We start from the raw sequence: 115343 nt of genomic DNA on the forward strand, positions 1-115343 counted from the left end.
AAAAGCGCTGTCACGATATAGGCGATGGCGGAATCGTAACGCATCGGCGATACGTAGGCGCGGCCTTTCCAGCCGTTTTCCTGCAGCCAATAGCCGTACGATGCCATCGTAATCGAACCGCCGACGCCACCGATTAGCCCGAGGGCATACAAGAGCGAGCCTTTGGGCAAATCGGGAACGGCTGTGTTCCAAAGATCGTCCAGCTGCGGCAACACAAGGAGCGCCGAGCCGACCACCGTGACAAACATCAGTCCGACGAGCACGTTCATCACCCGTTCGAACAGCTGAAACCGTCCTGACCACGTGATGGCAAAACCGGCGAGGCCATGAATGACCGCCCAAGCCCAAAGCGGGATCGAGGGGATCATCGCCGACATCGCCAGCGCGCACGATGAGGTGCCCGCCGCTCCGTAAACAAATCCCCAAATGATCGCATACACCCCGAAGTAGACGGACGCCCATTTCCCCATCGACTGCCAGCCTTCGAAAATCGTTTTTCCGCTTAATAAATGCCAGCGCCCGACTCCTTCGTTCAGCACAAATTTGAACAAGGCCCCGACGATAATCGCCCACATGAAAACAAGGCCGTAGTTTGTGCCGGCGACAAGGGCGGCGACCAAGTCTCCGGCGCCGACTCCGGTGGCGGCAACGATCAACCCAGGGCCGATCATCGTCCATTTTGATTTCCTCATTTTTCTCCTCCCCCTTTGTTGCAAATCGATTCCAAAAGTTCGGTATATTCGATATCATATTAATAGTATAAACGAGATATTGTCTACCGCTAAAAGACCCATTTATCACCATAAAAGGAGCTTGGTGTCATGACGATGAACGAATCGTTGCTTCCCGCCATCGAACAAGTGGTTCGCAATGTGGAACAAGTCATTGTTGGAAAACGGCACGTGATTGTGCTCGGTTTAACAGCGCTGTTGGCCAAGGGGCACGTATTGCTTGAAGACGTGCCCGGCGTCGGCAAAACGATGCTCGTACGCGCGCTGGCGAAATCATTTCAAGCTGAGTTGAAACGGATTCAATTTACGCCGGATTTGTTGCCGAGCGATGTGATTGGTGTTTCGGTCTATAACCCGAAAGAGCGGCAGTTTGAGTACAAACCCGGGCCGATCGTCGCTCATATTGTGCTCGCTGATGAGATCAACCGGACGTCGCCGAAAACGCAGTCAGCGCTTCTTGAGGCCATGGAAGAAGGAAGCGTGACGGTCGACGGCATCACGCGGGCGCTGCCGCAGCCGTTTTTTGTCATGGCGACGCAAAACCCGATTGAATACGAAGGAACGTATCCGCTTCCGGAAGCGCAGTTGGACCGGTTTTTGCTGAAGCTGCAAATGGGCTATCCGTCTGCTGATGAGGAAATCGAGCTGTTGCATCGGCTGGAAAAAATGAAGCCGTTGGAAGAGATCGGACCGGTGATGACGCTCGACGAATTGCGGGCTTTGCAGCAGAAGGTAGCCGATGTGCATGTCAGCGATACGGTGAAGCGCTATATCGTCGAGCTGGTCCGGCAAAGCCGGGCGCATGAAGCCGTGTATTTAGGCGTCAGCCCGCGCGGGTCGGTCGCCTTGATGAAAGCAGCGCAGGCCTACGCGCTCATTCATGGCCGCGATTTTGTCATCCCTGATGACATACAGCAGCTCGCTCCTTATGTGCTCGCCCATCGTCTGCTCGTTCGTCCGGAAGCGAAATGGGACAAGCTTGATGCGAAAACGATCCTTTCCGAGCTGATGGCCCGCACGCCGGTGCCGGTGCAAGGACGGCGGTGAACGGGATGAAGCGAACGGGGAGGAGAACGTGGCGGCCCTTGTTGGGCGTGGTGATCTTAACTGCGGTTTTGTTTTCCTACGCCATGTTTCAAGGGGGTTTTGTCAGCTGGTTTTTGTTTTACAGCTTTTTGCCGTTTGGGTTGCATGCGTTGACGGTGGCCCTGTATCCGCTCCGGCGCGCGGCGGTGAGCCGGACGGTGCCGGCGCGGCGCTATTATGCGGGAGAAGCGATCCCGGTTACTGTTCGAGTTGAGCTGCCATGGCCGTTTCCCATGGCCGCGGTCGCGGTCGGTGAGGAACGAGAGGGGAAAGGTGGGGGTGCCGTCGTTTCTTGGGTGTTTCGGCGCCGTCTTTCTTGCCGATGGACGCTTATGTTGCCCCGCGGCCGCCATCAATTGGAAACGGTGCGGCTGGAAGTGAGCGATATGTTTGGTTGGGGGAAGCGGGCGGAATCGTTCTCGGCTCCGTGCACGGTCATCGTCTATCCTCGCTATGTGGAGTGGCCGGCGAGCATGGTGCGTGAGTGGTTTTCCCATGGAAACGCGGCCCGGACGTTTGCCTATCGGCGCGACCTAGCGGTGGCGGTCGGGGCTCGCGAATACGCGCCGGGCGATAAAATGTCTTGGGTGCACTGGAAGGCGTCAGCGCGCAAGAACGAGTTGATGACAAAAGAATTTGATGAGCAGCGCAACGACGATTGGTTCGTTGTCTTGGACGGCGGCCCATCACCTTGGTTTGAGGAGCTGGTCACGCTGGCCGCTTCTGTAGCGAAAGCGTTGTTGGATGCGGGAGCTCCGGTTGGGCTGCTTGTGGCGGGGAAAGAGCGCTCGTCCTTAGCGCCGCGGCGTCATGAGGAACAGTGGCAGGCGCTTCTTCTCCGCTTGGCGGAAGTGAAGGCGGCCCGCGAAGGGGGAATGGAGCCACTGCTTGTTGACGAAACGAATTGGAAAACGGCGGCCGGATGCATTTTTGTGACGTCTGCCTTGTCTTCCGCGCTGGTGCCGCCGTTGCGCGCGCTGGCGATGAAGCGCCGCGTCATTTTATATGTTGTGACGGGGGAACGGAGAGAGGAACAAAGGCGTTGGGAAGAAGAGCTTCGCCGCAGCGGTGTGCATGTCTCCGTCATTGCCCCTGACATGTTGCAAACGGTTCGGCAAGGAGGGGAGTTTCAATGAAGAAGGGGGTAGCTCGGCTGTTCTCTTCGTTTTTGCCTGCCTTGTTTGCGGCTTGGCTGCTCACCGAATGGCTCTGGCCGTTGGACGATGTGACGGATACGGGGCATATCGGTTTGTTTGTCTCGTTTGTCTTCCTTTGCTTTGCCGGCTATTGGGTTCGTCTCCCGGCGTGGCTTGCATTTCTTGGGAAAGGTGTTTATATCGGATGGGCGCTCTCCCGTTTATCTTCGTCTCACTCCATCGCCGCTTTGCCTTCGGCGCTTTGGCGGGATTGCCTCAACTGGCTGTGGGGCGATCGGTCTTCCATGCCGAGCGATACCGTGCGCACGTTTGTCTTTTTTCTTCTGCTATGGCTCGCGTCGGCCGCTTTTCATTGGCTCATCGGGAAACGGCAGCAGTGGTTGATTCCGTATGCGTTGACCGTTACGTATATTGCCGTCCTTGATACGTTTTTCCCATATAACGGCGATCAGGCGATCGTTCGTCTTGTCGGGCTCGGTTTTTTTGCCTTTGTGTGGCTGCATGGCGAACGGATGCGGGCAAACGGCGCTTTATTTTCTATCGGAAGGTGGCGAACAGCCGCCCTGTTCGTTCCGGCGTTGGCGCTGGCGGCAGGATATGCAGGCCCCAAACTCCCGCCGCAATGGCCCGATCCCGTGGCGTTTATCCGCAGCGCCCATGCCGTGCCGGAGCCTGGCGATGATGAGCCGGCTTCTTCTACCGTAGCCAAAGTCGGGTATGGACAAAATGATTCCCGCCTCGGCGGACCGTTCCTTGCCGATGATACGCTCGTATTCACAGCGAAAGATCGAGGTCTTCATTATTGGCGCGTTGAGACGAAAGACGTTTACACCGGCAAGGGGTGGGAGGAGTTTCAGAGCGAACAAGTTTACTCGTTTGCCAATGGAGAGACGATCAAACATGAATGGTGGAGCCCGCGAGTCGAAACGGTAGAGCAAACCGCGGAAATCCACCTTCATCAAGGAGGATTTCATCTCGTTTATCCGCTTGGTTTGCGGCAAGTGAGGGCGGCCACTCCGGTCGTTTATCGCATGAAGTTGGCGACAGAGAAAATTGAGACGACCGATGACCAAGCCAACGCGGTTCCTATGAAACAGTATGTTGTCACGTATGGGGAGCCGGATTTTCCGATTGCCGCCCTGCGCGCTGCTCCCCCGGTCCAAGACCGGTCTTTGTTGAAACGATATACGCAGCTGCCGAAAACTTTGCCGCAGCGGGTGCGCGACTTGGCCAAACAAATTACGGCCGGAGAAAAAACAGCCTATGATCAAGTCAAAGCCATCGAGCAATATTTTCAGCAGAGCGGATATGTATATGAGACGAAAAATGTGGCCGTGCCGGGGGAAAACGAAGATTATGTCGACCAATTTTTGTTTGAAACGAAACAAGGGTATTGCGACAACTTTTCCACTTCGATGGTGGTCCTTGTGCGCACGCTTGGCATCCCCGCCCGTTGGGTGAAAGGCTATGTATCGGGGCGGTTGGTTGGGGAGCAAAACGGCGATTTTCTTTACGAAGTGCGCAACAATGACGCGCATTCGTGGGTGGAAGTGTATTTTGAAGGCGTCGGTTGGGTGCCGTTTGAGCCGACGCGGGGGTTTGTCAATCCTTACGCGTTTTCCCTTGATGCTTCCGAGGGGAATGACCTTGCGGCGCCTGAGCAACAACCGGAAGAGCAGGATCGAACGAACCTCCCGCAGCCGCCGTCGGAGCCGTCTTCTGCCGCGAAACAAGACGGCCATTGGTGGGAGCGGCTCGTTGACTTCTGGTCCTGGAAGACGGGGTTGGTGGCGGCGGCCGCGCTGGTGGCAGCGGCTGGCGCGATTTATGCGACAAGACGGAAATGGTGGCCGCGCCTGACCCTTCTTCGCTTTCAGCGCCGAAAAGTGGACGGAAGCGACTGGCTGATTTCAGCGTATGCGGCGCTTTTACGCCATTTGCACGATTACGGGCTGAAGCGGCGGCCGCAGGAAACGCTGCGCCAGTATGCGAAGGAGGTCGATCGTTTGTTTGAAACGGATGAAATGAACCGGTTGACAAGGCTATATGAATGTGTGGTGTACGGAACCGGTCTCCCGGACAGAGACGTTCGCGAAGCTGTTCAATTGTGGGAAAATTTAATAAAAAGGACGATCTCTTGACCGCATGCCGGCAAGTTGATAGAATGAATTCAAATTTGCACACGGACAAACGAAAAGCCCTTCATATAAGCGCAGGAATACGGCTTGCGCGTCTCTACCGGGCCGCCGTAAACGGCCCGACTATGAAGGCAGAAGACGCTGCTATTCTGCCTTCATCCATGTCTCGGCCAATGGCGGCGTTATTTTTTTGATGAGGTGGAACGATATGAATCAAGAAATGATCGTTGTCTTGGACTTTGGCAGTCAATACAACCAGTTGATCACTCGCCGCATCCGCGAATTTGGCGTCTATAGCGAACTGCACCCGCACACGATCCGCGCTGAGGACATCCGGGCGCTGAACGCCAAAGGAATCATTTTTTCCGGCGGGCCGAACAGCGTGTATGATGAGCAAGCGTTTCGGTGCGATCCGGCGATTTTTGAGCTTGGCTTGCCGATTTTAGGAATTTGTTACGGGATGCAGCTGATGGCCCATCATTTGGGAGGGAAGGTGGAAAAAGCGGCGCACCGTGAATACGGCAAAGCGCTCATCCAAGTGAAAAACGATTCTTTGCTTTTTCATGGGTTGCCGGACGAGCAAGTCGTTTGGATGAGCCACGGCGATTTGGTGACCGCTCCGCCTAGCGGCTTTGTCGTCGATGCGACGAGCCCTTCGTGCCCGATCGCCGCGATGAGTGACGAACGGCGAAAATGGTACGGCGTGCAATTCCATCCCGAAGTGCGCCACTCGGTATACGGCAACGACTTATTGAAAAACTTTGTTTTTGCCGTATGCGGCTGCCGGGGCGATTGGACGATGGAAAACTTTATTGATGAGCAGGTGCGCCGCATTCGCGAACAAGTCGGCGGGAAAAAAGTGTTGTGCGCTTTAAGCGGCGGGGTTGATTCATCGGTCGCCGCGGTGTTGGTGCATCGCGCTATCGGTGATCAGCTCACATGCATTTTTGTGGACCACGGCCTTCTTCGCAAAGGCGAAGCGGAAAGCGTCATGAAAACGTTCGGTGAGCAGTTTCAGATGAACGTTATTAAAGTCGATGCAAAGGAGCGCTTCCTAGCGAAGCTCAAAGGGGTCGCTGACCCGGAACAAAAGCGGAAAATCATCGGCAATGAATTTATTTATGTGTTTGACGATGAAGCGGCTAAGCTTGAGGGCATTGAATTTTTAGTGCAAGGCACGCTTTATACGGACATTATTGAAAGCGGCACGGCGACGGCGCAAACGATCAAATCGCACCACAACGTCGGCGGCTTGCCGGAAGATATGAAATTCGAACTGATCGAGCCGCTCAATACGTTGTTTAAAGACGAAGTGCGCGCACTGGGCACTCAATTGGGAATCCCGGACGAGATCGTCTGGCGCCAGCCGTTCCCGGGGCCGGGGCTCGGCATCCGTGTGCTCGGTGAAGTGACGGAAGAAAAATTGGAAATCGTCCGTGAATCGGATGCCATTTTGCGGGAAGAAGTGAAAAAAGCCGGGCTTGACCGTGAAATTTGGCAATACTTTACGGTTCTCCCTGACATTCGCAGCGTCGGAGTGATGGGGGATGCCCGCACGTACGATTATACGGTGGCCATTCGCGCCGTGACCTCGATCGACGGGATGACCGCCGATTGGGCCCGCATTCCGTGGGATGTGCTCGAACGCATTTCAACGCGCATCGTGAACGAAGTGCCGCACGTCAACCGCGTCGTCTACGATATTACAAGCAAGCCTCCAGCAACGATCGAGTGGGAATAAAAACGAACAAAAGACGAATATTCCCAAGGGAATGTTCGTCTTTTTCCTTGACAGCTGCTCTTTGGGCTGATACAATAGCTGTGGAATCATGAATATGGTCGAATTCCGTCGTATAATCCCGGGAATATGGCTCGGGAGTTTCTACCAAGCTACCGTAAATAGCTTGACTACGAGGGATGTGGGATAGGAGAGCGCTTGTTTTGTCCTCTCTCTGTCGTCATTCCTTCCTAGTCAACGCTTCTGGTAGCGGCAGAAGCGTTTTTTTATTTTTTGTAGGGGGGACAGACTGTGAGAAAGTATTTTCAATTCGATGAGCTCGGCACGAACTATCGGACAGAGATCATTGCCGGGCTGACGACATTTTTGTCGATGGCGTACATTTTGTTCGTCAACCCGTTTACGCTGTCGCTCGGCGCGGTGAAAGATTTTCCAGATGAACTGCGGATTGACCAAGGGGCGGTATTTGTCGCCACCGCTTTGGCCGCGGCGTACGGATCGATTTTGATGGGCGTGTTGGCTCGCTATCCGATCGCTTTGGCGCCGGGGATGGGATTGAATGCCTTTTTCGCTTTCACCGTTGTCCTGCATATGGGAATTCCGTGGCAAACAGCGCTCGCCGGAGTTTTCGTCTCTGGGGTCATTTTTACGATTTTAACGCTGACGGGCGTTCGGGAAAAAATTATTGATGCCATCCCGGTTGAGTTGAAATACGCCGTCGGTGCCGGAATCGGGCTGTTCATTACATTCATCGGCCTGCAAAACGCTGGAATTATTGTCGATAACAAAGCGACGCTCGTCGGATTAAGTTCGTTGAAAGATGGCAATGCACTGTTGGCCATTTTTGGATTGTTCATCACCATTGTTTTTATGGTAAGAAAAGTAAATGGCGGCGTCTTTTACGGCATGGTCATTACCGCAATTGTCGGCATGATTTTCGGTTTGATTAAAGTGCCGCATCAAATTGTCGGTGCTATTCCGGACATTTCCCCAACCTTCGGTGTAGCGATCAAACATTTGCCGGACATTTTCTCGTGGAAAATGCTCGGTGTTGTCTTAACGTTCTTTATCGTTGACTTTTTCGATGCGACTGGCACGCTCTTGGCGGTCGCCAACCAAGCCGGGTTGTTGAAAAACAATAAACTGCCGCGCGCCGGCAAAGCGCTGCTCGTTGACGCGACAGCCGTCATGGTCGGAGCGGTGTTTGGCACATCGACGACGACGTCGTACATCGAATCGTCGGCCGGCGTCGCTGCTGGAGGGCGCTCCGGGTTTTCGGCGGTCGTGACAGGGATTTTGTTCCTGCTTGCTTTGTTCTTCTCGCCGCTGTTAAGCGTTATTACCGCGCCGGTTACGGCGCCAGCGCTCATCATCGTCGGTGTATTAATGGCCTCGTCGATCGGCGAAATCGATTGGAAGAAGTTTGAGGTGGCTGTACCGGCGTTCTTCACGCTCATCACGATGCCGCTTTCCTACAGCATCGCCACCGGCATCGCCGTCGGCTTCATCTTCTATCCGATCACGATGATTTTGAAAGGCCGCGGCAAAGAAGTGCATCCATTATTGTATGTGCTGTTTGTCATTTTTATCTGTTATTTCATCTTCTTGCGCGAATAGGAAAAAGTGAAAAGGACTGTTCCTAGGATGAGTTTGATTGTCTTAGGAACAGTCTTTTATATTTTTTACATGGTGCGAGCGATCTCGATAAGGAACGATTCGTGATGCAGAGTGGCTTTACGACCACTTTGTCGATCATGTTGTGTACGGAATGTTAGCGAGAGAGTGGAAGAGATAAAAAATGGTGTTGATTGGAAAGAAAAAACTTTACATAAGCAATTGACATATTAAAATAGAGGTGCTATATTAATAAAGCCGCTTTGATGCGGCAAAAAAAAGATAAAAAACATGTTGACAAAAACAAAAAGAAATGATAAATTATAAGAGTCGCTTTTGAGGAGATCAATTCCTTGAGCGAAGCAATGAACGATCAATTTGTTCCTTGAAAACTGAACGAAACGAAGCGCAACGAAAAGCGGAGGTCCGCGGGTCGCCGCGACGGGCAAATGTCCTTCACCCACAGGGGTGCTTGCACCCCGAGGGGGAAGGTTATTTGACCCCGAGCGGCGGCGGACCGAAGCTAGACAATACGAAAAGCGGAGGCCGCTTGCCTATCGGCGAAACGCGCTGGAGGACCTGCGAGGAGGCTATCGCCGCCGCAGCAGGACCGAAGCGTCGCGAGCCGATAGCGGCCGAAGCTAGACAATACAAAAAGTGGAGGTCGCTTGACACGTTTGGTGTCGGCGCCGAAGCTTACAAAGCCAATCCACTTTCTTTTGGAGAGTTTGATCCTGGCTCAGGACGAACGCTGGCGGCGTGCCTAATACATGCAAGTCGAGCGGACCGAATCGGAGCTTGCTCTGGTTGGGTCAGCGGCGGACGGGTGAGTAACACGTGGGCAACCTGCCCGCAAGACCGGGATAACTCCGGGAAACCGGAGCTAATACCGGATAACACCGAAGACCGCATGGTCTTTGGTTGAAAGGCGGCCTTTGGCTGTCACTTGCGGATGGGCCCGCGGCGCATTAGCTAGTTGGTGAGGTAACGGCTCACCAAGGCGACGATGCGTAGCCGGCCTGAGAGGGTGACCGGCCACACTGGGACTGAGACACGGCCCAGACTCCTACGGGAGGCAGCAGTAGGGAATCTTCCGCAATGGGCGAAAGCCTGACGGAGCGACGCCGCGTGAGCGAAGAAGGCCTTCGGGTCGTAAAGCTCTGTTGTGAGGGACGAAGGAGCGCCGTTTGAACAAGGCGGCGCGGTGACGGTACCTCACGAGAAAGCCCCGGCTAACTACGTGCCAGCAGCCGCGGTAATACGTAGGGGGCGAGCGTTGTCCGGAATTATTGGGCGTAAAGCGCGCGCAGGCGGCTCCTTAAGTCTGATGTGAAAGCCCACGGCTCAACCGTGGAGGGTCATTGGAAACTGGGGAGCTTGAGTGCAGGAGAGGGGAGCGGAATTCCACGTGTAGCGGTGAAATGCGTAGAGATGTGGAGGAACACCAGTGGCGAAGGCGGCTCTCTGGCCTGTAACTGACGCTGAGGCGCGAAAGCGTGGGGAGCAAACAGGATTAGATACCCTGGTAGTCCACGCCGTAAACGATGAGTGCTAAGTGTTAGAGGGGTCACACCCTTTAGTGCTGCAGCTAACGCGATAAGCACTCCGCCTGGGGAGTACGGCCGCAAGGCTGAAACTCAAAGGAATTGACGGGGGCCCGCACAAGCGGTGGAGCATGTGGTTTAATTCGAAGCAACGCGAAGAACCTTACCAGGTCTTGACATCCCCTGACAACCCAAGAGATTGGGCGTTCCCCCTTCGGGGGGACAGGGTGACAGGTGGTGCATGGTTGTCGTCAGCTCGTGTCGTGAGATGTTGGGTTAAGTCCCGCAACGAGCGCAACCCTCGCCTCTCGTTGCCAGCATTCAGTTGGGCACTCTAGAGGGACTGCCGGCGACAAGTCGGAGGAAGGTGGGGATGACGTCAAATCATCATGCCCCTTATGACCTGGGCTACACACGTGCTACAATGGGCGGTACAAAGGGCAGCGAACCCGCGAGGGGGAGCGAATCCCAAAAAGCCGCTCTCAGTTCGGATTGCAGGCTGCAACTCGCCTGCATGAAGCCGGAATCGCTAGTAACCGCGGATCAGCATGCCGCGGTGAATACGTTCCCGGGCCTTGTACACACCGCCCGTCACACCACGAGAGCTTGCAACACCCGAAGTCGGTGCGGTAACCCTGACGGGAGCCAGCCGCCGAAGGTGGGGCAAGTGATTGGGGTGAAGTCGTAACAAGGTAGCCGTACCGGAAGGTGCGGCTGGATCACCTCCTTTCTAAGGGGAAAAGCGAAGGTCGCCCGCCTATCGGCGAAACGCGCTGGAGGGCCTGCGAGGAGGCTATGCCGCCGCAGCAGGACCGAAGCGTCGCGAGCCGATGGCGGCCGGAGCTAGACAGTACGAAAAGCGGAAGCGCCGCGATCGGCTCTCGAAGCCAAATGTTCTTCACCCAGAGGGGTGCTTGCACCCCGAGGGGGAAGGTTATTTGGCAGAAGAGAGCCAGGCGCTGGAGCTAGACAATAGTCCATATGCATGAACATGGCGCTTTCGTTTCGTTCAGTTTTGAGGGAACGAGTGATGTTCTCTCAATGGCAAACATCGTTCTTTGAAAACTAGATAACCGCAAAAGTAAAGGAAGAAGCCGAGACGCTGTAGGTTAAGCTAGAAAGGGCGCACGGTGGATGCCTTGGCACTAGGAGCCGATGAAGGACGGGGCAAACGCCGAAACGCTCCGGGGAGCTGTAAGCAAGCGTGGATCCGGAGATGTCCGAATGGGGGAACCCACTGTCCGTAATGGGGCAGTATCCATGCCTGAATCCATAGGGCATGGAGGGCACACCCGGGGAACTGAAACATCTTAGTACCCGGAGGAGAAGAAAGCAAACGCGATTCCCTGAGTAGCGGCGAGCGAAACGGGAACAGCCCAAACCAAGAGGCGAGTCCTCTTGGGGTTGTAGGACCGCTCGTATGGGAGTGAGAAAGGAACGGGGTAGACGAACCGGTCTGGAACGGCCGGCCAGAGAAGGTGAGAGCCCTGTAGTCGAAACTTCGTTCCCTCCCGAGCGGCTCCTGAGTACGGCGGGACACGAGGAATCCCGTCGGAAGCAGGGAGGACCATCTCCCAAGGCTAAATACTCCCTAGTGACCGATAGCGAACCAGTACCGTGAGGGAAAGGTGAAAAGCACCCCGGAAGGGGAGTGAAAGAGAACCTGAAACCGTGTGCCTACAAGTAGTCAGAGCCCGTTCATGGGTGATGGCGTGCCTTTTGTAGAATGAACCGGCGAGTGACGATGGCGTGCGAGGTTAAGCCAGGAAGGCGGAGCCGCAGCGAAAGCGAGTCTGAATAGGGCGCAGGAGTACGTCGTCGTCGACCCGAAACCAGGTGATCTACCCATGTCCAGGGTGAAGGCCGGGTAACACCGGCTGGAGGCCCGAACCCACGCACGTTGAAAAGTGCGGGGATGAGGTGTGGGTAGGGGTGAAATGCCAATCGAACTTGGAGATAGCTGGTTCTCCCCGAAATAGCTTTCGGGCTAGCCTCGGGTTTAAGAGTCTTGGAGGTAGAGCACTGATTGGGCTAGGGGCCCTCATCGGGTTACCGAACCCAGTCAAACTCCGAATGCCAACGACTTATGCCCGGGAGTCAGACTGCGAGTGATAAGATCCGTAGTCGAGAGGGAAACAGCCCAGATCGCCAGCTAAGGCCCCCAAGTGCACGTTCAGTGGAAAAGGATGTGGAGTTGCGAAGACAACCAGGATGTTGGCTTAGAAGCAGCCACCATTTAAAGAGTGCGTAATAGCTCACTGGTCGAGTGACTCTGCGCCGAAAATGTACCGGGGCTAAACGTGCCGCCGAAGCTGCGGGATGACCGTTGGTCATCGGTAGGGGAGCGTTCTAAGGGCAGAGAAGCCAGACCGGAAGGACTGGTGGAGCGCTTAGAAGTGAGAATGCCGGTATGAGTAGCGAAAACAGAGGTGAGAATCCTCTGCGCCGAAAGCCTAAGGGTTCCTGAGGAAGGTTCGTCCGCTCAGGGTTAGTCGGGACCTAAGCCGAGGCCGAAAGGCGTAGGTGATGGGCAACAGGTGGAGATTCCTGTACCACCTCCTTCCCGTTTGAGCGATGGGGGGACGCAGGAGGATAGGGCGAGCAGGCGGCTGGAAGAGCCTGTCCAAGCAGTGAGGCTGGCCAGTAGGCAAATCCGCTGGCCGGAAGGCCAAGCTGTGATGGCGACGGAGTGATCCGGAAGTCCCCGATTTCACACTGCCAAGAAAAGCCTCTAGCGAGGGAAGAGGTGCCCGTACCGCAAACCGACACAGGTAGGCGAGGAGAGAATCCTAAGGCGCGCGGGAGAACTCTCGTTAAGGAACTCGGCAAAATGACCCCGTAACTTCGGGAGAAGGGGTGCTCTTTCGGGTGAAGAGCCTGGAAGAGCCGCAGTGAAAAGGCCCAAGCGACTGTTTATCAAAAACACAGGTCTCTGCGAAGCCGAAAGGCGACGTATAGGGGCTGACACCTGCCCGGTGCTGGAAGGTTAAGGGGAGCGCTTAGCGGAAGCGAAGGTGCGAACCGAAGCCCCAGTAAACGGCGGCCGTAACTATAACGGTCCTAAGGTAGCGAAATTCCTTGTCGGGTAAGTTCCGACCCGCACGAAAGGTGTAACGACTTGGGCGCTGTCTCAACGAGAGACCCGGTGAAATTATACTACCTGTGAAGATGCAGGTTTCCCGCGACAGGACGGAAAGACCCCGTGGAGCTTTACTGCAGCCTGATATGGAATTTTGGTATCGCTTGTACAGGATAGGTGGGAGCCTAAGAAGCCGGAGCGCCAGCTTCGGTGGAGGCGCCGGTGGGATACCACCCTGGCGGTATTGAAATTCTAACCCGCACCCCTTAGCGGGGTGGGAGACAGTGTCAGGTGGGCAGTTTGACTGGGGCGGTCGCCTCCCAAAAGGTAACGGAGGCGCCCAAAGGTTCCCTCAGAATGGTTGGAAATCATTCGGAGAGTGCAAAGGCACAAGGGAGCTTGACTGCGAGACGGACAGGTCGAGCAGGGACGAAAGTCGGGCTTAGTGATCCGGTGGTTCCGCATGGAAGGGCCATCGCTCAACGGATAAAAGCTACCCCGGGGATAACAGGCTGATCTCCCCCAAGAGTCCACATCGACGGGGAGGTTTGGCACCTCGATGTCGGCTCATCGCATCCTGGGGCTGTAGTCGGTCCCAAGGGTTGGGCTGTTCGCCCATTAAAGCGGTACGCGAGCTGGGTTCAGAACGTCGTGAGACAGTTCGGTCCCTATCCGTCGCGGGCGTAGGAAATTTGCGAGGAGCTGTCCTTAGTACGAGAGGACCGGGATGGACGCACCGCTGGTGTACCAGTTGTCCCGCCAGGGGCACCGCTGGGTAGCTATGTGCGGACGGGATAAGCGCTGAAAGCATCTAAGCGTGAAGCCCCCCTCAAGATGAGATTTCCCATCGCGTTAGGCGAGTAAGATCCCTCGAAGATGACGAGGTCGATAGGTCCGAGGTGGAAGCGTGGCGACACGTGGAGCTGACGGATACTAATCGATCGAGGGCTTAACCTAGAAAAGCGCAGGACGCCCGCTTATCGGCGAAACGCGCTGGAGGGCCTGCGAGGAGGCTATGCCGCCACAGCAGGACCGAAGCGTCGCGAGCCGATGGCGGCCGGAGCTAGACAGTACGAAACGCGGCTTCTTCCGACGGTTATCTAGTTTTGAAGGAATGAGTTCCTTCTTGACAGGAATTAATTTTCTGGTATAATGATTGATGAAAAACAGAATAGCTTGCCTAGTGGTGATAGCGGAGGGGAAACACCCGTTCCCATCCCGAACACGGAAGTTAAGCCCTCCAGCGCCGATGGTAGTTGGGGCCAGCGCCCCTGCAAGAGTAGGTCGCTGCTAGGCAGGCAAAAATGAGGGAGCTATACGGTTCTCTCATTTTTTTGCCTATTGTCATTAAGTTTTAATGACGCCATTTTCAATCCTCTCCCCCAAAATGTAAAGCGTGATCATCGTTTCCTAGACCCCCTTTTTCATAAAGCGATAGGAAACGGAAACTCGCGAAAGGGTGTCCCGTCAACGTGGGACACCCTCTTTTTTGTCAAGAAAGCGGGGCTGGCCATTGGTTATGGTTCGCTTTTTTTAATCACGATCTTCTTTTTTGGCTCTTCAGGGATGAGCCGATGAAGGTGGATGAACAATAAGCCGTTATGATATGTTGCTTCGATGCGATCATCCTTGACGGGGAACGGCAACGGGATCGTTTTTTCGAACCGACCTTGGAAAATTCCTTCTTCCACTAAGTCAAACCCTTGAAAGTTCAGATTAATGGTTGCCTTGATTTCCAGCGTCTTGTACGATACATACACTTCCGCATCTTCGCTTTTCTCCAGTCCCGGCAGGCTGACGACGACAAGCAGCTCGTTATCCTTTTTGTAGATATTCATGCCTGATGATGGTTGATGGGATGAACGCAACAGCGGTTGGATGTTTCCCCAAAAATCGTTTTGGAAAAATTGCTGCCAATGCTTTGTCCAATCGGAAAACGGTGTGAATGGATGTTCGTTGGCCATGGCGTTTCCCTCCTCCACACATTTATCATATGCCTCCTTATTGTTTTGGTGATTTGAAAAAACACGAACATTTGTGTTTATTTAATAATGAATGTTCGATTTTACCTTGACATTTCACCAAGGATCTTGCTACTATAAAAGTAGTTTCATAATGCGTAAAAGAATCCCTCATATAATTTTGGGAATATGGCCCAAAAGTCTCTACCCAATAACCGTAAATTATTGGACTATGAGGGAAAGGATCGGTTTTGGCTTTTTTCTTATTAACAAATGCGAAAGCCCAGAACGATACTTTCCCTCGCCTAAAAGAGGGAATGTATGTTCTGGGCTTTGTTTATTAAGGGTAAGGAGTGGAACGTATGAGCCCGCTAGTTGGGGTGGTCATGGGAAGCCGTTCAGATTGGGAAACGATGAAGCACGCCTGTGCGATTCTTGAAGAACTGGGCGTCCCGTTTGAGAAAAAAGTCGTGTCGGCGCACCGGACGCCGGATGAAATGTTTCGGTATGCGGAAACGGCGGAGGAGCGGGGCCTTAAGGTGATTATCGCGGGGGCCGGTGGAGCGGCTCATTTGCCGGGAATGATCGCGGCGAAAACGACGCTGCCGGTGATTGGTGTGCCGGTGCAGTCAAAGGCATTGAACGGGCTCGATTCGTTATTGTCGATCGTGCAAATGCCAGGCGGGGTGCCGGTGGCGACAGTGGCGATCGGCAAAGCAGGGGCGATGAATGCGGGACTGCTCGCCGTGTCGATCATCGGGCTGTTTGAGCCGCGCTATATGGAGGCGCTCAAAGCAAGGAGAGAATCGATTCGAAAACAAGTTGTGGAAAGCAGTGATCAGCTTGACTAAGCGGCGGATTGTTCCGGGACAGACGATCGGCATTATTGGCGGAGGGCAACTTGGCCGGATGATGGCCATCGCGGCGCGCGAGATGGGGTTTCGCGTTGCGGTTCTTGATCCAACGCCCGACTCTCCGTGCGGGCAAGTGGCGGATGTAGAAATCACCGCGCCGTACGATGATTTGGATGCAATAGCTGAACTGGCGCGCGTCAGTGATGTCATCACGTACGAGTTTGAAAACATCGATGCGCGGGCGCTTGAGTGGCTTGTGGAAAACGCCTATGTTCCACAAGGAAGCCGGTTGCTTGCGGTGACGCAAGATCGGGCGTTGGAGAAAGCGGCGATCGTCGCTGCCGGTTTGCCGGTGGCGCCGTATGTGGAAGTGAATGAACGGGATGAGTTGGAAGAGGCCGTTCGGGCGATCAGGTTTCCGTGTGTTTTGAAAACGCGGCGCGGCGGCTACGACGGCAAAGGGCAATATGTGCTCCGGCGAGAAGGGGATATTGCCAAAGCGGCAGAGCTGCTTCGCCTTGGCCCGTGTATTTTGGAAGGCTGGGTGCCGTTTGTGAAGGAAATATCGGTCATTGTCACCCGCAACGGCGACGGGGAGACGGCTGTTTTTCCGGTGGCGGAAAACATTCATGTCGAGAACATTTTGCATCAAACGATCGTTCCAGCACGGATTCCACCACACATCGAGCAGCGGGCGGTCCGTTATGCTAAGACGCTGGCGGCATCGTTTTCACTCATCGGGACGTTGGCGGTGGAAATGTTTTTGACAGGGGACGGGGATATTTATATTAATGAGTTGGCCCCTAGACCGCACAACTCGGGTCATTATACAATCAATGCATGTGCCACGTCCCAATTCGCCCAGCACATCCGCGCCGTCTGCAACTGGCCGCTCGGGTCGACGGAATTGGTAAAACCGGCCGTGATGGTCAATATTTTAGGCGAGCATGTCGAGCCGATTATTGGGCAAATTGATGCGTTTACCGGTGCGGTGTATGTCCATCTGTACGGCAAGCACGAAGCGAAGCCGAAGCGGAAAATGGGCCATGTGACTGTACTGGCGGATGATGTTGAGGAAGCGCTGGCGCGAGTGGAATCGTGGCAAATTTGGCATGATCGGAGGCTGGAACGAGGATGATTGAACGTTACACAAGACCGGAAATGGGAGCCATTTGGACCGAGGAAAATCGCTTTCAGGCATGGCTTGAAGTGGAATTGCTCGCGTGCGAGGCGTGGGCCGAGCTTGGTGTCATCCCGAAAGAAGATGTCCGCCGTCTGCGGGAACACGCGTCATTTGACATCCACCGCATTAAAGAAATCGAGGAAGAAACGCGTCATGATGTCGTCGCCTTCACCCGCGCTGTTTCCGAGACGCTTGGCGAGGAGCGGAAATGGGTGCACTACGGGCTGACATCGACGGACGTCGTCGATACGGCGCTCGGCTATTTGTTAAAGCAGGCGAACGCCATTTTGCGGCGCGATTTGGAAACCTTTATTCAAGTGCTGAAAGAGAAAGCGCGCGAACATAAATATACGGTCATGATGGGGCGCACGCACGGCGTCCACGCCGAACCGACGACGTTCGGGCTGAAATTGGCGCTTTGGTATGCGGAAATGGAACGGAATTTAGAGCGGTTTGAACAAGCGGCGAAGATGGTCGAGGTCGGGAAAATTTCCGGCGCGGTCGGCACGTATGCCAACATTGACCCATTTGTCGAGCAATATGTGTGCGAAAAGCTCGGGTTAACGCCGGCGCCGATTTCGACACAAACGTTGCAACGCGACCGCCACGCCTACTACATGGCGACGCTCGCGCTCATCGCGACATCGATTGAAAAATTTGCTGTAGAAATTCGCGGCTTGCAAAAAAGCGAAGTGCGTGAAGTCGAGGAGTTTTTTGCCAAAGGGCAAAAAGGTTCGTCAGCGATGCCGCATAAGCGCAATCCGATCGGTTCGGAAAACATGACCGGCATGGCGCGCGTCATTCGCGGGTATATGGTGACGGCGTATGAAAATGTGCCGCTTTGGCATGAGCGCGACATTTCCCATTCGTCAGCGGAGCGCATCATTTTGCCGGATGCGACGATCGCGTTGAACTATATGTTGAACCGGTTCGCTAACATTGTGAAAAACTTGTTAGTGTATCCGGAAAATATGAAGAAAAATATGGAGCGCACGTTCGGGCTCATTTACTCGCAGCGCGTCTTGCTCGCTTTGATTGACAAAGGGATGACGCGCGAGGAGGCGTACGATTTAGTGCAGCCGAAAGCGATGGAAGCGTGGGAGAGACAAGTGCCGTTCCGCTCGCTTCTCGAGGCGGATGAGCGGATTACGAGCCGGTTGACGAAAGAAGAACTCGACGATTGCTTTGATTACCGCCACCATTTGAAACACGTCGATACGATTTTTGCCCGCTTAGGATTAGAGTAAGTGGAAGCCGGCTGGCCTCATGCTGGCCGGTTACACGAAAAATTTTCAATCTTCTGGATAACGGAGGCTTGCATCATGCCGGCAAAACAACAGCTGTTGTATGAAGGGAAAGCGAAAAAAATTTACGCGACGGATGAACCGGATGTCCTTTGGGTCGAGTACAAAGACAGCGCCACGGCGTTTAACGGCGAGAAAAAGGCGACGATCGCCGGCAAAGGGCGGCTCAATAACGAGATTTCCAGTTTGTTGTTTACGAAATTGAAAGAAGCAGGCGTTGCCAATCATTTTATTGAAAAGCTGTCGCCAACGGAACAATTGGTCCGACGCGTGACGATCATCCCGCTGGAAGTCGTCGTCCGCAACGTTGTGGCCGGGAGTTTGGCGAAACGTCTCGGCTTGGCGGAAGGGACTCCGCTTGAAACTCCACTTGTCGAGTTTTACTACAAAAACGATGACCTTGGCGACCCGCTGCTCGTCGAAGACCACATTGCGATTTTGAAGCTCGCGAGCCGCGAGGAGATCGTCTGGCTGAAAAGCGAAGTGCTGAAAGTGAACGACGTGTTGCGCGCCCATTTTGCCGAGCGAAAAGTGAGATTAATTGATTTTAAGTTGGAGTTTGGCCGCACGGCGGACGGCGCGATCCTTTTAGCGGATGAGGTGTCGCCGGATACGTGCCGGCTTTGGGACGCTGAGACGAATGAGAAATTGGATAAGGACGTATTTCGCCGTGATCTTGGCAGTTTAACCGAGGCGTATGAGGTTATTCTCGAACGGTTAGGGGGAGAATCGGCATGTATAAAGTAAAAGTGTATGTCACGTTGCGTGAGAGTGTGTTGGATCCGCAAGGGACAGCGGTGAAGGGGGCGCTGCACAGCTTATCGTATACGGAAGTGAAAGACGTCCGAATCGGCAAGTTTATGGAGCTGGTGATCGAAAAAAGCGATCGCGACCTTGATGAGATGGTCCGTGACATGTGCGAGAAATTGTTGTCCAACCCGGTCATCGAAGATTACCGCTATGAAATTGAGGAGGCCGTCGCCCGATGAAGTTTGCCGTCATTGTCTTTCCGGGATCGAATTGCGATGTCGATATGTACCATGCGGTCGCCGATGAACTCGGTGAAGAAGTGGAATACGTTTGGCATGATGAAGAGAATCTCGATCGGTTCGACGCCATTTTGCTTCCAGGCGGCTTTTCATACGGCGATTACTTGCGTTCGGGGGCGATCGCCCGTTTTTCCAAGGTGATGGCCGCCGTGAAACAAGCCGCGGAAGCCGGAAAACCGGTGCTTGGGGTGTGCAACGGGTTTCAAATTTTACTTGAAGCCGGCTTGCTTCCTGGGGCGATGCGCCGCAACCAAGGGCTGAAATTCATTTGCCGGCCGGTGCAGCTTGTCGTGGAAAACAATGAAACGATGTTTACCTCTGCCTATGACAAGGGCGAAGTGATTACCATTCCGATCGCCCATGGTGAAGGGAATTATTATTGCGACGAACAAACGCTAAAGCGCCTTGTCGAAAACCGGCAAATCGTCTTCCGCTACCATGGGGAAAACCCGAACGGCAGCTTGGCGGAGATCGCTGGCATTGTCAACGAGCGCGGCAATGTGCTCGGCATGATGCCGCATCCGGAGCGGGCGGTCGACGCTTTGCTCGGTAGCGCGGACGGACTGAAACTATTCCGATCGATCGTCAATTATTGGAGGGAGACGCATGTCGTTACTGCTTGAGCCGAGTGCGGCGATGGTCAAAGAACAAAAGCTGTATCGCGAAATGGGGTTAACAGACGAAGAATTTGCCCGCATTGAAGCGATGCTGGGGAGGCTGCCGAACTACACGGAAACCGGCATTTTTGCCGTCATGTGGTCGGAGCATTGCAGCTATAAAAACTCCAAACCGGTGCTAAAAAAATTCCCGACCGATGGTCCGCACGTATTGCAAGGGCCGGGCGAGGGTGCCGGCATTGTCGATATCGGCGATGGGCTGGCGGTGGCGTTTAAAATCGAAAGCCATAATCACCCGTCGGCCATCGAGCCGTACCAAGGGGCGGCGACGGGGGTCGGCGGCATTATCCGTGACGTCTTTTCGATGGGGGCGCGGCCGATTGCGCTGCTTAACTCGCTCCGATTTGGCGAATTGACATCGCCGCGCGTCAACTATTTGTTTGAACACGTCGTTGCCGGTATCGCTGGGTATGGCAACTGCGTCGGCATCCCGACCGTCGGCGGCGAGGTGCAGTTCGATCCGGCGCATGAAGGCAATCCATTGGTCAACGCCATGTGCGTTGGGATCATCCGCCATGAGGACATTCAGCGCGGCATCGCGACCGGGGTCGGCAATACGGTCATGTACGTCGGGGCGAAAACGGGCCGCGACGGCATCCATGGGGCGACGTTTGCCTCTGAGGAATTAAGCGAGCAATCGGAAGCGAAGCGCCCGGCTGTGCAAGTCGGCGACCCGTTTATGGAAAAACTGCTGCTTGAGGCGTGTCTTGAAGCAGTCAAGTCCGATGCGTTAGTCGGCATTCAAGATATGGGCGCCGCTGGGCTTACAAGCTCGTCGGCCGAGATGGCGAGCAAAGGCGGCTTCGGGATCGAAATGAATTTGGATCTTGTTCCCCAGCGCGAGGCGGGCATGACGCCGTATGAAATGATGTTGTCCGAATCACAGGAGCGGATGCTGCTTGTCGTCAAGCAAGGACGGGAAGACGAAATCGCTGCGATTTTTGCGAAATATGGCCTCGAGGCGAAAGCGATCGGGAAAGTGACCGACGATCGAATGCTCCGCCTGTTTTTCCATGGTGAAGTAGTGGCGGAAATTCCGGTTGACGCGTTGGCGAAAGACGCGCCGGTGTATCATAAACCATCGGCGGAGCCGGCTTATTACCGCGAGTTTCAAGCGATGCCGCCGTATATTCCGCACATTGAAGATTACAATCAAACATTGCTTGGGCTGCTCGCCCAGCCGACGATCGCCAGCAAGGAATGGGTGTATGACCAGTACGACTATATGGTGCGGACGAATACGGTTGTCGCTCCGGGATCGGACGCGGCTGTCGTGCGCATCCGCGGCACGAATAAGGCGCTCGCGCTGACCACCGACTGCAACTCGCGCTATGTGTATTTGGATCCGGAAACAGGAGGGAAAATCGCGGTCGCCGAGGCGGCGCGCAATGTCGTCTGCTCGGGGGCGAAACCGCTCGCCATAACAGACTGCCTCAACTTCGGCAGCCCGGAAAAGCCGGACATTTTCTGGCAGCTGGAAAAAGCGGTCGACGGGATGAGCGAAGCGTGCCGGGCGCTTGAGACGCCGGTCGTGAGCGGCAACGTCTCGCTTTACAATGAAACGAACGGCGAGGCGGTGTACCCGACGCCGGTTGTCGGCATGGTCGGCCTGATTGAAGACCTTTCCCATATCACGACGCAATCGTTTAAGCAAACAGGTGACTTGATTTACGTGATCGGCGAGGCGAAGCCGGAGTTTGGCGGCAGCGAGCTGCAAAAATTTCTAGAAGGCCGCATTTTCGGAAAAGCGCCGGCACTCGATTTGACGGTCGAAGCAAGCCGCCAGCGTCAGCTGTTGACCGCGATTCGCGCGGGGGTGGTGGCGTCCGCGCATGATGTGGCTGAAGGGGGCTTAGCCGTTGCGCTTGCCGAGTGTGTCATGGGGGGGGCTTCAGGGCTTGGCGCGAAGGTGACGATCCGCGGTGATCTCATCAGTGAACTGTTCAGCGAAACGCAGTCTCGTTTTGTCGTTTCGGTGAAAAAGGAGCATCAAGAAGCATTTGAGCAGCTTGTAGAAGCGAAACGGATCGGGGAAGTGACGGATGACGGCACATTCACCGTGAACGGGGAGCAGGGGGAAACGATCATCCGCCTTTCGGTCGACGACATGCGAAACGTCTGGAAAGGGGCCATTCCATGCTTGCTGAAATCAAAGGATTGAACGAGGAGTGCGGCATTTTCGGCATTTGGGGGCATGAAGACGCCGCCCGGCTCACATACTACGGCCTTCACAGCCTGCAGCACCGCGGCCAAGAAGGAGCCGGCATCGTGGTGGCGGGCGGCGGAAACTTGTCTGGCCATAAAGGGCTTGGCTTGGTGACGGACGTGTTTCAAAGCGGGACGCTCGATGCGCTTTTTGGCTCGGCGGCGATCGGCCATGTCCGCTATTCGACGGCGGGTGGGGGTGGCTATGAAAACGTTCAGCCGCTCTTATTCCGATCGCAAACCGGTGCGATGGCGCTCGCCCATAACGGCAACTTGACGAACGCCATCGAGCTGAAGCTCGCGCTCGAAGGGCAAGGAAGCATTTTTCAGACGACATCGGATACGGAAGTGTTCGCCCACCTCATCCGCCGCAGCCAGGCGCCGACATTTGTCGGGCAAATGAAAGAAGCGCTCAGCCAGATTGAAGGGGCGTTTGCGTTTTTGCTGCTGACGGAAACGGCGCTGTATGCGGCGCTTGACCCGCACGGGTTTCGGCCGCTGTCGCTCGGCCGGCTCGGCTCGGCGTATGTCGTCGCCTCGGAAACGTGCGCGTTTGATGTCATCGGGGCGACGTACGAGCGGGAAGTGGCGCCTGGGGAACTGCTTATCATCAGCGGCGAAGGGGTGCGTTCGGAACGGTTCGCTCCGGAGCGGCCGCGATCGATTTGCAGCATGGAATACATTTATTTCGCTCGTCCGGATAGCCATGTTGACGGCATCAACGTCCACACGGCTCGAAAAAACTTAGGAAAGCGGCTCGCCTTGGAAGCGCCGGCTGAAGCCGATATTGTCACCGGTGTGCCGGACTCAAGCATTTCGGTTGCCATCGGCTATGCTGAAGCGACCGGCATTCCATACGAATTGGGCTTGATTAAAAACCGGTATGTCGGCCGGACGTTCATCCAGCCGTCGCAGGCGTTGCGTGAACAAGGGGTCAAAATGAAGCTGTCGCCGGTGCGCGGCGTGGTCGCCGGCAAGCGGGTCGTGATGGTCGACGATTCGATCGTGCGCGGAACGACGAGCCGGCGCATTGTCGCGATGCTCCGCGAAGCCGGGGCGGTTGAAGTGCACGTGCGCATCAGCGCGCCGCCGATCACCCATCCTTGCTTTTACGGCATTGATACGTCGTCAAAGGAAGAACTGATTGCAGCGAAACATACGGTCGAAGACATCCGCCGCTTAATCGGCGCCGATTCGCTGGCGTTTCTTAGCCAAGAAGGGCTGCTGGCGGCGATTGGCCGTCCGGAAGGCGCACCGCAGCGCGGACAATGTTTGGCGTGCTTCACCGGCCAATACCCAACCCGGGTCAGCCCAATCGCCCGGCCGTGCATGACCGTCAAATGACAGGCAGCTCTGCGGAGCGGGCAATGAATACCGTGGCGCGCTGCTATTGGGGGAAAGTAGCGGCCGCCAAGGCGTGCGCCTGTTCGAGCGCAGCGGGCGGAGAAAAGGGGGATTCACGTGGCAAAAGCATACAAACAAGCAGGAGTTGACATTGAGGCCGGTTATCAGGCCGTCGCCCTGATGAAAGAGCACGTGCAAAAAACGATGCGTCCAGAAGTGTTGGGCGGAATCGGCGGGTTTGGCGGCTTGTTTGATTTATCGGCGCTTGGTTATCGTCAGCCGGTGCTCATCGCCGGCACGGATGGCGTCGGGACAAAGCTGAAATTGGCGTTTTTGCTTGACCGGCACGATACGATCGGCATCGACTGTGTGGCGATGTGTGTCAATGACATCGTTGTCCAAGGGGCAGAACCGCTCTTTTTCCTTGACTATATCGCTTGCGGCAAAGCGGTACCGGAAAAAATCGCCGCCATCGTCAAGGGGGTGGCTGACGGCTGCGTCGAAGCCGGCTGCGCCTTGATCGGCGGGGAAACGGCGGAAATGCCAGGCATGTACGCGGAAGACGAGTACGATTTGGCCGGGTTTGCCGTCGGCATTGCTGAAAAAGAGCGATTGGTGACGGGGCAGACGATCCAAGCAGGCGATGTGTTGATTGGCCTTCCGTCAAGCGGCTTGCACAGCAACGGCTACTCGCTTGTGCGCCGCATCGTGTTCGAGCAGGCGAAGTTGGAGCTTGACCGCATTTACGAGCCGCTTGATGTTCCGCTCGGCGAGGAGTTGTTGAAGCCGACGCGCATTTACGCGAAACAGTTGCGCTCTGTGCGCGAGCGGTTTACGATCAAAGGGATGGCGCATATTACCGGCGGCGGGTGGATCGAAAACGTTCCGCGCATGCTGCCGGAAGGGCTTGGCGCCCGCATTCAGCGCGGCTCGTGGCCGGTGCTGCCGATTTTTGACTTCTTGCGCACCAACGGCAGCCTTGAAGAAGAAGAGATGTTTTCCGTGTTTAATATGGGCATTGGCCTCGTGCTCGCCGTCAGCCCGGAAACGGCAGCGCCGCTTGTCAAATGGTTGGACGAACAAGGAGAGCCGGCCTACATCATTGGCGAAGTGGCAAAAGGAGCGGGTGTGTCGTTTACCGGAGGGGACAAAGCATGAAGCGGTTGGCCGTGTTTGCTTCCGGAAGCGGAACGAATTTTCAGGCGCTCGTCGATGCGGCGAAGCGCGGCGAGCTGCCGGCGGACATCGCCCTGCTTGTCTGCGATCGGCCGGGCGCCAAGGTCATCGAACGAGCGGGGCGCGAAAACGTGCCGGCGTTCGTGTTTTCCCCAAAAGACTACCCGTCGAAAGCAGCGTTTGAGACCGAGATTTTGCGCGAACTGAAAGAACGACAAGTCGAATGGATCGCGTTGGCCGGCTATATGCGCTTGATCGGGCCGACCTTGCTTTCCGCCTATGAAGGGAAAATCGTCAACATTCATCCGTCGCTGTTGCCGGCGTTTCCGGGCAAAGACGCCATCGGTCAAGCGTACCGGGCCGGCGTGTCGGAAACGGGCGTCACCGTTCATTACGTTGATGAAGGGATGGACACCGGACCGGTCATCGCCCAGCGCGCTGTTCCGATCGTGCCGGGAGAGCCGATCGAAGCGCTTGAGGCGCGCATTCATCAAGTCGAACATGAACTGTATCCCGCGGTGTTGCGCATGCTGCTAGGGGAAAAGGAACAACAAGAAGAAAGGATCGAAAATGATGGCAGTGAAACGAGCATTGATCAGCGTCTCCAATAAAGAAGGACTCATTCCGTTTGCCAAACAGCTCGCCGAACTCGGCGTCGAGATCATTTCGACCGGCGGGACGAAACGGGCGCTTGAGGAGGCCGGTGTCCCGGTCATCTCGATTTCCGATGTCACCGGGTTTCCGGAAATTTTAGACGGGCGCGTCAAAACGCTGCATCCGGCCATTCACGGCGGCATTTTGGCGGTGCGCGGCGATGAGCGCCATCAGGCGGCGCTAGCGGAGCATGGCATCCGTCCGATCGATTTGGTCGTCGTCAACTTGTATCCGTTCCAGCAAACGATCGCGAAGCCGGACGTGACGCTGGCTGAGGCGATTGAAAACATCGATATCGGCGGTCCGACGATGGTTCGCGCCGCAGCGAAAAACTATGCCGATGTCGCCATCGTCGTCGATCCAGCCGATTACCGAACGGTCATCGAGGAGCTGAAAACAACCGGATCGATCCAAGCAAAAACGCGGCAAAAACTGGCGGCGAAAGCGTTCCGTCATACGGCGGCGTATGATGCGATGATCGCCGAGTATTTGACGAACCTTACCGGCGAGGAATACCCGGAATCGCTCACCGTCACCTATACAAAAAAACAATCGTTGCGCTATGGCGAAAATCCGCATCAATCGGCGGCGTTTTACGCTAAACCGCTCGGTGCGGCGTTCTCGATGGCCAACGCAGTACAGCTGCACGGCAAAGAGCTATCATACAACAACATTAACGATGCCAATGTGGCCATCAATCTTATCCGCGAGTTTCAGGAGCCGGCCGTGGCGGCGATCAAACATATGAACCCGTGCGGCGTCGGTGTCGGCGCGACGCTTCTTGAGGCGTTTACAAAAGCGTACGAGGCCGACCCGGTGTCCATTTTTGGCGGCATTATCGCCGTGAATCGGGAAGTGGACAAAGAAACAGCCGAGCGGATGCATGACATCTTTTTGGAAATCGTCATCGCGCCATCGTTTAGCGACGAAGCGCTCGCCATTTTGACGCAAAAGAAAAATATCCGCCTGTTGACGCTTGATTTCACGGCTCCCGACGGTAAGGAAAAAACGCTCGTTTCGGTCAACGGCGGCGTGCTCGTCCAAGCTGCCGATACGTATACGCTTGCGGACGCCGAATGGAACGTCGTTACGAAGCGCGAGCCGACCGAAGAAGAGCGCGAACAGCTTCGTTTTGCGTGGAACGTTGTGAAGCATGTCAAATCCAACGCCATTGTGCTGGCGAAAAACGGCATGACCGTTGGCGTTGGCGCCGGACAAATGAACCGGGTCGGCGCGGCGAAGATCGCCATTGAACAAGCCGGGGAGCAGGCGGCAGGCGCGGTGCTCGCTTCCGACGCCTTTTTCCCGATGGACGACACCGTAGAAGCGGCGGCAAAAGCCGGCATTACGGCCATCATCCAGCCGGGCGGGTCGATTCGTGACGCCGATTCGATCCGCAAAGCGGATGAGTATGGCATTGCCATGGTGTTTACCGGCGTGCGCCATTTTAAACATTAAACGGCGGCAAAAGGGGAGGGAGACGATGAACGTTCTCGTAGTCGGACGCGGCGGGCGCGAGCATGCCATCGCTTGGAAGGCGGCGCAAAGCCCGCTTGTTGGCAAACTGTATGCCGCGCCGGGCAACCCGGGCATCGGGGAAGTCGCGGAGCTCGTCGACATTGATGAACTCGATTTTGACGCGCTTGTTCAGTTTGCGAAACAAAACAAGATTGATTTGACGATTGTCGGGCCGGAAGCGCCGCTGGCCGCCGGCATTGCCGACCGCTTTATGGCGGAAGGGCTGCGCCTATTCGGACCGAGCGAAGCGGCGGCGCTCATTGAAGGAAGCAAAGCGTTTGCGAAAGAGCTTATGAAAACATACGGCATCCCGACGGCGGACCATGCGACGTTTTCCTCATATGAACAAGCGAAAGCGTATATTGAGGAAAAAGGAGCGCCGATCGTCATTAAAGCGGACGGGTTGGCCGCTGGAAAAGGCGTCACCGTCGCCCAAACAGTGGAAGACGCGCTGGCCGCAGCGAAGGCCGCGCTCATCGATGGACAATTCGGTGCAGCCGGCAGCCAAGTCGTGGTCGAGGAGTATTTGGAAGGCGAAGAATTTTCGTTTATGGCGTTTGTAAACGGCGAAAAGGTGTATCCGCTCGCCATCGCCCAAGACCATAAACGGGCGTACGACGGGGACGAAGGGCCGAACACCGGGGGGATGGGAGCGTATTCGCCCGTGCCGCAAATATCCGCCGATACGGTCCAAATCGCCTTGGAGACGATTTTGCGTCCGACGGCCAAAGCGTTAGTGGCGGAAGGACGGCCGTTTACCGGCGTTCTGTATGCCGGGTTGATCGCCACACCAGCCGGGCCGAAAGTGATCGAATTTAACGCCCGGTTCGGCGATCCGGAGGCGCAAGTCGTGCTGCCGCGTTTACAAACCGATTTGCTTCAGGCGATCTTGGCGGTGATGGATGGAAAAGAACTGGAGCTCGAGTGGACGGACGAAGTGGTGCTTGGCGTCGTGCTGGCGGCGAAAGGCTATCCGGGCGCTTACGAACGCGGAGCGGCCATCCGCGGACTCGAGCGGCTCGCACCGGATGCGTTGTTGTTCCACGCCGGCACGAAGCGCGAAGATGGAACGCTTTACACAAACGGCGGCCGCGTCCTGCTGCTGGCGGCCAAAGGGGCGACGCTCGCTGAGGCGAAGGAAAAAGCGTACGAGCAATTGGCGGCGATTGACTGTGACGGCCTGTTTTACCGCCGCGACATCGGCCGGCGCGCTATCGAACGCGCCTCCGCCGCAAATACACATACGACAGGGCGATAATGCCGCCGATTAACGTTGCCAACACAAACGACATATCGGTCATATATTCCAGCAACATGGTGATCCACTCCTTTGGATGGAAGGTGTCCCGGGGCGCGGGACACCTTTTTCTCGCCTTAATCATGAGTTTTTCTAGGGGGCCGGTGATTTCGTGTAAAATGCTACTGATCCCACCCATTTATCAATTAGAGAAACTTTGCAGAATCAGCTTTCTTTTTTGAATGAAAATGCCTCCCATTGGTGTGTGTCGCGGTTTTTCACCGGCCTTCTAGAGGGGCGGTGATTTAGTACAAAATAGTGCTATTCCATCTGTTTCTCAGTTAGAAAAACTTAGCGAAATCAGCCTTCTTTTTTGGCGAGATGCCGCTGATTTGCTCGTGGCAGTCGTTTTTCACCGGCCTTCTAGGAGGCTGGTGATTTAAGCGGACAAGCCGCTGATCAAACCCGTTTTTCAAATAGAAAAGCCTCGTCGCATCAGGATCGCTTTTCAAACGATCCCCCATTGCTCAAAAGAAACAACCGTTTTTCACCAGCCTTCCAAGGCCTTTCAACAGCAACCGATCAGCCCGGCGCTGCCGAGAAAGAGGGGGGAACGATGAGGGACAGCGGCCATCGTTGCTGTCCCAAGCTCTTGCGTATCGATGCGTCGCTGTCATGTTTATGTCGGGTTGATGACAGTTTCTGTTTCCTCATTAAGTAGCTGCCGGCGCTGCATATTCTCAACTAACGCAGTGACAGGGCAAAAACGAGTGATGCCTTCCCCGACTTTCATCGCCCCAAGCAAGATGGCCCACAAATAGGAGGTGCACCATGGGCGGCGGGCGAAGCGGGCGGCCCCCCAAGCGACGACAGTCAACCCAAGGGTAATGCGAATGAGCGCATTGACAATGCCAATATTGGCCATCGATGAATCCCTCCTTTCATCTTTCGTATTGTGAAAATGACTTTTGTGCGTTAAAATGATTACATGGAACGATTAGGAAACAAGGGACGGGGTGTCAATGAGCGAACAACGTTACCGATGGAAAGGCAGCGAGTTGCGCGAACAAGCAGCGGTGATTGATGGCAAACAATCGCCGACCAAAGTGTTAGTCAACGCCACGTATTTGCATTCGTATTTCCGCGAATGGGTGAAAGGGAATATATGGATTCATGGCGACCGTATCGTGTATGCCGGTGATCGGCTTCCCGACCGCGTTGATCCGTCATGTGAGACGGTTGACTGCCGCGGATATGTGCTTGTCCCCGGCTACATGGAGCCGCATGTTCATCCATTTCAATTATATAATCCCCATTCGTTTGCCTATTATGCGGCCTTGTACGGAACGACGACGCTGGTGAACGATAACTTGTTTTTGCTTTTACAGCTGAAAGACGAACAATCGCTTTTATTTTTGCAAAAAATGAATGCGCTTCCAACATCGATGTATTGGTGGTGTCGGTTCGACGGACAGACAGAGCTTGAACGTGAGGAGGAGACACTGTCCAACGCCCGGATCAAATGGTGGCTTGACCAAGAAAGCGTGCTTCAGGGCGGAGAGCTGACTTCATGGCCAAAAGTGATCGGCGGGGATGACATCATCTTGTACTGGATGCAGGAAGCGAAGCGGCGGCGGCGCAAAATCGAAGGACACTTTCCCGGAGCATCGGAAAAAACGCTCGTCAAAATGGCGCTCTTTGGCGCCGATGGCGATCATGAGGCGATGACCGGGAAAGAAGTGCGTCTGCGCCTTTGGCACGGCTATACCGTCACCCTCCGCCATTCTTCCATTCGCCCGGACTTGCCGGTGCTGCTTGAGGAGATGAAGGCACTCGGGCTTGAGCGTTATGACCAATGCCTGCTTACAACGGACGGTTCGCCGCCATCGTTTTACGAGCACGGGGTGATCGACCGGCTTATTCGTATGGCGATCGAACACGGCGTACCTGTGATCGATGCGTATGCAATGGCGACCATCAACGTCGCCCGTCATTATGGAATCGAGCATCTCCACGGCAGCATCACCACCGGACGGATTGCGCATATTAACTTTTTGCGCTCCGCCCATGACCCGACACCGGTGCAAGTGCTGGCGAAAGGCCAATGGGTCAAGCGCGAGGGCGAAGAGACTGCCATATGGCCAGCACCCGACTGGAGGCAATTAGGTCTCGGGCCTCTCTCGTTGTCGTGGGAGATTGACGGAGACGATTTGCAAGTATCGATGCCGATGGGGCTGCGCATGGAAAATGCGGTCATTTTAAAGCCGTATTCGGTGTCGATCGATACAACGCGCGACCATCTTGGCCATGATCACGACGAATGTTTTTTAGTGCTGCTTGATCGCCGCGGTCGCTGGCGCGTCAATACGATGCTGAAAGGATTCGCGACAGCGCTTGGCGGCTTGGCGAGCTCCTACTCCAACACGGGCGATCTGCTTCTGATCGGCAAACATAAAGAAGACATGATGCTTGCATTCCAACGCATGAAGGAACTGGGCGGCGGCATAGTGCTTGCCGAACGCGGGAACGTTGTCTTTGAGCTTCCGCTTCCGTTGGCCGGCATGGTGTCCCCGCTCGAGATGAGGACACTGATCGCCGAAGAGCGCGCGTTCGTTCGCCTTATGCGCGAGCGGGGGTATCGCTTCGAAGATCCGGTGTATTCATTGTTTTTCCTGCAATCGACCCATTTGCCATACGTTCGGATTACGCAACGGGGCATTTATGATGTGATGCACAAAACGGTACTCTTTCCTTCGATAATGCGGTAAAATAAAAAAGAAAAAAGGTTGTGTGTCCATTGAAACGTTGGCTGTTCATCATCGGGTGCACGGCGCTTTTGCTCGGTGGCTGCACGACGGAACGAGAGCAGAAACAAGCAAAACAAGCCGAGCCGCCAGCTTCTTCGCTGACAGAACCATCCGCGCCTGTGGCCGAGGAAAAACAACGATTTCCGCTCACCGGATTGCCGGCTCATGAAGATTCCCAACAGCGGGTGGTCGGCGTCATGATCAACAACCATCCGAAAGCCCGGCCGCAATCAGGGCTAAGCAAGGCCGATATCGTGTATGAAGTGCTTGCTGAAGGCGACATCACTCGCTTTTTAGCTCTTTATCAGAGCGAACGGCCCGAACGGGTGGGACCGGTGCGAAGCGCACGTGATTACTATATTGACTTGAGCGAAGGCTACCATGCACTGTATGTATGCCACGGCTGGAGCCCAGAAGCGAAAGCACGTCTTGAAGGAGGCGGCATCGACTATTTGAACGGTCTGTTTTACGACGGTACGCTGTTTCACCGCGTTTCGTTCCGCAAGGCGCCGCACAACTCGTACATTACATTCGCCAACATTGAAAAAGGGGCTAAACAAAACGGATACGCGTGGACGGACGAGGTCGTCCCGCTGCCGTTTCGCGATGACGAGCCCCGCGGCGAGCAGGCCGGGACGATTCACATCGCTTATTCGCGTCAGGCGTATGCCCAGGTGGAATACCGGTATGTACCGGAGCAAAAAGGATATGCTCGATCCAGCGGCGGCGAGCAGACGATCGATTATGATACGCATGAGCCGATTGTCGTGCAAAACGTGCTGATCGTCGCCGCCCGCCATCACGTCGTCGATCACTACGGGCGGCGCGCCATCGATTTGGCGGCAGGCGGCCAAGGCTATTTGTTGCAACATGGCGTTATCCAGCCGATCGAATGGAAAAACATTGATGGGCGGCTGCTGCCGTACCGCGACGGGCGGCCAGTCGGATTTGTGCCCGGGAAGACATGGATCAATATTGTTCCGACGCTGGACATTGTCCACTGGAAATAAAACAACAATGACGGGGCCCGCCTAGCGGTGGGGTGGAGCAAAGAGGAAAGCCACTCGGCCCGATCCGCTCGCCCTCACAACAGATTCGGGGCCGGTTAGAGAAAAACGAGGCGCGTTGCGCGGCGGCGGGAACGTCCCCGTCTCAAGCAAAGGAGGAAGACAAGGATGCAAATTGACAAACTGCGCGGCAGAGAGCTGGATCAGTTGTTTAAAGCGATTTTGTCGTTGCGCGATGTAGAAGAGTGTTACCGCTTTTTTGATGATTTATGCACGGTGAACGAAATTCAGGCGCTCGCCCAGCGGCTGGAAGTCGCTCGCATGCTGCGCGAAGGGTATACGTACCATAAAATCGAAACGGAAACCGGAGCGAGCACGGCGACGATCTCGCGCGTCAAGCGCTGCCTTAATTACGGCAACGATGCTTATGCCATGGCGCTTGACCGCATCAAAGAGGAAGAACGTCAAGAGGCAAGCGAACCGATCATCGACTGAGGCCAAAAGGAGGTTCCTTCCATTTGCAAAGGAACTCCTTTTCTTTTTGCGGATTTGTTATAATGAAACAATGGAGACGGAGTGGAGGGGATTTTGCGATGGAAGAGATTCGCGCCTGGCGCCATGTGTTCAAACTCGACCCGAACAAACCGATCGATGACGAGCGCCTAGAGCGTCTTTGTGAGTCGGGAACGGATGCTGTCATCGTCGGCGGCACGGACGGGGTGACGATCGATGGGGTGCTCGACTTATTGGCCCGCGTCCGCCGCTTTTCGGTGCCGTGTGCGCTTGAGGTCACGGATGTCGAGGCGCTGACGCCGGGATTTGATGTGTATTTGATTCCGATCGTTTTGAACAGCCGGCGAACGGAATGGATCATCGGCCGTCATCACGAGGCGATGAAGCGATACGGCGATGTGATGAACGGAGAGGAATTGGTTGCCGAAGGCTATTGCATTGTCAACCGTGAATGCAAAGCAGCAAAGCTGACAGAGGCTGATGCAGCGCTCGCTGACGAGGATGTCGTGGCGTATGCCCGTCTCGCCGAACAGCTGTATCGGCTGCCGATTTTTTATCTCGAATACAGCGGAACGTACGGAGACCCTGCTTTAGTGGACAAAGTCAAACGGGTGCTTAGCCGCGCGCAGCTCGTCTATGGCGGTGGCATCACGACGCCGGAACAGGCGGCGGAAATGGCTCGCTATGCCGATACAGTTGTCGTTGGCAACGCCATTTACGAGTCATTCGAAAACGCGTTGGCCACGGTGGCAGCCGTCCAACAGATGGCAGACCGGCGTAAGTTCGGCGCCGGAACATAGAACTTATGTTTGTTGGTGGTGGAAACGATGAATTTTTTATCAGAAAAGCTGCTTGCTCATTTAAATAAGGAGCAGCAAGAAGCTGTCAAAACGACGGAAGGGCCGTTGCTCATCATGGCGGGAGCGGGGAGCGGAAAAACGCGCGTGCTGACGCACCGGATCGCCTATTTGATGGCCGAGAAACAGGTGGCGCCGTGGAATATTTTGGCCATTACGTTTACGAACAAAGCGGCGCGCGAAATGAAGGAGCGAGTGCAGGCGCTGTTGGGCGGGGCGGCGGAAGACGTATGGATTTCGACGTTTCACTCGATGTGCGTCCGCGTGTTGCGCCGCGACATTGACCGCATCGGCATCAACCGCAATTTTTCCATCCTCGACCCGACCGATCAGCTTTCGGTCATCAAAGCGATTTTGAAAGACAAAAATATCGATCCGAAAAAATGGGAGCCGCGGACGATTTTAGGCACGATCAGCGCAGCGAAAAACGATTTGCTCGCGCCGGAACAATTCGCGAAGCGGGCGTCGACGTATTATGAAACGGTCGTGAGCGACGTGTATCAAGAGTATCAACAACGCCTTCTCCGCAACCATTCGCTCGACTTCGACGATTTGATCATGACGACGATCCAGCTGTTTGACCGCGTGCCGGATGTGCTTCAATATTACCAGTATAAATTCCAGTACATTCACATTGATGAGTACCAAGATACGAACCGCGCCCAATATACACTGGTGAAAAAGCTCGCTGCACGGTTCCAAAACATTTGCGCCGTCGGCGATGCCGACCAGTCGATTTACCGGTGGCGCGGGGCGGATATTCGCAACATCTTGTCATTTGAACGCGATTATCCAAACGCGAAAGTGATTTTGCTTGAGCAAAACTACCGTTCGACGAAGCGGATTTTGCAAGCGGCAAACGAAATCATCGCTCATAACGTCAATCGCAAGCCGAAGCGGTTGTGGACGGAAAATCCAGAAGGGAAGCCGATCACGTATTATGAGGCGATGAACGAAGTCGATGAAGCGCGGTTTGTCGCCGACCGCATTCAAGAGGCGGTCGAACAGGAAGGGCGGCGCTACCGCGATTTTGCCGTGTTGTATCGGACGAATGCGCAGTCGCGCGTCATCGAGGAAGTGTTTTTGAAAGCCAATATTCCGTATCAAATCGTCGGCGGCTTAAAGTTCTATGACCGGAAAGAAATCAAAGACATCCTCGCTTACTTGCGCGTCATCGCCAATCCTGATGACGATTTGAGCTTGCTGCGCATCATCAACGTGCCAAAGCGCGGCATCGGAGCGTCGACGATCGACAAGCTCGTCCGCTATGCGGTGGAGCATGGGCTGTCGTTGTTTGCCGCGCTCGGTGAACTGGAGATGATCGGATTCAGCGCCAAAACAGCCGGAGCGCTCGCCGCCTTCCGCGCCCAGCTGGAGCAATGGACGCAGCTGCAGGAATACGTTTCTGTGACCGAGCTCGTCGAAGAAGTGCTCGATCGGTCCGGCTATCGCGCGATGCTGGAGGAGGAGCGAACGATTGAGGCGCAAAGCCGGCTTGAGAACTTGGACGAATTTTTGTCGGTGACAAAGCATTTTGAAAATGTCAGCGATGATAAGTCGCTCATCGCCTTTTTGACCGACTTGGCGCTTGTTTCCGATTTGGACGAGCTCAACGGCAACGGCCAAGCGGCAGAAGGGGATGCGGTTGTGTTCATGACACTTCATGCCGCCAAAGGGCTGGAGTTCCCGGTCGTCTTTTTGATCGGCATGGAAGAAGGCATTTTCCCGCATAACCGTTCGCTCAACGACGAAGATGAGATGGAAGAAGAGCGACGATTGGCGTATGTCGGCATCACTCGTGCCGAAGAAGAGCTCGTGTTGACGAGCGCGCAAATGCGGACGTTGTTCGGAAACATTCAGATGAATCCGCCCTCGCGTTTTTTAAACGAAATTCCACCGCATTTGCTAAAGGCGGCTGTCCCCCGGTCTGTGGTCGCACCGCGTCCGGCTGCTGCCCGCCCAGTCCATGGCGTTGTCGGAGGATGGAAAGTGGGCGACCGCGCCAACCATCGAAAGTGGGGAGTGGGCACGGTAGTCAGCGTTCGCGGCGACGGAGAAGATCAAGAGTTGGACATCGCGTTTCCAAGCCCGATTGGCGTAAAGCGGCTGCTTGCGAAGTTTGCGCCGATTGAGAAAGCATAGAAAGGAGAACCGGTGACGTATGGATCGCCAACAAGCCGAACAGCGCGCAGCCGAGCTGCGCGAGCTGCTCAACCGCTATGGCTACGAATATTACGTGCTGGATCGTCCATCTGTTCCAGACGCGGAGTATGACCGGTTGATGCAAGAGCTCATCGCCCTTGAGGAACAGTATCCGGAGCTAAAAACGAGCGATTCGCCGACTCAACGCATCGGCGGACCGCCGCTGGAGGCGTTTCGCAAGGTGACGCATCGCGTCCCGATGATGAGCTTAGCGAACGCGTTTCACGAAGGCGATTTGCGCGATTTTGACCGCCGCGTCCGCCAAGAAGTCGGCGAAGTGGCGTATGTGTGTGAATTAAAAATTGATGGTCTTGCCGTTTCGGTTCGCTATGAAGAAGGTTATTTCGTCCAAGGGGCAACGCGCGGCGACGGAACGACAGGGGAAGACATTACGGAAAATTTGAAGACGATCCGCTCGCTGCCGCTGCGTCTTAACGAACCGGTGTCGCTTGAGGCGCGCGGCGAGGCGTTTATGCCGAAAGCGTCGTTTCTGCGCCTGAATGAGGATCGGAAAGCGCGCGGCGAGGAGCTGTTCGCCAACCCGCGCAATGCTGCGGCCGGCTCGCTCCGCCAGCTCGACCCGAAAGTGGCGGCGTCGCGCCAGCTCGATTTGTTCGTTTACGGATTGGCTAATGCCGAAGAGCTTGGGATTGCGTCGCACAGCGAGGCGCTCGACTATTTGCAGTCGCTTGGGTTTAAAGTGAATCCCGAGCGGCGGCGCTGCGCCACGATCGAGGACGTGATCGCGTTTGTCAACGAGTGGCATGAAAAACGGCCACAGCTGCCGTACGAGATCGACGGCATCGTCATTAAAGTCGATTCGTTTGCGAAGCAGCGACAGCTTGGCACGACAGCCAAAAGCCCGCGCTGGGCGATCGCTTACAAGTTCCCAGCTGAAGAGGTCGTCACAACGCTGATCGGTATTGAAGTGAACGTCGGCCGCACCGGTGTTGTCACCCCGACGGCGATCCTCGAGCCGGTTCGCGTCGCCGGCACGACCGTGCAGCGCGCCACTCTTCATAACGAAGATTTTATCCGCGAAAAAGACATCCGTATTGGCGATACCGTCATCATTAAAAAAGCGGGCGACATTATCCCGGAAGTCGTCGGTGTCGTTGCTGATCGGCGCGATGGGGATGAAGTGCCGTTTGTCATGCCAACGCATTGTCCGGAATGTCAAAGTGAGCTCGTCCGCCTGGAAGGAGAAGTGGCGCTCCGTTGCTTAAACCCGAACTGTCCGGCCCAGCTGCGCGAACGGCTCATCCATTTCGCCTCAAGGGCAGCGATGAACATTGAAGGGCTGGGGGAAAAAGTCGTCACCCAACTGTTTAACGCCGGTCTTGTCCACGATGTCGCCGACTTGTACCGGCTGACGAAAGAACAGCTTGTCGGTTTAGAGCGGATGGGTGAAAAATCGGCAGCCAATTTGCTGGCGGCGATTGAAGCGTCAAAGCAAAACTCGCTCGAGCGGCTGCTGTTTGGCCTCGGCATCCGCTACGTCGGAGCGAAGGCCGCCCAGCTGTTGGCCGAACATTTCGAAACGATGGAGCGGCTGGAGAAAGCGACGAAAGAGGAATTGATGGCCGTTCCGGAAATTGGCGAAAAAATGGCCGACTCGATCACCGCTTTCTTTTCTCAGCCGGAAGCGGTCCAGCTGTTGAATGAATTGCGCTCTTACGGTGTCAACATGGCATACAAAGGACCGAAGCGGGCGGTTGAGGTATCGGCAGACTCCGCTTTCGCCGGCAAAACAGTTGTTTTGACCGGAAAGCTGATGTCTATGTCGCGCAATGAGGCGAAAGAACAAATCGAGCGGCTCGGCGGACGCGTCACTGGCAGCGTCAGCCGCAGCACTGACATTGTCATCGCCGGCGACGACGCGGGGTCAAAGCTTGATAAAGCCCGACAATTGGGCATCGCCATTTGGGATGAACCACGATTTTTGCAAGCGATAAGCAGGAGGGAATCATGAGAAGAAATCCGATCATTCGCAGCGTCGGGGCTCGCCGCCAAACGAAACGGGCGCGAAAGCAGCTGGCCGCCCTCGGGCTCGCCGCTGTCTGCCTGTTGTCTTCGTGCGCGCCCAAATTCAACGAAGGCGAGGAAGTAGTGCAGAATAAAGGAAACAAAGAGCAAGAAGCGGTGATTCCGAAATACAACATCTCAGATTCGTATTATCGAGTCGTGCTGCCGTTTAAACCGTCCGGGGCGCGCGGACACGTGGTCAACGACGTCAATACGCGCCTTGACGTCGACGAATTTGAGACAGGGCTGATGCGTCTGGCTTCCGAGCGGTTTTCGCCCGACGATTACTTGTTTCAAGAGGGGCAGTATTTAGACAGTGAAACGATCGATAAATGGCTTGCGCGCAAGAAAACAGACCGCCAGTTGAAAGCGGAAAAAATGAAACCGGAAGACAATATCGGCTTAAATCCGGCGATCAACGATACAGGGACGAACGAGCAAAAAAATACGCAGAGCCCCATTTATTTGGCAAGCATTTTGGAACATGATTATTTAGTCAAGGCGGGCAATGATAAAGTGAAGCTCGGCGGCGTTGCGATCGGCTTGGCGTTAAACTCTGTCCATTATTATTCAACCGAACAAGGTTATCCGCGCGAGGTCAAAATCAAAGACGATGTCATTGAACGGGAAGGCAAGCGAATCGCCGCCGAGGTGTTGAAGCGGCTGCGAAAGATCAAAGGGCTCGGCAGTGTGCCGATCACGATTGCCTTATACAAACAGGCGCCGCGCTCGTCTGTGACTCCGGGGCATTTTTTTGCTGTTACCTACGTCGATGAAGGAAGCAGCACGATTGATGATTGGGAGGCGGTGCATGAGGAATATTATTTATTCCCATCCGATGAAGCGGAAGAAAACCACCGTGACGATTGGCTAAAATTCAACAACTTTAAATCGGACGTGGAAGATTTCTTTCCGAACTACACTGGCATTGTGGGTCGAGGATTGTACGTCAATGACCAACTTCAGAAGCTGACGATTAACATAACGATGCCGTTTTACGGCAAGGCGGAAGTGATTGGCTTCACCCAATATGTGACCGGTTTGGTGATGGAAAAATTTCCAGATTACATCACCGTCAACGTCTACATCTCTTCAGCCGGCCAACCTGAAAGCCTCATCGTGCGCCAAGCGAAAGCAGATGAGCCGTTTGTGCATATTTATCAATAAGTTAGCCGGCCAACCGTGGGGCAGCATGAGGGTGTCCCAAAAATCGGGATACCCTCTCTCAACGTTATATATAGACACTAACCATCGCCTCCATACTGCTGTGTCTTTCTTGAGGGGAGATCGCCTTTTGGGTCATCCCCATGCTTTGTTGATGATGAACCATTGCCAAGCGAAGCACCGTCCTGCTCTGACTTGCATCAGCGATAGGATGTTTTGTGGATAGAACGCGTTGGAAAAGGTGGTGAAAAACCCCTGTTTGCCTTGATCGGTGATGGAACGTGTGAACATAGAGGCTGATGCAGTAAGCTTTTTCTACTTGAGAAATGATCCTAAGAAGCGGTGGCGCGAGTAAATCACAACTCTCCTAGGGGGCTGGTGATTTAAGGGACAAGCCGTTTATCAAGCCCGTTTCTCAAATAGAAAAGCCCTGTCGCATCAGGATCGCCTTTCAAATGTTCCCCCTTTGCTCAAGAGAAACAATCGTTTTTCACCAACCATCTAGGAGGCTGGTGATTTAGTGCAAAACATGACTTATTCCATCCGTTTCTCAATTAGAGAAACCTTGCAGAATCAGCTTTCTTTTCTGAATGAAAATACCGCCGATTCGTTTGTGACAGCGGTTTTTCACCGCCCTTCTAGAGGATTGGCGAAAAACGGCTGCCAAGAGCAAATCTGCGGCATTTCGCCAAAAAAAGAAGGCTGATTTCACCCGGCTTTTCTAAAGGAGAAGCAGATGGAATCGCAGGATGTTGTACGAAATCACCGTCTCTCTCATGAAAGAATCGGCGCAGGGGTTTGGAGCGCTTTCCCCCGCTGCGGCATTGTGCGCATTTACGGCAGCGCGCTCGCTGTTTTAGCACTGACAAAAGAGGTGGGGCTGCCGCATATCAGGCTGGCCCTTCATTCACACGCCGCTGGCCAAATGGAGTGGACGGTGCCACAGCGATTCGTCAAGCCGGTGCTTCATTCACTTCATATGCGGCGCAGATGCCCGATTCAATCGCTCCTTGAATCCAGCCATGGTGGGTGGACGCATGTTCGCCAGCAAAATGGACCCTTCCTTCAGGGAGCGCGATGTACGGCGACAGTTCTGTCACTTGGTTCGGCTTCATCATCGTGAAGGCGCCCCCGGAGTACGGATCGCGCACCCAACTGTGGCTTGTTCCGGTTTCAAATTCGCGGTACACTTGTTCGCCATGGATGACGGCTAAGTTTTTTAACGTATATTCAAGCCGCTCTTCATCACTTAAGCTGTCCCACGGGATCGTGTCGTCTTCCCACGTATAGCTGGCCAAGACGACGCCAGGTCCTAGCGTGCCGATGCCTTGGCTTGGATATTGGGTGTATCGAATCGGCAGATCCGACACGGTTTTTCCTCCGAACATCCCTTCTTTTTCCCAAAACCGTGTTTTAAACTGGATGCCCGTTTTCGTTGAACCGGCATAATGAAGTTCACGAATAGCCTTCCATTTGTTTTCGGAAAACGAATGGCGCGGTTCGATGTCGACAAACTGCAAAACCGAGAACGGGATGGTGACGATCACCCGATCGGCGGTAATTTGAAACGGCTGAAAAATTTTCGTATGGGTCGCATGGACGGTGACGCTGTTTGGGGTTTGGACGATTTTTTGCACTTTGTGACTAAAGAGAATCTCGTCCTTCAGCTGCGGTAAAAAAGCTTTGGGAAGCTGGTCATTGCCGCCGGCGATTTCATAAAAGCGAATGTTCGGCGTAAATAAGACCATTAGCTCGCGCAACACCTCAAGAAACGACAATTCTGGGAAGCCTTCAAGCGAGAGAACGGTTTTGATCATGTCGATGGCTCCTACCGACAGCCTCGGGCCGAATGGGTTGTAGCGCAAATAGGCGTCCAGCGAGTAGCGGTCGAGCCGTTCGATGATAATGGGCCAATGTTGCTCTCGGTTTTGTTCAATGAATTGAATGACCGGACGAATGGCCATTTGCAACAGCTCGGAAGCGGTTTTGCCCCGTTCGTGGGGGGCGACGGGAAAGCCGAAGAGATCGGGATGCCGTTCGTATTCGTTCAGGCGCGCTTTGACGCCGCGAAAATAGAAAATGTCGCGCGGGGTGCTGTTGATAAACGGGTGGAGCGGCAAGTTGAATTTTTTGATATATGCCAATGTCAATGGATGGGTGTGCGGGATGCGCATCGCGCCCGCCTCGAGATACTGACCGTCGCGGAAGTCCGAGCGGAGCGTGTAAATGCGGCCGCCGACCCGCTCGGACGCTTCAAGAATCGTGATGCGATGGCCGGCTTGCTTCAACAATGATGCGGCGACAAGCCCGGCCATGCCGGCGCCGATAATGACGACCGTTTTCGGAGCGGATGGTTTCTTTAATCCGTTTCGAATGATCGAGATCATCGTCTCCATCGGTAGCCTCGGAGAAACATACGGATGCGCCACGTGTCCATCCTCCTTTGCCCTCGGGTAGCTCCCTAGGTGGAGCTGCGGTTATTCCATCTTATTCCGCGGCAAAGGAGGATATGTGGGGGAGCGGTCACAATTCGGAAAAGATATACGTCCCTCCGGCCAGCTCGAGGCGACGCTGCAGCTTGCTGCCGACGATGCGGCAGGCAAACGGCCTTGTCGACGAGGGTTCATCCGCTTGGGAAAAGCGGAGGCTGACGCCGCCAACCGTGAGTTCGGCATAAGTCCCCGCCTCATCGCGCCCCACATTCGCTGCCGGCAAATCAAACAGCCGACGGTAGCTGTTGACGGCGCGGTCGAGGCTACGCACATAAACGCTGACGGACGACAATGACGGCGCCCCATTTGCATGGCGCATGAGCGGCGCCAGCTCGTTCATCCGCACGTCATCGCGCTCGTCCCACTGGATGAAAAACGGATAGCGGAACGCGCCGTCTGCATCGTCTCGGATAAACAGCATCGACCACGTCAGTAACTTGCCGTCAGCGCGCTGGCGGCTGCCGGAGAACGGCCCGATCGGAGTGAATCCTTTGCTTTTGAGCTGTACAGCCAGCTGTTGGATATCGTTTGTTCGAAAGGCAAACTGGGAGAAGCCATTCCCCTCTTGACGGTCAGCGACAAGTTGGGCAATAAGCGGATTTTGGCAGGCGTTCGCTGTCTGCTCATCGGCGATGCCGATCCATTCGATGTAGCTTAGCGGCGCGAAATAGCATAACGCGTTATACGTTCCCCATGCCTCATGGCGGCCGCCGTGGATGGCCGTAAACCATAACTGTTTAAACGAGCCTTTCACCTGTTCCGGGCGCTCGGTCAGGTGGACGAGATGGTCAAACGCGACGTTCATGGCGGCGAACTCCTTCTGGATAGGGAATAGGTTAGCGGAACAGCATTTCTTTAAGCTTGTAGATGATGCGTTCGTTATCGACGGTGCGATGGGCGATAAAATTCAAGTCCAGCTTGATGTCTTCAATTTGGGCAGCCAATTGCTCGTAGCGGGAATCCATTTTCTGTTCGAGGCGGTCCACCGTTTGTTTCAATGAGGCAAATTCTTGGTGAAGATGGTGGACATCGGCGGCGAGAGCTTCTAGTTTGGCGTCTGTTTCGTCTTGGCGGTGGAGAAGAGCGGCCACGATGCCGTGTAATTCCTTTTGTCCAGCGCGAAGCGAATCTTGTTCTTGGCGCAGACGCTGCTGTTCCAGACGGATTTCCTGCTGCTCTTTTCGGATTTCTTGCTGTTCTTTTCGAATTTCTTCTTGTTCCTGACGAATGGCGATTTGTTCACGCTCGAGCCGCTCTTGCCCTTCGACAAGCAGTCGGAGCGTGCCGTCCATCGCGTTCAAGCGGTCGAGCACTTGAGCGAGCAGCGCTTCACTCATCGTCATCATCCCCCTTTTTCCTACGTTATGGCCATTATAGTACATATGTTCGAACTTGTCAATGGACAACAAAGGAAATGTTAGCCGGAATGTTGCTTTATTTCCTTTTATTTTGGTATCATCATAGTATTGTGAAAGGTCGACCATGTCGGAGGTGAACACGATGTCGCGAATTTCGCTCGAACAAGTGAAGCATGTCGCCGACTTGGCGCGGTTGGCGATTACCGAAGAAGAGGCGGAGATGTTTACGAAACAGCTTGATGCCATCATTACGTTTGCCGAGCAGTTGAATGAATTGGATACCGAAAACGTGCCGCCGACTTCGCACGTGCTTGATATGCGAAACGTGATGCGCGAGGATATTCCAGAACCGGGGCTGCCGCGCGAGGAAGTGTTGAAAAACGCGCCCGACCAGCAAGACGGCCAGTTCCGCGTGCCCGCTATTTTAGAGTAAGGAGGGGGATTTATGTCGCTCTTTGACCATACGGTGTCGGAATTACATACGCTGCTGCAAAAAAAAGAAGTGTCGATTTCCGATTTAGTTGACGAATCATACCGCCGCATCGGCGAAGTGGAAGAGAAAGTGCAGGCGTTTTTAACGCTGAACGAAGAGCAAGCGCGGGCGAAAGCGAAAGAGCTTGATGACAAGTTGGCGAAAGGCGAGGAGACCAACCCGCTGTTCGGCTTGCCGATCGGCATTAAAGACAATATTGTCACCAAAGGGTTGCGCACGACATGCGCCAGCAAAATTTTATACAACTTTGACCCGATTTATGATGCGACCGTCATGGAGCGGTTAAACGCCGCCGGCGCAATTACGATCGGGAAGCTGAACATGGACGAGTTCGCCATGGGCTCGTCAACGGAAAACTCCGGCTTTCAGCTGACGCGCAACCCGTGGGATTTAGAGCGCGTGCCGGGCGGTTCCAGCGGCGGTTCAGCGGCGGCGGTGGCGGCAGGCGAAGTGCCGTTTGCGCTCGGCTCGGATACGGGCGGTTCGATCCGCCAGCCCGCGGCGTTTTGCGGGGTTGTCGGATTGAAGCCGACGTACGGCCGCGTGTCGCGCTTCGGGCTCGTCGCGTTCGCGTCATCGCTCGACCAAATCGGCCCGATTACGCGCACGGTGGAAGATAACGCCTACTTGCTGCAAGTGATTTCTGGCGTTGACCCGATGGATTCGACGTCAGCGAACATCCCGGTGCCCAACTATGTCGAAGCGTTGACGGGCGATATTAAAGGCTTGAAAATCGCCGTGCCGAAAGAATATTTCGGCGAAGGCGTCGACGAAGGCGTGCGCCAGTCGGTGCTTGCTGCGCTCAACGTGCTCGAGAAGCTCGGAGCGACATGGGAAAAAGTGTCGCTGCCGCATTCAAAATACGCCTTGGCGACGTACTATTTGCTCGCTTCGTCGGAAGCATCGGCCAACCTTGCCCGCTTTGACGGCGTTCGCTACGGATATCGGACCGACAACGCGAAAAACTTGATCGACATGTACAAATTGACGCGGAGCGAAGGGTTCGGCAACGAGGTCAAGCGCCGCATCATGCTCGGGACGTTTGCTTTAAGCTCAGGCTATTACGATGCGTATTACAAAAAAGCGCAAAAAGTGCGGACGTTGATCAAGCGCGACTTCGAAAACGTTTTTGAGCAATACGACGTCATCATCGGTCCGACCACGCCGACGCCGGCGTTTCAAATCGGCGAGAAAACGAGCGATCCGCTGACCATGTATATGAACGATATTTTGACCATTCCGGTCAACCTTGCCGGCGTGCCGGCGATTTCCGTGCCGTGCGGCTTTGTCGACGGCTTGCCAGTCGGCTTGCAAATCATCGGCAAGCACTTTGATGAAAGCACGGTCTATCGCGTCGCTCATGCCTTTGAACAAGCGACCGACTACCATAAGCAAAAACCGGTGTTGTAAGGGGGGATGGACGATGAATTTTGAAACGGTGATCGGACTTGAGGTCCACGTCGAGCTGAAAACGAAATCGAAAATTTTCTCCAGCAGCCCGAACGCCTTCGGGGCGCCCCCGAATACGCAAACGAACGTCATCGACTTAGGGTATCCGGGCGTGCTGCCGGTTTTGAACCGGCAAGCGGTCGAATTTGCGATGAAGGCGGCGATGGCGCTCAACTGCGAAATCGCAACCGAGACGAAATTTGACCGCAAAAACTACTTTTATCCGGACAACCCGAAAGCGTACCAAATTTCGCAATACGACCAGCCGCTCGGCAAAAACGGCTGGATTGAAATCGAAGTGAACGGGAAAAAGAAAAAAATCGGCATCACTCGCATTCACCTTGAAGAAGACGCCGGCAAACTGACGCACACGGGCGACGGCTACTCGCTTGTCGACTTTAACCGCCAAGGGACGCCGCTCATTGAGATCGTCTCGGAGCCGGACATCCGCTCGCCGGAAGAAGCGTATGCGTATTTGGAAAAATTAAAGGCGATCATCCAATACACCGGCGTCTCCGACTGCAAAATGGAAGAAGGGTCGCTCCGCTGCGATGCGAACATCTCGCTCCGCCCGATTGGGTCGGACCGATTCGGCACGAAAACCGAATTGAAAAACTTAAACTCGTTCAACTTCGTCCGCATGGGGCTCGAGTACGAGGCGAAACGGCAGGAGAAAATTTTGCTCTCCGGCGGCGTCATCCGCCAAGAAACGCGGCGGTTTGACGAAGCGACGAAAACGACCGTGCTCATGCGCGTCAAAGAAGGATCGGAAGACTACCGCTACTTCCCAGAGCCGGACTTGGTCATGCTCTATATTGACGACGAATGGAAAGAGCGCGTCCGCGCCTCGATTCCGGAGCTCCCGGATGCCCGCCGGAAGCGGTATGTCGAGGAATGGGGCTTGCCGGAATACGACGCCAAAGTGCTCACCTTGACGAAAGAAATGGCCGACTTCTTTGAAGCGACGGTCGCCAACGGCGCCGACCCGAAACTGGCGTCCAACTGGCTCATGGTCGAAGTATCCGGTTACTTAAACGCCGAGCAAAAAGAGCTCCATGACATCGCTTTGACGCCGGAAAGCTTGGCCGGAATGATCAAGCTGATCCAAAACGGCACGATTTCGTCGAAAATCGCCAAAAAAGTGTTTAAAGAGCTCGTCGAACACGGCGGCGATCCAGAGACAATCGTCAAAGAAAAAGGGCTCGTGCAAATTTCCGACGAAGGAGCGCTGCGCAAAATCGTGCTTGAAGTGCTCGACGCCAACCCGCAATCGGTCGAAGACTTCAAAAACGGTAAAGACCGCGCGCTTGGCTTCCTCGTCGGCCAAGTGATGAAAGCGACGAAAGGACAAGCCAACCCGCCGCTTGTCAACAAGCTGCTCATCGAGGAAATCAACAAGCGGTAACCCATCCGACAAGCCTGCGATTCGCAGGCTTGTTTCGTTCATTGATTTTTTAGACTTTTAGAAAAACATGATTGACATCCCCCGATGGGAATGGTAGATTTTTATATAAAACCAACTGGATTAGTTGGATATCAACACCAAGAGGAGCGGGAGAGGAAGAAACCAAACCGAGGGGGAGGAAAACGATGAGCAATGAACGCACATTCCGCCCGGAGACGCTCGCCATCCACGCCGGGCAAAAACCGGATGGAGAAACGGGCGCGCGGGCCGTGCCGATTTACCAGACGAGTTCGTATGTCTTCCGCGACAGTGAGCACGCGGCCAACTTGTTTGGGCTAAAAGAGGAAGGGTTTATTTATACGCGCATTATGAACCCGACGAACGATGTGCTGGAAAAGCGGATCGCAGCGCTAGAAGGCGGCGTCGGGGCGCTCGCGCTCTCATCGGGGCAGGCGGCGGTGTTTTATTCGATTATCAACATCGCCTCAGCGGGCGATGAAATCGTGTCGTCTTCGTCCATTTACGGCGGCACGTACAACTTGTTCGCCCATACGCTGCGCAAGTTTGGCATTACGGTGAAGTTTGTCGATCCGTCCGATCCGGAAAACTTCGAAAAAGCCATTACTGACAAAACGAAAGCAGTGTTTGCCGAAACGATCGGCAACCCGAAAAACGATGTGCTCGACATCGAAGCAGTCGCCGCCATCGCCCATCGCCACGCCATTCCGCTCATTGTCGACAACACGGTCGCCAGCCCGTACTTGCTGCGGCCGATTGAATTCGGCGCCGATATCGTCGTCCATTCGGCGACGAAGTTTATCGGCGGCCACGGCAATTCGATCGGCGGCGTGATTGTGGACAGCGGCAAGTTTGACTGGAAAGGAAGCGGTAAGTTTCCAGAGTTCACCGAACCCGACCCAAGCTACCACGGGCTGGTGTATGTCGATGCCGTCGGCGAAGCGGCGTACATCACGAAAGCGCGCATCCAGCTGTTGCGCGACTTAGGGGCATCGCTGTCCCCGTTTAATGCATTTTTGCTGTTGCAAGGATTAGAGACGCTTCACTTGCGGATGCAGCGCCATAGCGAAAACGCCCTCGCCGTTGCGAAATTTTTGGAAGCGGAAGCGGCTGTCGAGTCGGTCAGCTATCCAGGGCTTCCAAGCCATCCGTCGCATGAGCTGGCGAAAAAGTATTTGCCAAACGGGCAAGGTGCGATCGTCACCTTTGAAATCAAAGGCGGCGTCGAAGCCGGGAAAACATTGATCGACTCGGTCAAGCTGTTCTCGCACTTGGCCAACATCGGCGATTCGAAATCGCTCATCATCCACCCGGCCAGCACGACGCACGAGCAGCTGAGCCCGGACGAACAGCTGTCCGCCGGCGTCACCCCGGGTCTTGTCCGCCTGTCCGTCGGCACGGAGTCGATCGATGACATTTTGGACGACTTGCGCCAAGCCATTCGCCAGAGTCAGGGGGTGGCGGCGAGATAACGAATAGTAGGTAAGCTCAAAGGCTGGTCGGAATGGAGGCCAGCCGTTTTTGTTTTCTCTCACTACTTGCTTTATATGTATTATATGTTATAATACAGTTGGGTTGACTTTGGCGCGTTCCGGAGACATAGGTCAAGATCTGAGCAAAGGGCTGTAAAGGGTAGCGTCAAAAGTTCTATGAAAACTCCACACAGACCATCCCATTGAGCATCGTGGGGCATGCAGAGAGCCGGATTCGCCCTTGACCAACACCCGCCAAAGGTGCGGAAGAGTCGTCAAGAGAGGGGGGAATCTTGCGAAAACTAACGTGTTTCCAGCGGCATTAGAAAATGCTTAGGATTAGGTTTTATACTGTTTTTCACAGATGGCTGGTTTATCGAAGAGAAGAGTAGTGAAAATGGCTGTTTTTCGTTGATCAGCGAATGAATGCCATTTTTATTTGAGAAATAATGATGAAAGCGGTATTCCCTCTTGAATTACCGTTCGTCTAGAGCGTTGATAAGAAAACGGTTTATTGATGGGGGAGAGGAGAGAATGGATATCGAGTTGCGGAAACTGCTGAAAAATAAAAATCTTTACATCAGCGCCGCCTGCCTGCTGCTGCTTGTCATCGGCGCCGTCGTGTTGGGAGTGAAAGATTATCGTGAAAATGTGCAGTTGCTTGAACGAATTTACCACGACAATCCTAATGTTTTCGCCTTGGCATCGCCTCACCTTGAATGGGTTGGCCTAGGAGGCTTCCACTTTAACGTACTCTCATCTCTATATTACTTCCTTTTCCCGCTATTGTTGTCGATCCCATTGGTGGATTCGATGGATCGTGAACGAAAGAGCGGAAATGTTCATTATCAATTGACACGGATGGGAAGAGGAGCTTATTACCGAAGGAAGTTTATGTTTACCTATATCAGCGCTTTTTTCTTGTTCCTCCTTCCTCTTGTGCTGGGAGTTGTGCTGGTGAATCTGTTGACGAATCATTGGGATTATTCGAGCTATTCCCAAGCATATCGGCAATTGATCGCCGGGACGCTGCCGCTGCCGGACAACTCATTTGCGGGAGAAAAGAAAACGCTTTTTTCATCTTTGCTGGAGATCTCCCCTTATTGGTATACACTCGTTTATTATGTAATCGGGGGGCTATTTGCCAGCGGTTACGTCTGCCTTGGTTTAGGATGTTCCTTGTTGTTGAAAAATCGGTATTTGATTACGTTGATGCCACAAATCATTTATATGCTTTGTTGGGCGGTGCTGACCATCATCAGCCAACTTGCTTGGGATCCGTTTAATTTCTTACTTCCTTCACAACCAGTAGAAGGATTGGCCTACTGGAAAATGGCCATCGTGTTTGTCCTCCAATTGTTGATCGCGGTAGGGGTATTTTCGTATGGAGTGAAGAAAAGTGAAGATGTTCTGTAAACAGAGTGTTTTTTTCATTTGGCAAGATGTAACGTTGCATCGAACCGTCATCAAGACCGTTCTAGGCGTCATTGCCTTGTTGATGTTTGCAGCCGTCCTGCCATGGGGATCAATCACGATTGGCAAATGGCATAGTCTAAAAGAGTTTATCTTGCTCTATCGGTATGAATTTTTCCATCTGCCTGCGTTTTTATTTCTTTTAGGTTCAATGTTGCGAACCAATACGTGGATGATCCTAAGAAGATACCGCACCCGGGGACAGATTGGGATGCATAAAGCGCTGCTCGTCCTCGCCTTAGCTGTCTGTATGTCTCTTTGGGTTGTCGCAGTAGGCGGATTATGTACAACGTTGGTGAAATATATTATATATCCCAACATAAAGAACGTCCATGCGGCTTTTTTATACGTGCCACATCGTGGGGACAAAAGCTCGTTCCTTTATTTTCTTATTACGTATTTTTTGCTCACAGCGATATTCGGGTTGATGTTTGTGTGGCTAACCGATTTTTGGGCGAACCGTTTTTTCAGCGTCGTAACGGTTATCACGCTGGCCATATTGGATATGTTCACCTTCAAGATGATACCGTACGTATTTTACATCAGTGAGAGAGTGTCTCCCGTTTGGACAATCCTAGTTTTCGTTTTGATGATGTTGCTGTTGATCCATATGATTCGGTTTTCGTCAAACAACAAAAACTACTATGTTCAGGATGATCTTTTATGAAACGAATGGATTTGGAGTTTACTCTCATCAAAATGGAGTTCAAAAAAATGATGATGACCTGCCTTTTATTCCCGCTGTTGGGCACTATGATGTCCATCAGGTCAGAGGCGTTTTCTTCCCAACACCTATCGGAGTTATTCGCCCGCTTATTCGGAGCGGTGACGATCTCAAATTGGATGTATTGGCTGATGTTTTGTTTCGGCTATGTGGTGTTGCTCCAAATCGTTTGGAAAAAACGTGATCAATATTTTGAACATACACTGTTCATTTTGTTAAGGGATACGACGTCGTACACGATAGCTAGGCTGCTGGTAGCTGTTCCGTTTACATTGGTGTATGTATTGGCGGCGTTTTTGATCGCTAGCGTTTTCGGTCTCTTTGTGTCGCATATGGCGGTTTCGTTTGACCGTTCGTTAGTGGTCATGTTCATTTGCATTGCTGTGAATTTGTATTGGCATGCCAGCGTGTGGATGTGTTTGAAGGTACACGCGACGAATCATTTGGCTAATGCCGTCATTCTCGCTTTGTTTTTTATAGGTGTGAAGCAGCCGATGGCTTTCGTTCCGTTGTACTACAGCATGGTCGATCATTTGCGGGGCGGTCTTATCGTGTGGTTGGCTCTGTTTGTGGAGCTCTTGTTGATTGGTCTGTTCGGGTATTGGACGGTCAAAAGAGTGAAGAACGCGGATTATATCTAGGAGGGGTTCGATATGAAGGCGATCGTCTTGTCCAATGTTTCCAAAACGATAAAAGGAAGAGAAGTGTTGCGCCATATCAACTTGGAATTGGAAAAAGGAAAGATTTATGGATTCGTCGGGCCGAACGGATCAGGGAAAACGATGTTATTCCGAGTCATCAGTGGATTGGTGAAGCCGTCCACCGGCACGGTGGCGGTATTTGGCCAGACGTTGCACCAAGATGTATCCTTTCCGAGCGATATTTCTGTTTTATTGGAAAAACCAGGTTTCCTTGAACAATACTCAGGATTCGATAATTTGCATTTTTTAGCCATGATTCAAAACAAAATCGGCGAGCGCGAGGTAAAAGAGGCAATGGAGCGGGTAGGGTTGGATCCGCATGATAAAAGGCCGGTGAAAGCCTACTCTCTTGGAATGAGACAAAGACTGGGTATCGCACAGTGCATCATGGAGAAGCCGCAGTTGATGCTGCTCGACGAACCGATGAATGCGTTGGATGAAAAATCAGTGGATCAAGTATACCAAATGATTCGGGAAGAAAACAAAAGAGGCTGCACCATTTTGTTGACGTCTCACAACAAGGTGGACATCCAGTCATTATGCCACGAAGTGTATGCAATGAATGAAGGGATGATTACCGGGATGACCCATATTGCGTCAGAATGACCGTCATGGGTGTCATGTCGAAATTCGCGAATATGGGGGAGCAAAAGATGAACAAAAAGAAAATTTTAGTTATCGACGACGAGGAAGACATTTGCTGCACCATTAAACAATATTTGGAGCTTCATCATTATCAGGTAGAAACGGCCCACAGCGGGATGGAAGCGTTGAAAGCAATGAACGAACATGTTGATTTAATTTTGCTCGATATCATGATGGAAGGCATTGATGGGATGGAACTGTGCACCATCATTCGCGATCGGGTGGATTGTCCCATTTTATTTGTCAGCGCCAAAGCGATGGAGGAAGATAAGGTTCAAGCGTTGGCGATCGGTGGGGATGATTACATCACCAAACCGTTCAGCTTAAAGGAATTGAAGGCGCGAATTGATTCCCATCTACGAAGGGAAGAACGGATTCGTTCAAACGAGAGATATCTTTTGAGTTCGAAACATATTACGATTGATCTTTTGGCTAACGAAGTCTTTTGTAAAGGAAAGAAATTACCGTTAACAAAAAAAGAATATGAGATTGTGAAGCTGTTAATGCTCAATAAAAAGGTCGTTTTCTCCAAAGAAAGAATCTTTGAACGAGTATGGGGGATTGACTCCGACAGCCAGTTAGACACTGTTACAGAAAGCATTAAAAATATTCGTAAGAAAATCAAGGCGGTCGACCCGGACACGTCTTATATTCAAACATTATATGGGCTCGGTTATAAATGGGATGTGACCGATGAAAAAGGATAAAACGATTAAACGAGATTTTTATTTGTTAGTTGTGAAAGTCGTGTTGGCAACGGCAATCTCTTCGGTCGTTACTTATTTATGCTTAATCTACTTGATTATTACATTAGCCGCGAACGATGTGGTGAAACCGACCAATTATTTCGTCAAAGATTTGGATTTGATGGAAAAAAAGATAAAAGAAAACGAAGAGGCGATTTTCAAGGGGAGATTCATTCCCATCCATCGTTACAGTGAAAAGATACAGGGAGAAGTTGTAGACATCAGCGGTAAGCATCTGTATGGTGATCGAGAAATTATAGACGATCAAGTGGATATTAGTCAATCGATCAACCGTGAGATTGTAAAAGGAAGCTATGTGTATCGGTTCATTCCCTTGAAGCATGATAACGCCATTCAGGCGGTATATGTGTTGAAAGCGCCTTTTGGGTTTATCATTAACAATCAAAAGCGCTTGGAACCTGTGCTCATTTATGCTGCGTTGCTGATTTCTCCATTGCTCTTTTTTATCGTCTATTTGATTTTCTTTACATCTAGGCTGTACCAATCATTGTTTCACAATATCAAATTGTTGCTCGAGGCGTCTGATCACATTGCCAGCGGGAATTTTGATTTTCACGTCTCGGGGTTGAAAAGAAAAGAGTTTATGAAAATCCAGAATTCCTTTAATGCCATGATCAGTGCGTTGAAAGAAATGGTGGAACGTTTAGCAAAGACCGATGACGAACGAAAAATGATGGTGTCATCGATCGCGCATGATATCAGAACCCCGTTAACGGTCATCCAAGGACAAATTGATTTGATTCAAGATTTGAGAAAGTCGGACCGCTTTGATGTCACGCCCCACTTAGAGATCATTCGCAAAAACTGTGGAAAGATGACCATGTTGACTGATAATTTGTCGCTGCTCTATAAAGTGGAGAAGAGCCACTTCTTATTGAACGCAAAAGAAGTGGATGTAAAGCAAATGCTTGATGAGAAGAAACGAGAGCTCTCAACCATGGTTTCTCGTCAACCATCGCTAGCGATTTGCTTTGATGTGAATTTGCAACGATCGTCTTATGTGCTTGATGAAGCAATGGTCATGAGAGTGTTGGACAATATTTTATACAACAGTTTGAGGTTTACAAAAAGCGGAGAAATTACGTTGGAAGTGCATGATGAAGAAGAGGGGAATGCGTGCAAAATTTATTTTCGCTGTTCAGACACAGGAACAGGGTTTAAAGAAAACGATACGTCTTTGTTGTTCCAGCCTTTTTATCAAGATAAGCAGTATAAACATCATGTCGGATTGGGGCTGTATATTGCGAAACAAATCGTCAATCATCATGGTGGGGACATTTGGGCGTACAACAATGACAAAGGCGGCGCAACGGTTGAATTTTATATTAAGGAGCTGTCTCTTGATCATTCCAGGACCTTCCCGCCGTTGTAGAAGTGGAGGATGCAGCTAGGGGGCCTCCCTAGCTGCGATCGTTTGGCGGTTATTTCCTTTTAGCGATGAGAAATTGATGGTTCACTGTAACCGCCACTTCTTCCTCCGGGTTTACGCCTTTGATGCTGTATACCCAGCCAAAGTTCAAATGAGTTCGTTTTTCATCTTTTTGGTCGGGAATGAGTTCGATTTTTCGCAGCTCCTTTTTGCTCAAAATGCGGTGATGTTCATTGATTGTAATCGTCTCCGCTACTTTTCCGATCGGTTTGTTCAAGTGCTGTCGATCGACTTTGGCAGCTTGAATCACGTAGATTCGGCCTTGGTAGCGAATTTCTTGCAAATTGTCCTTGTTCAGCTCGTATTTTGGCAATTGTCGGTCGATCTCCATATTTTGTGTGGCGGTCTTTTTTAAGTCGCTGATCACGGAACAGCCTCCGATAAAGAAAATACCGATCCATACGACGAGCAAAATGGAATGTTTCATCGTTTGCCCTCCTTACATTTCCCTGATGAGGGAGAAATGTCATTCGTGCGGTTTGTTTCCTTCCCAACGCTGAAACCAGATGGAACCGATGACGGTTGCGATGAGAAAGCTTAGAAGAGCATAGGCCGTTCCCTCCCGCAATGATAGGGAATACGAATGCAACAACAGCTCCCCTACGGCTTGCTTGATTTCGGGCATTGACAGAAGGGGGAGTTGGGAAAGACGCACAGCCCATGTCCAAGGGACATACATCCAAATGTGGTCGCCTAACGATGTTGCCCCGAGCAGAGCAGCAATGAGAAATCCACCGCTTCCTACGGCGATCGCGGCTCCCATTCCAAAGGCAAAGCTGATGAACAGATGCAAGGAAAAAAGAAAAAGGGAGCCCACGATGGAGAGCGCCGCTCCTTGCAAAAAGACGTGTTCATGAATGGGCGCCACTTTGAGCACGTATTTCATGCCCAAGAGCATGAGCAGCGTCGCGAGCAAGATGTCCGCGCCTGCCAGAAAGATCAGCAGCGTGAGCTTGCCAATATATGATTTCATTTTGGATACAGGGCCGGTCAAGATGTTCATGAAACTTCCTGCTTTTTCTTCTTGATAGGCCATCAGCCCGGTCAGCAGGGAGATGATGATCGGCAAGGAAACGGTCATCACTTCAAAAAATGCTTCGTATATTTTCGTTTCTAGGAACATGATGGTGTGATAGTGTGAAAAATACCACACCATCAAAAGCGAATAACTGATTGGCGTGATGATCATCATCAGCCGAATCGCGGTGCGTTTCGTTTTGAGCCATTCGGAGGACAGAAGGCGTAGAAACGACATGTCAATACACTTCCTTTCGCGCAAACCAAACGGCGGTTAGAAAAGATAAGAGCAGAAACATGGCAAGAGCCATCGCTAAGCCGATGGGAATGACCGAAGGATCCGAGAGCGGATCCCCTGTTTTCAAAGGAACCCCGTTAGGATGAACCCCGACGATCGGACACATCAACCTCATGCCCCAACTCCATGGAATGAACAGCCAATAAGGCGTTGTTGCTGCGATCACTCCCACAGCGAGGCCAATGACGCTGACAATGATCGAAACGACGATCCCAAACCGTTCGGCTACAAACAATCCGATCGGGATATACGATAAAGAGGTCAACCAAATGACCAAGCCGGCGCATCCAGCGACCACAGCGGATGAAAGGCTGCTAGGCACCAACCATTTCAATAAAACAAGCAAGATGATCAGTTCCACGGTAGAAAGCAACAGATAATAGGCGACGACGGCGATTTTGCTCCACCATAGACCTGTTATGCTAATATCGAGACAACGTAACGCTCTATCGTTTCCCGACTTTTTCTCTCTCATGATTGACAAGGAAGCGATCAACGCGGTGCCAATCGGAACGAAAATCAATGGCCACCAATTGAACACCGTGTATTCAAAATAGTTGTGTGCCGAATTCATGGCCGGCATGGTAATGACGGCGTACAGGATAAAGAAAAGCGGGGCAATAAACACCAATTTCTTCGCAAATGTTCGTTGATACTTTAAACGTTCTGATTCGAACATATTGAGCATCGTCTCCATCCTCCCTCACTGTTTGCTCACTACATCAATAAACAGTTTTTCGAGATCTTGGCTCTCGTCGATTTTCCCTTCATACATGAGTTTCCCGTTTTGGATAATGCCAATATAATCCGCTAATTGTTTCACTTCGGACAAAATATGACTCGATAAAATGACAGTGATTCCGTTTTGTGTAAAGGATCGAATCAGCTTTCGCAAGTCTTGTATGCCTAACGGATCCAATCCATTGGTTGGTTCGTCAAGGATGAGCAGTTGGGGATGATGCAAAAGAGCTTTGGCGATTCCCAACCTTTGCTTCATCCCAAGAGAAAATTGCGCGGCTTTCTTTTTCCCAGTGTTTTCTAAACCGACAAGATGCAAAACTTCCCGGATGCGCGACTCCGGCAGCCCGAGTAATTTGGCGTGAACAAGCAAGTTTTCATGAGCGGTTAAATTACCGTAAAGAGCAGGAGATTCGATCAGCGCACCGATATGTTTTAAGTCTTTCCGGCTCCAAGGATGGCCGTTGATCACGATTTCCCCTTTCGTAGGACGCAAAAGCCCCGTCAATATCTTTAAAAGCGTGGACTTTCCGGCTCCGTTTGGTCCGAGCAAACCATACACAGTATGTTTTTGAACTTTCATGGACACATCATCGACAGCGAGTTGTTTTCCGAACATTTTGCTTACATGATGGGTTTCTAACATATACTTTTCCATGTTCATTCTCCTTTCATCATCGGGACACGCTAGACGGTTTTAGGCTGATATCAGCGCAACGATAAGACGGTTCCCGTACGGTTTCCATATTAATCACTTCATCTAATGTTTTTATAAGAAAAGGGCGCATGGCTGATGTTTTTTTTTTCGGATTGGCTCTATGAGGAAAAACGAGGATATGGGAGAGATCGACGAAGCAAAAGCAGGTTTTATCGTTCTCAATTTGGCATAATGAACGTGAATTTAACAAAGCGATAAAATGGTAAAAGCGGAAGGGCTAAAAAAGTAATCCAAAAACAGCTGCTGGTATTGAAATGGCTTCACTCAACCTAAAAATCGACGGAAAGGACGTTCACTTGTGAGCGTCCCGTTTTTTTGAGTCCAACCGTTTCGCGGGAAGATTCCCCCAAAAAGTAGTATCGACATCAGTGGGCGATGAAAGAACAAGGGATCATTATAAACTGTAGATGAGCAAATTCGCTAACACAAATTGACAACTAAACAAAAAAGGAGACATGACAAAAAACAGCTCCATGTCGCCTAAGGGGTGCCCTGTTTGTCTCATAGGGTATGGAAATTACTGTAATGAAAAATACTCATCTACAGATTATAAATTTCAATTCGTTTGAAGAAGGAACTCCGCGAATTTTGTTGTAATTCCTCTATTGGGGTGAAAAGATGGAAAAAGAAATCATTCGCTTTTTAGTAGAACATCGGGAAATCATCGAAAAATTACACAATGGTACGGTGAGCTTGATCGGCTTAAGTGAGTTAGAGGTAAAAGCGGTTATAAGGGTATTTAGTGAATCGACGGAGCCGCTTGGATATTGGAAGTAGATAACGATGAGTCGAATGGTCATGGTAATGATTGTTGCTTTGATGGTAGCACTATATTTAACCATTTTAAATGTGAAGCATCCATTGATCGGTATGGAGGTAGTAGAAAATAACAATGGTGATGTCATTGTTAACGATATTTACGAGTTTGGTTGGGCAAAAAAACATGGTATTCATCTTCATGATCAAGTGTTGAAAGTGGATGGAAAGCCTCCTCTCTCCCATTTTACTGTCCGGAAATACAACACAATTGAACAAGTGAAAACAATAACGATTCAGAGAGAAAATAAAATTCGAACATTTACAATTGACGATACATCGCATGGAATAGAACAGTGGTTGTATTATATTGCTTTGCCGACGGGTTTTTTTCTATTCGCTGTTAGTTTAAGCATGTTTTTGCTTCGTCTACGGCTGAATGACCAATCGGCGACCGTCCTCATTTACTTTTTATTGCTGGCGGGGCTTTGTTATATCAGTGCCAGCTTATCAGCGAAATATGTACCGTTTGGGCGTTACATGTTTAACGCTATATTTTTACAATTGCCTGCTGTCTTTCTGCATTTCGTTTATCATTATTTTGAAAGAGAAAAGAAAGGATGGTTTACGAAAAAAATCGTTCTTTCTCTTTATAGTTTTAACTTCGTTGCCTTCGTTATTTCTTTATCTCATTTACTAAGTGAAGCGGAAGTTCTATTGGTGACATTCCTTATCAATATAGGTACCATTCTTGCTTTGTTAGGAAAAGGATGGGTTTATCTTAAAAAAGATGACCAGCAACATACAGTCAAAGGTTTGCTTTTAGCCATAGGGTTATCTGCCGCACCATTTGTGTTATTTTATAGTCTCCCGGTTCTAATCATTGGAAAATGGGTATTGCCAGCCGAATTAACCGTTATTTCGCTTTTTGTGTTGCCATCCGTCTTTCTTTATTTGATTTGTACGGATCGGCTATTTCGATTGCCGTTTTCTATCAATCGCTTTGTGTACTATGCTTTTTTATCATTACTTCCAGCTTTTCTTGTTACATTGCTTTATGCCAAATTTGTCAATGAAGCGAGGAGACTTGTTGAACTCGCTTTGTTGTTTTTACTGATTTATGGAATAAATATCCTTGCTCTCTATTCAAAAGGATATTTCGATCGAACATTAAGGACGAAGTTATACGTACAAAAAGACTGTTATCAAGAAAGTATCTATCGGATCGGTGAAACATTAAAAAAACAGAAAAACATGCGGGAAGTGATCCAATGCCTAGAAAAAGAGGTGAGAGAAGTATTAGATATAGAGAATCTAGCTTTTGTACAAGCGATCAGAAGTATGCAAGCCCCGTTTCATTGCGATGAAAAAGAGTGGACGAAGTTAACCAAAAAGATGGATAGACAACCACTTTCGATTGGAAAACTGATTGAAAATAAGCGTTTGTTTGCGGTTTTTGTAGGCTCGTTCCGGCAAGGGCCTTTACTATTAATAGGAAAAAAGAAACATCCTATTCCATTCCGGTCAGAACAAAAAGATTGGTTATCCACCATTGTCTATTATGGCAGCGTCACGATGGAAAATATGGTAAAAGTAGAGGATTTGATAAAAGAGCTCAACCATGTAAAGCAAAGACGTAATTCTATTTGGCTCACTCGTTTGATCTTTCAATGGTCGGAAAAGGAAAGAAGAAAGTTAGCCATTGACTTGCACGATACGATTCTTCAAGATTTAATTGTTTTAAAACGGAAAGTGGAGAGTTTGCGCTTTCAAAATATGCGTATGGAAGAAATGAAAAAGCAGCTAAACTACATTGAAGAAGAAATTGTAGATATGATTGATGTAACAAGGGAGATATGCTATGAATTAAGACCGCCATTTTTGAGTCAAATCGGATTAGAGGAGGCGATCGTACAGTTAATCCAACGATTCCAATTACGTGCGAATATAAAAATCGAATGGAATGTTCATTTATCAGCCAAATTGGAGGAAGAACGGGAGCTTGCTATTTATCGGATGATCCAAGAATTATTAAACAATGCGATGAAACATTCGCAGGCATCGTATATTCAACTAACATTGGAGACTCAAAATGAGGAAGTTCAACTTCATTATGTTGACGATGGTATAGGTATAGACATGGAAAAATTAAATCATTGTGATGGAAAGCTTGGTTTGTTTGGGATCAAAGAGCGCGTACAAGGCTTAGGTGGAACATTCAAGATGACGTCACAACTAGGTAAGGGGCTGGATATACGGATTGCCATTCCATTATAGGTATGGGAAGGAGAAAAAGGACTCGATGATTCACATTTTGGTTGTCGATGATCATCGCCTTGTTGGTGAAGGAACAAAGAATATGCTTGAGAGCGAACAAGATTTTCAAGTAGAACTTGTGACATCTGGCACAGAAGCGGAACAGATGATGGAACAACAAACTTATGATGTGTATTTGCTTGATTGGCGTATGCCAGATATGAACGGTATCGAATTAGGTAAACGAATTCTCCAAAAACAACCGAATGCGAAAATTGTCATCTATACCGGATATGATGTTGCTCCTTTTTTGAATTATTTGATTGAATCAGGCATTACAGGTTTTGTCAGTAAAACGGCAACGAGCGAGCAATTGATTACAGCGATTCGCTGTGCGTTAAGAGATGAAGCGGTCATTCCTGTGCATTTACTGCGCCAACTGCATCTTTGCGAAGTCAAGGCCAAGATGGAAGAAAATGAAGAACATGTTGCGCTGAGTCAGTTCGAGCAAGAAATATTATTCGAGGTGGCCAACGGTTTAAGCAATAAAGATATTGCTAAAAAACACTATATAAGCCAACGAAGTGTAGAACGGCATCTATCGCGCATTTTCACAAAGCTGCGTGTATCTTCGAGGGTAGAAGCCGTGGAAAAAGCCAAACAACTAGGGTTCATTCCAGAGCTTCATCTATTGTGAATGCCTTCATCGGATCGGTGAGGGCGTTTTCTTTTTTGGGGTCCGCTATCTCGTGTCGGTATTCCGCCAAAAAATGGCGGGGTTCCGACACAGGTTGGCGGTGAAAAGAAAAGGAGGTGGAGATATAATTTGAGATGAAGTAAAACATGTTTATTATGGATGATTTTGTATTAAATAAATAAAGAAGCCGTAGGCATAATGGACAATGAAATGGTTACATACGAGTGAAAAAAAAAGAGTCTCCTTTTTCTTCTTAACATCAATGGTTGTTCTACGAAAACCATTGTCACCGAACGACTTTCTATCATTTCCTAGAAGCTGTTTTACGAAATTCAGCATGTTTGTCATTTAACGATGGTAAAAAGAAGAAAGGTGAAATATTTTATGACAAAGCTTAAAGAGATGAGAAAAAAGCCAATAACTGGATTGATTGTCATTGCGATGGCAGTGTTTATTGATATGCTTCTGTATAGCATCGTTGTTCCGATCGTGCCTTTTTACACTTCTAAATTTGATGCTTCCCAAACAGTTATTGGCATACTAATCGGCTGTTATGCGTTTTCTTTTTTGATCGCTACTCCTATATTAGGAGGAATCTCTGACAAGTTTGGTAGACGAGGAGTCATGCTGTGGGGGCTGGTAGTTCTTTTAGCAAGCACGTTACTATTTGCTTTTGCAAATAGTATGTTGCTGCTCATTGTTGCTAGATTGCTTCAAGGTGTTGCGGCAGCGGCGACATGGACTGCGGGACTGGCGTTGATTACAGATATGTATCCGCCTGCTAAAAGGGGAAAGGCTTTAGGAGCCGTACTGACTTTTATGTCTGCAGGGACTCTTTTAGGTGCACCTGTAGGTGGAATGTTGTTTGAATGGGGAGGTTATCAGCTGCCGTTTTGGTTTGTTTCATGTTTTATTCTTTTAGATGGACTTGCAAGGATGTTTTTATTAGAGGATCCGCCAAAGACGATGAATGCTGATAGTGTAGGAATGAAAATTTTCCGAGACCGTATAGTATTAAAAATTTTTGGTGTGGTTCTACTTGGAGCTTCTGCAATAAGTATTTTAGAGCCAATCCTGCCTATTTACCTTGAGGAACATTTAGGAGCTAATTCAATGCATATAGGGGTTCTGTTTGGTATTACGACTCTTGCTTATGGAATGGTAAGTCCCTTAGCTGGTTGGTTATCTGATCGATGCGGAACTTTTTCTTTGATGATGGCAGGCCTGCTTATTTTAGCCGTTTCTCTTCCATTGGTCATACTCCCTAACTCGTTAATATTAGAAGGAGCCGTACTTTTTTTGGTAGGGGCAGCGGCTGGTTTTGTCTTAACGCCGACTTTGCCGGAATTAGCGAATTCTGTTGATCGTTTAGGTGGGGGGGCGTATGCTACTGCATTTGCTGTTTTTAATATGGCCTATTCTGTAGGGATGATAATCGGTCCGATTGTAGGAGGAGGACTGGCTGATTTATTTGGTATATCAACAGCGCTTTATATCATGTGTTTTGTTTTAGTAGGCTATAGTCTATCTTCTAGACTTGTAAAACATGAAAGAAAAGCTACATATGTCAATAATAGATGATGTATACATTATGATGAAAGTGATGATAGTAATTGTTCTTACTTTTGTTTTTTCTTTCGGTATAAGCCTTCTGCTACTTAGAATTCCAGTAGTAAACAAGATCATTTAAAACATGAAATATTCACCTTTGGGTTAGGAGGAGAAAAATGAAGTATTTAAAACCCTTTTTTTTAGTAACGGATATTGGGTTTATTATATACTGGCTCATTACCTTTTTCCATCTTATACCTGAAAGTGTAGCGTTTAAAGACTATGATAACCCGATTATTATCGCATGGAACTGGTCGTTTTTCCCATTAGATATTTTCATTTCTATCACTGGTCTTTACAGTATATATCTATATAATAAAAACAACCCGGCATGGCGGAACTGGGCTCTGATTTCTCTTGTGTTGACTTTTTGTTCCGGATTGCAAGCCATTGCATTTTGGGCTTTTAGCAAGGATTTTGACATCACTTGGTGGGCCGTCAATTTGTATTTAATGATCTATCCATTATTTTTTATTAGAACTTTCATTGCCGCAAAGAAATAAGGATTGTCTGTGAAGGGTCATGATTTATCAGGATCGTTGGTGAAATGCTATTATGATACTCTTTCAAGCATTTTTAGAATAAAGGAGTGCTGTTCATGTATTTTCTAATTTGGGGCTTTCTTGTTTGGCTAGGAGCAACCATAATTTTCCGGTTTTTTGGACATTTTTTCTTCAACCCAGAAAATGCTTTGCTTCTTCTGTTATCCTATCTGCTTGTTGTTCCACTCATTTTTTTATTAACTTATCCTCTATACAAACTTAAAGGTTTAAAAAAAGATGAGCGTTTAAAAGCCGCTATGTTTATCGCGCTTCCCGGCATGTTCATTGATACGATTGTATTAGTTATCTTTCCAGAAGTATTTACTAATTTACTAGTGGAATCTGATCGATATTTTGGTTCTTGGTTATTATGGGCATATAGTTTAATTTTAATAACCGGGCTTTCCCCGAGAAAAGAGTAAAGAACTGTAGATGAGCAAATTCACTAACATAAATTGACAACCAAACAAAAAAGGAGACATGAACCCAGCTCCTTGAGTAAAATAGATGTGCTCAAACCCATTCACACAAGGAGATTCATGGCTTAGGAATCGATGAGCACATCATCAAGGAATCCACCCATTTTTCATGACGCTGGGATTGGCGCCTGATTTCTCGAAACCGGTCATCAAGCCTCTCGTTCATCTTGTCGACGCCTTGACGACCAAGGGATGTTCGGTACTAGAGTTTTCATTCCAACCATCGAACCATACTCAGCCATTTTTTCACGAAAAGCCCTTGGGATGAAGAGACGTTGCTTCGCAAACTCTAGCCATGGATCCTTCAGCGCAGCAAGCGAATGGCCAAAAGGGAGAATCAACCCGTGTTGCCATTTTTCCAGCTGCATTACTGGCTGTTTTGCTTATATGCATAGTAACAGAAGCGCTCGTTTCTTTTGTTGATAAAAAATGGGGATTTAAATGGGATTGGGCGGTTGTTTTAGGGATCGCAACGATTACGTCGTTTCCTTTTTATCCATCCTTTGTCTTTGTAGTCCCCATTTATATGGGAGCAATGGGATATTATGCAGGAAGACGACTATGTGCTAAATGGCGTTACGATGAAGGAAACGGATGAGTTTGAGCCGGAGTGTTCAAATCGCCCGAGTGGTAAAGGTCATTTGGAGGTGGATGCTAAGAACTGGAATACAAGCAAAGAATAAAGGAGCTGAAGCAGTAAATGATTCGAAAAACGATCACGGTTTGCACGTATCAAACCGTTTCTTCTCCTTGCCCTGCTCGTTTCGAGCGGCATTGAATCCGTTCAATTTTTGACAGCGTTGATGGATGGAAAATTTGCTGAATATCCTAGCGAACGAAGCTTTGATGTTGATGATATCATTTTGAACATGAGTGGAGCGGTTATCGGGTTTGGTCTGTACCAATTATGGGGACGCATGAAAAGCTTGATTTCTCGATCACACCGCTCGTCACCGAACCGTTGAGGGCATACATGCAGTCATCACGTTGTTTGGGGGGTGTCAATGATCACTTTCTTTATCGATGAAGTCAAACATCAAAGTATCGATATAGGGGATGTGGACCGCTATCATTTTGAGTTTCTTCAGCCGATTTTGGAACATAAACGCTTTGCTGAGACGACCGAGAGAGGGAAGAAGCCAAAGGGCTGATCACAGCCCTTTGGGCGTCACTTTCTTTTCCACTTTTCGTAGCAGCCAGTCGAAGGCAATCGCCAAAATGGCGGCTGGGATGGCGCCGGCGAAAATCAAGTTTTTGTCGGCGATGCGCAGGCCGCGGTCGATCAAGTCGCCAAGCCCTCCGGCGCCGATAAACGTCGCCAAGGCGGCGACGCCGATCGTCAGCACGGTCGCGGTGCGCACGCCGGCCATAATGACGGGAAGTGAGAGGGGAAGCTCGACCATCCATAAAATTTGCCGCGATGTCATTCCCATCCCTCGTCCGGCATCAACGAGCGCCGGGTCGACGCCAAGAATGCCGGTGTACGTGTTGCGCAAAATCGGAAGCAAGGCATAAAGCGTCAAGGCGATGATCGCCGGCAGTTTGCCGATGCCGAAAATCGGCAACATAAACCCAAGCAGCGCCAAACTCGGAATCGTTTGGATGATGGCGGCGATGCCGATGATCGGCTCGGCGAGTTTGCGATACCGGGTCAACGCGACGCCAATCGGCACGGCCACCGCGATGGCAATGCTCATGGCAATCGCGGATAACAGTACGTGCTCTTGAAAAGCGATCCAAATCTCTTCTCGTCGTTCAATAAACGTTTGCAATAATTCCATTGTATCCCTCCTTGGTAAAAAAACAGCGGTCCGTTCATCGTCGTCTTCCTTATTGAAAAAACGGTGACAGATGGGCCGCCGCTATCATGCTCTTCCCTCATTGGTGAAAAAGAGGCGGTGAGCCAACCGCCTCCTTTTCATCGGCGGAATTCAGCCGCCAATGGGGGCCTCGTTCTATTCTGAAGGGGAAGTTGCGGCCACACCGGCCAGCTGCCAACGGGAGAAGTGTTTCCCATCGCCGGTTTTTGGGCGAGCGGCTATCGAGCCAATCGCACCCGATTCGCTTTTGATGTGCGGCCGTCTTCCATCTGTTCACAAGACTAGAAGGTTGGTGAAAAACAGCTGGTTCCCCTGGTTGATGAGTGAACATGTGAAAAGTAGAACCGATGCTACAAGGTTTTTTATTTGAGAAATGATCTTGTGAAGCGGCATGCTCCCGTAAATCACCGGGCTTCTGGAGGGAACCGGAAATCTCATCCTTCCCCCCATGGCTGATGTCTTTATGCGTGCTGCTGGAATGTCCACTCAGCGAGCGCGCGCATCATGCTGGAGCGCGTAATGCCGCCGACAAGGCGGTCGCCATCGAGCACTGGAATGATGCGCACGTCCGGGTCTTGGAACAAGGCGGCGACGTCTGTCACATCCGCTTCTTTTTGTAATGTCGTCACATCGTAATCAGCGATGTCGGCGACAAGCAAATGTTCCTCATTGTATCGTTGCTCGATTTGTTTGAGCGTCACGATGCCAAGAAACGATTGCTTTTTATCGACGACGACCAAACTGTCGACCTTTCGCGCCTTCATCAGCCGGAACGCTTCGGCCAAGCCGCGCCGCGGTGCGATCGTGGCGACGGCGTCGGACATTAAATCTTCCGCTGTCGGCACGGCTGTCTGGCGGGTCAGCAGACGGTCTTCACCAATAAACTCGCGGACAAAGGAGTTCGCCGGCCGCCGAAGCATTTGGTCCGGCGTCGCAAATTGGACGACTTCCCCGTCTTTCATCAGCGCAATCCGATCAGCGATTTTAATCGCCTCGTCCATATCGTGGGTGACAAAGACGATCGTTTTGCGAATTTCTTCTTGCAAGCGGACGATGTCATCTTGCAGCTGTTCGCGGCTGATCGGGTCGAGGGCGCTGAACGGCTCATCCATCAAAATAATATCCGGTTCCGCGGCCAACGCGCGGACGACACCGACGCGCTGCTGTTGGCCGCCGCTGAGTTCCGATGGGTAGCGGTGCTTGAACGTCGCTGGATCCAAGCCGACGAGGTCAAGCAACTCATCGACTCGTTTTTCATAGGCGCTTTTTCCCCATTTTTTCAGCTTCGGCACGAGCGCGATGTTTTCCGCGATCGTCATGTGCGGAAACAGCCCGATTTGCTGGATGACGTAGCCGATGTTGCGCCGCAGTTCGACCGGATCAAGCGTAGAAATGTCTTGCCCGTCGATATATACGGTGCCCGACGTCGGCTCGATCAATCGATTGATCATTCGCATCGTCGTCGTTTTTCCGCAGCCGCTCGGTCCGATGAGGGCGACCAGCTCGCCTTTATGGATTTCAAGATTGATAGTTTTTAAGGCGACAAATCCATCCTCATACTGTTTTGTGACGTTTTCAAATCGAATCATTCACATTCCTCGCTTTCTAGTCGATCAGTCCTTCCGATTTCAAAAAGTCTATTGCCACTTCGCGCGGCCGTTTTCCTTCCAAATTCACTTCGCCGTTCAGTTCCATCATTTTTTCGTCCGTTAAGATGTTGGCCAGTTTGTTCAGCGCTTCCTCGAGTCTTGGGTTGGCGTCCAACACGTCTTGGCGGATGATTGGCACGGCGTGGTACGGCGGGAAGTAATGTTGATCGTCTTTGAGCACGACGAGATCGTATTTTTTGATGCGGGCGTCCGTCGTGTAGGCTGTGATGACGTCGATCTCCCCGTTTTTCGCCGCTTCGTATTGCAAGTCCGGATCGATGTTGACCGTTTTTTTGAACTGGAATCCGTACGTATCGACAAGCCCGTCATAGCCGTCGCTTCGCTCAAAAAACTCGGCGTCTGACCCAAAGGTAAGGGAAGACGAATGATTGACTAAATCAGAGTACGTTTTGACCCCGAGCTTTTCGGCAAGGTCTCTTCGCATCGCCAATGCGTACGTATTGTTAAATCCGAGTGGTTTGAGCCAAGCGATGTTGTATTTTTCCTTATATAACTTCTTCGTTTCATTATAGATTTGTTCGGGCGTTTTTGCCGGATCGTACGGCTGTTTTAAAATGTTTAAATACCCTGTTCCCGTGTACTCGACGTACATGTCGACGTCTCCGTTTTCAATGGCTTGCTTAAGCATAAAGGCGCCGCCTAGACTGTCCTTCACTTCCACGTCCAAATCGGTGTTGGCCTTCACATACTCAGCCAATAAATGCGTCAAAATCACCTGCTCGGTAAACTTTTTTCCGCTAATCACAATGTGCCCTTTCGCATCACGTTTCCCGCTGCAGGCGGCCAGTCCGAACACAAGCCCGACAGCGAGCAATAACATGAACCATTTACGCAAAACGATTCCTCCTTTTTTGGATCCGAAAATGCCGATAAAAAGATCCATCCGACCTGTTAAACACCCGGACGATGGTGTTGAAAGTTTTTCTTTAAAAAATGTTGGACAGCAGTTCTCCCTTTGCATCACCAGCCTTCTAAGTCAAGGGGGAAAGCAAAAAAAAAAAAAAACGACACGGAGGGGAAAACGTCACAAACATAGGGTAACGCAAATTAGGTTAAGTTGGAAAATTTGGTATCAGCCGATCTATCCGCGTTTGGCTGCTTCTCGCCTTGAGAACCGTTCTCTCCGCCGCGATGCTTACAAATGCTCGGGAATGCGCCCTAATCCTCCTAAATTCTCCGAATTCGAGATATTCGAGCTGAATAGGAAGAAAAAACCGGCTGCGGTAAGCAGCCGGATCCATCGAAACGAGTGGGTTCATGATCTGTTGAGGAATCATCTTACGCATGAACGAGGCGGTGAAGAATGCTTTCGGTTTTGAAGACGCGGGCGTTGAGGACATGCAGTCCCGCTTCATGTTCGGCGAGAGCCGGCAACACCTTGTCTTCGAGGATCGATGTGACGTGGGTGAGGTCGCCTTTCATTTGGTGGAGGTCGTTCGCCATCGCCTCATATTTCGCGGTCAGCACTTCCTGCCTATGACGAAGCGCTTCGGCAATCGCCTTCGTTTCCGTCGTGGGTTCGTAAAGCAAATCGATGCGCTGTTCCAGCGTGGTCGTCCGCTCATTCAATTGGGCGAATTGCTGCTCAAGAGCGCTCGTTCGCTCATTCAACTGAGCGACTTGCGTCTCGAGGGCGCTTGTTCGTTCATTGAGCTGAGCGACTTGTCCCTCTAAAGCGCCGACTCGCCGTTCGAGCGACTCGACTGCCGCGCGCGTGGCTTTCACCTCGTGCAAAATTTCCCGCAATAGCGCTTCCATGTCGATTCACCTCCTTTTCATCTCTATTTTACAAAAAAATCGCATGGATGGCGAGGAAAATTCAGAAAAATAGCTTTCACTAGCCAAAGGAAGAATGAAATCGTTACAATAATAATTAGGAAAAAGAGAGGAAAAGGTGGACGAGGATGGATGCTTCTTGGTTGAAGCCAATTGTCGAAACAAAGTATTTGTCGGCGGAAAATGCGCACCGTTACCGCGCGATTTTGCGGTATTTCTACATTCAGCACGAACGGATGCGGCAATATTTGTTCCCCGAGGAAGTGTATGCGTTTTTGAAACAGCATGCCGAATTTGCCGATTATACTGAGGATGATTTGCAGCAAGACCTCGATCAGCTTGTCAAATGGAACAATTTGCTCGCCCGCCAAGAGACTTCCCATGTACGGACGATCGAGGAATTTAAGAAAAAGCGGTTTCGTTATCAATGCAGCCCGTACACAGTGGAAATAGAGCGAATGATTCGCACGCTCGAACAGTTGGGCGACTCGTTTGGCGGTTCGCTCGAGAAAACGCGGTTTGACCGTCTGTACGCCTCCCTTTCTCGCATGGAAACGATCATATCTGCTAATTTCCAAGAAAAACCGGACGAAATACACCAAGTGTGGGAGGAGACGTTTGATTATTTCAAAAAAATCATTCACCATTCGGCTGATTATATCGCCTATTTGCATAGCGAAAATTTGGAAGAACGGATGACGGCGGAATCGTTTCTCGTTTACAAGGAACAATTTACCGCCTATTTGCGTGATTTTATCGTCGCCTTACAGAAGACATCGATGCAAATTGAGCGGCTGTTGGAAGACCTTCCAGACGAAGGAGTGGACCGGTTCATTGAGCACGTAGTCGATTATGAGCGGTCGATTCCACGCTTTGCCGACAGCGCCCCGTCGCGCGCCGAATGCATCGAAGAAAAGCGCGAGACGTGGCGCAGTTTGCGCGAATGGTTTTTAGGTCGGGACGGCCACGAAAGCGAGCTGGCGTTTTTGCAGCATCAGACGAACGAAGCGATTCGTCGCTTGACGCGCATCGTGCAGCGGCTTGGTGAGCGGCATCACCACTTTCGCAGCCGCAAAGGCGATTATTTGCACTTGGCACGCTGGTTTTCGCAACTGTCCTCGATCGAAGAGGCGCACTGTTTGTCGGCGGTCGTGTTCGGCTGCTTCCATACGAAACATCTGATCGCAGACAATGAGGCGACAGATGATATGTATCGCGATGTTTGGGACGAGGCGCCGATGGAATGGGTGACGAAGCCGCGCGTGCGCCATTATGGAGAAAAGAAGAAACCGCAGGCGATCGAGGAGAAAAAGCGGGAAAAAGAAGAAGCGCGCCGCCGCTATTTGGAGGAGAAAGCACGCGAGGAAGCCGAACTGAAACAGCTGGTGAAAGACGGAAAAATCGTGCTGGCCGAACTCGGTGAAGTGACCCCGTACGTACGGAAGACATTGCTCGCCTGGATCGCCAAAGCGATGGGGAAAGAACAACCAACCGTGAAAACGGAGAACGGCTGGGACATCCGCATTGTTCGTCGGCACGACACGATTTGCCTTCATGCTGAAGACGGAACGCTTGTGATGCCCAACTACGAAATCGAAGTGATGGCGGAAGGAGGGAGCGAAGATGGAGACGGCGTTTGATGACAAGGCAAAAGAAGCGTTGGCGGCGCTGTTTGAACAATTTTGGATCGTCCGCGACGCCGACCCGGAACGGTATCAGCTTGTCCGCGAACGCGAACACGTGCTCAAAAGATATGTCGAGGAGAAGTTTGGTTACCGCTTGATCGTGCACCGGCATTTCGCGAAGCTCGAAAAAATTCCGGCTGAGCCGGAGCCGTGGATGGGGATTCCGTCGTTTCAAGAGCCGCTCGACTATGCGCTGTTTTGCTGCTTGATGGCGTATGTTGAAAGCAAGGCGGTTGAGGAAAAATTTTTGCTTTCCGATGTATGCGAGGAAATCCGCGCTATGTATCCGGGCGATGTGCCGGTCGATTGGACGAACTATTCGCAGCGGCGCGCGCTCATTCGCGTGCTGAAAACAGCGGAACAAATCGGACTGATCCGCCGGATGGATGGAGAGATCGAAGCGTTCGCGCAACATGCGGACGAAGAAGCGCTTTATGAAGTGCCGGTGTTGGCGCGCTACTTTATGCGCACATATCCGAAAGACTTGCTGCAATATACGTCGATTGATGAACTGTTGGCGGAAGAATGGAAAGCAGCGCCGCAAGATTACCGGCGCCATCGTCTGTACCGGAAGCTGTTTTTATCACCGGCTGTGCACCGAACAGAAGGCGACGAGCAAGATTTTTATTACTTGCGCAACTTCCGGCATCGGCTGCGTGAGGATATTGAGTCCCATACGCCGTTTCGATATGAGCTGTACAAAAACGTCGCCATGTTGACGATTCCGGAACGGCAGGCGCCGTATACGCTCTTTCCCGATCTAAAAGGGACATCTGACATCATCCTTCATTTTGCCGCCGTCGTCCGCGAGCGGTTGGCGTCCTTTCCACCGGACGAGTACGGGCGCCTTTGGCTGACGCCGGCGCAGTTTTCTGAATCGCTCGCCGATACGAAGCGTCGCTACGAAGCTGGATGGGGGAAGACGCATCGCGAAGCATCGCTTGCGGAGTTAGCCCGCGAGGTGTTGGCGGAGTTGAAAGCATGGCGAATGGCAGACACGGATCCCGAGACGGGCATGGTCGTCCTCTACCCGCTCCTTGGGCGGCTTTGTGGGCGATACCCGGACGATTTTCAAGCGAAAGAGAGGGAGCTATGATGGCAGATCGATGGATGTTGCATCGCGCGGGATTGATCAATTTCTGGTATTATGATGAACAATATTTTCATTTTGCCGACGGAAAGTTGTTTTTGCGCGGAAGCAATGGAGCGGGCAAATCGGTGACGATGCAAAGCTTGATCCCGGTGCTGCTTGACGGGAAAAAGACGCCCGACCGGCTCGATCCGTTCGGTTCGCGGGCGCGGCGAATGGAAGATTACTTGCTCGGGGAAAAAGATGTCGTCAACCGCGATGAGCGGACCGGTTATTTGTTTCTCGAATATAAGCGGACCGAAACCGATCAATATCTTACGACCGGCATCGGTTTGCGAGCGAAACGGCAAAAAAATCTCGACTTTTGGGGCTTTGTCATTTTGGACAACCGCCGCATCGGCCATGATGTTGACTTGTACAAAAAAGAAAAAACAGGCGAGAAAATTCCTTTGACAAAGCGCGAGCTCGCCGATGCGCTCGGCGCTGGGGGAACGGTGGTCGAGACGCAAAAAGAATATATGGAGCTCGTCAATAAGCATGTGTTCCGCTTCGAATCGCTCGAGGCGTTTCAAGAGTTGATCGAGCTGTTGATTCAATTGCGGAGCCCGAAATTATCGAAAGATTTCAAGCCGACGGTGATTTACGAAATTTTGGAAAGCGCATTGCCGCCGTTAACCGATGAGGAATTGCGCCATTTGTCCGAGACGATTGAAAATATGGACCAAGCAAAGCAGCAGCTGGAGCAGCTCGAGCGCGATGCGCGGGCGCTCAAGCGGCTTTGCGACCATTACCGTCATTACAATGAATATATGATTGCCGAAAAAGCCGTGGAATACGAGAAAGCGGTCCAACGAGCCGAACAGCTCGCCGCTGAGCAGCGAACAAGATCAGAAGAGGAGAACAAAGCGCGGCAGCGGCTTGATGAGTTGGATGAGGAGATCATCCGCCTCAGTCGTGAAGAAGACGTGTTGCGTGCACGGGAAGTGGAGCTTGCGGGCCATGAAGTCTTTCAACAAGCCGAAACGTACGAAAAGTTAAAGGAACAGCAGCGCGACCTAGCGAGGCGGCGGGAGCGGCAAGAGCGGGTGATCGAAGAGAAGGAGCGGCTTGAACGGCAGCGCCGCCATCAAATTGATGAGGCGGAAGCGCGCCTCGATGAGCTGGAACGGAAGGTGGAAGAGACGTTGGCGCAGTTGCGCGCCGACGCGGACGAAGGGGCGTTTGCCGGCCATGAAGTGAATGAAGACGATTTTCTCCGTCATCATCGTCAACAGCGCGAATTTCCGTTTACGGTTTGGAAGCAGGAAGCGGACCGCCATGCGGAACGGCTCGAAGCGCTCGCCGACCTTTGGCGGCGTCATGAGGGACTGCAAGCGCGCTATGAAGAAGCAAGCAAAGAAGCAGGGGAACTGCAGCGGGAAGTTGACGAATGGCGGCATCAATACCGCAAATGGGATGAGCTGCTTGACCAAGAAAAAGAACGTTGGGAACAAGCGGTGCTCGCTTGGCTGGAGCGTGGCGGCGTCACGGTGGACGAAGCGCGCATTCAGACGTTTTTGCGACAGACGGACGGCTTGTATGATCAATATTCCATCGATGACCTCAAGCAGCCGTTCACGGCGGCGTATTATGATGCCGTCGGGAAGAAAAACGATGAAAAATGGCGGCTTGAACACGAAATGCGCTTGCTTGGCGGCCAGCTCGCCGAGCGCGAGCAGGAGCTTCGCCATTGGCAGATGGAACAAGACCCAGAACCGGAACGCGATCCACAGACGGACGCCATGCGTGCAGAGTTGGAGCGGCAAGGAGTTGTTTCCGTCCCGCTGTATGCGGCAGTCGAATTTTTCGACCATGTGCCCGAGCCTGTCCGCGAGCGGATCGAATCGGCGCTCGCCCATGCCGGACTGCTCGACGCGCTGATCATTGACCGCGATATGGCGGTGACGTATGACCGGGTGCTCGTCCCGAACCCGGTGCATATGGCGCATACGTTGGCCGATTATCTCCAGCCAGATGCAGATGTGCCTGTCGCTGCGGAGCGGATTGATGCCGTGCTTCGCAGCATCGTCATTGCCGATGAGGCGCAAGACGGGGGCATGACGCTTAATGAAGCTGGACGCTATGCGCTTGGTCTCGTGCGCGGTCATGCGCCCACCCGCGAGCGCGCCATGTTCATCGGCCGCACGGCAAGGCGGCGGTGGCGGATGGAGAAGATCGCTTCATTGGAAGAGGAGATCGCTTCCTTGCGGCAAGCGCTTGACCGCCTGCAGACGGAACACAAAGCGGTGGAAGCTCATATCGCCGCATTGGCGGAGTGGTTTGCCGCCTTTCCATCCGACCGCGATGTGCGCGCGGCGTTTGAGGAACGGGAGGAAGCGCGCCGCCGCGCGGAAAGCAAAGAGCGCGACTGGCAGCGGCAACAAGAAAAAGTATCCCGTCTCGCTCGCGAGTGGCAGCACCTCAAGCAAACGTTGCGCGAGCAATCGGCAGGGCTTGACGTGGCGTTTTCTGTGGAAGGATGCGATCGAGCCCGCTTGGCGATGAAATCGTATCTCCGCTTTTTGCATGAACTGGAAGTGCATGTTCGAGAAGCGCTCTATGTCGCGGTGATGATCACCCAGCAGCGCGAGCAGCTGCAGGAGCTTCGCGACGACATCGATGAGGCCAAAGGGGAGCGGAATCGCCTGCTCGATGAAGACGAACGTCTGGCGCTCCGCATGGCCGAGATCGAACGGACACTCCAACAAATGGGGGCGGATGACATTCGCGCGGAAATCGCCCGCGTTCGGGAGCGGCTCAGCGCTCTGCGCGAGGCAGTTCCGCGTCTAGTCAACGAGCGGGCGCGGACCGAACAGCGCCTTGCGCGTCTTGCCGAAGAACGGGAACAAGGAGAGAAACGGGCAACGTTCGCTCGCGAGCTGGCCGCCGCATGGGAGCAGGCCTTTGCCCGTGAAGCGGCGCTCAAGTTGGTGGAGCTGGACCGTTCGCGTCCGCTTCGCGAGCAGGCGAGCGAAGCGAAACAGCGGTATGGGGGAACGTTGAAAGACAGCCGCTCTTCGCTGCTGGCTCGGCTGAACACAATCTTTTTCCAAGAATCATCCAATTTGACCGAATACCGGGCGACGTTCGAATCGCTGCCGTTCGAGGAGAAAGAATGGAGCACCGCGGCGCCGGACGATGAAATGGCAATGAAAGCAAAGGATTGGCGGGAAAAACAAGAGCGAAACGTCATTTTCCTTGACTACAAAGGGCAGCGTGCCACGCCGTCTGTCGTCTTGGCGGAAGTTGAGCGGGAAATCGCGTTGCAGCACGAGTATATGAAAGAACAAGACCGGGAACTGTACGAGGAAGTCATTTTAAAGTCGGTCGGCCGCATTTTGCGCAGCCGCATCCAACGCGCGGAGCGATGGGTGAACGACATGAACAAGCGGATGAGCGAAATCGATACGTCATCGAGCCTCGTTCTATCCATTCAATGGAAGCCGAAAACGGCGGAGACGGAAGACGAGCTCGACACGAAAGAGCTGGTGGGGTTGCTGCGGATGGATTCACGGCTGCTCAAGGAGGAAGATTTGCAGCGGGTGACGAACCATTTCCGCTCGAAAATCGCCCGCGCCCGCGAACTGCTTGAGGAACGCGGCCAAGGCAACACGCTTCATCAAATTATAAAAGAAGTGCTCGACTATCGGAAATGGTTTTCGTTTACCCTCTACTATGAAAAAGAACACGAACCGAAGCGCGAACTGACAAACCAACGCTTTTATCGGTTTAGCGGCGGGGAGAAAGCGTTGGCGATGTACATTCCGCTGTTTGCGGCGGCGTATTCACGCTATCAAGAAGCAGGTGATGATGCCCCGTACATCATCTCGCTTGATGAAGCGTTCGCCGGTGTCGATGAAAACAACATCCGCATGATGTTCGGCCTTGTTGAACAGCTCGGCTTTAACTACATCATGAACTCGCAGGCGCTTTGGGGTGACTACGACACCGTGCCGGCCTTGTCGATTTGCGAGCTCGTCCGTCCGCGCAATGCGCCGTTTGTCACCGTCATCCAGTATTATTGGAACGGGCGCATCAAACAGTTAGTAGCGAATGAGGAAGAATGGGAGTTGATCGAGACATGAACCGGGCCGAAGAGGCCGCTGCCTTTTTCCGTTCCGAGCCGGGCTTTCACCGCTTGTTTGTCGAGATGAAGCGGAAATACGAGTCGCTCGGTCGTGTTGGTGGCGTCGTCTCCGTGGCATCGTTCAGCGAGAACGAGCGCGAAGCCATTGCCGCCTTTTTCGGCCGAGACGTTTCCCGCGTGTCCCTGCCCGCCTTTGAACGGCAACTCGAACGAACACGGTTTGCCGGCGTTGGCCTCATCGAGCTGCTCGAGTGCTATTTCGGCGAGCCGCTCGTGCCGAAAAAAGAACAGCGCCAGGCAGTCGAAAAGGAGCGGGAGCGGTTTTTCGGGCACCTCGCCCACGAGCACCCTTGGCTTGAAGACATTTGTGGCCAACGGTTCATCCAAGCAGCGTATGAGGCAAACCGCGAAGAGTTGGCGGCGGCGATCCGTCTTGTCGGCGCCGCCCTTCGCCGCTTGCCGCTCGGCTCGTATGAGCGGCTTCCATTGTTTGCCCAGCGCATCGCCGGTGATCCACACGCCTTTGACCTGTCTACGCTCCCCGGCAAGGTGTTGCTGTCGGCCTTGCAAGCAACCGTGCTAGGCGAGTGGGATGTGACCTCTGTAGAGAGCATCAATGAATTGCTGCAGTCCGTCGGCCTGCTCCGCGAGGATATTTTGAACTTTGCCACTTGCGCCAACTTGTTGGCCGAAACGAAGAAAGGCCCTCACCCGGTCTTCACCGCTGCCGTCGAAGCCAACAGCGCATTGAATGCCCCGCTAAGGGACGTGTTGTCGCTCATTCGCGCCTATCCAGCTAACGGCGGCATCGTATACGTCGTCGAAAACGCGGGTGTTTTCTCGACCTTGCTTGACACCCGCGCCCCGCTTGTCTGCGCGAACGGGCAAATGAATTTAGCGACGATGCGGCTCCTTGATTTGCTCGCGGCTTCAGGCGCCAAGCTGCATTACTCCGGCGACTTTGACCTGGAAGGTTTGAAAATGGCCGACCGTTTTCTCGAGCGATACGGCTCGGCGGCTGTTCCATGGCGCTACAGCGTCGATGACTACTGCGCCGCCAACCCATCGGTTCACTTGCCTCCGGAGCGGCTCGCCAAACTCGCCTCCGTAGCGTCAGCGCCGCTGCAGCCAGTGAAAGAAGCGATGGCGAAAACCGAAAAAGCGGGATACCAAGAGGCGATCATCAGCCGACTGCTTCAAGACATAAAAAGTTAGCACTCGCCCTTGTTCATGCAAGTGTTGGGATTCCAATGTTTGTATTCGTCTTGCCCGCGATGGATGAGCAGGCGGCGCCCGGGTCTTATTCACCGCATGACGAGCGTTTACCCTCGCTTAGGCAAATAGCAATCGGCAAACAAGGCAAGTCAAACGCTAGGAAGCAGTCTTCATTTGTCGTCGACCTCCAATCGCGCAAAAACCCCAGGGGGTCGACGACATTGATTTTGATCGCTTGATCCCTACAACCATCAAGGAGAGATTTCATTGACAGAATCTTCGAAACGTGTTATTCTGATGATGACATTGAAGGGAAAAGGTTGATATGACAACACTTTTTGGGGTTTTTATCGTACCTATGAGGGATTGAAACCAGCCAAGCCAGCTTCACGCGCGGATACGATGTCTGTTTTTATCGTACCTATGAGGGATTGAAACTTCATTTTGTCGGCGAACCGTTTCTAGAACACCGCGTTTTTATCGTACCTATGAGGGATTGAAACTTCATTTTGTCGGCGAACCGTTTCTAGAACACCGCGTTTTTATCGTACCTATGAGGGATTGAAACTTCGTGACTTCCGCAAATGTATGTGTGTGCCCTGTGTTTTTATCGTACCTATGAGGGATTGAAACTACTGATCAACTAAATAACTATCTTCAATTAATTGTAGTTTTTATCGTACCTATGAGGGATTGAAACTACGAACATTTGCCGCACTTTTAACAGGAAATTGGTTTTTATCACGTGTGTTGATTAACCAATAATATCCATAAAAACATAGAAAAAAAAGCACCTTTCCTGTAGAATGTAAGTAACCACACAAACAAACCCAGGAAAGAGGTGCTCTCTATGAACAAGCATACCACACTCCCGAATTTGATGCAAAAAATTGTGTCAGACGAAGACATTCAAACCATCACAGAAGCAGTCGGTTATCACGACTCATCTCGTAAATTTACCGTACGTACGTTAATCGACTTTTTCCTTCTCGCGGCTGTCCATGAGTGGAAGAGTTTTCGTCATGGTGCTGATGTGGCGCCCACTTACCAATTGCCGCGTTTTCATTATTCGACGGTGGCAAACAAGGCGAAGGAGATTCCATATGAAATCATGAAGCGTTTGTTTGCACTGATCGTTTCGAGGTGTAACCGCCAAACACGGCGATCTCTTCGATTCCCGAAACCTCTTCGCATTGTCGATTCGACAACGGTGACAGTCGGAAAGAACCGCCTATCATGGGCGCCTTATCATGGGGAACGGTCAGGGATGAAACTGCATGTCGCTTATTCTCCTGAATACCAGTTACCAATGGATGCCATAGAAACAACCGGTCTACGCCACGATGGTCCTGTCGGGGAAGCGTTGACACATCCGAAGCAAATTCTTGTGGAAGATCGGGCGTATTTTAAAATCGAACGGATCGACCAATTTGCGGAAAATGGACAACTTTTTGTCATTCGCATGAAAGAAAATGTAGAGATTCATCGTCGTCACCGTTTACAGCGTCTTGTTTCTTCCGATTCCAATGTCATCGCTGATTTTACTTGTCAGCTAGGAACGAAGCAATGCCGTTCGAAGAAACGTCATCGAGTGGTCATCTTTCGTGATGCCCATGGAAAGGAGATTCGCGTCGTAACGAATGTCTTTGACGTATCGGCAGAAAAGATTGCCGACATGTATCAAGAGCGTTGGGCAGTCGAGGTCTTTTTTCGATGGATCAAGCAATACTTGAATGTACCTACCTTATTTGGGACAACAAAAAACGCCGTCTACAATCAGCTGTTCGCGGCGTTCATTGCCTATGTGTTATTGAGATGGCTATATGACCGAACAGAGAAACGAACGCAAACCACCCTCACGTTCATTTCTTTCGTTCGTCGGGTTTTATTTGGGCAACTTCCTCTCGATTGGAAATCAGAGATGGTAGCTGTCTTATTTGAGCATGCCCATTTTTACGGGAGAAGTATTCATAATTTTGGATAATCAACAGCCGTGGGTTTTTATCGTACCTATGAGGGATTGAAACGCAATAATGACGTCAATGGTGTTTTGTTGCGACTCCGTTTTTATCGTACCTATGAGGGATTGAAACTTAGTACGGTCAAGCCCTATTTAGCGAAGCACGGCGTTTTTATCGTACCTATGAGGGATTGAAACCACGCGCTTGATCGTCGAAAGGAGCAGGGGATCGATGAGTTTTTATCGTACCTATGAGGGATTGAAACAGCTATTAGCTCATTGTTTAATAATGAAGCCAATGCTGTTTTTATCGTACCTATGAGGGATTGAAACTCTTTCAACGCGTTCATGTTGGCTTGCGCTTTCGCGTTTTTATCGTACCTATGAGGGATTGAAACAACGGATAGCGCCCCTCCCCGGCCGGAAAATTCTTTGTTTTTATCGTACCTATGAGGGATTGAAACTTTTTGTTGATAGATCGGAAAGAAGGCGGGTATAGTTTTTATCGTACCTATGAGGGATTGAAACACCGTCAACGGCGGCACGGCTAACGTTACGGTTGCCGTTTTTATCGTACCTATGAGGGATTGAAACCCTCGCGACCATTTCGCGGCTCAAATCCGTTGATTTGTTTTTATCGTACCTATGAGGGATTGAAACGCGTTCATGATTCCCGCGACTAAATCCAATTGCAAGCGAGTTTTTATCGTACCTATGAGGGATTGAAACAAAACCCAGATATGTCTTGGCATACTAGTGGAGGCTGTTTTTATCGTACCTATGAGGGATTGAAACTCATCGCGCAGATGCCGAGCGGAACAGGTATGTTGGTTTTTATCGTACCTATGAGGGATTGAAACTCAACACCAGCATCAACATTTTCGTTCATGAAGTTGAGTTTTTATCGTACCTATGAGGGATTGAAACTCAACACCAGCATCAACATTTTCGTTCATGAAGTTGAGTTTTTATCGTACCTATGAGGGATTGAAACTGTTCATGCGCCCCTTCGATGGGTGGCCGGAGTCTCGTTTTTATCGTACCTATGAGGGATTGAAACAAAGTGGTCAAGCGGCGTGGTTAAGCACCACTTTTAGTTTTTATCGTACCTATGAGGGATTGAAACAAAGTGGTCAAGCGGCGTGGTTAAGCACCACTTTTAGTTTTTATCGTACCTATGAGGGATTGAAACTTCACCCTGTAAGATAAAATTTGTGCCATTGTATCGGTTTTTATCGTACCTATGAGGGATTGAAACTCGTATAAGCATTTGCTGATCCACTTGCTACCGCGTTTTTATCGTACCTATGAGGGATTGAAACTCTGTGTATCAAGAGCGCCTGACGCGCCGCACAAGGAAGTTTTTATCGTACCTATGAGGGATTGAAACATTTGGTGCGCGATCACCAAAGACCGACGCCAAGCACACGTTTTTATCGTACCTATGACGAATTTCTCACTGTGAGCAGGATGCCGCCTTGGGGACGGCGAATAGAAAAAGAGAGACCATCAAGGTGAGGTGATTGAATGGCGATTGACCATGATCGGCTGTTCAAAGAGCTGATCCGCACGTTTTTCGAAGAGTTCCTGCTCCTCTTTTTCCCCGACATGCACGAGCATATCGATTTCCATCATCTGTCCTTTTTATCCGAAGAGCTGTTTACCGATGTGACGGCCGGCGAAAAGTACCGCGTTGATTTGCTGGTCGAGACGAAGCTGAAAGGCGAAGACGGGCTGATCATCGTGCACGTGGAAACGCAAGGGTATGTCCAGCCGTCGTTTGCCGAGCGCATGTTCCTCTATTTCAGCCGCTTGTATGAAACCTACCGGACCCGCATCGTTCCGATCGCCGTCTTCCACTATGATTCTCTCCGCGAGGAACCGTCTGTGTTTTCGATGGAATTTCCGTTTGGCGAAGTGCTGCAGTTTCGCTTTTTTCCGGTGGCGTTGCGGAAGGAGCAGTGGCGGGAGTACATTCGGCAGGACAACCCGGTTGCGGCTGCGCTGCTCAGTCAAATGGGGTATACTGAAAGAGAGAAGGTGGAGCTGAAAAAAGAATTTTTGCGCATGTTGGTGCGGTTGGAGCTCGATGAGGCGAGGCAGCGGCTGCTGCTTGGGTTTTTTGAGACGTACGTGAAGTTGACAGAGGAAGAGGAACAACAGCTGCAAAGCGAGGTGAAGGCGATGGAAACGAAAGAACGAGAGAAAGTGCTGGAGCTGATCATCTCCTACGAGCAAAAGGGGAAGAAAGAAGGGCTGGAAGAAGGGGTAAAACGCGGCCTTGAGCAAGGGATGAAGCAAGGAATGAAACAAGGAATGAAACGGCTTATTCAGACAATGGCACAAAAAGGGATGACGGCCGCCGAGATAGCCCGGTTGGTGGATCTTTCTGAAGAAGAGGTTCAAAGCTTGTTGAGCGAGTAAGAGGAAAAGGGTGATCGATCTCACCCTAGAAGGCCGGTGATTTAAGGAGGCAATCCGCTTGTCAAACCGGTTTCTCAAATAGATAAGCCTTGTCGCATCAGGAGCGCCTTTCAAACGTTCCCCCCATTGCTCAAGAGAAACAATCGTTTTTCACCAACCTCCTAGTGTTTCCTGTTGAATGAGTATGGGAAAAAGAAGAAGGCGGTCATCCACCGCCTTTTTTCATGAAGTTCGATTTCAGCCGCTTGTTCCGTGGGAATCGCACCACACGTGATTTTTTATGGGGGAAGGAAAAAGGTTGTCCATGGCTTTTTTCCTTAATCGATGTTTTACATAAAACAGAGTTTTTCAGGAGTTCTGTGGATCCCTCTTGGAGTTGGGCTGTTTTTTGCAAGCAAAAAGTGCAGAGAATTGCAAGAAAAAATACATAGGCTTGCCGGCTCAATGAATTTACCTTTCAACCGAGTGAGAAGGGAGCGACTGAACGGCAGAAAGCGCATGCCGCAAGCGGTAGCTCTCACCCGTAAACGCGAGAATGTGGGCGTGATGGACCAAACGATCCACCAGCGCTGCCGTCAGGCGGTTGTCCCCAAACACTCGATTCCACTGTCCAAACTCTAAATTCGATGTCACGATGACACTTTTTCGTTCATAACAATCGGCAATGATGTGAAACAGCAGTTCCGACCCCTGCTTTTGGAAAGGTACATAGCCGAGTTCGTCCAAAATCAACAGCTCGCATGTGTCGATTTGCCGTTTGAGCCGTCCGAGGGTGCCGTCTTTTAACGCCTCTTCGAGCTGGGCGACAAGATCGGCGACACGGAAAAACCGAACTTCATGGCCCCGTTCACACGCTTTTAATCCTAATGCGGTGGCGAGATGGGTTTTTCCTGTTCCCGGCGAACCTAAAAGCAGGACGTTCTGTTTTTGCTCCAAAAAGCGAAGGTCGCAAAGTTCTTCCTTCGAGGTCGTGGTCGGCCAATGAATCTGATCCGACCATTCGTAATCTTTGAGCCATTTCAACTCCCGGAACTTCGCCTTCTTGATCAATCGAGCCTGTTTTGCTTTCTGACGGAACGACAGCTCCAACGCCAACACATCACGCAAAAACTGTTCCTTGGTCTCGTAGGCCACCTCCTCGAATCGATCCGCGATGTACGCCAAATGCAGGGCTTTACAAATCTCTTTTACATCCATCTTCATGCCCGGCTTCCCCCTTCCCTTGACGGACAAAGACGTTGATCATACACATGTAAATCGGTTTCATAGTCGACGAAAACGGAAGGGGTATAGGCTTCTTCCCATTTCGCGGGATACTCCGAACGCTTCGCCTCCATCAACACCCCGATCTCATGGGGCGCCAAATCCCACCGTTGATACTTGTCAAGCCACTGAGCGATCTCATAGACGGTGTACCGGTCCAGCAGCTTCTGCACCCCTCGAATGCGTGATGCCGTCTGTTTCGGTTGTTCCATGAAGTATTTCCTAATGGCCTCCGGTAAGTAAACTCGAAACCGCGAATACTCCACCACCCGGGGCTTTTGCGCCCATTCCGCCAAAATGTCCTTCCAAGGGAGCTCCCGTTGCTTTTTCGTGTACGGCCTTGGCGCTTCCAGGTACACCTCCCCTTCTTGGGACAAAACCATGAAACGATCCCATTCCTTTTTGACAAGGACACGGTTGGGGACCGGGATCCCATGAACCACAAACGCCTCCCCATCCACCGTTACTTCCCCGTATTTATTGACATTGGCGTGGTGGAAGGAGAAGATCGGGAGATCTCTCTCCGGCAGGACAAGCAACTCCTTTTGTTCTTCCTGCCATAATTCCTCAATGGTTCTCCCTTTTTCATAGTGGGGGCGGGCTCGATCTTCGATCATCTTGCGATGCAGCCACTCCGTCAGTTCTTCATCCCCCTCGATCAACGGAGCAGGGACAAAGCAGTGTTGCCGAGTATAGTAAACTTTCCGTTCGACATTCCCTTTTTCGTGTCCGCTATACGGATTGCATGCCTGTACGTCAAACCCATAATGAAGCCGGAATCGCTCAAATGCTTCAGTATATTGACGTTCGCCTCCTTTTCGAATCGAAACCACCGCCGCCGCCAAATTGTCGATGCGCAGTTTTCTCGGGACGCCTCCGGCCTGTCGAAAGAGCTGAGTGAGCCCGTGAAGAAAACATTCGCTGTTTTCCGCCGGCAATGGATACGCATACGCGGCGTTGCTGTACGGAAAGCTCAAAATCAGAATTGATCGGTCTTCCTCTTTTCCCTCCTTCGTCACAACGGACATGGTGCCGAAATCCACCTGCGCTTCCCCCGGAGGGTGTTCCAGCCTCTCGTAACGTTGTTCCTTCTCCAGCTTAAGCTGAGGTCTTCGTTTTTGAACGTAGGCGCAAACCGTTCGATAAGACCCTTTAAAGCCATGTTCCTGCTTTAATTGTTCGTACATCTTCTTGCTTGTCCGCCGTTGTTTTCTTGGCAGTTTGGCGTCCTCCTCCAGCCAGTCATCAATGATTTGACCGTATCCTTCTTCCTCCATCATTCCCCGTTTTCTCTTTATTTTTTGTCTGACCGAAATGTCTCCATCCGCATATTTCTTGACTGTTCTCCAGTTAAATCCCGTCCTGCGGACAATTTCGGAAAGCGATAACCCTTTCTTTTCACGCAAATGTTTGATATGATGAATTTCAGGCATTGCTAGCATCCTTTCTTTACCTCCACTGTTTTGTTCTTCACAACCTTAACAGTAGAGGGAATTTTAGGAGCTGGCAAGCCTTTTTTTTATGCCATGAAGCTCTGCACTTTTTTGTTGCAGAACTCTGTACTTTCATTTTGCACTAAACAAGTTGGGCAAGCGTTACGGAGTTTTGGTGCATAACGATTATGTGGGCTATGTGCCAATTTTTTCGTCCGTGGTTTGAGAGATGATTGATAATTACTAAATAGTATAAATTTTTATACCATATTGGCTCATCACCACAACATGTACTTGACAGACGGTACACTTCTCTGAACAAGTGTTTGCAAAAATAATTTGTTTCCCGTTCTTTCTTGGTTGCATAAGTAAGGTACGTGATGAAAAAATCAAGTACAACTTTTGGTGAAGAGCCACCATATTTACTGAAATATGGTATAATGGAATTAGTTCTCATGATGCAGAGGGGTGATAGATTGATCGAAGCGATCGCCCAAATTGGGAAGATAGTGCTTGAAAAGCAAGGAGAGGGGTCAGTGGTGGATCAATTGGTGGAGAACCCCGGCTATCCTGCTTGTGTGCTTGTTGCAGTGCGTGCGGACGAAGAAGGGAATGTTGGTTGGGAAGGTTGCGAGATTGAGGAATGCGGAAGCGATTACAAAAAATATTTGTTTCGTTCCGGTTCGTCTCGTGGAACCAACTATTCGCCGACGGCGAAAATTACAACGATTGAAAATACATATGAACAGAAAGTCATTGGCTGGTTTCGAACGGTTAACCGCAAAATGGATCATCCCGTTCTTCGGGCGATTGAGCAATTGCTTGTGCAAAAAAAGGAAGCGATCTTGCAGGAGTTGAGGGAAAAGCTCTCTCTCTCAGCCGATCGTTCCCTTATTTCGCTAAAAATGAACGGCTCCTATTTATATGACTGTGAGCCGTTTCGCGATGCTTTTTTGCATCTAGTTCACGAGAAAGATATGGAGTTGTCGGCTCGGGACCAAGTATGCGCTATTTGTGGGGAGCGCAAAGATACGGTCATCGGAAAATTGTCCGTGTTTCGCTTTTACACGTTGGACAAGCCCGGATTTATTACAGGAGGGTTTGACGAGGCCAAAGCGTGGCGAAATTACCCTGTCTGTTTATCTTGCAAAGCTCATATTGAAGAAGGAAGAAAGTTTGTGGAGTCCCATTTGCACTATCGCTTTTACGGTTTTTCTTATTTCGTCATTCCGACATTGCTTATCCCGGCTGGCAAGGATGTATTGGATGAATTGCTTCAATATTTGACAGACGGAAAGAAAGACATTCGCGTTCATCAAGAGCAGGCAGATTCCTTTATGACGACGGAGGAAGACTTGCTTGGGCTCATGCAAGACTATGATAATTCCCTGTCGCTTCAGCTGTTGTTCTTGCAGAAGATTCAAAGTGCCGAGCGGATTTTGTTATTGATTGAAGATGTGTTGCCGTCGCGAATTAGTGAATTGTTTCAAGCGAAGAAAGCGACGGAGTCTCTTTTGTATAGAGAAGGGGACCATCCTTTTCACTTTGGCTTTCTTCGCACCTTTTTTCGGCCGGGTGTCTATGATAAGTACTTTTTGCAAGTGGTGGAGTATGTATTCCAAAAGAAGCCCCTTTCGATCTCGTTTTTCGCTCCCTTTTTTATGGAGCAGCTTCGGGCTGATTTTTATGATTATGAAGCTGGCGATTGGTCGTTTGTCAACAAAACACGTCAAGCGCTTGCGGTTGTGCTTTTTTTAGAACAGGCGGGCGTGCTGGTCAGGAAAGGAGAGAAAGCGGTGCAAGGGAAATTTGCGCAGTTGTTTGATGCGTACGGGGGACAGCTGGAGTCTCCGGAAAAACAAGCTGTTTTCCTGTTGGGGGCATTGACGCAAATGTTGCTTGACATCCAGCAACAAAAACGAGGAAGCAAGCCATTTGTCAAGCAATTAATGGGGTTGAAGATGGACGAGAAGGCGATCAAAGGGCTGCTTCCGAAGGTCATCGGAAAACTCGAAGAATACGAGTCTTACTATGCGAGCCATCGACAGTTGGCGGAAGAAATTTCCCATTTATTCCTATCCTCTTCCCCAAGCTGGAAATTATCTGTCGATGAATTGAATTTTTATTTCGCCTGCGGGATGAACTTATCGTGGAAGGTCAAAGAAATCGTAGCGAACAAGGAGGAGAAATAATATGGTCAAGCAACGTTCCGAGCTGCTCTTTTTGTATGATGTGCAATGGGCAAACCCGAATGGCGATCCGGTTGACGGGAACAAGCCGCGCATCGATGAGGAAACGGGGAAGAATATTGTCACCGATGTTCGGCTGAAACGGACGATTCGGGATTATTTATATGACTATCGTCAACAAGAAATTTTTGTCCGCGAAATTGCGCAAGACGATGAGTATATTCAAGATGCGAAGGCCCGGGCAGAAGACTTTTTAGTGAAAGACGGCGAGAAACTAGATAAATCGAAACTCACCTTACGCGAAATGAAAAAAATCATCAACGATGAAGTGCTGCGTCAATGCATTGATGTGCGGTTGTTTGGCGTGACATTGCCGATTGAAAAAAACCAAAAGGAAAAAAGCTCAATTACCCATACAGGACCTGTCCAATTTAAAATGGGGCAATCACTGCATCGGGTGAAGATGGAGTATATCAAAGGAACCGGAGCGTTTGCCTCAGGTGGGCAAATGACACAAAAGACGTTCCGGGAGGAATATGTGTTGCCTTATTCCCTCATTGCTTTTTACGGGATTATCAATGAGGCGGCGGCGCGTTTCACAGGATTAACGGAAGAAGATGTGGAGCTGCTGATGGAAGCGATATGGGAAGGTACGAAAAACTTAATTTCGCGTTCGAAAGTTGGACATGTTCCGCGGTTGCTTCTTCGCGTCGTCTATCAAGAGCCGTACTTCCATATCGGAGAGTTGGATAAGTATATTTCTCTTCACACCGAAAAAGCGGAAGAGGAAATTCGGGATGTCAGCGATTATGTGCTTGATGTGTCGCGATTGGTTGAAGTCTTGGTTCAACAGAAAGAACACATCGCCAATATCGAGCTGCGTCAAGACGGAAGGCTTGCGTGCAGCGAGAATCTGGCTGAGCGCTTGCGCAAAGAAGGAATCACTGTCGATATTCGGTAACAGGGAATGAGTGCGATGAATGTGCTTGTATTTGATGTTCGAGCCGATTTTGGCCATTTTCGCCAAATGTATTCGACTTCCTCGCCGCTGACGTACTCGTTTATTCCCCCAACGGCTCTTTTTGGTTTGCTTGGCGCCATCGTTGGAGTGGGAAAAGAGGATAATGACTATTTGCGGGTGTTTAACCATGAGACGACGAATGTGGCTGTACGCCTGATGGAACCTGTACGAAAAACAAGAGTCGGCATCAACTATGTCAACACAAAAGGGAATATATGGGTTCCGAAGCAACGGCGGGAAGGAGCACGAACGCAAATTCGCGTGGAGTTTTTGCGTTTTCCTCGTTTCCGTTGCTACGTATATATGAACGATCACGAGCGATTTTCGCAGCTTGTTGATTTCGTTCGGCAGCACAAAAGCGTCTATACGCCGTGTCTAGGATTGAGCGAATGTTTAGCGGATGTACAGTTTGTCGCTGTAGACGATTTTCATCGGGTTGAAGCGATCGACAAAGAGCCTGTGCCTATTTGTTCGGTCATCCCAGGAAGAGACATACAAGCGCTGAAAGTAGAGCCGGGAAAAGAGTATCGCAAGGAACGAGTGGCTTGGGAGATAGATCCGGCCCGGGTAGTTTCTCGGTATGAAGAAGTGATTTTCGAGGCGGGGGCGCGTCCGCTCCTCGCTTCGGTCCCTTATTATTGGGAGAATGCGCAAGGAGAACGGATTGTCTTTTTCTATTCGAATGGAAAGGGAGAGTAGGATGTATTCTCATCCCCATTATTTTTTGTCGGATCATTTGCGAGGGGTGGAACAGCTTTCCTCCCTCTTTTTGTCTGAAAAGTCCGTCCGTCTCGCCGAGTCCGGACAGTTGGCGGAAGTGAATCGGTGGATTGCGTTTTTTCATGATATCGGCAAAAGTCATGCCTTCTTTCAGCGATACATCCAATCACCGGATTCCTTTCAAGATCCGCCTGCATTAAAAAGCCATGCGCTTTTGTCGGCTGTCCTATTAGCGGTTTTTTTACAAGAAAAGGGGATGGATGAGTTTTGGCGATTGTTGGCGTTTCTTGTCGTGAAGCGGCATCATGGGAATTTAGATGATTGGCTGGAAGAACTGAAGCGGATGGGGGACGAGGCCAAGACGTTGTTGAAGCGTCAAGCTGAAGCAACAGACTTTTCCGCACTATCCAAACAGATGGCCTGTTTGGGTGTTGGACAAGAAGCGATTTGGACGAAAGAAGTGTGGTTAGCGTGGATTGAACGATTTTTTGCCGAAGCTCGCTCGTTGCGCCGCTGGATCATGAAATGGAATCGAAGCAATGATTCGCTTGTGCCATATTTGCAACTGTTGTTTCTCTTCTCTCTGCTCATTGATGCAGATAAGTCAGAAGTTGGAATTTTGCAAAAGCAGTCATGGTCGTTTTCCGGACGCAAGGACATTCCGGCCGACTTGATTCTGCGCTATAAGCAGCAACAATCGTGGCCGAAAACGACGTTGAATGAATGGAGAGAGCGGGCGTTTCAAGAAGTGGATCAGGCGCCGATCGATTTGCGTCATCATGTGTATTCGTTGAACTTGCCAACCGGAATGGGAAAAACGTTAGCCGGTCTCCACTTTGCCTTGCGTCTTCGCCACGAAATCGAACGCCGTCAACGGGTGACGCCCCGAATCATTTACAGTCTTCCTTTTCTCAGCATCATTGACCAGACGGCAAGTGTTCTAAAAGACGTTTTTGCCGCGAGCGGAATACAGGAGGATCACCAGCTTTGGCTTGCGCATCATCATCTGGCTGATATGCGTTATGTCACAAGGCAAGATGAGGAGCGGTACGACGCTGATTATGAGGCGGCGAAACTGCTGGTGGAAGGTTGGCATTCGGAATTGATTGTGACTACCTTTGTGCAATTGTTCGAAACGATTTTTTCTCACCGCAATGCTTCACTGCGCAAATTTCATCGGTTGGCTAATTCCATTATTCTCATCGATGAGGTGCAGGCCGTTCCTCATCGTTATTGGTTGGCTGTTCGCCGCTTGTTTGCCGCGATGGCGGAAGAACTCGGCTGTTATTTTATCTTCAGCTCGGCAACGGATCCAAAATGGTTTCCAGAAGCGGTTTCCCTTGTCAATGAATCGGCCTATTTTCAACTGCTTTCCCGGGTGACCTTGCATCCAGACATCGACGAACCGCTAGAGATCGAGGAGTTTGCTCGGCAAATCGAGTGGGATGGGGAAAAAACGTACTTATTCATTTTGAATACGATTGAGAGCGCTAAAGCTTTATACCGTGCCTTTCTAGACGAAGGCGTAGATGAGGGGGACATGACGTTTTTGTCCACGCATATTCCGCCAAAAGAACGCCTGCGGCGGATCATGGCGGCGAAAAACGGGGAGTATCGGATTGTCGTTAGTACGCAGTTGATCGAGGCGGGGGTTGATATTGATTTTGATGTGGTCTACCGAGACTTTGCCCCCTTAGATTCCATCCAGCAGGCAGCTGGAAGGTGCAACCGCCATGGACAGCGGGGAGGGGAGGTGCACATTGTTCGCTTAACAGACAACAAAAAGCGATTATACGCGAGCTATATTTATGATGCGATCCGCTTAGACATTACACAGACTTTGTTAAAAGGAAAAGCGAAAATAGAGGAAAGCGAATTTTTACAGTTGATTACAGCCTATTTCGAAACGCTGACTGCACGAATGAGCAATAACGAGTCCGAACGGCTGTTAAAAGGGATGATGACGCTGTACTTTGATGGGGAAGAAACCGTTGACCGCCTTCCTGTGTCGCATTTTCGCCTGATTGAAGGAGAAGGGGAAAAATTCAATGTCTTTATTGAGCTGGATGAGGAAGCGAGCGAAGTGTTTCGTGAATATGAGACCATTTTGCGAATCAGCGATCGGTGGGAGCGGAGGAAGAGATTTTCTGATATTAAAACCCGCTTTTTTCAATATGTCATTGCGATTCCAGCACGGGTAGATCACCAGCCGCCGATTGTCCATGGGATCGGGTATGTGGGACACGATTCGCTGCCAGATTTTTACGATGAGGCGCTCGGGTACCGGACGAAAAGTGAAGGGCTCATTTGGTAGGTGAGATCGATGGAATATGAAATGCCTGTGACGGGAACGGACATTTGGTACTATTACATTTGTCCGCGTGAAGTTTGGCTGATGAAGCATCAGATTGCTCCAGACCAGGAAGATGAAGCGATAGAAATTGGGAGATTTCTTTCTGAAACAACTTACCAGAGGGACAAGAAAGAAATATCGATAGGTTCCATTGTCATTGATCGCATCCGTCAAGAAGACGGCCAGTTGATTATAGGAGAAGTGAAGAAGTCATCAAGCTATATAAAAAGCGCTCGAATGCAGCTGTTATACTATTTAGATACGTTGAGACAGGCGGGGATCCACGCGAAAGGGGAACTGTTGTTTCCAAAGGAGCGAAAAAAAGAACGTGTTGAATGGACCGAGGAAGGGCGGCATGAGTTAGAACGTGCCATTGCCGACATCCGCCGCATCGTTCGAATGCCTGTCCCGCCGCCGCCGAAAAAGATATCATTTTGCGGCAAATGCGCCTATCGTGAATATTGTTGGGCGGAGGAATAGAAATGAAAAAGACGCTTTATATTTTCCAAAATGGTGAGCTGCGTCGCAAAGACAATAGTCTGTATTTCGAAACAGAAGGACGTAAACGTTATATACCGGTGGAAAATACGAATGATATTTATATTTTCGGGGAAGTGGACGTATCGAAACGGTTTTTGGAGTTTGCGGCGCAAAAAGAGATCATCGTTCATTACTTTAATCATTATGGCTATTACGTCGGCTCCTTTTATCCGCGCGAACATTTGAATTCCGGACATGTCATAGTAAAGCAAGTCGAGCATTACATTGATCCAGCCAAACGATTGGAGCTCGCCCGTCTATTTGTGCAAGGCTCCATCCGCCAAATGGAGCGGGTGCTCAAGTATTACCGTTCCCGCCTTTCTGAACCGGAGGAATTGGAAAAAGCGCTGCAATTGATCGAACGGGAAGAAGGGAGGTTGAATCAGGCGGAAACGGTGGAGCAGTTAATGGCGGCAGAAGGCCATATTCGTGAAGCGTATTATGCTTCGTTCGATACCATCATCCGCCATCCAGATTTTGTGTTTGAAAAGCGGACCAAACGGCCGCCGCATAATCGTTTGAACGCACTGATTAGCTTTGGGAACTCGATTGTGTACACGATGTGTTTGAGTGAAATTTATAAAACGTATTTAGATCCGCGCATTGGATTTTTGCATAGCACGAACTTTCGCCGCTTTTCATTGAATTTGGATATTGCGGAAATTTTTAAACCGATCATTGTCGATCGCTTGATTTTCACCTTAGTGAATCGACATATGTTGTCGCATAAGCATTTTGAGAAATTAACCGACGGCATTTTGTTAAATGAAGAAGGAAGAAAGTTATTTGTCAGTGAATTGGAGAAAAAAATGCAGACGACGGTTCAACATCGTCATCTCGGGAAGTCTGTATCGTATCGTCGTCTCATTCGCCTTGAGTTATATAAAGTTCAAAAGCATCTTCTCGGTGAAAAAACGTACGAGCCTTATGTAGCTCGTTGGTAGGTGGAAGCACTGTGTTTGTGATTCTCGTGTACGATTTTAACGAAAAGCGTGTGGCCAAAGCGCTGAAAATTGCTCGCAAATATCTTCATTGGGTACAAAACTCGGTGTTTGAAGGGGAAATCACAACGGCGAATTACGAAAAGTTAAAGATGGAACTGCGCCAAATGATGGATCCTGATGAGGACTCGGTCATTTTTTACACGTTTCGCACCCAAAAGTACTCGAAAAGAGAAGAAATGGGGGTGAAAAAGGGCGGGGATGAATTCATCTTATAACAATGAAGAAGAACTCGTCCGCTTGAAGTTGCGCCTCGTTGACTCGGTTGGGGATGAGTTCCTCCTATGAAGAAACGGCTCTTACAGCCGACACGAAAGCGCTCGTGTCGGCGAGGATGAGTTCCTCCTATAATTAAAGAAACGGTATTTATCAGAAGGCAGGGTATTCACATGAGACTGACCATTACGATGAACGGGCGGCAGGGCCCGGTGTCGCTGCCGCTTCATTATCAGCATTTGCTGCAAGGCCTGTTGTATCGGTCGCTAGAAAGCGAACGATTGGCGACGTTTTTGCATGAGATCGGCTTCCGCCATGGGAAGCGATCGTTTAAACTGTTTACATTTAGCCGTCTAGTTGGAAGGCATGAAGTGGATAGGGGAAAGAAAACGATCCGATTTTTGGACGATTTCCAATGGCATATCGACACGATTCTCCCGGGTTTGACCGAGCAGCTCGGGCAGCAGTTGTTGCTGCGGCGGGAGGTTTGGCTTTACGATCAGCCGGTCGAGGTCAAAAGCGTGAAGATGGACAAGGTGGAAATTGCCCAAAACACCATCGAGGTGGCCATGCTCTCCCCGCTGACCGTATACAGCACGTATGAAACGATCGATGGCAAAAAGAAAACGCATTTTTTCGGACCGGATGACGACGTCTTTCCCCACCTCGTGGAACTGAATTTCCGCCATAAATACGAAGCGTACTATGGCGTCGAGCCAGAAGAGCGATTGATGATCGAGCCTGTCCATGTCCATCACCGTCATCGAGTGGTGACAAGATTCAAAGATATGTATATTACGGGCTGGTTAGGCCATTATCGTCTTTCCTCTTCTCCCGAACAACTGACGTTTCTATACCACGTTGGCCTAGGCAGCCGCAATTCTCAAGGATTCGGCATGTTTCGGTTAATCAGCGAGTGAGCCATTCTAATTGTCGTCGACCTCCAATCGTGCAAAAACCCCAGGGGGTCGACGACATTGGTTTTGATCGCTTGATCCCTACAGCCATCATGGTTGAACTTGATTGACAGAATCTTCGAAACGTGATATTCTGATGATGACGCTGAAGGGAAAAGGTTGATATGACAACACTTTTTGGGGGTTTTTATCGTACCTATGAGGGATTGAAACGCCAATAATACTTCCCGGCCGCCCATTGTTGATAAGTTTTTATCGTACCTATGAGGGATTGAAACTATGGATTGTAGTGAATCGGCCGGAAGTGCTTGGCTGTTTTTATCGTACCTATGAGGGATTGAAACGTCATATACTGCTCCATCAGTCTCCATCGTTTCCAGTTTTTATCGTACCTATGAGGGATTGAAACAACGGCATTGATAAATCTATGACGCTCGCCGCCGCGTTTTTATCGTACCTATGAGGGATTGAAACGTTTGAATCGAATCTAATTCTTGGATAGCTTTCCAGCGTTTTTATCGTACCTATGAGGGATTGAAACCTACAAACCAAAGGAGGAATTGACATGGCTGAATTCGTGTTTTTATCGTACCTATGAGGGATTGAAACCATCTTCCCCGGTCCTCTTTGAAGCGTCGCTATTGAGTTTTTATCGTACCTATGAGGGATTGAAACGTTCTTTTTGAAAATGATCTCTTAAGGGATGTCGGTGTTTTTATCGTACCTATGAGGGATTGAAACTGGAGACGTCGTCAAGGCCGCGCTGGACGCGGTCTAGTTTTTATCGTACCTATGAGGGATTGAAACGCTGTTTTACCAAGAAAAAGCGTCTGCCCATTGTGCGTTTTTATCGTACCTATGAGGGATTGAAACCAGGTATTAAAAAAAGAACCGTCAGATCGTTGGGCGAGTTTTTATCGTACCTATGAGGGATTGAAACGCGATTACAGCGGGCACGACGGTATCCAAGGCGCGGGTAGTTTTTATCGTACCTATGAGGGATTGAAACCCGCCCCCTTGCAGTGACTTGAAATTGCTTCGTGTGGTTTTTATCGTACCTATGAGGGATTGAAACTTCTATCACATGTGATGTGATATATTCAATAGGTAAGTTTTTATCGTACCTATGAGGGATTGAAACGCTGAGATGTACAAGCTGTCATTCAATGACCGGGATTGGGTTTTTATCGTACCTATGAGGGATTGAAACCTCAAGCGGGAAGGATTAATGGAGCTGCAAGCACCGTTTTTATCGTACCTATGAGGGATTGAAACATACGCCCCCCTTTAGCAAAAATCGTTTTTCGCAAAGTTTTTATCGTACCTATGAGGGATTGAAACAAGGTGCGCAGTGCAGATGGACAAACTGTTTTGTTTGAGTTTTTATCGTACCTATGAGGGATTGAAACACATTGAGATGTAGTTTTGCATGGAAACTCCTCCTCGTTTTTATCGTACCTATGACGAATTTCTCACTGTGAGCAGGATGTCGCCTTGAGGACGGCGAATAGAAAAAGGGAGACCGTCAAGGTGAGGTGATTAAATGGCGACTGACCATGATCGGCTGTTCAAAGAGCTGATCCGCACGTTTTTCGAAGAGTTCCTGCTTCTCTTTTTCCCCGACATGCACGAGCATATCGATTTCCATCATCTGTCCTTTTTATCCGAAGAGCTGTTTACCGATGTGACGGCCGGCGAAAAGTACCGCGTTGATTTGCTGGTCGAGACGAAGCTGAAAGGCGAAGACGGGCTGATCATCGTGCACGTGGAAACGCAAGGGTATGTCCAGCCGTCGTTTGCCGAGCGCATGTTCCTCTATTTCAGCCGCTTGTATGAAACCTACCGGACCCGCATCGTTCCGATCGCCGTCTTCCACTATGATTCTCTCCGCGAGGAACCGTCTGTGTTTTCGATGGAATTTCCGTTTGGCGAAGTGCTGCAGTTTCGCTTTTTTCCGGTGGCGTTGCGGAAGAAGCAGTGGCGGGAGTACATTCGGCAGGACAACCCGGTTGCGGCTGCGCTGCTCAGTCAAATGGGGTATACTGAAAGAGAGAAGGTGGAGCTGAAAAAAGAATTTTTGCGCATGTTGGTGCGGTTGGAGCTCGATGAGGCGAGGCAGCGGCTGCTGCTTGGATTTTTTGAGACGTACGTGAAGTTGACAGAGGAAGAGGAACAACAGCTGCAAAGCGAGGTGAAGGCGATGGAAACGAAAGAACGAGAGAAAGTGCTGGAGCTGATCATCTCCTACGAGCAAAAGGGGAAGAAAGAAGGGCTAGAAGAAGGGGTAAAACGCGGCCTTGAGCAAGGGATGAAGCAAGGAATGGAACAAGGCATGAAACAGGGAATGAAGCGGCTTATTCAGACGATGGCGCAAAAAGGGATGACGGCCGCCGAGATAGCCCGGTTGGTCGATCTTTCTGAAGAAGAGGTTCAAAGCTTGTTGAGCGAGTAAGAGGGAAAAGGGTGATCGATCTCACCCTAGTGTTTTCTGTTGAATGAATATGAGAATAGAGAAGAAGGCGGTCATCCACCGCCTTTTTGTTCGGTGAAAATCGTATCAGTGAGTTGTGATTTTTATGTCTGGGTGGAGGCGATAAATTCCGCTCTTGTCATAGTTCCCCTGAGATTATCGCTGTGGTATAATAGGGCTGATGGTGGAATATACAAACAAGGCGTCATAGTTCCCCTGAGATTATCGCTGTGGTATAATGCCGCACTCCTGGTCTACGCCGTCTATCGCGTCATAGTTCCCCTGAGATTATCGCTGTGGTATAATAGACGGTGCATTCATGCCTACGGCCGGAAGGTCATAGTTCCCCTGAGATTATCGCTGTGGTATAATCCCACATATCAGCAGGCATAATGGAAGGACGTCATAGTTCCCCTGAGATTATCGCTGTGGTATAATACATCGACGGAGACACTTGACGTTCAATCCGTCATAGTTCCCCTGAGATTATCGCTGTGGTATAATTCGCGGAAGCTCCTTTAGGTGATAGGTGGGGTCATAGTTCCCCTGAGATTATCGCTGTGGTATAATAGCAAGATTGACTACTATCTCCAAGACCGCGTCATAGTTCCCCTGAGATTATCGCTGTGGTATAATTGTCTCCGGTACACAAGCCTTTTTATTTGTCATAGTTCCCCTGAGATTATCGCTGTGGTATAATACTTTGTAAACACTCAATACAAAAAAATAGTCATAGTTCCCCTGAGATTATCGCTGTGGTATAATCGATCGGTTGAACCCCGTAGTGGTTGAGGAGTCATAGTTCCCCTGAGATTATCGCTGTGGTATAATAAAAACACAGGAGGACATCGAGCAACTGCGGTCATAGTTCCCCTGAGATTATCGCTGTGGTATAATGTCATCAGCAAGGCAAAATCGGGATCTTGAGTCATAGTTCCCCTGAGATTATCGCTGTGGTATAATCGAGCGGCTGAAATCGTACCTACAGGAACAGTCATAGTTCCCCTGAGATTATCGCTGTGGTATAATAACGTCAGACATTAACTGTGCAGAATCATTGTCATAGTTCCCCTGAGATTATCGCTGTGGTATAATCATAATTACTTGAGCCTGTCCGAACAATCGGTCATAGTTCCCCTGAGATTATCGCTGTGGTATAATTAAAAATACGATTAATAGCGACGCCTGTTTGTCATAGTTCCCCTGAGATTATCGCTGTGGTATAATACCATTGAAGAGCTCAAGAAATATTTCTAAGTCATAGTTCCCCTGAGATTATCGCTGTGGTATAATATGTATCCAAAAAAGCCTGCAATCTCAAGGATCGCAGGCTTTTTTGTTTTTAAAAAAATACGAATGTGTCTATGCAATAGGGGGAACCATTTCCGTTTTTTAAAAAAGTGTCAGCTGTGTGGATGTCATTTTCTTTTCTTGGGCTGTTGGTTCCCCGAGGAGCAGTTGCATTTTTGCGTACTGCTTTTCCGTTACGATCATTGCCCGAATCGATCCTCGAGGGGGTAAGTTGCGTTTTAATCTTGCCAAGTGTTTATCCGTCGCCTCATGCCCATGGCAGACACGGCTGTAAACCGAAAACTGCAGCATATCATACCCTTCGTTGAGCAGGAATGTGCGAAATCGCCGGTATTCGCGTTTCTCCCGGTTGGTCACGACGGGAAGATCAAAAAAGACGAGCAGCCGCATAAACTTACTCATACACGTGCAGTTGCAATGGGAGAAGTTCCGGCAATTTCAACAACGAAGGGTTTTGGCTTCGGCTTGCGGTGACGAAGCTTTTTGTCATTTCTTCTACCGCGTTCACGACGGTCAATCTTTCTCCATTCACTAGTATGTCCATATTGACTAAATTGTATAAGTCTGCCCGAATGGATGGAGAAAATTCATCATCCGGTTGGATGTGCTGGGCCACGTATAGATCGATGAGCGGGCGCAATACTTCCATAAAGTCGTCGGCGAGATTAAATTTGTTCAACTCGTTATCGTGGTAAATTCCTAGGCATGGGAAAAAACCATACCCGACGAGAGAACGGGCGACGAGTCCACGCATGATGGCGTATCCATAGTTTAAAGCTGCGTTTATGACTGAATCGCTTCGCCGGGTAAACTCATTGCCGAATAAATATTGGAAATACTTTTTTGCCCCATATGCTTCACGGTTATTGCTATCTCCGGAGTCGACGGTTTTGCTGATGCGGTATAGCTCGTCGGCTCCTTCTTTGTTCAAGAACTCCAAACACTTTCCTTGATTGACGAGTTTTTGGATCACGATCCGCTGCCAAATTCGCTTTTTAAAAGGCTTGGAGTAGGCGTACTGCATGTGCAGCACGCCTACTTGGCGAGAATGTTTTTGAAACGGCTGCAACACCCCATTGGGGAGCCGCTTTTGGTCACAGGTGAACAATGCAATGTTATATTCGGCTATTTTGCTTAAAGCGACTGCTGTTACGCTGACGGCTTGTTCCTCGATGATAATGGAACAAATATCCTCCAGTGGGATAGAAACTTTTTCTTCCTGTTCAATCACGAGTTGATTGTAACGGACGGATAGTTTCCCCGGTTTCCGGATGAGCAGATGACGCCAACCCAACTCTCTTTTCCCCTCTCACTTTGTAGATGTTGCCGAGCACATCTACTTGGTATTTCTCGAATCGTTTGAGGGTTCTTGAACCGATGCCGGATAGGGAGAAGCTGCGGTCATGGCTGACCAATTCTATTCCGCCTGTACCTGAGTGAATCGTTTTATAGTATGCAAAAAAGTCTTTAATTTTGATTTCTTCACCTGCAGTAGTCTTAATTTCCTTTTCCCGCGGAAGCTCAATGCGAATGAGATCATTCGGGTACAGGCTGAATCGGAACGTATAGTCCTCCGTCATTTCCTTCCACTCGGAGTACGGCTTGTTTGGTTCGATGGCTTTGTTTGGCAAAACCTTTTTCATGATGTCCATTGTGTAGACGGGAACACAGTAGTATTTCCCGTCTTTTTCAAATACGTCAACTCGAACGATGTTGCTGTTGTAGGCGACAGTTTTGCCATCATTGAGCGGGATGACTTGGTTTTTTGTGTCGATGATTTTCACTGTCCGAATGATAGGCCCTGGTTCCCCGTTCTTTTTCGGTTTGTAAAGAGGTTCCTGGAATGCTTTTCTCGGATCATTGTTATGCTCAAGCAACCGTCGACGGATCGCTTCGTATGTCCTTGGGTCGCTTTCTTTGCCGTACATAGGAAAATGTCCGCTTGCATCCAGTTTGATTTCGGACAGTTTCGTTTTGACAACAGTTTGGATTTTCCCGCTCCGTTCATCGATGCCGATATAACGTCGCAATGTTTCTTGATGAGCCGCCCCTGTGACGCTCCTCTTCGGCATGCGGGAGACAAAAACCGGCTGCAACGATTCGAGTTTCTCGTTATCATAATTTCCAAGATTGAGAGCTTTTATACTCTCCTTTGGATTTTTTGATAAACGTGCCCGCAGTTCATCGGCGAAGTGCGGCCAAGGTTGCGGAAAGTGAGGTTCCGTCTTTTTGGCCAGTTCTTTGGCTTGTTCGCGCCGTTGATAGAAGGCGGTGACTCGGGCGATATCGCTCGGCGTTGTGCAGGCGACGATTGCGGCGTCCACGGCATGGTGCAAATCGGATTCTTCCCGGTTTTTGTTAAAATCCCAGCGACTGCGCAAATGGGCGGTAACGCGGCCGTTGACTGTATATACTTTTTGCTTGTCATCACTGTCGGCGAATTTGAGATGTTCACGAATAAAGTTGGCGAAAAAGCGTGAAATATACCGGGTGTCATTTAAATTTCGGTTTTTCCATTCTGCTTCTTCGTTTTCATCGTAATGAAGCCGGAGCAGCCGATCCCGCTTCTTTTTAGAAAACTGCTTGTTCGTTAACACAAACGTTTCGAACTGTTGCCAGCGCTCAGTTCCTACGCCTAAATACTCGGCAGGGATGCGGTTGCCTTTTTCGCGGTTTTCTTTTGTCAATACTAATACTTTATTGGTATAACTGTCATCCAAGCTCCGGCTATATGGAATCACGTGATCTACTTCTACATAGCCCGGTTCAAGCAGTCGCTCGATTTCGATTGGTTGAAGCGAGTAGGCGCATCTTCCGTTTTGCTCGCTCCACAGTTTGAACTTAACAATGTCATGGCCAGTTGGGTTTCGTGTCAGCCCGTATTCGATCAGCTGGCGGATGGCAGTTTCGTTTCTCTTTCTGTTTTCATCTTGTTCTTTTTTTGTTTTCTTCCGCTCGTCAAATGTTTGTGACAAATCGCGGGCTAATTCGATATGAATCGATACCGGCGAGCCGTACTTTTTGATGATGGCATTCACCACTTTTCGCGCCTGTGTCAACGCGCGCATGACGACCGGATTGGCGATCGGCGGAATAGTCGGCAGCAGCACTGTTTTTTGTTTCTTCGTTGGCCCTGTAAACGTGTATCCCGCTCGCTCACAAGCCGAAGAGTAGACTTCGCCTTGTTCCATATACGGGAGAATGTTGCGGAGTGCTTTTAGCGACAAATGGCCGAATTTGGTGAATGACAAGTTCAATAATTCTTCAATCAGTTCGTTGTCATATACCTTGTTTGCCAAATTTGCTATCCGCTTCCCGTTTTGTTCATATTCATTTCGCAAGTAGCTGCGAATGTCGGCATCATCTTTGAATAATGTCAGGGCGTAACCGAATGTATCAAAATCGATTGGCAGAAATGAACTTGACTTTCCTCTTCCATAAACCTTATCGACGGTTTTGCGAATTTGATGATAGGCGTCGAGTTCAAGGAATCGGATGTTTTCGTTTTGCTTTAGCGGTTCGCCCCAATCGTACACAATACCTTTAAAGTAGGTGTCATCAGGCAAATGGAGCAATGTTCGTATATCATGATAGGTAAGTTTGTTTTTTTGGAATGCTTGTTCATACAAAAGGCGGCGTTCTTCATCGGTGAGTTCCCGCGTTCCTGATGGGGAGACGAGCCGCAATTTATTGATGTGCTCCCAAGCGATGAACGATTGGAATGTGTATGTTGCCTTAGGTGCCCGCTTTTCTTTCGGTTCAAAGGTACAAAAGCCGACCTTTTTCTCGATGTCATCTTTGGAGGCGACAGGGCGCTGCGAAGACCAAATGGCGATATATTCATTCTCAAACGCTTCTGTGCAAATCATGTTTCCGAACTCGCGCTGTCTGGCAAAAATAAGTTGGATCTCGCGTTCTAGGTCGTCACGTGCGATCGTGTTTGTGTAATTTTCCCCTTTATTGCGCTTATGAAGCACAAATTTTGGGTCTCTCACGATCATTTCACCGACGGTCCGGTAGCCTGTGAGAATGGAGCGGTTTTCTTCGATATGTTTGAGCATCGTACTGTTTTCTTTGTTGCTGCGCTCGCTTTTGCGATTGGATTTGAAGCCGCGCCGCTTGGCTAGATGAAGGAGAACGCGGGCCAATTCATCGTTATTTAGTTTTCGATCTAACGCTTCAACGCGCAGCTGCCAGACATCAATTTCATGTTTTTTCTCGAATAGCTTGTCCAGTTCTTCTTGCGTTAAGATGTTTTCACGGGTGAGCAGACGGCGAATGCGCTCAAGCCGATGCCTGCGGCGGCGCAGACGACGTCGAGCTGAGCGAGCGAGGCGTCGAGGGAGAGCTAGTGATTCTCCCGTTTGCGGGTTTTCCGCCTTGTCAAAGATGCGGACGCCCAAATCTTCGATACGAGGAAGATCCAGATTAATGACTGCCCAGCCGACAGATGTAATACCGATATCGAGGCCGATTTTGTATCTCACTTCGATCCCCTCCCATAACGAAATAATGTAGTAAAAAAGACCTTAGCGTTTTCCGCCAAGGTCTTCGTTCGCCTAAGAGTGGGGAATGCCCGCCAAAAGCGGGCGATAGGCGATCCCCAACGCCGCGGGTCATTCTGCCCAGGCAGAAAGCCCTTATCATAGTAACCCTGAGATCATTGCTGTGGTATGATCCTATTACTATAATAATGCACATATTTGGAAAATGCAAGTTCTTTTTCTATACTTTCATGCTTTCTTTAAGTTATGATGGAAAGAGGCATGGATTTATGACAGGAGGCTTCGCATCGATGCGCCAAAAACTTCGCGATCTCGGGTTTTCGATCGGCACGCTTCCGACAGGGAAGCGGAATCAAATTACGGATGTGTCCGGTGTTCGGGTCGGGCATGTGACGGTTCGTGAAGAGCGGGATGAACGGACGGTGGTCCGCACTGGGGTGACGGCGGTGTTGCCGCATGGGGGGAATTGGTTTTTAGAGAAGGTGCCGGCGGCGTGCTTTGTCCTGAACGGGTTCGGGAAAACGGCGGGGCTCGTGCAAGTCGAGGAGTTGGGGACGATCGAGTCGCCGATTATGTTGACGAGTACGTTCAGTGTCGGCGCTGTCTGGCAAGGGACGCTTGAGTATATGATGGAGATGACGCCGGAGATTGGCGACACGGCCGGGTCTGTCAACATCGTGGTCGGGGAGTGCAATGACAGCTATTTGAACGCGGCGCGGGCGCTGGCGGTGACGAAGGTGCATGCGAAACAGGCGATTGCCGAAGCGCGGGTGGATATGGAAGAAGGAGCGGTTGGCGCGGGGACGGGCATGATGTGCTTCGGCTGGAAAGGAGGGGTCGGCAGTTCATCGCGGATCGCGGGCGGGATGTATACGGTCGGGACGCTTGTCGTGAGCAATTTTGGGCGGCGCGAAGAGCTGCGGTTTGTGCCGTATGTGCCGCCGTCGTTTGATGAGCGGGACGTGCCGCCTGGGTCGATTATGATGATCGTGGCGACCGATGCGCCGCTTGATGCGCGGCAATTGAAGCGGTTGGCGAAGCGGGCGGCGATGGGGCTGACGCGGACGGGAAGTCATGTTCATCACGGCAGCGGCGATATCGTCATTGCCTTTTCCACGGCATACACGATTCCGCATGTTGCCGATTCCGCACATCAGGCGCTGCCGCCGCTTGTCCGCGATGATGCGCCGCTCATGAATGAGCTGTTTCAAGCGGCTGTTGAGGCGACAGAGGAGGCGATTTGGAACTCATTGACGATGGCGGAAGCGACGACTGGGCGGAATGGGCGCGTTGGAGAGGCGATTCCGTATTCGCTGCTTCAGCGGATGAAATGGGCGGGGGAATAGAGGGGCAACCGTTGGATGAAACGATGACAGGTGATGAACAGAAGGTGTCCCACGTTTTGTGGACACCTTCTTTCATGTTCAATGTCGCCAGAGCGCTTCGTGTCGATATAGTGCTTCCGGCTGAGTGAGGTGCCCATCTCAGTTGGATGCCGCTAAGTCGCTTAGTGCCGGCTATGAAGGCGATGCGTCCACGCGGCGAGTTTTTCTTTCATCTCCTCGCGCCATGGGGTGGATGCACGGCGGTGGGCGTAACCGACCAAGGCGCCGGTGGCGATCAGCAAAAGGCCGGACAAGGCGAAAATCGAAGCGATGGAAAACAGGCCGGCGATGGCGCCTGCGGCTGTTGGGCCGGTCAAGTTGCCGAGAAAGCGGCTGCTGGCGGTGACGCCGAACACCCGCCCTTGAATGCGGCGCGGGCTTTGCGCGTTGATGAGCGCCTGAAGGGCAGGCCATACGCCGCCGACGACCAGCCCTTGCAGGAAGCGCCATACGTACAAGGCGTAAATGTGATCTGTCCAGACTTGCGGCAAGGCGAACAAGCCGGAGAGAACAAGCAAAATCGGCAATGTTTTCTCCTGCCCGATCCGATCGCCGAGCTTTCCTAAATACGGCGCGCCGATGATCGTGGCGATACCGGTGATCGATGAGGCGAGGCCCGATAAAAAGGCGAGATTGCTAGTGTGGCCGACTAACGATTGGACAAAAATCGTCATCATCGAGTTGACACCGAGAACGGCGACTTGCACGAGAAACGTGGCGACAAACAAGATGATGAGCGGCCGGTGTTCGAACACGTCTTTGAAGCTCGCCTTGTTTTCTTTCGTCTGCGGCACGACCGGGTCTTTTTCGAGCCAAACGATGACGGGCAAGAGGGTAAGCAAAATGCAAAGCCCGGTCACTAAAAACACCGGGCGGAAGCCGAACAAGTCGGACAAAGCACCGCCGATGAGCGGCCCGATAATGTTTCCGGCGATGCTTCCGGTTTGCAGCGTCCCGAGCGCTTCGCCGCTATGGTCTTTCGGGACGACGCGGGCCAAATAGGAAAACGAGACGGTGATGAAGCCGGAGAAAAAGCCGACAAGAAACCGAAGCACAAGCAGCGCCGTGGGCGACGTGGCCAACGCCATGCAGGCGGTGATCAAACCCATGCCGATTCCGGCGCGAATCAAATTGGCGCGCTGGCCATATTTATCGGCAAACATTCCCCAAATCGGCGCCATGATGGCCGCTGATAAGAAAGTGGCGGAAAAGACAAGCCCGGTCCACATGCTTAAGGCATGATGCTCAGTGACACCCATTTGCCATAAGAAAAGCGATAAAAAGGGAATGACCATTGTCATTCCGGCCGACACCATAAAATTGCACAGCCATAAAATGCGGACGCTTCGTTTCCAGTCCATGCGGGGTCATCTCCTGGATTATTTCGTTTCTCTAATAATTTTAGCACAATGGAAAAGAAGAGGGAATGATTTTGCTCACGCGTGACAGGGGAGCGAACAAATCAATCCCCCTTGCCGGGCAGGCAAGGGGGTCATCTATGTCAAAAAGGGGGGGAGGGGGATTACGCGTTCGTCGCTTGGGCTTCTTTCCATTTTGCCAGCTCACGTTCCACTTCTTCCTCAAACGGCACAGGGGACAACGCAGCGTTCGCTCCGAAACGGGCGGCGGCCGCTTCCGCTTCTAAGGCGATGACGCGCTCTTCCATGCGGGCGAAGCCGCGCAGCGCTTCATCAGCGGAAAACGAAGTGAGTGCCGTGTCGATTTGCTTGAGCGCCTGAGCGGCGTTGACGCGAGCGGTGAGCTCAAGCTGCTTGGCGGCGAGCTCGTCATACCGTTCGCGCAGCTCCTGAAGACGGCGGGCCACCTCGGCGGTTTTCGTTTTGATTGCATCGTATTGTTGCTTATAGGCTTCCCGCTTTTTCTCGTGCAGCAGTTTGTCGCGCAGTGCCAGCTTGGCGACCGCTTCTTCGTTGCGTTCGAGCGCCAGTTTCGCTTGGCGGTTCCGCTTTTCCACCGTTGCTTCCGCTTGGGCGATCAGCGTCTCATAGCGCCGCTCAGCGACCCATTGCTGGGCGAGCGCTTGGCGCCCTCGTTCGAGCTGCTGCTCGAGTTCACGCAAATATTGTTTTGTCATAGCGATCGGGTCTTCCCATTGATCGATTTGTTCGTTCACTTCAGCGAGAACGATCGTCTTGATCCGACGAAAAATGCCCATTCGTCTGCGCCTCCTTTTGTATCGTTTTTTCCCATTGGTCCAGCCAATCGACAGAAACGGACGGCGGTGCTGGAGCCCACGCTTCAGCGGCTGCCGGTTTTCGTCCTTGGCGTCGTCCGAACGTGTAGACGGCCACGAGTGCCAGTGCAATCAGCACCCATTTCGGCAACAAGGCGGCGACCCCTAAGGCGACGAGCGCCCAACCGATCCAGCGCTTCGGCCGCTTCATCGCGAGCCATACGGCGCCAACGCCGATAAGCAGCAAAGGGATGACCCACAGGAACAAGCTTGGAAGCATCCAGCCTGCGCGCGGCCCCATGTCGAATGCCTGACGGTGGTGCCAAACGCCGCCATGCATGCCGTCAAACGGAACCCCGGGGCGTCCGTGCGCCATCGCTTCATGCGGCGTGAGCCCATGAAGCAAGCTGACCCCAACGAGCGCCACAAGCACGAGCCAAACGACTGCTCGAGTTTTCCTCAATCTTCTCACCTCCTTTTCCATGGTGGACTGGCTTACGGTTTGTATTGTAGAAGGGGAAGGAGAAAATTAGGTGAAAAGCGAATGTTTTTTAAAGGAATTTTACACATATCATCCATTAGGGGGATCCGCGCAAGATGGACGGTGATTTTCGTATGACATTGTGGGGGAGGAAGGAAAGACGTGGTTCGGTCGTATGGGCTTGATGTGGGCGGCGCTTTGTTGGTGTTGTTGTTTTCCTTTTTGTTTCCAACGTTTAATGTCGGATATTATGCGTACGGCTCGTTTCTCGCATTTGCCATCGGCTCGTTGATCGTCGGCTTGGCGAGAATTCGATGGCATCCACAGGCGCGATTTGGCGGTACTCTGATCGGTTCGCTCCTCATCATCGCGATCTCTGTCCTCATCATCCGCCTGTTTCCGATCGAAATCCGCGATGCCGGCGACTTGGTCATGCCCTATGTCAATGCTGTTATGAATGCGTTGATTTATTTTCTGATGATGAACGCCCTCCACTTGTGGCATCGCCTAGTAGCGGGCAACGTTTCGTTTTGGAAAAAACGGTGAAGCGGCTCATGTGGCCGTCGTAAACAAAAGGCGCCCCAGTCTGCCTAGAGCGCCTTTTCCTTCAAAAGTCCGAGCGCCGTGTTCTAATGCCTAATGAAGTGAATACACGAACCCTAAGTTGATCGGTTTTCGATCATAAATATCTGACCCGGATGAGTAGCCGTATGTGACCCCTGCCTCTTTAAGAGCAGAAATGGAAAATGATCCTGTTATTATCAACTAGGTGAAGTTTAGTGGAATTCTGATCTTCCGTTCAAACCAAATTTACTTGTGATTGGGTACGCAAAGGATACGAAGGATGTTTTTGGTAATGCCAACTTTGTACGTGCGAGGTGAACTTCCCATGAGGAAACGTTATGGTTTGTTGTCTATTCTTCTTTTATGCATATGCGGAGCAGTTATGTTCTTTCAAACATCTGAAAAAACAGATTTCAATCGGAAGAAAACAGAAGTCATTCGAGTAACAAGCAGGACAGAAAATTTTTCGAGCATTCATGAAATTCGAGACGAAAGGAAAATCAATAGAATAAAGGAAATCATGAAATTCGTAGAATGGTCAAAAGCAGCCAAAGTCGACGAAGATCAACCTGACTATCGTTTTTGGCTCGAACATCCAAAAGCGAAAGACCGGTTATTCAATTACAACATTTGGTTTAAGGAAAATCATACAATGATCTTCGATAAAAAACAGGAAAATACGGGATTGTTCCTTCCAAGTATGAAATGGAATTGAAAAGTTTGCTCAAAGAGTAGGCAATGTTTCAAGGAGATTTTTGAACGTCAACTCACGTTTGGCTCTGTAACCAAGCAAACATCTAGAAAAAACCCGCCTCATTTTCGCTCGGAAGGTGGGAAAGGTGAGAAAGAACATGAAAAAACCGTTCTTCCTCATTGTCTCTTGCATCAAATCAAAATCATGAAAGAATGATCCCAATGGGATCGATAGTAAAAAAACAAGCTTCTGAAGCAATTACGCTTCAGAAGCTTGTTCGATGGCGGTTGCAAATTGGCGGCGATGTTGGATAGTCAAATAGACGATCGTTCCTATCATCATGGCGACAACAAATAGAAGCAGCTTGCCGACGTTTTCCCACATCAATGAGAAATTGCCGCTTGAGATGACCGCTTTCAATCCGAAAATCGAATACGTCATCGGAAGCCAAGCGTTAAAGTGTTGGAACGAACGCTGGTTCAGTTCGAGCGGAAATGTTCCAGTGCTTGTTGTCAATTGCAAAATCAGCACGACAATCTTCTACCCGATTCAGAAGAAAGCCCGAGCGCCTTGCCTCCTGCCAATGGCAAGCGCGCCCTAACATCTAAGCAGGTAGACGTACGATAAACTCCGTCCCTTGCCCGAGCTGGCTGTCGACATGGATCGTGCCGCCGTGAGTGTCGACGATCCACTTCGCGATGGACAGCCCCAGGCCGTGGCCGCCTTGTTGGCGCGAGCGCGCTTTGTCGACGCGGTAAAAGCGGTCGAAAATGCGGCCGATGTCTTCCGGCGGGATGCCGATGCCGGTGTCTTTGACGGAAAGGATGAACTGCTTCGGCTCGGTGCGGATCGACAATGTCACTTCTCCGCCTTCTGGGGTGTATTTGATCGCGTTATCAAGCAAAATGTACAGCAGCTGCGTCAGTTTGTCCGGATCGGCCGTCACGACCGCTTGTTCCGGAGCGTGAAAGCGCATCGTGAGCTGTTTTTTCGCCGCCAGTTCCGCGACGAGCTGAAACGTGCGCTCGGCGTGCGGGCGAAAATCAAACGTCTGTTTCGCCAGTTCCAACGCGGCGTGTCTCGCATCGGCGCGGGCGAGCGTCAAGAGATCGTTCATCAGTTTCGTGATCCGCTTCAACTCCTCGCGAAGGCGGTCAAGCAGACGGCGGGCAAACTCGTTTTTCATCACGTCTTCTTCCATTGTGAGCGCCTCAACAGATGAAAAGACGACACTCAGCGGTGTGCGCAATTCATGGGAGGCGTCGGCGACAAATTGGCGCTGCCGCTCGTACGCTTCTTCAATCGGCACGAGCGCCCGCTTCGACATGAAGTAACTGAGCGCCACGCCGACGGCGAGAAAGAGAACGGCAAGACCGATCAGCACAATAAGCAGCCAATGGAACACCCCGAAAAACGAGGTCACATCCATCCCGATATACAAGATGCCGACGACATTGCCATGAATGACGAGCGGACGGGCGGCGGCGAGCACCCGCCAGTCACGGGCGGCGTCGCGGGCCAGGCCCGGCATATGCTCGGGCAATGATACGGTCAAATAAACTGGCGCACGTGCGTTCATATTTAGACGAGACAAGGCGTGCAAAAAGTACGGGCGCAGGCGCGGATGGACTTCATCCCCGGCAAGCAAATCGCCGTTAGGGCCGATTACGTAAAAAAAGAGTTGATCTTCGCTGAGCAATACAAGACTTTCGTCATCGAACAAGTCAAAATCGTTTTGCTTTAACAAAAACTGTTCCATCGTATTGGCTTCTTGTTCAGCGAGGCGAACGATGCGCCGCTCCTGATCCGATGTCGTGATCCAATAAAACAAAGCGGCGGCGATGACGATAAACAAAGCCAAGAACAAAGTAAAAATGCCGCTGTAAAGCGCCGTCAGCCGCCAATGGGTGCGGCGGAACAAGTCCGCGCTTCCTAAACGGCGCAGCCAGTTGCGCCAGTCATTCCATTGATTGATCAATTTTATATCCCACCCCGCGCACCGTTTGGATGACATCGTCTTTCAATTTTTTACGGAGCAATTTGATCGTCGCATCGATCGTTTTCATTGAGACGTCGGCGTCCCAGCCCCAGACGCGGTCCAATATCGTCTCACGCGGCACGACTTGCCCTTGGTTTTGCACGAGCAAATCCAGAAGCTGAAACTCGCGCGGGGTGAGGAAAATTTCCTCGTCACCGCGATGCAGCGTATGGCTTGTCCGGTTCAATGTGAAGCCGTGAAACGACACTTTTTCCTCTTGGAGCGGGACGAACGTCCGACGTGCAAGCGCTTTGAGCCGCGCGACGAGCTCGTCGATTTCAAACGGTTTGACCAAGTAATCGTCCGCCCCGGATTCAAGCCCGGTGACACGGTCTTGCACCGCGTCTTTCGCCGTCAACATCAAAATGGCGCCTGTGTAACCGTTTTGCCGCAAGCGGCGGCAAATCTCCACCCCATCGCCGTTCGGCATCATCCAATCGAGCACGACGACATCGTAAAATTCCGCCATCGCGTAGTCGTACGCGTCTTCGCCTTCCTGCACCCAATCGATCTGATCAATCCCTTTTTTCTTCAACAAATGAACGATCAGTTCTCCTAGATGGAGATCATCTTCGGCCAGCAATATTTTCATGGGCGTTCCTCCTGTTTTCCATCCTTGCTTTTATCATAGCAAATCTACGTGAAAAAAAGGTGAAAATTGAAAAGGCAAAGGAAAGCCGAGTTGCCGAGGATTTTTCACCATTTTTTCACTTTGCTTCGGTATGATGATGGGCGAAGAGGAAAAGGAGGAGCATGACGATGAGGAAAATGAGAAATTTGCATCTTTGGATTGGATTGATCAGTTCCGTCTTTTTGCTCGTTGAAGCTGTGACAGGCCTGCTGCTATCCGAGCCGTGGCTCATCGGCCAGACGGAGCGCGGCGAGATGCACCGCGCCGTGCAGGAGGGAAGGTCGTCGTTCGGAGCTGGGGCAGGGGCGTCCACGGCCCCGATGGCGCCGCGCGCTGAGGGAGGAGGATCGTCGCTCATGATGTTCGTCCGCCAGTTGCACGAAGGACGCCTCGGCTCGCTCGACATCCGCTGGGCGGTTGATCTTGCCGCGGTGGCGATGATCGTCTTAACGGCGACGGGCATTTTCTTATCAATTCGCACGCTCTCCGCGGGACGCAAGCGAAAACAAAAGCGGATGCCTGTTGCGCCGGAGACAACCTAATCGGAACATCGTGGGAAAGAAGGAACGACATATGCTGTTCAACTATCGTAGAGAGAAAGCAGCCAATGGCCGGAACATGTCATCGGGTCTTTGTGTACGACCGATGGATGTAGGCGACACCGTTGTGTTTCATCCTCCTTTCCGATGCTTTGGCGGCCTTCGCTCGAAGTTGTCCAATGTTTGGGTATGGATGACCATTCATGATAAAGGAGGAGATGACCGATGGACATGATGCCATTTGAACCAACCCCGACGCCGCAGCCGAAACGGCGCGGCCGCTTCATATCGTGGCTTGCCGCTTCTGTCGCGGGAGCGGTGATCGGCAGCGCCGCGACATGGTATGTGGCGCCGAAATGGTTGAACCAAGAAAGCGCCGCCCCCACGCAAGCGGCGCAAACGACTGAGCAAAAAAGCGACGCCTTGCCGCTGCAGCCGACGGCGAATACGAAAACGAACATGATCGCCGCCATCAACAAAGTCGCGGATGCCGTCGTCGGCGTCGTCAACATCCAGAAGCAAGTCGACTTTTTCTCCGATCAAGCGCAAGACGCCGAAGCGGGGACAGGCTCAGGCGTGATTTTCAAAAAAGAGGGCAATACAGCGTACATTGTGACGAACAACCATGTTATCGAAGGAGCGAATAAAGTCGAGGTGGCGCTCGCGAACGGCAAAAAAGTGAAAGCGGACATCGTCGGTGTCGATGCGCTGACAGACCTCGCCGTCTTGAAAATTCCAGCCGAGGGCGTGACGAAAGTGGCGAGCTTCGGCGACTCAGCGAACGTGCAAATCGGTGAGCCGGTCGCGGCCATCGGCAACCCGCTTGGTCTTGACTTGTCGCGGACGGTGACGGAAGGAATCGTCAGCGGCAAACGGACGATGCCGGTGTCCACTTCAGCGGGCGACTGGGAGATTGACGTCATCCAGACGGATGCGGCGATCAACCCGGGCAACAGCGGCGGCGCGCTCATTAACAGCGCGGGGCAAGTCATCGGCATCAACAGCATGAAAATCGCCGAAACAGGCGTTGAAGGGCTCGGCTTTGCCATCCCGAGCGAAAACGTCAAACCGATCGTCGAACAGCTGATGAAAGACGGGAAAATCAAACGCCCATATCTTGGCGTCCAGCTCGTCGATGTCGCAGATTTGTCCGATGACGTACGTACCGATGAGCTGAAACTGCCATCAAGCGTGACAACGGGCGCTGCCATCACCGCAGTTGAACCGTTCTCACCGGCGGCCGATGCGGGCTTGAAATCGAAAGACGTCATCACGGCGATCAACGACCAAAACATCGACAGCGTCAGCGCCTTGCGCAAATATTTGTACACGAAAACAGCGGTCGGCGATCGCATCAAACTGACGATTTATCGTGATGGGTTTGAGACAACTGTCTCTGTCACGCTCAAGGCGAAAGAAAACAGCCAGTCGTAAGAAGAAACCGCCTCTTTTCCATCCGATCGGTGGGAAAGAGGCGGTTTTTTGTGGATCAAACAAAAGCTAGTCTGTGTGAGCACTACGGTTTCAGCGACTCAACGGTGCCTCAGCAGGCTCGTGGTTGAATCGTGGATAGGCTTTACAATGTCATTTCTCACCTAGAAGGCTGGTGATTTCGTGCAAAATACTGCTGATTCCATCTGTTTCTCAATTAGAGAAAACCAGCATCATTTCTGAATGAAAATGTCGCCGATTCGTGTGTAACAGCGGTTTTTCACCGCCCCTAGCCCGCGGCGGATGACGTGAAACGAGAAGCCCGTGCTACAAGGGTTCTCCATTTGAGAAACAAGGCGGTGAAGCAACCCATCCCTTTCATCACCGCCCCTCTAGAAAAACCTTGTTGCATCGATCTTGCTTTTCATTCATTCTCCCATTGATGAAGAGAATCAGCATTTTTTCACCAACCTTTTAGGATGACGAGCAACGGCTGCATGTCCGTGAGCAGGTGCGCGTAAAATGGGGGCATCCATGGCTGAAACCGTAACGCCGCTTGGAAGGGGGGTGCTACCGAAGGGCCTTATTGGCTCTAAACGCCTCCCTCCTTACGTTCTTCAAGTTTTGCACGTAGGGCCGTATTTCTATGTATTCGCCCCCGAGTTCGACAGTTTTGAGGTCATTTTAGGCAAATGGAAATGACCAAAATGCTGTTATATCAAGGGTTTCGTAATGCGGATCCTAGGAAAAAACGCCGAATTTAATAGGCACACGATTTATTAATTTTTCCTTTTAAAAATAAAGTTTATACGTTATAATATAGGCATGTACATACGACGAGTCACACGCAAAAATAAGGATGGAACAACCGTTGCTTATCTCCAGCTTGCTCACAATGAATGGGATCCAAAGGCCAAATATGCGAAAGCGAAGGTGATTTATTCATTCGGGCGCGAAGATGAAGTGGATCGCGCCGTCTTGGAACGTCTGGCCAAAAGCATTTCGCGATTCCTTTCTCCTGAGCAGGCTTGGGAAGTCGAAACGTTGACAGGAGAAGCTTCCGATGACTTTCAATTCCAGTCATGCAAACACCTCGGCGGCGTCTGGCTCTTGGATCAGCTCTGGAGACAACTGGGGTTGGGAGAGATTCTCCACTCCTTGTTTACCTCCCGACATCACCAGATTTCGCTGGAACGGCTGATTTTTGCCATGGTGGCGAATCGCGCCCTTCATCCGTCAAGCAAGTTGGCGATGGAGGAGTGGGTGGAGAAAGACGTGTATATCCCTCACCTTCCTCAAGCCGCCAGCCACCAGTTGTACCGGGCGATGGATGAACTGCTGGCCGTGCAGCCGGAATTGGAACGTCAAGTGTTCCATGCTGTGGCCGATTTATTGAATTTGGAAGTCGACTTGATTTACTTCGATACGACTTCGTCGTACTTCGAAGTGGATCCCTCTGAAACACCGGAAGGAGAATCGCTTCGAAAACAAGGATTCTCGAAAGACAAACGCCCAGACTTGGTTCAAATCGTCATTGGGCTGGCTGTCACCCGGGAAGGAATCCCGATTCGCGCTTGGGTATGGCCTGGCAATACGATGGACATGACGGTCATCAAACAGGTGAAACAAGACTTGATTGGCTGGAAGCTTGGACGTGTGATCAGCGTCATGGACCGCGGCTTTTCCTCTGAAGAGAATTTGCGAATCTTGCAACAGGCCGGCGGACACTACATTGTCGGCGAAAAAATGCGATCCGGCAAAGCCGCCGTCGAAGAGGCCTTAAGCCGTCGCGGACGTTATCATGAAGTGGACGAGAATTTGCACATCAAAGAAATCATCGTCGGCGACGGAGAAGCGCGTCAGCGCTATGTTCTCGTGTACAATCCCAGCGAAGCCGAACGCCAACGCAAGGAGCGAGAAACGCTGCTCGAATCGCTGAAAGAGGAGTTAGAAGGGCTTCGCCAACTCCCAAACGAAGCCCATCATAAGGCGACCTGCCGGTTGCGTTCCCATCCGTCCTACGGAAAATACTTGCGCCAGTTGAAGGACGGAACCCTTCGCATCGACAAGCAAGCGGTTCGTGACGCGGAAAAGTACGACGGCAAATATCTCATCCGGACATCCGATGACACCTTGTCTGCCGAAGATGTCGCCATCGGGTATAAGCAGCTGGTGGATATTGAGCAGGCCTTCCGAACATTGAAGTCTACATTGGAATTGCGGCCTATGTATCATCGCTTGGAAGACCGCATTCGGGCGCATGTGCTGCTCAGTTGGCTTGCTCTCTTGTTAGTTCGGATCGTCGAGATCCGAACCCATGAATCGTGGCCGAACGTAAGGGACGAATGCGAACGTCTCATGCTTGGACATTTTTCTTCAAAAAACGGTGACCTTTATCAACGAACCGAACTGACGGCCAAACAGGCTCAATTCTTTGCGGCTCTAGGGCTGGAGCCTCCTCCGAAGATTCTAGGCATTCATCCTCGCACCTAGATACACGCCCAACGTATGCCCCAATGCCTCTCGTCCCTTTGGTATCAAGGGATGAGAGGCATTTTGTTTGCCTAGTGATTGTCGAACTCGGGTCGCCGATGCGATTGAAAAGGAACAAGGCGTATTGTATGTGTTGACTCAATGTAGCCAAACCGCAGGACGGATGTTCCGAAAATTCTCTCACCTCTATCCAAATGTATACAGAGAAGTGTTAGAGATTTCTTATTTTTATGAATATATTACTATGATTTAAATGGTAATAAAGACTCTGTTTTTTTTTTTTTTTATTTCTAATAAAATTTTAATTGTAAAAATATAAAAACAAAGGAGGTATTTGTGTTTCTTGAAGAAATCTTTCATAACTTTCTTCGATTGCAGCTTAAACTGAACAGAATTTTAAGAGAACCGAAAGGAGTTCGTTGATCTTTTGTGGTGCTACTCACTTTCATTGCAGGGGATGATACAGCGCTTGATGGTATCTTGTTGGTGTATTCCCTTGCAACACTTGGGATAGTTGAGCGCTAGTGCTCAACGAGCAACAGAGGGTTATCAATACAAAGGGGGATGCGTAATGTTAAAAAAAGCAAAATTCTTATCATTGGGGTTTTTGCTGGCTTTTGCAACAAGTGCTTACGCTTCTTCAGGCTCAATTTCGGGTTCTTTACCAGATGAAATGAATAACAAGGCAGCTGTTGAAAAAGAAATGTCTATTAAAGATCAGCTGAAAAGACAAGCTGAAAAGCAACTTAAAAGCGAAGAATTAAAAATTTCGAATAGAATCAAATTACACTCCACCGAAGAAATGAATGCTGAAACGTTAAAGAAAGAAGGCAAGGTTCTCTCTTCCCCCAATGAAATGCCGTCAATACAAGCTAGTGTTACAACAGCATCTTATAACCATAATATCAATTGGAATGTTTGGGGATATGGAGATATTATCTTAGGGAATGGTCCGAGTTCCGGATCTTCATCGAGCGTCCCCTATGGCTACTACCGACATGGCGCCACTTATGATGATTATTACGGGAACTTCATAAGTGCAATGCCCAATAAAGGTGTGTATAGAGAATCTAAACGCTTTTGGGAAACGAATTATAAAGAAGTAGTGGGTTATTGGGTTCCTGATGCATCTTTAGACCAAAGAGAGAAGGTCATATCTTATTTACGTCAACAAATGGGTGAACCATATGATTGGAGCAGTTCTAAAACAAATTATGATGAGTGGTATTGTACAAAACTTCCTTATGTTGGTTATAAAATAAAGGCGAGCATTGATATTGATAGTAATGGTGGTTACTGGGTCACGCCGGATAATATAGCCGATGATGAACAGACGTATTTATTTATGAGAAGCGAAGGGTAAAATAAAGATAAATAGGACACAGCTGATGGCTGTGTCCTAAAATTTGATTAGGGAGGTATTTTTTATGAGAAGAACTTACATATTACTATTTTTCGTTTTTTTGTTGATAGCGATTTTGCTAGGAGGATACGTGTGGTTCAAATCAAAAGAGAGCTCGAGTGTTAAGGTTTCTTTTGATTCTGATAACCCAGATCTATTAATCAATACACCCAATAAAATTATTTTAATTTACGAGAATAACGGAATTTTGACTAAGGATGAGATTTACAATGAAAGGTTTATGCACACCTCTGTTTACGATAAACGTACGAAAAAATTGCTAGCTCCTACTTATTCGCCGGAACATCATTTTGCAGGGATAACAGAATTCTCCAACGGTCAAGCCAAATACAAAAAGGTCAAAGATTTTGGTCCTATGAATGTTGTTTCATACAATGGGTATTTATTTATGGATTCATCTCTTTCTTTGATCGACTCGGAAGGAATGCCTATTACGAAGCTAGGATTGTATGATTTAAGGAAAAATAAATTCGTCAAAGAATTTACAGTCAACGGAATTGTGCAATCAATGATTAAGGTTGGAAATAAAGTTTATTTTCCTTCGCTTTGTGAGAACAGTAAGTCAAATATTTATCGTTTTGATTTAGATACTTGGGAGTTGGATAAAGTTCTAAAAATGGATCAACCTCATGTGCCCAATCAAATACTTTTTTACAAAGATATGATGATTGGATTGTCAAATGAAGAAGCAGCTGGAGCCTCGTCTAATAAAAATAAACTGTATTATATAAAGAATGGGGAAATCTACAAGGAATTGAAATTAAAACAGGGGACGAAAGATATGGCTATTTTGGATAATAAAATCATTATCTTGTATCAGCCTTATGGCCGGAAATCCTTTATCGAAGCTTTCAAAATTGAAGGAGGTCAAGAAGCGGAAAAAGTCAAATTGGCGGATAATCCCACTAATATAACGGCTTGGAATCAAAATTTAGTCGTGATTGATCAATCCAAAAAAATTTATATATATAATACCGAGTTTCAAAAAACCAATGAACTAGAATTAGGTATCGATTCTAAAGTGTTAAACATAACAAAAGCGAATTGATAACTGCTGAGTAAGCATGGTCCAAAACATAGAGGGGGATGCCGTTCCAAAAGTTATGTCCTTCTGTTTTCACCCATCCATCCCCCTGCAACTTGAAAACACGATTAAATTATGAAGAGAAACTTTGCGGGTGCAAGCCAAACGTGCGTTGAATGTGAGCAGCCGCTTCCTTACGGAGGAAGGGAACATCGTTCTGACAGAAAGGAACTCTTTTTGCTTTCATCGGATATGACCATCCCGAGTTCGACGGTCACTAGGCAACCAAAATCCCTCTCGCTTGGTTGCGAATCTGAACTTCCTGGACGTTCGCCCGGCGTTGTGCTTCCTAAGCGGGATCCTTCGCCCAGTGCTTCTG

The 115343-nt window shown here is 50.7% G+C and carries 91 protein-coding genes, 3 rRNA genes, 4 pseudogenes, 3 CRISPR repeat arrays and 3 riboswitches (2 of these 104 running past the window's edge); of the genes and pseudogenes, 71 read left to right on the forward strand and 27 right to left on the reverse strand.

Annotated elements, in window-relative coordinates:
• Positions 1–692, reverse strand: partial view of an Nramp family divalent metal transporter gene (locus ACTVIM_RS01425; protein ID WP_445613403.1) — the 5' portion only. 532 nt of this gene lie to the left of the window's left edge; only the first 692 of its 1224 coding nucleotides appear in the window; its start codon is at positions 690–692; its stop codon lies beyond the left edge, outside the window.
• Between the two features lie 129 nt (positions 693–821).
• On the opposite strand from ACTVIM_RS01425, the gene ACTVIM_RS01430 reads away from it, so the two are divergent.
• From ACTVIM_RS01430 to rrf, 9 genes and pseudogenes are all read left to right on the forward strand, one after another.
• On the forward strand, positions 822–1778 hold the full coding sequence (locus tag ACTVIM_RS01430) for an AAA family ATPase (protein WP_445613404.1): 957 nt from the start codon (positions 822–824) through the stop codon (positions 1776–1778).
• A gap of 5 nt (positions 1779–1783) precedes the next feature.
• Positions 1784–2953, forward strand: a complete 1170-nt coding sequence (locus tag ACTVIM_RS01435; protein ID WP_445613405.1) for a DUF58 domain-containing protein — start codon at positions 1784–1786, stop codon at positions 2951–2953.
• Positions 2950–5115, forward strand: a complete 2166-nt coding sequence (locus tag ACTVIM_RS01440; protein WP_445613406.1) for a DUF4129 domain-containing transglutaminase family protein — start codon at positions 2950–2952, stop codon at positions 5113–5115. The genes ACTVIM_RS01435 and ACTVIM_RS01440 overlap by 4 nt, the downstream gene beginning before the upstream one ends.
• A gap of 41 nt (positions 5116–5156) precedes the next feature.
• A riboswitch (purine riboswitch) is annotated at positions 5157–5258 on the forward strand.
• Between the two features lie 62 nt (positions 5259–5320).
• Positions 5321–6853, forward strand: a complete 1533-nt coding sequence (gene guaA / locus ACTVIM_RS01445) for a glutamine-hydrolyzing GMP synthase (protein ID WP_445613407.1) — start codon at positions 5321–5323, stop codon at positions 6851–6853.
• 88 nt (positions 6854–6941) lie between these two features.
• Positions 6942–7043, forward strand: a riboswitch (purine riboswitch).
• A 98-nt stretch (positions 7044–7141) separates the two neighbouring features.
• Positions 7142–8467, forward strand: a complete 1326-nt coding sequence (locus tag ACTVIM_RS01450; RefSeq protein WP_445613408.1) for an NCS2 family permease — start codon at positions 7142–7144, stop codon at positions 8465–8467.
• 91 nt (positions 8468–8558) lie between these two features.
• Positions 8559–8645 (forward strand): annotated as a pseudogene (locus ACTVIM_RS01455) (GNAT family N-acetyltransferase); the annotation flags it as partial.
• 535 nt (positions 8646–9180) lie between these two features.
• A 16S ribosomal RNA gene (locus ACTVIM_RS01460) occupies positions 9181–10738 on the forward strand.
• Between the two features lie 377 nt (positions 10739–11115).
• Positions 11116–14044: ribosomal RNA gene (locus ACTVIM_RS01465) — 23S ribosomal RNA — on the forward strand.
• A gap of 222 nt (positions 14045–14266) precedes the next feature.
• Positions 14267–14383, forward strand: a 5S ribosomal RNA gene (gene rrf / locus ACTVIM_RS01470).
• Together the 16S, 23S and 5S rRNA genes form the textbook arrangement of a ribosomal RNA operon.
• Before the next feature lie 221 nt (positions 14384–14604).
• Here the strand turns inward: rrf and ACTVIM_RS01475 are convergent.
• On the reverse strand, positions 14605–15051 hold the full coding sequence (locus ACTVIM_RS01475; protein ID WP_445613409.1) for an Hsp20/alpha crystallin family protein: 447 nt from the start codon (positions 15049–15051) through the stop codon (positions 14605–14607).
• 148 nt (positions 15052–15199) lie between these two features.
• A riboswitch (purine riboswitch) is annotated at positions 15200–15301 on the forward strand.
• Between the two features lie 109 nt (positions 15302–15410).
• Here ACTVIM_RS01475 and purE point away from each other — a divergent pair.
• The 12 genes from purE (at position 15411) to purD (ending at position 28270) form a co-directional block, all read left to right on the forward strand.
• Positions 15411–15899 (forward strand): 5-(carboxyamino)imidazole ribonucleotide mutase, encoded by a 489-nt coding sequence (gene purE / locus ACTVIM_RS01480; protein ID WP_033018444.1) that lies wholly within the window; start codon positions 15411–15413, stop codon positions 15897–15899.
• Positions 15883–17040: a 5-(carboxyamino)imidazole ribonucleotide synthase gene (purK, locus tag ACTVIM_RS01485; RefSeq protein WP_445613410.1), complete on the forward strand. Its 1158-nt coding sequence runs from the start codon at positions 15883–15885 to the stop codon at positions 17038–17040. Before purE ends, purK begins: the two co-directional genes overlap by 17 nt.
• On the forward strand, positions 17037–18332 hold the full coding sequence (purB, locus tag ACTVIM_RS01490) for an adenylosuccinate lyase (RefSeq protein ID WP_445613411.1): 1296 nt from the start codon (positions 17037–17039) through the stop codon (positions 18330–18332). The genes purK and purB overlap by 4 nt, the downstream gene beginning before the upstream one ends.
• 75 nt (positions 18333–18407) lie before the next feature.
• Positions 18408–19136, forward strand: a complete 729-nt coding sequence (purC, locus tag ACTVIM_RS01495; protein WP_033018441.1) for a phosphoribosylaminoimidazolesuccinocarboxamide synthase — start codon at positions 18408–18410, stop codon at positions 19134–19136.
• Positions 19124–19378, forward strand: coding sequence for a phosphoribosylformylglycinamidine synthase subunit PurS (gene purS, locus ACTVIM_RS01500; RefSeq protein WP_033018440.1), 255 nt, complete (start codon positions 19124–19126; stop codon positions 19376–19378). The genes purC and purS overlap by 13 nt, the downstream gene beginning before the upstream one ends.
• Positions 19375–20061 carry a phosphoribosylformylglycinamidine synthase subunit PurQ gene (gene purQ / locus ACTVIM_RS01505; protein ID WP_033018439.1) on the forward strand — a complete coding sequence of 229 codons (687 nt, stop codon included), beginning with the start codon at positions 19375–19377 and terminating at the stop codon, positions 20059–20061. The genes purS and purQ overlap by 4 nt, the downstream gene beginning before the upstream one ends.
• Positions 20045–22276: a phosphoribosylformylglycinamidine synthase subunit PurL gene (purL, locus tag ACTVIM_RS01510; protein WP_445613412.1), complete on the forward strand. Its 2232-nt coding sequence runs from the start codon at positions 20045–20047 to the stop codon at positions 22274–22276. The genes purQ and purL overlap by 17 nt, the downstream gene beginning before the upstream one ends.
• Entirely contained in the window at positions 22252–23664 is a 1413-nt protein-coding gene (gene purF, locus ACTVIM_RS01515; protein ID WP_445613413.1) for an amidophosphoribosyltransferase, read from the forward strand. Before purL ends, purF begins: the two co-directional genes overlap by 25 nt.
• Positions 23665–23781: 117 nt before the next feature.
• Positions 23782–24822 (forward strand): phosphoribosylformylglycinamidine cyclo-ligase, encoded by a 1041-nt coding sequence (purM, locus tag ACTVIM_RS01520; protein WP_445613414.1) that lies wholly within the window; start codon positions 23782–23784, stop codon positions 24820–24822.
• The gene (purN, locus tag ACTVIM_RS01525; RefSeq protein WP_445613415.1) at positions 24819–25451 is read left to right on the forward strand and encodes a phosphoribosylglycinamide formyltransferase; all 633 of its coding nucleotides are present in this window, start codon (positions 24819–24821) and stop codon (positions 25449–25451) included. The genes purM and purN overlap by 4 nt, the downstream gene beginning before the upstream one ends.
• Positions 25414–26952 (forward strand): bifunctional phosphoribosylaminoimidazolecarboxamide formyltransferase/IMP cyclohydrolase, encoded by a 1539-nt coding sequence (gene purH, locus ACTVIM_RS01530; RefSeq protein WP_445613416.1) that lies wholly within the window; start codon positions 25414–25416, stop codon positions 26950–26952. Before purN ends, purH begins: the two co-directional genes overlap by 38 nt.
• A 25-nt stretch (positions 26953–26977) precedes the next feature.
• Positions 26978–28270: a phosphoribosylamine--glycine ligase gene (gene purD / locus ACTVIM_RS01535; RefSeq protein ID WP_445613417.1), complete on the forward strand. Its 1293-nt coding sequence runs from the start codon at positions 26978–26980 to the stop codon at positions 28268–28270.
• Here the strand turns inward: purD and ACTVIM_RS01540 are convergent.
• Both ACTVIM_RS01540 and ACTVIM_RS01545 read right to left on the reverse strand, forming a co-directional pair.
• A complete protein-coding gene (locus ACTVIM_RS01540) occupies positions 28224–28448 on the reverse strand; it encodes an EYxxD motif small membrane protein (RefSeq protein WP_445613418.1) in 225 nt (74 codons plus the stop codon). The genes purD and ACTVIM_RS01540 overlap by 47 nt on opposite strands.
• A gap of 480 nt (positions 28449–28928) precedes the next feature.
• Positions 28929–29174 carry a YgaP family membrane protein gene (locus tag ACTVIM_RS01545; RefSeq protein WP_033018432.1) on the reverse strand — a complete coding sequence of 82 codons (246 nt, stop codon included), beginning with the start codon at positions 29172–29174 and terminating at the stop codon, positions 28929–28931.
• Positions 29175–29271: 97 nt separating this feature from the next.
• Here ACTVIM_RS01545 and ACTVIM_RS01550 point away from each other — a divergent pair, with 97 nt between their 5' ends.
• The 8 genes from ACTVIM_RS01550 to ACTVIM_RS01585 all read left to right on the forward strand — a co-directional run bounded on the left by ACTVIM_RS01550 (position 29272) and on the right by ACTVIM_RS01585 (position 39530).
• Entirely contained in the window at positions 29272–31017 is a 1746-nt protein-coding gene (locus ACTVIM_RS01550) for an adenine deaminase C-terminal domain-containing protein (protein ID WP_445613419.1), read from the forward strand.
• A 29-nt stretch (positions 31018–31046) separates the two neighbouring features.
• Positions 31047–32066: a DUF3048 domain-containing protein gene (locus ACTVIM_RS01555; RefSeq protein ID WP_445613420.1), complete on the forward strand. Its 1020-nt coding sequence runs from the start codon at positions 31047–31049 to the stop codon at positions 32064–32066.
• A gap of 165 nt (positions 32067–32231) precedes the next feature.
• Positions 32232–32558, forward strand: coding sequence for a YerC/YecD family TrpR-related protein (locus ACTVIM_RS01560; RefSeq protein WP_033018428.1), 327 nt, complete (start codon positions 32232–32234; stop codon positions 32556–32558).
• A gap of 98 nt (positions 32559–32656) precedes the next feature.
• Complete coding sequence (locus tag ACTVIM_RS01565; protein ID WP_445613421.1) at positions 32657–33376, forward strand: heptaprenylglyceryl phosphate synthase; 720 nt, start codon at positions 32657–32659, stop codon at positions 33374–33376.
• Positions 33377–33403: 27 nt separating this feature from the next.
• Positions 33404–35575, forward strand: a complete 2172-nt coding sequence (gene pcrA, locus ACTVIM_RS01570) for a DNA helicase PcrA (RefSeq protein ID WP_445613422.1) — start codon at positions 33404–33406, stop codon at positions 35573–35575.
• A 19-nt stretch (positions 35576–35594) separates the two neighbouring features.
• Positions 35595–37607, forward strand: coding sequence for an NAD-dependent DNA ligase LigA (ligA, locus tag ACTVIM_RS01575; protein ID WP_445613423.1), 2013 nt, complete (start codon positions 35595–35597; stop codon positions 37605–37607).
• On the forward strand, positions 37604–38827 hold the full coding sequence (locus ACTVIM_RS01580) for a CamS family sex pheromone protein (RefSeq protein ID WP_445613424.1): 1224 nt from the start codon (positions 37604–37606) through the stop codon (positions 38825–38827). The genes ligA and ACTVIM_RS01580 overlap by 4 nt, the downstream gene beginning before the upstream one ends.
• A 517-nt stretch (positions 38828–39344) precedes the next feature.
• Positions 39345–39530 (forward strand): hypothetical protein, encoded by a 186-nt coding sequence (locus ACTVIM_RS01585; RefSeq protein ID WP_445613425.1) that lies wholly within the window; start codon positions 39345–39347, stop codon positions 39528–39530.
• A 247-nt stretch (positions 39531–39777) separates the two neighbouring features.
• Here ACTVIM_RS01585 and ACTVIM_RS01590 read toward each other — a convergent pair whose 3' ends face one another.
• The 3 genes from ACTVIM_RS01590 to ACTVIM_RS01600 form a co-directional block, all read right to left on the reverse strand.
• Positions 39778–41253 carry a flavin monoamine oxidase family protein gene (locus tag ACTVIM_RS01590; protein WP_445613426.1) on the reverse strand — a complete coding sequence of 492 codons (1476 nt, stop codon included), beginning with the start codon at positions 41251–41253 and terminating at the stop codon, positions 39778–39780.
• Positions 41254–41347: 94 nt separating this feature from the next.
• Positions 41348–42121, reverse strand: a complete 774-nt coding sequence (locus ACTVIM_RS01595; RefSeq protein WP_445613427.1) for a VOC family protein — start codon at positions 42119–42121, stop codon at positions 41348–41350.
• A gap of 31 nt (positions 42122–42152) precedes the next feature.
• On the reverse strand, positions 42153–42659 hold the full coding sequence (locus ACTVIM_RS01600) for a hypothetical protein (protein WP_033018448.1): 507 nt from the start codon (positions 42657–42659) through the stop codon (positions 42153–42155).
• Positions 42660–42816: 157 nt separating this feature from the next.
• Here ACTVIM_RS01600 and gatC point away from each other — a divergent pair, with 157 nt between their 5' ends.
• The 10 genes from gatC (at position 42817) to ACTVIM_RS01650 (ending at position 53193) form a co-directional block, all read left to right on the forward strand.
• The gene (gene gatC, locus ACTVIM_RS01605; protein WP_031405929.1) at positions 42817–43107 is read left to right on the forward strand and encodes an Asp-tRNA(Asn)/Glu-tRNA(Gln) amidotransferase subunit GatC; all 291 of its coding nucleotides are present in this window, start codon (positions 42817–42819) and stop codon (positions 43105–43107) included.
• Positions 43108–43119: 12 nt separating this feature from the next.
• The gene (gene gatA, locus ACTVIM_RS01610) at positions 43120–44577 is read left to right on the forward strand and encodes an Asp-tRNA(Asn)/Glu-tRNA(Gln) amidotransferase subunit GatA (protein ID WP_445613428.1); all 1458 of its coding nucleotides are present in this window, start codon (positions 43120–43122) and stop codon (positions 44575–44577) included.
• A gap of 13 nt (positions 44578–44590) precedes the next feature.
• Positions 44591–46021: an Asp-tRNA(Asn)/Glu-tRNA(Gln) amidotransferase subunit GatB gene (gene gatB, locus ACTVIM_RS01615; RefSeq protein ID WP_445613429.1), complete on the forward strand. Its 1431-nt coding sequence runs from the start codon at positions 44591–44593 to the stop codon at positions 46019–46021.
• A 185-nt stretch (positions 46022–46206) separates the two neighbouring features.
• Positions 46207–47511: a homocysteine synthase gene (locus tag ACTVIM_RS01620; protein WP_445613430.1), complete on the forward strand. Its 1305-nt coding sequence runs from the start codon at positions 46207–46209 to the stop codon at positions 47509–47511.
• 534 nt (positions 47512–48045) lie between these two features.
• A complete protein-coding gene (locus tag ACTVIM_RS01625) occupies positions 48046–48927 on the forward strand; it encodes an NADH dehydrogenase FAD-containing subunit (protein WP_445613431.1) in 882 nt (293 codons plus the stop codon).
• The gene (locus ACTVIM_RS01630) at positions 48911–49651 is read left to right on the forward strand and encodes a hypothetical protein (RefSeq protein ID WP_033020705.1); all 741 of its coding nucleotides are present in this window, start codon (positions 48911–48913) and stop codon (positions 49649–49651) included. Before ACTVIM_RS01625 ends, ACTVIM_RS01630 begins: the two co-directional genes overlap by 17 nt.
• A complete protein-coding gene (locus ACTVIM_RS01635) occupies positions 49648–50349 on the forward strand; it encodes a hypothetical protein (protein WP_445613432.1) in 702 nt (233 codons plus the stop codon). Before ACTVIM_RS01630 ends, ACTVIM_RS01635 begins: the two co-directional genes overlap by 4 nt.
• 12 nt (positions 50350–50361) lie before the next feature.
• Positions 50362–51015 carry an ABC transporter ATP-binding protein gene (locus tag ACTVIM_RS01640; RefSeq protein ID WP_033020703.1) on the forward strand — a complete coding sequence of 218 codons (654 nt, stop codon included), beginning with the start codon at positions 50362–50364 and terminating at the stop codon, positions 51013–51015.
• A 47-nt stretch (positions 51016–51062) separates the two neighbouring features.
• Positions 51063–51761 (forward strand): response regulator transcription factor, encoded by a 699-nt coding sequence (locus ACTVIM_RS01645; RefSeq protein WP_033020709.1) that lies wholly within the window; start codon positions 51063–51065, stop codon positions 51759–51761.
• Positions 51748–53193: an ATP-binding protein gene (locus ACTVIM_RS01650; RefSeq protein ID WP_445613433.1), complete on the forward strand. Its 1446-nt coding sequence runs from the start codon at positions 51748–51750 to the stop codon at positions 53191–53193. Before ACTVIM_RS01645 ends, ACTVIM_RS01650 begins: the two co-directional genes overlap by 14 nt.
• Positions 53194–53242: 49 nt before the next feature.
• Here ACTVIM_RS01650 and ACTVIM_RS01655 read toward each other — a convergent pair whose 3' ends face one another.
• Genes ACTVIM_RS01655 through ACTVIM_RS01670 form a run of 4 tightly spaced genes read right to left on the reverse strand, consistent with a single transcriptional unit; the run spans position 53243 to position 55961 of the window.
• On the reverse strand, positions 53243–53677 hold the full coding sequence (locus tag ACTVIM_RS01655) for a NisI/SpaI family lantibiotic immunity lipoprotein (RefSeq protein ID WP_033020700.1): 435 nt from the start codon (positions 53675–53677) through the stop codon (positions 53243–53245).
• Between the two features lie 39 nt (positions 53678–53716).
• Complete coding sequence (locus tag ACTVIM_RS01660; RefSeq protein WP_445613434.1) at positions 53717–54505, reverse strand: lantibiotic immunity ABC transporter MutG family permease subunit; 789 nt, start codon at positions 54503–54505, stop codon at positions 53717–53719.
• Position 54506: 1 nt separating this feature from the next.
• Positions 54507–55253, reverse strand: coding sequence for a lantibiotic immunity ABC transporter MutE/EpiE family permease subunit (locus ACTVIM_RS01665; protein ID WP_033020698.1), 747 nt, complete (start codon positions 55251–55253; stop codon positions 54507–54509).
• A 15-nt stretch (positions 55254–55268) separates the two neighbouring features.
• Positions 55269–55961: a lantibiotic protection ABC transporter ATP-binding protein gene (locus ACTVIM_RS01670; RefSeq protein ID WP_033020696.1), complete on the reverse strand. Its 693-nt coding sequence runs from the start codon at positions 55959–55961 to the stop codon at positions 55269–55271.
• A 678-nt stretch (positions 55962–56639) separates the two neighbouring features.
• On the opposite strand from ACTVIM_RS01670, the gene comX reads away from it, so the two are divergent.
• From comX to ACTVIM_RS01715, 9 genes and pseudogenes are all read left to right on the forward strand, one after another.
• Positions 56640–56798, forward strand: coding sequence for a competence pheromone ComX (gene comX, locus ACTVIM_RS01675; protein WP_445613435.1), 159 nt, complete (start codon positions 56640–56642; stop codon positions 56796–56798).
• 6 nt (positions 56799–56804) lie between these two features.
• Positions 56805–59054 (forward strand): ATP-binding protein, encoded by a 2250-nt coding sequence (locus tag ACTVIM_RS01680; RefSeq protein WP_445613436.1) that lies wholly within the window; start codon positions 56805–56807, stop codon positions 59052–59054.
• 25 nt (positions 59055–59079) lie between these two features.
• Complete coding sequence (locus tag ACTVIM_RS01685) at positions 59080–59730, forward strand: response regulator (protein WP_445613437.1); 651 nt, start codon at positions 59080–59082, stop codon at positions 59728–59730.
• Between the two features lie 384 nt (positions 59731–60114).
• Positions 60115–61311, forward strand: a complete 1197-nt coding sequence (locus ACTVIM_RS01690) for an MFS transporter (RefSeq protein WP_445613438.1) — start codon at positions 60115–60117, stop codon at positions 61309–61311.
• Positions 61312–61457: 146 nt separating this feature from the next.
• A complete protein-coding gene (locus ACTVIM_RS01695) occupies positions 61458–61844 on the forward strand; it encodes a YvaD family protein (protein ID WP_445613439.1) in 387 nt (128 codons plus the stop codon).
• A 95-nt stretch (positions 61845–61939) separates the two neighbouring features.
• A complete protein-coding gene (locus ACTVIM_RS01700; protein WP_033842558.1) occupies positions 61940–62305 on the forward strand; it encodes a DUF5367 family protein in 366 nt (121 codons plus the stop codon).
• A 166-nt stretch (positions 62306–62471) separates the two neighbouring features.
• Positions 62472–62652: pseudogene (locus ACTVIM_RS01705) on the forward strand (IS701 family transposase); the annotation flags it as partial.
• A gap of 5 nt (positions 62653–62657) precedes the next feature.
• Positions 62658–62960 (forward strand): hypothetical protein, encoded by a 303-nt coding sequence (locus ACTVIM_RS01710; protein ID WP_445613440.1) that lies wholly within the window; start codon positions 62658–62660, stop codon positions 62958–62960.
• 175 nt (positions 62961–63135) lie between these two features.
• On the forward strand, positions 63136–63327 hold the full coding sequence (locus tag ACTVIM_RS01715) for a VanZ family protein (protein ID WP_445614286.1): 192 nt from the start codon (positions 63136–63138) through the stop codon (positions 63325–63327).
• Between the two features lie 186 nt (positions 63328–63513).
• Here the strand turns inward: ACTVIM_RS01715 and ACTVIM_RS01720 are convergent, their stop codons facing one another.
• From ACTVIM_RS01720 to ACTVIM_RS01735, 4 genes are all read right to left on the reverse strand, one after another.
• A complete protein-coding gene (locus tag ACTVIM_RS01720) occupies positions 63514–64143 on the reverse strand; it encodes an ABC transporter permease (protein ID WP_445613441.1) in 630 nt (209 codons plus the stop codon).
• Positions 64144–64643: 500 nt separating this feature from the next.
• Positions 64644–65771, reverse strand: coding sequence for an ABC transporter ATP-binding protein (locus tag ACTVIM_RS01725; protein WP_445613442.1), 1128 nt, complete (start codon positions 65769–65771; stop codon positions 64644–64646).
• Positions 65772–65787: 16 nt separating this feature from the next.
• A complete protein-coding gene (locus ACTVIM_RS01730; protein WP_445614287.1) occupies positions 65788–66672 on the reverse strand; it encodes a glycine betaine ABC transporter substrate-binding protein in 885 nt (294 codons plus the stop codon).
• A gap of 458 nt (positions 66673–67130) precedes the next feature.
• The gene (locus ACTVIM_RS01735) at positions 67131–67610 is read right to left on the reverse strand and encodes a hypothetical protein (RefSeq protein ID WP_445613443.1); all 480 of its coding nucleotides are present in this window, start codon (positions 67608–67610) and stop codon (positions 67131–67133) included.
• A 146-nt stretch (positions 67611–67756) separates the two neighbouring features.
• Between ACTVIM_RS01735 and ACTVIM_RS01740 the strand changes: the two genes are divergently transcribed.
• The 6 genes from ACTVIM_RS01740 to ACTVIM_RS01765 all read left to right on the forward strand — a co-directional run bounded on the left by ACTVIM_RS01740 (position 67757) and on the right by ACTVIM_RS01765 (position 80128).
• Positions 67757–69268, forward strand: a complete 1512-nt coding sequence (locus tag ACTVIM_RS01740; protein ID WP_445613444.1) for a TIGR02677 family protein — start codon at positions 67757–67759, stop codon at positions 69266–69268.
• Complete coding sequence (locus ACTVIM_RS01745; RefSeq protein WP_063166869.1) at positions 69252–70409, forward strand: TIGR02678 family protein; 1158 nt, start codon at positions 69252–69254, stop codon at positions 70407–70409. The genes ACTVIM_RS01740 and ACTVIM_RS01745 overlap by 17 nt, the downstream gene beginning before the upstream one ends.
• Positions 70409–74527: a TIGR02680 family protein gene (locus ACTVIM_RS01750; protein ID WP_445613445.1), complete on the forward strand. Its 4119-nt coding sequence runs from the start codon at positions 70409–70411 to the stop codon at positions 74525–74527. Before ACTVIM_RS01745 ends, ACTVIM_RS01750 begins: the two co-directional genes overlap by 1 nt.
• On the forward strand, positions 74524–75744 hold the full coding sequence (locus ACTVIM_RS01755; RefSeq protein ID WP_445613446.1) for a TIGR02679 family protein: 1221 nt from the start codon (positions 74524–74526) through the stop codon (positions 75742–75744). The genes ACTVIM_RS01750 and ACTVIM_RS01755 overlap by 4 nt, the downstream gene beginning before the upstream one ends.
• A 343-nt stretch (positions 75745–76087) precedes the next feature.
• Positions 76088–76445: direct repeats of the CRISPR family, unit length 30 nt; unit sequence GTTTTTATCGTACCTATGAGGGATTGAAAC.
• A gap of 149 nt (positions 76446–76594) precedes the next feature.
• Positions 76595–77728 (forward strand): IS4 family transposase, encoded by a 1134-nt coding sequence (locus tag ACTVIM_RS01760; protein WP_445613447.1) that lies wholly within the window; start codon positions 76595–76597, stop codon positions 77726–77728.
• A 13-nt stretch (positions 77729–77741) separates the two neighbouring features.
• A CRISPR array of direct repeats spans positions 77742–79094; the repeat unit is 30 nt; unit sequence GTTTTTATCGTACCTATGAGGGATTGAAAC.
• A gap of 137 nt (positions 79095–79231) precedes the next feature.
• Positions 79232–80128, forward strand: a complete 897-nt coding sequence (locus ACTVIM_RS01765; protein ID WP_445613448.1) for an Rpn family recombination-promoting nuclease/putative transposase — start codon at positions 79232–79234, stop codon at positions 80126–80128.
• 450 nt (positions 80129–80578) lie between these two features.
• Here ACTVIM_RS01765 and istB read toward each other — a convergent pair whose 3' ends face one another.
• Positions 80579–81331, reverse strand: coding sequence for an IS21-like element helper ATPase IstB (istB, locus tag ACTVIM_RS01770; RefSeq protein ID WP_445612972.1), 753 nt, complete (start codon positions 81329–81331; stop codon positions 80579–80581).
• The gene (gene istA, locus ACTVIM_RS01775; protein WP_445612379.1) at positions 81328–82833 is read right to left on the reverse strand and encodes an IS21 family transposase; all 1506 of its coding nucleotides are present in this window, start codon (positions 82831–82833) and stop codon (positions 81328–81330) included. The genes istB and istA overlap by 4 nt, the downstream gene beginning before the upstream one ends.
• A 527-nt stretch (positions 82834–83360) precedes the next feature.
• On the opposite strand from istA, the gene ACTVIM_RS01780 reads away from it, so the two are divergent.
• The 9 genes from ACTVIM_RS01780 (at position 83361) to ACTVIM_RS01820 (ending at position 94233) form a co-directional block, all read left to right on the forward strand.
• The gene (locus ACTVIM_RS01780) at positions 83361–85016 is read left to right on the forward strand and encodes a TIGR02556 family CRISPR-associated protein (RefSeq protein ID WP_445613449.1); all 1656 of its coding nucleotides are present in this window, start codon (positions 83361–83363) and stop codon (positions 85014–85016) included.
• A gap of 1 nt (position 85017) precedes the next feature.
• Positions 85018–85974 carry a type I-B CRISPR-associated protein Cas7/Csh2 gene (gene cas7b / locus ACTVIM_RS01785; protein WP_061912554.1) on the forward strand — a complete coding sequence of 319 codons (957 nt, stop codon included), beginning with the start codon at positions 85018–85020 and terminating at the stop codon, positions 85972–85974.
• A gap of 15 nt (positions 85975–85989) precedes the next feature.
• Positions 85990–86733, forward strand: a complete 744-nt coding sequence (gene cas5b / locus ACTVIM_RS01790) for a type I-B CRISPR-associated protein Cas5b (protein WP_445613450.1) — start codon at positions 85990–85992, stop codon at positions 86731–86733.
• A gap of 1 nt (position 86734) precedes the next feature.
• Positions 86735–89068: a CRISPR-associated helicase/endonuclease Cas3 gene (locus ACTVIM_RS01795; protein ID WP_061912552.1), complete on the forward strand. Its 2334-nt coding sequence runs from the start codon at positions 86735–86737 to the stop codon at positions 89066–89068.
• Positions 89069–89077: 9 nt separating this feature from the next.
• On the forward strand, positions 89078–89587 hold the full coding sequence (gene cas4 / locus ACTVIM_RS01800) for a CRISPR-associated protein Cas4 (protein WP_144972598.1): 510 nt from the start codon (positions 89078–89080) through the stop codon (positions 89585–89587).
• 2 nt (positions 89588–89589) lie between these two features.
• Positions 89590–90591 carry a type I-B CRISPR-associated endonuclease Cas1b gene (gene cas1b / locus ACTVIM_RS01805; RefSeq protein WP_033842535.1) on the forward strand — a complete coding sequence of 334 codons (1002 nt, stop codon included), beginning with the start codon at positions 89590–89592 and terminating at the stop codon, positions 90589–90591.
• A gap of 11 nt (positions 90592–90602) precedes the next feature.
• Positions 90603–90866 carry a CRISPR-associated endonuclease Cas2 gene (gene cas2, locus ACTVIM_RS01810; protein ID WP_033022484.1) on the forward strand — a complete coding sequence of 88 codons (264 nt, stop codon included), beginning with the start codon at positions 90603–90605 and terminating at the stop codon, positions 90864–90866.
• 171 nt (positions 90867–91037) lie between these two features.
• Positions 91038–91784: a CRISPR-associated endoribonuclease Cas6 gene (gene cas6, locus ACTVIM_RS01815; RefSeq protein WP_033022485.1), complete on the forward strand. Its 747-nt coding sequence runs from the start codon at positions 91038–91040 to the stop codon at positions 91782–91784.
• Between the two features lie 180 nt (positions 91785–91964).
• A CRISPR array of direct repeats spans positions 91965–93190; the repeat unit is 30 nt; unit sequence GTTTTTATCGTACCTATGAGGGATTGAAAC.
• 134 nt (positions 93191–93324) lie between these two features.
• On the forward strand, positions 93325–94233 hold the full coding sequence (locus ACTVIM_RS01820; RefSeq protein WP_445613451.1) for an Rpn family recombination-promoting nuclease/putative transposase: 909 nt from the start codon (positions 93325–93327) through the stop codon (positions 94231–94233).
• A gap of 1410 nt (positions 94234–95643) precedes the next feature.
• Here the strand turns inward: ACTVIM_RS01820 and cas2 (ACTVIM_RS01825) are convergent.
• From cas2 (ACTVIM_RS01825) to cas9, 3 genes are read right to left on the reverse strand one after another with little or no spacing between them, the layout of a single operon-like run.
• Positions 95644–95952, reverse strand: a complete 309-nt coding sequence (gene cas2 / locus ACTVIM_RS01825; protein WP_445613452.1) for a CRISPR-associated endonuclease Cas2 — start codon at positions 95950–95952, stop codon at positions 95644–95646.
• Positions 95953–95956: 4 nt separating this feature from the next.
• The gene (gene cas1, locus ACTVIM_RS01830; protein WP_445613453.1) at positions 95957–96856 is read right to left on the reverse strand and encodes a type II CRISPR-associated endonuclease Cas1; all 900 of its coding nucleotides are present in this window, start codon (positions 96854–96856) and stop codon (positions 95957–95959) included.
• Positions 96786–100049, reverse strand: a complete 3264-nt coding sequence (gene cas9 / locus ACTVIM_RS01835; RefSeq protein ID WP_445613454.1) for a type II CRISPR RNA-guided endonuclease Cas9 — start codon at positions 100047–100049, stop codon at positions 96786–96788. The genes cas1 and cas9 overlap by 71 nt, the downstream gene beginning before the upstream one ends.
• A gap of 308 nt (positions 100050–100357) precedes the next feature.
• On the opposite strand from cas9, the gene ACTVIM_RS01840 reads away from it, so the two are divergent.
• On the forward strand, positions 100358–101413 hold the full coding sequence (locus ACTVIM_RS01840; protein WP_445613455.1) for a DmpA family aminopeptidase: 1056 nt from the start codon (positions 100358–100360) through the stop codon (positions 101411–101413).
• Between the two features lie 161 nt (positions 101414–101574).
• Here the strand turns inward: ACTVIM_RS01840 and ACTVIM_RS01845 are convergent, their stop codons facing one another.
• The 3 genes from ACTVIM_RS01845 to ACTVIM_RS01855 all read right to left on the reverse strand — a co-directional run bounded on the left by ACTVIM_RS01845 (position 101575) and on the right by ACTVIM_RS01855 (position 104109).
• Entirely contained in the window at positions 101575–102813 is a 1239-nt protein-coding gene (locus tag ACTVIM_RS01845; RefSeq protein WP_445613456.1) for an MFS transporter, read from the reverse strand.
• A 161-nt stretch (positions 102814–102974) separates the two neighbouring features.
• Positions 102975–103628, reverse strand: a complete 654-nt coding sequence (locus ACTVIM_RS01850; protein ID WP_033844703.1) for a PspA/IM30 family protein — start codon at positions 103626–103628, stop codon at positions 102975–102977.
• Entirely contained in the window at positions 103588–104109 is a 522-nt protein-coding gene (locus ACTVIM_RS01855) for a hypothetical protein (protein ID WP_445613457.1), read from the reverse strand. The genes ACTVIM_RS01850 and ACTVIM_RS01855 overlap by 41 nt, the downstream gene beginning before the upstream one ends.
• Before the next feature lie 180 nt (positions 104110–104289).
• On the opposite strand from ACTVIM_RS01855, the gene ACTVIM_RS01860 reads away from it, so the two are divergent.
• Both ACTVIM_RS01860 and ACTVIM_RS01865 read left to right on the forward strand, forming a co-directional pair.
• Positions 104290–104673: a hypothetical protein gene (locus ACTVIM_RS01860; protein WP_033018784.1), complete on the forward strand. Its 384-nt coding sequence runs from the start codon at positions 104290–104292 to the stop codon at positions 104671–104673.
• A 343-nt stretch (positions 104674–105016) separates the two neighbouring features.
• Positions 105017–105406 (forward strand): hypothetical protein, encoded by a 390-nt coding sequence (locus tag ACTVIM_RS01865; RefSeq protein WP_445613458.1) that lies wholly within the window; start codon positions 105017–105019, stop codon positions 105404–105406.
• A 237-nt stretch (positions 105407–105643) separates the two neighbouring features.
• Here ACTVIM_RS01865 and ACTVIM_RS01870 read toward each other — a convergent pair.
• From ACTVIM_RS01870 to ACTVIM_RS01880, 3 genes and pseudogenes are all read right to left on the reverse strand, one after another.
• Positions 105644–105922, reverse strand: a pseudogene (locus ACTVIM_RS01870) (YhgE/Pip domain-containing protein); the annotation flags it as partial.
• Positions 105923–105989: 67 nt separating this feature from the next.
• On the reverse strand, positions 105990–107363 hold the full coding sequence (locus ACTVIM_RS01875) for a sensor histidine kinase (RefSeq protein WP_445613459.1): 1374 nt from the start codon (positions 107361–107363) through the stop codon (positions 105990–105992).
• Positions 107344–108015, reverse strand: coding sequence for a response regulator transcription factor (locus ACTVIM_RS01880; RefSeq protein WP_033020717.1), 672 nt, complete (start codon positions 108013–108015; stop codon positions 107344–107346). Before ACTVIM_RS01880 ends, ACTVIM_RS01875 begins: the two co-directional genes overlap by 20 nt.
• A gap of 167 nt (positions 108016–108182) precedes the next feature.
• On the opposite strand from ACTVIM_RS01880, the gene ACTVIM_RS01885 reads away from it, so the two are divergent.
• From ACTVIM_RS01885 to ACTVIM_RS01905, 5 genes are all read left to right on the forward strand, one after another.
• Entirely contained in the window at positions 108183–108596 is a 414-nt protein-coding gene (locus ACTVIM_RS01885) for a PepSY-associated TM helix domain-containing protein (RefSeq protein ID WP_445613460.1), read from the forward strand.
• 222 nt (positions 108597–108818) lie between these two features.
• Complete coding sequence (locus tag ACTVIM_RS01890; RefSeq protein ID WP_445613461.1) at positions 108819–110027, forward strand: S1C family serine protease; 1209 nt, start codon at positions 108819–108821, stop codon at positions 110025–110027.
• An 822-nt stretch (positions 110028–110849) separates the two neighbouring features.
• Entirely contained in the window at positions 110850–112517 is a 1668-nt protein-coding gene (locus tag ACTVIM_RS01895; RefSeq protein ID WP_172418601.1) for an IS1634 family transposase, read from the forward strand.
• Between the two features lie 571 nt (positions 112518–113088).
• Entirely contained in the window at positions 113089–113880 is a 792-nt protein-coding gene (locus ACTVIM_RS01900; RefSeq protein WP_445613462.1) for a hydrolase, read from the forward strand.
• A gap of 64 nt (positions 113881–113944) precedes the next feature.
• Positions 113945–114988 carry a hypothetical protein gene (locus tag ACTVIM_RS01905; RefSeq protein WP_445613463.1) on the forward strand — a complete coding sequence of 348 codons (1044 nt, stop codon included), beginning with the start codon at positions 113945–113947 and terminating at the stop codon, positions 114986–114988.
• Between the two features lie 328 nt (positions 114989–115316).
• Here the strand turns inward: ACTVIM_RS01905 and ACTVIM_RS01910 are convergent.
• Positions 115317–115343: pseudogene (locus ACTVIM_RS01910) on the reverse strand (IS5/IS1182 family transposase); its annotated part runs 253 nt beyond the window's last position; the annotation flags it as partial.

The sequence above is a fragment of the Geobacillus sp. YF-1 genome, from assembly GCF_052692335.1.

What these genes read in the sequence shown, in the direction of transcription:
- ACTVIM_RS01625 (WP_445613431.1), top strand. Translation starts at nt 48,046, where the DNA reads ATGGATATCGAGTTGCGGAAACTGCTGAAAAATAAAAATCTTTACATC.
- guaA (WP_445613407.1), top strand. Translation starts at nt 5,321, where the DNA reads ATGAATCAAGAAATGATCGTTGTCTTGGACTTTGGCAGTCAATACAAC.
- purL (WP_445613412.1), top strand. Translation starts at nt 20,045, where the DNA reads ATGTCGTTACTGCTTGAGCCGAGTGCGGCGATGGTCAAAGAACAAAAG.
- ACTVIM_RS01620 (WP_445613430.1), top strand. Translation starts at nt 46,207, where the DNA reads ATGAGCAATGAACGCACATTCCGCCCGGAGACGCTCGCCATCCACGCC.
- purN (WP_445613415.1), top strand. Translation starts at nt 24,819, where the DNA reads ATGAAGCGGTTGGCCGTGTTTGCTTCCGGAAGCGGAACGAATTTTCAG.
- cas5b (WP_445613450.1), top strand. Translation starts at nt 85,990, where the DNA reads ATGAATGTGCTTGTATTTGATGTTCGAGCCGATTTTGGCCATTTTCGC.
- ACTVIM_RS01745 (WP_063166869.1), top strand. Translation starts at nt 69,252, where the DNA reads ATGGAGACGGCGTTTGATGACAAGGCAAAAGAAGCGTTGGCGGCGCTG.
- ACTVIM_RS01880 (WP_033020717.1), bottom strand. Translation starts at nt 108,015, where the DNA reads ATGAAAATATTGCTGGCCGAAGATGATCTCCATCTAGGAGAACTGATC.
- ACTVIM_RS01885 (WP_445613460.1), top strand. Translation starts at nt 108,183, where the DNA reads ATGAGGAAAATGAGAAATTTGCATCTTTGGATTGGATTGATCAGTTCC.
- ACTVIM_RS01655 (WP_033020700.1), bottom strand. Translation starts at nt 53,677, where the DNA reads ATGAAACATTCCATTTTGCTCGTCGTATGGATCGGTATTTTCTTTATC.
- ACTVIM_RS01550 (WP_445613419.1), top strand. Translation starts at nt 29,272, where the DNA reads ATGAGCGAACAACGTTACCGATGGAAAGGCAGCGAGTTGCGCGAACAA.
- ACTVIM_RS01905 (WP_445613463.1), top strand. Translation starts at nt 113,945, where the DNA reads ATGAGAAGAACTTACATATTACTATTTTTCGTTTTTTTGTTGATAGCG.
- cas1b (WP_033842535.1), top strand. Translation starts at nt 89,590, where the DNA reads ATGAAAAAGACGCTTTATATTTTCCAAAATGGTGAGCTGCGTCGCAAA.
- ACTVIM_RS01695 (WP_445613439.1), top strand. Translation starts at nt 61,458, where the DNA reads ATGAAGTATTTAAAACCCTTTTTTTTAGTAACGGATATTGGGTTTATT.
- ligA (WP_445613423.1), top strand. Translation starts at nt 35,595, where the DNA reads ATGGATCGCCAACAAGCCGAACAGCGCGCAGCCGAGCTGCGCGAGCTG.
- ACTVIM_RS01760 (WP_445613447.1), top strand. Translation starts at nt 76,595, where the DNA reads ATGAACAAGCATACCACACTCCCGAATTTGATGCAAAAAATTGTGTCA.
- ACTVIM_RS01560 (WP_033018428.1), top strand. Translation starts at nt 32,232, where the DNA reads ATGCAAATTGACAAACTGCGCGGCAGAGAGCTGGATCAGTTGTTTAAA.
- ACTVIM_RS01840 (WP_445613455.1), top strand. Translation starts at nt 100,358, where the DNA reads ATGCGCCAAAAACTTCGCGATCTCGGGTTTTCGATCGGCACGCTTCCG.
- istB (WP_445612972.1), bottom strand. Translation starts at nt 81,331, where the DNA reads ATGAAGATGGATGTAAAAGAGATTTGTAAAGCCCTGCATTTGGCGTAC.
- ACTVIM_RS01890 (WP_445613461.1), top strand. Translation starts at nt 108,819, where the DNA reads ATGGACATGATGCCATTTGAACCAACCCCGACGCCGCAGCCGAAACGG.
- ACTVIM_RS01650 (WP_445613433.1), top strand. Translation starts at nt 51,748, where the DNA reads ATGAAAAAGGATAAAACGATTAAACGAGATTTTTATTTGTTAGTTGTG.
- cas7b (WP_061912554.1), top strand. Translation starts at nt 85,018, where the DNA reads ATGGTCAAGCAACGTTCCGAGCTGCTCTTTTTGTATGATGTGCAATGG.
- ACTVIM_RS01700 (WP_033842558.1), top strand. Translation starts at nt 61,940, where the DNA reads ATGTATTTTCTAATTTGGGGCTTTCTTGTTTGGCTAGGAGCAACCATA.
- ACTVIM_RS01475 (WP_445613409.1), bottom strand. Translation starts at nt 15,051, where the DNA reads ATGGCCAACGAACATCCATTCACACCGTTTTCCGATTGGACAAAGCAT.
- purB (WP_445613411.1), top strand. Translation starts at nt 17,037, where the DNA reads ATGATTGAACGTTACACAAGACCGGAAATGGGAGCCATTTGGACCGAG.
- ACTVIM_RS01640 (WP_033020703.1), top strand. Translation starts at nt 50,362, where the DNA reads ATGAAGGCGATCGTCTTGTCCAATGTTTCCAAAACGATAAAAGGAAGA.
- ACTVIM_RS01580 (WP_445613424.1), top strand. Translation starts at nt 37,604, where the DNA reads ATGAGAAGAAATCCGATCATTCGCAGCGTCGGGGCTCGCCGCCAAACG.
- gatB (WP_445613429.1), top strand. Translation starts at nt 44,591, where the DNA reads ATGAATTTTGAAACGGTGATCGGACTTGAGGTCCACGTCGAGCTGAAA.
- ACTVIM_RS01645 (WP_033020709.1), top strand. Translation starts at nt 51,063, where the DNA reads ATGAACAAAAAGAAAATTTTAGTTATCGACGACGAGGAAGACATTTGC.
- ACTVIM_RS01820 (WP_445613451.1), top strand. Translation starts at nt 93,325, where the DNA reads ATGGCGACTGACCATGATCGGCTGTTCAAAGAGCTGATCCGCACGTTT.
- purF (WP_445613413.1), top strand. Translation starts at nt 22,252, where the DNA reads ATGCTTGCTGAAATCAAAGGATTGAACGAGGAGTGCGGCATTTTCGGC.
- ACTVIM_RS01765 (WP_445613448.1), top strand. Translation starts at nt 79,232, where the DNA reads ATGGCGATTGACCATGATCGGCTGTTCAAAGAGCTGATCCGCACGTTT.
- ACTVIM_RS01740 (WP_445613444.1), top strand. Translation starts at nt 67,757, where the DNA reads ATGGATGCTTCTTGGTTGAAGCCAATTGTCGAAACAAAGTATTTGTCG.
- purC (WP_033018441.1), top strand. Translation starts at nt 18,408, where the DNA reads ATGCCGGCAAAACAACAGCTGTTGTATGAAGGGAAAGCGAAAAAAATT.
- purE (WP_033018444.1), top strand. Translation starts at nt 15,411, where the DNA reads ATGAGCCCGCTAGTTGGGGTGGTCATGGGAAGCCGTTCAGATTGGGAA.
- comX (WP_445613435.1), top strand. Translation starts at nt 56,640, where the DNA reads ATGGAAAAAGAAATCATTCGCTTTTTAGTAGAACATCGGGAAATCATC.
- cas2 (WP_445613452.1), bottom strand. Translation starts at nt 95,952, where the DNA reads ATGCGGCTGCTCGTCTTTTTTGATCTTCCCGTCGTGACCAACCGGGAG.
- ACTVIM_RS01690 (WP_445613438.1), top strand. Translation starts at nt 60,115, where the DNA reads ATGACAAAGCTTAAAGAGATGAGAAAAAAGCCAATAACTGGATTGATT.
- cas6 (WP_033022485.1), top strand. Translation starts at nt 91,038, where the DNA reads ATGAGACTGACCATTACGATGAACGGGCGGCAGGGCCCGGTGTCGCTG.
- gatC (WP_031405929.1), top strand. Translation starts at nt 42,817, where the DNA reads ATGTCGCGAATTTCGCTCGAACAAGTGAAGCATGTCGCCGACTTGGCG.
- purD (WP_445613417.1), top strand. Translation starts at nt 26,978, where the DNA reads ATGAACGTTCTCGTAGTCGGACGCGGCGGGCGCGAGCATGCCATCGCT.
- ACTVIM_RS01435 (WP_445613405.1), top strand. Translation starts at nt 1,784, where the DNA reads ATGAAGCGAACGGGGAGGAGAACGTGGCGGCCCTTGTTGGGCGTGGTG.
- ACTVIM_RS01900 (WP_445613462.1), top strand. Translation starts at nt 113,089, where the DNA reads ATGTTAAAAAAAGCAAAATTCTTATCATTGGGGTTTTTGCTGGCTTTT.
- ACTVIM_RS01440 (WP_445613406.1), top strand. Translation starts at nt 2,950, where the DNA reads ATGAAGAAGGGGGTAGCTCGGCTGTTCTCTTCGTTTTTGCCTGCCTTG.
- ACTVIM_RS01730 (WP_445614287.1), bottom strand. Translation starts at nt 66,672, where the DNA reads ATGTTATTGCTCGCTGTCGGGCTTGTGTTCGGACTGGCCGCCTGCAGC.
- istA (WP_445612379.1), bottom strand. Translation starts at nt 82,833, where the DNA reads ATGCTAGCAATGCCTGAAATTCATCATATCAAACATTTGCGTGAAAAG.
- ACTVIM_RS01565 (WP_445613421.1), top strand. Translation starts at nt 32,657, where the DNA reads ATGGAAGAGATTCGCGCCTGGCGCCATGTGTTCAAACTCGACCCGAAC.
- ACTVIM_RS01635 (WP_445613432.1), top strand. Translation starts at nt 49,648, where the DNA reads ATGAAACGAATGGATTTGGAGTTTACTCTCATCAAAATGGAGTTCAAA.
- pcrA (WP_445613422.1), top strand. Translation starts at nt 33,404, where the DNA reads ATGAATTTTTTATCAGAAAAGCTGCTTGCTCATTTAAATAAGGAGCAG.
- ACTVIM_RS01595 (WP_445613427.1), bottom strand. Translation starts at nt 42,121, where the DNA reads ATGAACGTCGCGTTTGACCATCTCGTCCACCTGACCGAGCGCCCGGAA.
- ACTVIM_RS01850 (WP_033844703.1), bottom strand. Translation starts at nt 103,628, where the DNA reads ATGGGCATTTTTCGTCGGATCAAGACGATCGTTCTCGCTGAAGTGAAC.
- ACTVIM_RS01795 (WP_061912552.1), top strand. Translation starts at nt 86,735, where the DNA reads ATGTATTCTCATCCCCATTATTTTTTGTCGGATCATTTGCGAGGGGTG.
- ACTVIM_RS01680 (WP_445613436.1), top strand. Translation starts at nt 56,805, where the DNA reads ATGAGTCGAATGGTCATGGTAATGATTGTTGCTTTGATGGTAGCACTA.
- ACTVIM_RS01600 (WP_033018448.1), bottom strand. Translation starts at nt 42,659, where the DNA reads ATGACGATGAGTGAAGCGCTGCTCGCTCAAGTGCTCGACCGCTTGAAC.
- purH (WP_445613416.1), top strand. Translation starts at nt 25,414, where the DNA reads ATGGCAGTGAAACGAGCATTGATCAGCGTCTCCAATAAAGAAGGACTC.
- ACTVIM_RS01865 (WP_445613458.1), top strand. Translation starts at nt 105,017, where the DNA reads ATGAGGAAACGTTATGGTTTGTTGTCTATTCTTCTTTTATGCATATGC.
- ACTVIM_RS01735 (WP_445613443.1), bottom strand. Translation starts at nt 67,610, where the DNA reads ATGGAAGCGCTATTGCGGGAAATTTTGCACGAGGTGAAAGCCACGCGC.
- purS (WP_033018440.1), top strand. Translation starts at nt 19,124, where the DNA reads ATGTATAAAGTAAAAGTGTATGTCACGTTGCGTGAGAGTGTGTTGGAT.
- ACTVIM_RS01720 (WP_445613441.1), bottom strand. Translation starts at nt 64,143, where the DNA reads ATGGAATTATTGCAAACGTTTATTGAACGACGAGAAGAGATTTGGATC.
- ACTVIM_RS01725 (WP_445613442.1), bottom strand. Translation starts at nt 65,771, where the DNA reads ATGATTCGATTTGAAAACGTCACAAAACAGTATGAGGATGGATTTGTC.
- ACTVIM_RS01685 (WP_445613437.1), top strand. Translation starts at nt 59,080, where the DNA reads ATGATTCACATTTTGGTTGTCGATGATCATCGCCTTGTTGGTGAAGGA.
- gatA (WP_445613428.1), top strand. Translation starts at nt 43,120, where the DNA reads ATGTCGCTCTTTGACCATACGGTGTCGGAATTACATACGCTGCTGCAA.
- ACTVIM_RS01540 (WP_445613418.1), bottom strand. Translation starts at nt 28,448, where the DNA reads ATGGGTGGGATCAGTAGCATTTTACACGAAATCACCGGCCCCCTAGAA.
- purQ (WP_033018439.1), top strand. Translation starts at nt 19,375, where the DNA reads ATGAAGTTTGCCGTCATTGTCTTTCCGGGATCGAATTGCGATGTCGAT.
- ACTVIM_RS01710 (WP_445613440.1), top strand. Translation starts at nt 62,658, where the DNA reads ATGGATCCTTCAGCGCAGCAAGCGAATGGCCAAAAGGGAGAATCAACC.
- ACTVIM_RS01670 (WP_033020696.1), bottom strand. Translation starts at nt 55,961, where the DNA reads ATGGAAAAGTATATGTTAGAAACCCATCATGTAAGCAAAATGTTCGGA.
- ACTVIM_RS01895 (WP_172418601.1), top strand. Translation starts at nt 110,850, where the DNA reads ATGTACATACGACGAGTCACACGCAAAAATAAGGATGGAACAACCGTT.
- ACTVIM_RS01660 (WP_445613434.1), bottom strand. Translation starts at nt 54,505, where the DNA reads ATGTCGTTTCTACGCCTTCTGTCCTCCGAATGGCTCAAAACGAAACGC.
- ACTVIM_RS01755 (WP_445613446.1), top strand. Translation starts at nt 74,524, where the DNA reads ATGAACCGGGCCGAAGAGGCCGCTGCCTTTTTCCGTTCCGAGCCGGGC.
- ACTVIM_RS01545 (WP_033018432.1), bottom strand. Translation starts at nt 29,174, where the DNA reads ATGGCCAATATTGGCATTGTCAATGCGCTCATTCGCATTACCCTTGGG.
- ACTVIM_RS01750 (WP_445613445.1), top strand. Translation starts at nt 70,409, where the DNA reads ATGGCAGATCGATGGATGTTGCATCGCGCGGGATTGATCAATTTCTGG.
- ACTVIM_RS01665 (WP_033020698.1), bottom strand. Translation starts at nt 55,253, where the DNA reads ATGCTCAATATGTTCGAATCAGAACGTTTAAAGTATCAACGAACATTT.
- ACTVIM_RS01430 (WP_445613404.1), top strand. Translation starts at nt 822, where the DNA reads ATGACGATGAACGAATCGTTGCTTCCCGCCATCGAACAAGTGGTTCGC.
- ACTVIM_RS01845 (WP_445613456.1), bottom strand. Translation starts at nt 102,813, where the DNA reads ATGGACTGGAAACGAAGCGTCCGCATTTTATGGCTGTGCAATTTTATG.
- cas4 (WP_144972598.1), top strand. Translation starts at nt 89,078, where the DNA reads ATGGAATATGAAATGCCTGTGACGGGAACGGACATTTGGTACTATTAC.